Annotated in this window: 118 protein-coding genes and 1 pseudogene (1 of these 119 cut by a window edge); 66 read left to right on the top strand and 53 right to left on the bottom strand. The window is 66.9% G+C overall.

Annotation, left to right across the window (positions count from 1 at the left end):
- Window positions 1-55: 55 nt before the first annotated feature.
- Entirely contained in the window at window positions 56-349 is a 294-nt protein-coding gene (locus ACFPOB_RS04815; RefSeq protein WP_377796340.1) for an HlyU family transcriptional regulator, read from the bottom strand.
- Window positions 350-524: 175 nt separating this feature from the next.
- On the opposite strand from ACFPOB_RS04815, the gene ACFPOB_RS04810 reads away from it, so the two are divergent.
- The 3 genes from ACFPOB_RS04810 (at window position 525) to ACFPOB_RS04800 (ending at window position 1,913) form a co-directional block, all read left to right on the top strand.
- Complete coding sequence (locus tag ACFPOB_RS04810) at window positions 525-839, top strand: hypothetical protein (RefSeq protein ID WP_377796338.1); 315 nt, start codon at window positions 525-527, stop codon at window positions 837-839.
- A 142-nt stretch (window positions 840-981) separates the two neighbouring features.
- Window positions 982-1,353, top strand: coding sequence for a hypothetical protein (locus tag ACFPOB_RS04805; RefSeq protein WP_377796337.1), 372 nt, complete (start codon window positions 982-984; stop codon window positions 1,351-1,353).
- A complete protein-coding gene (locus ACFPOB_RS04800) occupies window positions 1,350-1,913 on the top strand; it encodes a TetR/AcrR family transcriptional regulator (protein ID WP_377796335.1) in 564 nt (187 codons plus the stop codon). Before ACFPOB_RS04805 ends, ACFPOB_RS04800 begins: the two co-directional genes overlap by 4 nt.
- A gap of 4 nt (window positions 1,914-1,917) precedes the next feature.
- On the opposite strand, the gene ACFPOB_RS04795 is transcribed toward ACFPOB_RS04800, so the two are convergent.
- The 3 genes from ACFPOB_RS04795 to ACFPOB_RS04785 all read right to left on the bottom strand — a co-directional run bounded on the left by ACFPOB_RS04795 (window position 1,918) and on the right by ACFPOB_RS04785 (window position 3,409).
- Complete coding sequence (locus ACFPOB_RS04795; RefSeq protein ID WP_377796334.1) at window positions 1,918-2,343, bottom strand: secondary thiamine-phosphate synthase enzyme YjbQ; 426 nt, start codon at window positions 2,341-2,343, stop codon at window positions 1,918-1,920.
- Between the two features lie 113 nt (window positions 2,344-2,456).
- On the bottom strand, window positions 2,457-3,068 hold the full coding sequence (locus ACFPOB_RS04790; protein ID WP_377796346.1) for a LysE family translocator: 612 nt from the start codon (window positions 3,066-3,068) through the stop codon (window positions 2,457-2,459).
- 65 nt (window positions 3,069-3,133) lie between these two features.
- Window positions 3,134-3,409, bottom strand: a complete 276-nt coding sequence (locus tag ACFPOB_RS04785) for a hypothetical protein (protein WP_377796333.1) — start codon at window positions 3,407-3,409, stop codon at window positions 3,134-3,136.
- A gap of 224 nt (window positions 3,410-3,633) precedes the next feature.
- On the opposite strand from ACFPOB_RS04785, the gene ACFPOB_RS04780 reads away from it, so the two are divergent.
- The gene (locus ACFPOB_RS04780; protein WP_377796331.1) at window positions 3,634-3,879 is read left to right on the top strand and encodes a DUF2798 domain-containing protein; all 246 of its coding nucleotides are present in this window, start codon (window positions 3,634-3,636) and stop codon (window positions 3,877-3,879) included.
- A 159-nt stretch (window positions 3,880-4,038) separates the two neighbouring features.
- Here ACFPOB_RS04780 and rpoD read toward each other — a convergent pair whose 3' ends face one another.
- Window positions 4,039-6,057: an RNA polymerase sigma factor RpoD gene (gene rpoD, locus ACFPOB_RS04775; RefSeq protein ID WP_377796329.1), complete on the bottom strand. Its 2,019-nt coding sequence runs from the start codon at window positions 6,055-6,057 to the stop codon at window positions 4,039-4,041.
- A gap of 190 nt (window positions 6,058-6,247) precedes the next feature.
- A complete protein-coding gene (gene dnaG, locus ACFPOB_RS04770) occupies window positions 6,248-8,137 on the bottom strand; it encodes a DNA primase (RefSeq protein ID WP_377796327.1) in 1,890 nt (629 codons plus the stop codon).
- Between the two features lie 123 nt (window positions 8,138-8,260).
- Between dnaG and ACFPOB_RS04765 the strand changes: the two genes are divergently transcribed.
- The 4 genes from ACFPOB_RS04765 (at window position 8,261) to ACFPOB_RS04750 (ending at window position 10,341) form a co-directional block, all read left to right on the top strand.
- The gene (locus ACFPOB_RS04765) at window positions 8,261-8,536 is read left to right on the top strand and encodes a type II toxin-antitoxin system VapB family antitoxin (RefSeq protein ID WP_377796325.1); all 276 of its coding nucleotides are present in this window, start codon (window positions 8,261-8,263) and stop codon (window positions 8,534-8,536) included.
- The gene (locus ACFPOB_RS04760; RefSeq protein WP_377796323.1) at window positions 8,533-8,922 is read left to right on the top strand and encodes a type II toxin-antitoxin system VapC family toxin; all 390 of its coding nucleotides are present in this window, start codon (window positions 8,533-8,535) and stop codon (window positions 8,920-8,922) included. The genes ACFPOB_RS04765 and ACFPOB_RS04760 overlap by 4 nt, the downstream gene beginning before the upstream one ends.
- Complete coding sequence (locus tag ACFPOB_RS04755) at window positions 8,922-9,848, top strand: LysR substrate-binding domain-containing protein (RefSeq protein ID WP_377796321.1); 927 nt, start codon at window positions 8,922-8,924, stop codon at window positions 9,846-9,848. The genes ACFPOB_RS04760 and ACFPOB_RS04755 overlap by 1 nt, the downstream gene beginning before the upstream one ends.
- A gap of 76 nt (window positions 9,849-9,924) precedes the next feature.
- Window positions 9,925-10,341 (top strand): NIPSNAP family protein, encoded by a 417-nt coding sequence (locus ACFPOB_RS04750; RefSeq protein WP_377796319.1) that lies wholly within the window; start codon window positions 9,925-9,927, stop codon window positions 10,339-10,341.
- A gap of 12 nt (window positions 10,342-10,353) precedes the next feature.
- Here the strand turns inward: ACFPOB_RS04750 and ACFPOB_RS04745 are convergent, their stop codons facing one another.
- Together ACFPOB_RS04745 and ACFPOB_RS04740 are read right to left on the bottom strand one after the other, a co-directional pair.
- The gene (locus ACFPOB_RS04745) at window positions 10,354-10,851 is read right to left on the bottom strand and encodes a hypothetical protein (protein WP_377796318.1); all 498 of its coding nucleotides are present in this window, start codon (window positions 10,849-10,851) and stop codon (window positions 10,354-10,356) included.
- 57 nt (window positions 10,852-10,908) lie between these two features.
- A complete protein-coding gene (locus tag ACFPOB_RS04740; protein ID WP_377796316.1) occupies window positions 10,909-11,370 on the bottom strand; it encodes a GatB/YqeY domain-containing protein in 462 nt (153 codons plus the stop codon).
- A 135-nt stretch (window positions 11,371-11,505) separates the two neighbouring features.
- Between ACFPOB_RS04740 and carA the strand changes: the two genes are divergently transcribed.
- Together carA and ACFPOB_RS04730 are read left to right on the top strand one after the other, a co-directional pair.
- Window positions 11,506-12,726 (top strand): glutamine-hydrolyzing carbamoyl-phosphate synthase small subunit, encoded by a 1,221-nt coding sequence (gene carA, locus ACFPOB_RS04735; protein ID WP_377796315.1) that lies wholly within the window; start codon window positions 11,506-11,508, stop codon window positions 12,724-12,726.
- A 185-nt stretch (window positions 12,727-12,911) separates the two neighbouring features.
- Window positions 12,912-13,721 (top strand): prephenate dehydrogenase/arogenate dehydrogenase family protein, encoded by an 810-nt coding sequence (locus ACFPOB_RS04730; protein WP_377796313.1) that lies wholly within the window; start codon window positions 12,912-12,914, stop codon window positions 13,719-13,721.
- Window positions 13,722-13,854: 133 nt separating this feature from the next.
- On the opposite strand, the gene ACFPOB_RS04725 is transcribed toward ACFPOB_RS04730, so the two are convergent.
- Window positions 13,855-14,787, bottom strand: a complete 933-nt coding sequence (locus ACFPOB_RS04725; RefSeq protein ID WP_377796311.1) for a LysR family transcriptional regulator — start codon at window positions 14,785-14,787, stop codon at window positions 13,855-13,857.
- A gap of 92 nt (window positions 14,788-14,879) precedes the next feature.
- On the opposite strand from ACFPOB_RS04725, the pseudogene ACFPOB_RS04720 reads away from it, so the two are divergent.
- The 3 genes and pseudogenes from ACFPOB_RS04720 to ACFPOB_RS04710 form a co-directional block, all read left to right on the top strand.
- Window positions 14,880-15,272: pseudogene (locus ACFPOB_RS04720) on the top strand (EamA family transporter); the annotation flags it as partial.
- A 122-nt stretch (window positions 15,273-15,394) separates the two neighbouring features.
- A complete protein-coding gene (locus ACFPOB_RS04715; protein WP_377796309.1) occupies window positions 15,395-15,775 on the top strand; it encodes a DMT family transporter in 381 nt (126 codons plus the stop codon).
- Between the two features lie 44 nt (window positions 15,776-15,819).
- The gene (locus ACFPOB_RS04710) at window positions 15,820-16,341 is read left to right on the top strand and encodes a GNAT family N-acetyltransferase (RefSeq protein WP_377796308.1); all 522 of its coding nucleotides are present in this window, start codon (window positions 15,820-15,822) and stop codon (window positions 16,339-16,341) included.
- Here ACFPOB_RS04710 and ACFPOB_RS04705 read toward each other — a convergent pair.
- Entirely contained in the window at window positions 16,328-16,885 is a 558-nt protein-coding gene (locus tag ACFPOB_RS04705; protein ID WP_377796345.1) for a MarR family winged helix-turn-helix transcriptional regulator, read from the bottom strand. The genes ACFPOB_RS04710 and ACFPOB_RS04705 overlap by 14 nt on opposite strands.
- A 164-nt stretch (window positions 16,886-17,049) precedes the next feature.
- Here ACFPOB_RS04705 and ACFPOB_RS04700 point away from each other — a divergent pair, with 164 nt between their 5' ends.
- From ACFPOB_RS04700 to ACFPOB_RS04685, 4 genes are all read left to right on the top strand, one after another.
- A complete protein-coding gene (locus ACFPOB_RS04700; RefSeq protein WP_377796306.1) occupies window positions 17,050-17,385 on the top strand; it encodes a cupin domain-containing protein in 336 nt (111 codons plus the stop codon).
- A 526-nt stretch (window positions 17,386-17,911) separates the two neighbouring features.
- Complete coding sequence (locus ACFPOB_RS04695; RefSeq protein WP_377796304.1) at window positions 17,912-18,121, top strand: cold-shock protein; 210 nt, start codon at window positions 17,912-17,914, stop codon at window positions 18,119-18,121.
- 79 nt (window positions 18,122-18,200) lie between these two features.
- The gene (locus ACFPOB_RS04690) at window positions 18,201-18,488 is read left to right on the top strand and encodes a hypothetical protein (RefSeq protein ID WP_377796302.1); all 288 of its coding nucleotides are present in this window, start codon (window positions 18,201-18,203) and stop codon (window positions 18,486-18,488) included.
- A 111-nt stretch (window positions 18,489-18,599) separates the two neighbouring features.
- Window positions 18,600-19,037 carry a GNAT family N-acetyltransferase gene (locus tag ACFPOB_RS04685; RefSeq protein ID WP_377796300.1) on the top strand — a complete coding sequence of 146 codons (438 nt, stop codon included), beginning with the start codon at window positions 18,600-18,602 and terminating at the stop codon, window positions 19,035-19,037.
- Here ACFPOB_RS04685 and ACFPOB_RS04680 read toward each other — a convergent pair.
- Together ACFPOB_RS04680 and ACFPOB_RS04675 are read right to left on the bottom strand one after the other, a co-directional pair.
- Window positions 19,034-19,843: an inositol monophosphatase family protein gene (locus ACFPOB_RS04680; protein WP_377796299.1), complete on the bottom strand. Its 810-nt coding sequence runs from the start codon at window positions 19,841-19,843 to the stop codon at window positions 19,034-19,036. The genes ACFPOB_RS04685 and ACFPOB_RS04680 overlap by 4 nt on opposite strands.
- A 2-nt stretch (window positions 19,844-19,845) precedes the next feature.
- Window positions 19,846-21,102 (bottom strand): class I SAM-dependent methyltransferase, encoded by a 1,257-nt coding sequence (locus ACFPOB_RS04675; RefSeq protein WP_377796297.1) that lies wholly within the window; start codon window positions 21,100-21,102, stop codon window positions 19,846-19,848.
- A 153-nt stretch (window positions 21,103-21,255) separates the two neighbouring features.
- On the opposite strand from ACFPOB_RS04675, the gene ACFPOB_RS04670 reads away from it, so the two are divergent.
- Together ACFPOB_RS04670 and ACFPOB_RS04665 are read left to right on the top strand one after the other, a co-directional pair.
- Complete coding sequence (locus tag ACFPOB_RS04670; RefSeq protein WP_377796295.1) at window positions 21,256-21,969, top strand: class I SAM-dependent methyltransferase; 714 nt, start codon at window positions 21,256-21,258, stop codon at window positions 21,967-21,969.
- Complete coding sequence (locus ACFPOB_RS04665) at window positions 21,966-22,472, top strand: anthrone oxygenase family protein (RefSeq protein ID WP_377796294.1); 507 nt, start codon at window positions 21,966-21,968, stop codon at window positions 22,470-22,472. The genes ACFPOB_RS04670 and ACFPOB_RS04665 overlap by 4 nt, the downstream gene beginning before the upstream one ends.
- A gap of 6 nt (window positions 22,473-22,478) precedes the next feature.
- Here ACFPOB_RS04665 and ACFPOB_RS04660 read toward each other — a convergent pair whose 3' ends face one another.
- The 4 genes from ACFPOB_RS04660 to ACFPOB_RS04645 form a co-directional block, all read right to left on the bottom strand.
- Window positions 22,479-22,883 (bottom strand): GtrA family protein, encoded by a 405-nt coding sequence (locus ACFPOB_RS04660; protein ID WP_377796292.1) that lies wholly within the window; start codon window positions 22,881-22,883, stop codon window positions 22,479-22,481.
- Window positions 22,884-22,928: 45 nt separating this feature from the next.
- On the bottom strand, window positions 22,929-24,224 hold the full coding sequence (locus ACFPOB_RS04655) for a YncE family protein (protein ID WP_377796290.1): 1,296 nt from the start codon (window positions 24,222-24,224) through the stop codon (window positions 22,929-22,931).
- 192 nt (window positions 24,225-24,416) lie between these two features.
- The gene (gene zigA / locus ACFPOB_RS04650; RefSeq protein ID WP_377796289.1) at window positions 24,417-25,631 is read right to left on the bottom strand and encodes a zinc metallochaperone GTPase ZigA; all 1,215 of its coding nucleotides are present in this window, start codon (window positions 25,629-25,631) and stop codon (window positions 24,417-24,419) included.
- A gap of 484 nt (window positions 25,632-26,115) precedes the next feature.
- Window positions 26,116-26,499 (bottom strand): ArsR/SmtB family transcription factor, encoded by a 384-nt coding sequence (locus ACFPOB_RS04645; protein ID WP_377796287.1) that lies wholly within the window; start codon window positions 26,497-26,499, stop codon window positions 26,116-26,118.
- Window positions 26,500-26,600: 101 nt separating this feature from the next.
- On the opposite strand from ACFPOB_RS04645, the gene ACFPOB_RS04640 reads away from it, so the two are divergent.
- Window positions 26,601-27,812, top strand: a complete 1,212-nt coding sequence (locus tag ACFPOB_RS04640; RefSeq protein ID WP_377796285.1) for an MFS transporter — start codon at window positions 26,601-26,603, stop codon at window positions 27,810-27,812.
- A 48-nt stretch (window positions 27,813-27,860) separates the two neighbouring features.
- Here the strand turns inward: ACFPOB_RS04640 and ACFPOB_RS04635 are convergent, their stop codons facing one another.
- On the bottom strand, window positions 27,861-28,922 hold the full coding sequence (locus ACFPOB_RS04635) for a methyltransferase domain-containing protein (RefSeq protein ID WP_377796284.1): 1,062 nt from the start codon (window positions 28,920-28,922) through the stop codon (window positions 27,861-27,863).
- 296 nt (window positions 28,923-29,218) lie between these two features.
- Between ACFPOB_RS04635 and carB the strand changes: the two genes are divergently transcribed.
- The 4 genes from carB (at window position 29,219) to ACFPOB_RS04615 (ending at window position 34,158) form a co-directional block, all read left to right on the top strand.
- Window positions 29,219-32,551, top strand: a complete 3,333-nt coding sequence (carB, locus tag ACFPOB_RS04630) for a carbamoyl-phosphate synthase large subunit (protein ID WP_377796344.1) — start codon at window positions 29,219-29,221, stop codon at window positions 32,549-32,551.
- Between the two features lie 104 nt (window positions 32,552-32,655).
- On the top strand, window positions 32,656-33,129 hold the full coding sequence (gene greA / locus ACFPOB_RS04625) for a transcription elongation factor GreA (RefSeq protein ID WP_377796283.1): 474 nt from the start codon (window positions 32,656-32,658) through the stop codon (window positions 33,127-33,129).
- A gap of 68 nt (window positions 33,130-33,197) precedes the next feature.
- Window positions 33,198-33,686, top strand: coding sequence for a twin-arginine translocation signal domain-containing protein (locus ACFPOB_RS04620; RefSeq protein ID WP_377796281.1), 489 nt, complete (start codon window positions 33,198-33,200; stop codon window positions 33,684-33,686).
- 4 nt (window positions 33,687-33,690) lie between these two features.
- Window positions 33,691-34,158: a hypothetical protein gene (locus ACFPOB_RS04615; RefSeq protein ID WP_377796279.1), complete on the top strand. Its 468-nt coding sequence runs from the start codon at window positions 33,691-33,693 to the stop codon at window positions 34,156-34,158.
- Between the two features lie 122 nt (window positions 34,159-34,280).
- On the opposite strand, the gene ACFPOB_RS04610 is transcribed toward ACFPOB_RS04615, so the two are convergent.
- Window positions 34,281-34,742, bottom strand: a complete 462-nt coding sequence (locus tag ACFPOB_RS04610) for an Lrp/AsnC family transcriptional regulator (protein ID WP_377796277.1) — start codon at window positions 34,740-34,742, stop codon at window positions 34,281-34,283.
- Window positions 34,743-34,831: 89 nt separating this feature from the next.
- Between ACFPOB_RS04610 and ACFPOB_RS04605 the strand changes: the two genes are divergently transcribed.
- The 3 genes from ACFPOB_RS04605 to ACFPOB_RS04595 all read left to right on the top strand — a co-directional run bounded on the left by ACFPOB_RS04605 (window position 34,832) and on the right by ACFPOB_RS04595 (window position 37,866).
- The gene (locus ACFPOB_RS04605) at window positions 34,832-35,815 is read left to right on the top strand and encodes a mitochondrial fission ELM1 family protein (RefSeq protein ID WP_377796275.1); all 984 of its coding nucleotides are present in this window, start codon (window positions 34,832-34,834) and stop codon (window positions 35,813-35,815) included.
- Window positions 35,816-35,867: 52 nt separating this feature from the next.
- Window positions 35,868-36,833 carry a thioredoxin-disulfide reductase gene (gene trxB, locus ACFPOB_RS04600; RefSeq protein WP_377796273.1) on the top strand — a complete coding sequence of 322 codons (966 nt, stop codon included), beginning with the start codon at window positions 35,868-35,870 and terminating at the stop codon, window positions 36,831-36,833.
- Between the two features lie 142 nt (window positions 36,834-36,975).
- Entirely contained in the window at window positions 36,976-37,866 is an 891-nt protein-coding gene (locus ACFPOB_RS04595) for a LysR family transcriptional regulator (RefSeq protein ID WP_092155998.1), read from the top strand.
- Window positions 37,867-38,252: 386 nt separating this feature from the next.
- Here ACFPOB_RS04595 and ACFPOB_RS04590 read toward each other — a convergent pair whose 3' ends face one another.
- Window positions 38,253-38,807 (bottom strand): hypothetical protein, encoded by a 555-nt coding sequence (locus ACFPOB_RS04590; protein ID WP_377796271.1) that lies wholly within the window; start codon window positions 38,805-38,807, stop codon window positions 38,253-38,255.
- Window positions 38,808-38,819: 12 nt separating this feature from the next.
- Window positions 38,820-39,764 carry a DMT family transporter gene (locus ACFPOB_RS04585; RefSeq protein ID WP_377796269.1) on the bottom strand — a complete coding sequence of 315 codons (945 nt, stop codon included), beginning with the start codon at window positions 39,762-39,764 and terminating at the stop codon, window positions 38,820-38,822.
- Between the two features lie 112 nt (window positions 39,765-39,876).
- On the opposite strand from ACFPOB_RS04585, the gene ACFPOB_RS04580 reads away from it, so the two are divergent.
- From ACFPOB_RS04580 to ACFPOB_RS04545, 8 genes are all read left to right on the top strand, one after another.
- On the top strand, window positions 39,877-40,185 hold the full coding sequence (locus ACFPOB_RS04580; RefSeq protein WP_377796268.1) for an ArsR/SmtB family transcription factor: 309 nt from the start codon (window positions 39,877-39,879) through the stop codon (window positions 40,183-40,185).
- Between the two features lie 11 nt (window positions 40,186-40,196).
- Complete coding sequence (locus ACFPOB_RS04575; RefSeq protein WP_377796266.1) at window positions 40,197-40,739, top strand: SRPBCC family protein; 543 nt, start codon at window positions 40,197-40,199, stop codon at window positions 40,737-40,739.
- Between the two features lie 115 nt (window positions 40,740-40,854).
- Window positions 40,855-41,811, top strand: a complete 957-nt coding sequence (gene msrP, locus ACFPOB_RS04570; RefSeq protein WP_377796265.1) for a protein-methionine-sulfoxide reductase catalytic subunit MsrP — start codon at window positions 40,855-40,857, stop codon at window positions 41,809-41,811.
- A gap of 194 nt (window positions 41,812-42,005) precedes the next feature.
- Entirely contained in the window at window positions 42,006-42,569 is a 564-nt protein-coding gene (locus tag ACFPOB_RS04565; protein WP_377796263.1) for a methylated-DNA--[protein]-cysteine S-methyltransferase, read from the top strand.
- 140 nt (window positions 42,570-42,709) lie between these two features.
- Entirely contained in the window at window positions 42,710-43,168 is a 459-nt protein-coding gene (locus ACFPOB_RS04560; RefSeq protein WP_377796261.1) for a hypothetical protein, read from the top strand.
- A 12-nt stretch (window positions 43,169-43,180) separates the two neighbouring features.
- Entirely contained in the window at window positions 43,181-43,843 is a 663-nt protein-coding gene (locus ACFPOB_RS04555) for a ribonuclease T2 family protein (protein ID WP_377796259.1), read from the top strand.
- 4 nt (window positions 43,844-43,847) lie between these two features.
- Window positions 43,848-44,699, top strand: a complete 852-nt coding sequence (locus ACFPOB_RS04550; RefSeq protein WP_377796258.1) for a 23S rRNA (adenine(2030)-N(6))-methyltransferase RlmJ — start codon at window positions 43,848-43,850, stop codon at window positions 44,697-44,699.
- Between the two features lie 33 nt (window positions 44,700-44,732).
- Window positions 44,733-45,335, top strand: a complete 603-nt coding sequence (locus ACFPOB_RS04545) for a glutathione S-transferase (RefSeq protein ID WP_377796256.1) — start codon at window positions 44,733-44,735, stop codon at window positions 45,333-45,335.
- A 222-nt stretch (window positions 45,336-45,557) separates the two neighbouring features.
- Here ACFPOB_RS04545 and ACFPOB_RS04540 read toward each other — a convergent pair whose 3' ends face one another.
- The gene (locus ACFPOB_RS04540) at window positions 45,558-46,220 is read right to left on the bottom strand and encodes an outer membrane protein (protein ID WP_377796255.1); all 663 of its coding nucleotides are present in this window, start codon (window positions 46,218-46,220) and stop codon (window positions 45,558-45,560) included.
- A 368-nt stretch (window positions 46,221-46,588) separates the two neighbouring features.
- Between ACFPOB_RS04540 and ACFPOB_RS04535 the strand changes: the two genes are divergently transcribed.
- Window positions 46,589-47,398, top strand: coding sequence for a glycosyltransferase family 2 protein (locus tag ACFPOB_RS04535; RefSeq protein WP_377796254.1), 810 nt, complete (start codon window positions 46,589-46,591; stop codon window positions 47,396-47,398).
- Entirely contained in the window at window positions 47,382-48,137 is a 756-nt protein-coding gene (locus ACFPOB_RS04530) for an SDR family oxidoreductase (protein ID WP_377796253.1), read from the top strand. Before ACFPOB_RS04535 ends, ACFPOB_RS04530 begins: the two co-directional genes overlap by 17 nt.
- A gap of 10 nt (window positions 48,138-48,147) precedes the next feature.
- Here the strand turns inward: ACFPOB_RS04530 and ACFPOB_RS04525 are convergent, their stop codons facing one another.
- From ACFPOB_RS04525 to ACFPOB_RS04495, 7 genes are all read right to left on the bottom strand, one after another.
- Window positions 48,148-48,777, bottom strand: a complete 630-nt coding sequence (locus ACFPOB_RS04525; protein ID WP_377796251.1) for a 2-hydroxychromene-2-carboxylate isomerase — start codon at window positions 48,775-48,777, stop codon at window positions 48,148-48,150.
- A 139-nt stretch (window positions 48,778-48,916) separates the two neighbouring features.
- Window positions 48,917-49,204, bottom strand: coding sequence for a hypothetical protein (locus ACFPOB_RS04520; protein WP_377796250.1), 288 nt, complete (start codon window positions 49,202-49,204; stop codon window positions 48,917-48,919).
- A 156-nt stretch (window positions 49,205-49,360) separates the two neighbouring features.
- The gene (pgeF, locus tag ACFPOB_RS04515; protein ID WP_377796248.1) at window positions 49,361-50,125 is read right to left on the bottom strand and encodes a peptidoglycan editing factor PgeF; all 765 of its coding nucleotides are present in this window, start codon (window positions 50,123-50,125) and stop codon (window positions 49,361-49,363) included.
- A gap of 21 nt (window positions 50,126-50,146) precedes the next feature.
- Window positions 50,147-51,244, bottom strand: a complete 1,098-nt coding sequence (locus tag ACFPOB_RS04510) for a class I SAM-dependent methyltransferase (protein ID WP_377796247.1) — start codon at window positions 51,242-51,244, stop codon at window positions 50,147-50,149.
- Window positions 51,241-52,065 carry a prolipoprotein diacylglyceryl transferase gene (lgt, locus tag ACFPOB_RS04505; protein ID WP_377796244.1) on the bottom strand — a complete coding sequence of 275 codons (825 nt, stop codon included), beginning with the start codon at window positions 52,063-52,065 and terminating at the stop codon, window positions 51,241-51,243. Before lgt ends, ACFPOB_RS04510 begins: the two co-directional genes overlap by 4 nt.
- Before the next feature lie 74 nt (window positions 52,066-52,139).
- Complete coding sequence (locus tag ACFPOB_RS04500) at window positions 52,140-52,706, bottom strand: hypothetical protein (protein ID WP_377796242.1); 567 nt, start codon at window positions 52,704-52,706, stop codon at window positions 52,140-52,142.
- A gap of 146 nt (window positions 52,707-52,852) precedes the next feature.
- Window positions 52,853-53,362, bottom strand: a complete 510-nt coding sequence (locus ACFPOB_RS04495; protein WP_377796241.1) for a hypothetical protein — start codon at window positions 53,360-53,362, stop codon at window positions 52,853-52,855.
- Window positions 53,363-53,430: 68 nt separating this feature from the next.
- Here ACFPOB_RS04495 and uvrC point away from each other — a divergent pair, with 68 nt between their 5' ends.
- The 5 genes from uvrC (at window position 53,431) to ACFPOB_RS04470 (ending at window position 58,088) form a co-directional block, all read left to right on the top strand.
- Window positions 53,431-55,590: an excinuclease ABC subunit UvrC gene (gene uvrC, locus ACFPOB_RS04490; RefSeq protein ID WP_377796239.1), complete on the top strand. Its 2,160-nt coding sequence runs from the start codon at window positions 53,431-53,433 to the stop codon at window positions 55,588-55,590.
- Window positions 55,591-55,656: 66 nt separating this feature from the next.
- Window positions 55,657-56,268 (top strand): CDP-diacylglycerol--glycerol-3-phosphate 3-phosphatidyltransferase, encoded by a 612-nt coding sequence (pgsA, locus tag ACFPOB_RS04485; protein ID WP_377796237.1) that lies wholly within the window; start codon window positions 55,657-55,659, stop codon window positions 56,266-56,268.
- A 26-nt stretch (window positions 56,269-56,294) separates the two neighbouring features.
- Window positions 56,295-56,546, top strand: a complete 252-nt coding sequence (gene moaD / locus ACFPOB_RS04480) for a molybdopterin converting factor subunit 1 (RefSeq protein WP_377796343.1) — start codon at window positions 56,295-56,297, stop codon at window positions 56,544-56,546.
- 17 nt (window positions 56,547-56,563) lie between these two features.
- Window positions 56,564-57,028, top strand: coding sequence for a molybdenum cofactor biosynthesis protein MoaE (locus ACFPOB_RS04475; RefSeq protein WP_377796235.1), 465 nt, complete (start codon window positions 56,564-56,566; stop codon window positions 57,026-57,028).
- A 4-nt stretch (window positions 57,029-57,032) separates the two neighbouring features.
- Complete coding sequence (locus ACFPOB_RS04470; protein WP_377796233.1) at window positions 57,033-58,088, top strand: DUF1176 domain-containing protein; 1,056 nt, start codon at window positions 57,033-57,035, stop codon at window positions 58,086-58,088.
- A gap of 128 nt (window positions 58,089-58,216) precedes the next feature.
- Here the strand turns inward: ACFPOB_RS04470 and ACFPOB_RS04465 are convergent, their stop codons facing one another.
- Window positions 58,217-59,107 carry a branched-chain amino acid aminotransferase gene (locus ACFPOB_RS04465; protein WP_377796232.1) on the bottom strand — a complete coding sequence of 297 codons (891 nt, stop codon included), beginning with the start codon at window positions 59,105-59,107 and terminating at the stop codon, window positions 58,217-58,219.
- A 183-nt stretch (window positions 59,108-59,290) separates the two neighbouring features.
- Between ACFPOB_RS04465 and ACFPOB_RS04460 the strand changes: the two genes are divergently transcribed.
- The 3 genes from ACFPOB_RS04460 (at window position 59,291) to ACFPOB_RS04450 (ending at window position 62,130) form a co-directional block, all read left to right on the top strand.
- Window positions 59,291-59,797 (top strand): MarR family winged helix-turn-helix transcriptional regulator, encoded by a 507-nt coding sequence (locus ACFPOB_RS04460; RefSeq protein WP_377796230.1) that lies wholly within the window; start codon window positions 59,291-59,293, stop codon window positions 59,795-59,797.
- 153 nt (window positions 59,798-59,950) lie between these two features.
- Window positions 59,951-60,676, top strand: a complete 726-nt coding sequence (locus ACFPOB_RS04455) for a response regulator (RefSeq protein WP_377796229.1) — start codon at window positions 59,951-59,953, stop codon at window positions 60,674-60,676.
- A 53-nt stretch (window positions 60,677-60,729) separates the two neighbouring features.
- The gene (locus ACFPOB_RS04450) at window positions 60,730-62,130 is read left to right on the top strand and encodes an ATP-binding protein (RefSeq protein WP_377796227.1); all 1,401 of its coding nucleotides are present in this window, start codon (window positions 60,730-60,732) and stop codon (window positions 62,128-62,130) included.
- 184 nt (window positions 62,131-62,314) lie between these two features.
- Here ACFPOB_RS04450 and ACFPOB_RS04445 read toward each other — a convergent pair whose 3' ends face one another.
- Window positions 62,315-62,539, bottom strand: coding sequence for a DUF1127 domain-containing protein (locus tag ACFPOB_RS04445; RefSeq protein WP_377796225.1), 225 nt, complete (start codon window positions 62,537-62,539; stop codon window positions 62,315-62,317).
- Window positions 62,540-62,643: 104 nt separating this feature from the next.
- Here ACFPOB_RS04445 and gcvA point away from each other — a divergent pair, with 104 nt between their 5' ends.
- A complete protein-coding gene (gene gcvA, locus ACFPOB_RS04440) occupies window positions 62,644-63,567 on the top strand; it encodes a transcriptional regulator GcvA (protein ID WP_377796223.1) in 924 nt (307 codons plus the stop codon).
- Window positions 63,568-63,576: 9 nt separating this feature from the next.
- Here the strand turns inward: gcvA and ACFPOB_RS04435 are convergent, their stop codons facing one another.
- On the bottom strand, window positions 63,577-64,479 hold the full coding sequence (locus ACFPOB_RS04435; protein ID WP_377796221.1) for a LysR family transcriptional regulator: 903 nt from the start codon (window positions 64,477-64,479) through the stop codon (window positions 63,577-63,579).
- A gap of 97 nt (window positions 64,480-64,576) precedes the next feature.
- Here ACFPOB_RS04435 and ACFPOB_RS04430 point away from each other — a divergent pair, with 97 nt between their 5' ends.
- On the top strand, window positions 64,577-65,200 hold the full coding sequence (locus tag ACFPOB_RS04430) for a glutathione S-transferase family protein (protein ID WP_377796219.1): 624 nt from the start codon (window positions 64,577-64,579) through the stop codon (window positions 65,198-65,200).
- Window positions 65,201-65,204: 4 nt separating this feature from the next.
- The gene (locus ACFPOB_RS04425; RefSeq protein ID WP_377796217.1) at window positions 65,205-66,116 is read left to right on the top strand and encodes a pyridoxamine 5'-phosphate oxidase family protein; all 912 of its coding nucleotides are present in this window, start codon (window positions 65,205-65,207) and stop codon (window positions 66,114-66,116) included.
- Between the two features lie 9 nt (window positions 66,117-66,125).
- Here ACFPOB_RS04425 and ACFPOB_RS04420 read toward each other — a convergent pair whose 3' ends face one another.
- The 6 genes from ACFPOB_RS04420 to ACFPOB_RS04395 form a co-directional block, all read right to left on the bottom strand.
- Window positions 66,126-66,485: a tRNA-binding protein gene (locus ACFPOB_RS04420; RefSeq protein WP_377796215.1), complete on the bottom strand. Its 360-nt coding sequence runs from the start codon at window positions 66,483-66,485 to the stop codon at window positions 66,126-66,128.
- Window positions 66,482-68,449, bottom strand: coding sequence for a methyl-accepting chemotaxis protein (locus tag ACFPOB_RS04415; RefSeq protein ID WP_377796213.1), 1,968 nt, complete (start codon window positions 68,447-68,449; stop codon window positions 66,482-66,484). The genes ACFPOB_RS04420 and ACFPOB_RS04415 overlap by 4 nt, the downstream gene beginning before the upstream one ends.
- A gap of 123 nt (window positions 68,450-68,572) precedes the next feature.
- Window positions 68,573-69,301 carry a TetR/AcrR family transcriptional regulator gene (locus tag ACFPOB_RS04410; protein WP_377796211.1) on the bottom strand — a complete coding sequence of 243 codons (729 nt, stop codon included), beginning with the start codon at window positions 69,299-69,301 and terminating at the stop codon, window positions 68,573-68,575.
- 69 nt (window positions 69,302-69,370) lie between these two features.
- Window positions 69,371-70,186 (bottom strand): pyrroline-5-carboxylate reductase, encoded by an 816-nt coding sequence (gene proC, locus ACFPOB_RS04405; RefSeq protein ID WP_377796209.1) that lies wholly within the window; start codon window positions 70,184-70,186, stop codon window positions 69,371-69,373.
- 83 nt (window positions 70,187-70,269) lie between these two features.
- Window positions 70,270-70,776, bottom strand: a complete 507-nt coding sequence (locus tag ACFPOB_RS04400; protein WP_377796207.1) for a type III secretion system chaperone family protein — start codon at window positions 70,774-70,776, stop codon at window positions 70,270-70,272.
- A 356-nt stretch (window positions 70,777-71,132) separates the two neighbouring features.
- On the bottom strand, window positions 71,133-71,387 hold the full coding sequence (locus ACFPOB_RS04395) for an accessory factor UbiK family protein (RefSeq protein ID WP_137879867.1): 255 nt from the start codon (window positions 71,385-71,387) through the stop codon (window positions 71,133-71,135).
- 197 nt (window positions 71,388-71,584) lie between these two features.
- Here ACFPOB_RS04395 and ACFPOB_RS04390 point away from each other — a divergent pair, with 197 nt between their 5' ends.
- The 11 genes from ACFPOB_RS04390 to ACFPOB_RS04340 all read left to right on the top strand — a co-directional run bounded on the left by ACFPOB_RS04390 (window position 71,585) and on the right by ACFPOB_RS04340 (window position 81,079).
- Window positions 71,585-72,127, top strand: a complete 543-nt coding sequence (locus ACFPOB_RS04390; protein WP_377796205.1) for a hypothetical protein — start codon at window positions 71,585-71,587, stop codon at window positions 72,125-72,127.
- A 212-nt stretch (window positions 72,128-72,339) separates the two neighbouring features.
- The gene (locus tag ACFPOB_RS04385) at window positions 72,340-73,284 is read left to right on the top strand and encodes a ribose-phosphate pyrophosphokinase (RefSeq protein WP_377796203.1); all 945 of its coding nucleotides are present in this window, start codon (window positions 72,340-72,342) and stop codon (window positions 73,282-73,284) included.
- Window positions 73,285-73,379: 95 nt separating this feature from the next.
- Complete coding sequence (gene queC / locus ACFPOB_RS04380) at window positions 73,380-74,105, top strand: 7-cyano-7-deazaguanine synthase QueC (protein ID WP_377796201.1); 726 nt, start codon at window positions 73,380-73,382, stop codon at window positions 74,103-74,105.
- Complete coding sequence (locus tag ACFPOB_RS04375) at window positions 74,095-74,658, top strand: VUT family protein (RefSeq protein WP_377796199.1); 564 nt, start codon at window positions 74,095-74,097, stop codon at window positions 74,656-74,658. Before queC ends, ACFPOB_RS04375 begins: the two co-directional genes overlap by 11 nt.
- Window positions 74,659-74,799: 141 nt before the next feature.
- Window positions 74,800-76,656, top strand: coding sequence for a putative bifunctional diguanylate cyclase/phosphodiesterase (locus ACFPOB_RS04370; RefSeq protein WP_377796198.1), 1,857 nt, complete (start codon window positions 74,800-74,802; stop codon window positions 76,654-76,656).
- Between the two features lie 140 nt (window positions 76,657-76,796).
- A complete protein-coding gene (locus ACFPOB_RS04365; protein ID WP_377796196.1) occupies window positions 76,797-77,414 on the top strand; it encodes a 50S ribosomal protein L25/general stress protein Ctc in 618 nt (205 codons plus the stop codon).
- 91 nt (window positions 77,415-77,505) lie between these two features.
- Complete coding sequence (gene pth, locus ACFPOB_RS04360) at window positions 77,506-78,120, top strand: aminoacyl-tRNA hydrolase (RefSeq protein WP_377796342.1); 615 nt, start codon at window positions 77,506-77,508, stop codon at window positions 78,118-78,120.
- A 42-nt stretch (window positions 78,121-78,162) separates the two neighbouring features.
- Window positions 78,163-78,408, top strand: coding sequence for a ribbon-helix-helix domain-containing protein (locus tag ACFPOB_RS04355; protein ID WP_377796195.1), 246 nt, complete (start codon window positions 78,163-78,165; stop codon window positions 78,406-78,408).
- Window positions 78,386-78,832: a PIN domain-containing protein gene (locus tag ACFPOB_RS04350; protein WP_377796193.1), complete on the top strand. Its 447-nt coding sequence runs from the start codon at window positions 78,386-78,388 to the stop codon at window positions 78,830-78,832. The genes ACFPOB_RS04355 and ACFPOB_RS04350 overlap by 23 nt, the downstream gene beginning before the upstream one ends.
- A gap of 5 nt (window positions 78,833-78,837) precedes the next feature.
- Complete coding sequence (gene ychF, locus ACFPOB_RS04345) at window positions 78,838-79,935, top strand: redox-regulated ATPase YchF (protein WP_377796191.1); 1,098 nt, start codon at window positions 78,838-78,840, stop codon at window positions 79,933-79,935.
- A 130-nt stretch (window positions 79,936-80,065) separates the two neighbouring features.
- Window positions 80,066-81,079, top strand: coding sequence for a MaoC family dehydratase (locus tag ACFPOB_RS04340; protein ID WP_377796189.1), 1,014 nt, complete (start codon window positions 80,066-80,068; stop codon window positions 81,077-81,079).
- A gap of 12 nt (window positions 81,080-81,091) precedes the next feature.
- Here ACFPOB_RS04340 and ACFPOB_RS04335 read toward each other — a convergent pair whose 3' ends face one another.
- The 10 genes from ACFPOB_RS04335 to ACFPOB_RS04290 form a co-directional block, all read right to left on the bottom strand.
- Window positions 81,092-82,399 (bottom strand): GGDEF domain-containing protein, encoded by a 1,308-nt coding sequence (locus tag ACFPOB_RS04335; RefSeq protein ID WP_377796188.1) that lies wholly within the window; start codon window positions 82,397-82,399, stop codon window positions 81,092-81,094.
- A 53-nt stretch (window positions 82,400-82,452) separates the two neighbouring features.
- Window positions 82,453-83,097: a class II aldolase/adducin family protein gene (locus ACFPOB_RS04330; RefSeq protein WP_377796187.1), complete on the bottom strand. Its 645-nt coding sequence runs from the start codon at window positions 83,095-83,097 to the stop codon at window positions 82,453-82,455.
- Window positions 83,094-84,203: an S-methyl-5-thioribose-1-phosphate isomerase gene (mtnA, locus tag ACFPOB_RS04325; protein WP_377796185.1), complete on the bottom strand. Its 1,110-nt coding sequence runs from the start codon at window positions 84,201-84,203 to the stop codon at window positions 83,094-83,096. The genes ACFPOB_RS04330 and mtnA overlap by 4 nt, the downstream gene beginning before the upstream one ends.
- A 4-nt stretch (window positions 84,204-84,207) precedes the next feature.
- Window positions 84,208-84,753, bottom strand: coding sequence for an adenine phosphoribosyltransferase (locus ACFPOB_RS04320; protein WP_377796183.1), 546 nt, complete (start codon window positions 84,751-84,753; stop codon window positions 84,208-84,210).
- 94 nt (window positions 84,754-84,847) lie between these two features.
- Window positions 84,848-85,069 (bottom strand): hypothetical protein, encoded by a 222-nt coding sequence (locus ACFPOB_RS04315; RefSeq protein ID WP_377796181.1) that lies wholly within the window; start codon window positions 85,067-85,069, stop codon window positions 84,848-84,850.
- 83 nt (window positions 85,070-85,152) lie between these two features.
- On the bottom strand, window positions 85,153-86,031 hold the full coding sequence (locus tag ACFPOB_RS04310; RefSeq protein WP_377796179.1) for an S-methyl-5'-thioadenosine phosphorylase: 879 nt from the start codon (window positions 86,029-86,031) through the stop codon (window positions 85,153-85,155).
- Window positions 86,032-86,268: 237 nt separating this feature from the next.
- Window positions 86,269-87,141 carry a cytochrome c1 gene (locus tag ACFPOB_RS04305; protein ID WP_377796177.1) on the bottom strand — a complete coding sequence of 291 codons (873 nt, stop codon included), beginning with the start codon at window positions 87,139-87,141 and terminating at the stop codon, window positions 86,269-86,271.
- 17 nt (window positions 87,142-87,158) lie between these two features.
- Window positions 87,159-88,430 (bottom strand): cytochrome b, encoded by a 1,272-nt coding sequence (locus ACFPOB_RS04300; RefSeq protein WP_377796176.1) that lies wholly within the window; start codon window positions 88,428-88,430, stop codon window positions 87,159-87,161.
- Between the two features lie 58 nt (window positions 88,431-88,488).
- Window positions 88,489-89,040 carry a ubiquinol-cytochrome c reductase iron-sulfur subunit gene (gene petA / locus ACFPOB_RS04295; protein ID WP_377796174.1) on the bottom strand — a complete coding sequence of 184 codons (552 nt, stop codon included), beginning with the start codon at window positions 89,038-89,040 and terminating at the stop codon, window positions 88,489-88,491.
- A gap of 189 nt (window positions 89,041-89,229) precedes the next feature.
- The gene (locus ACFPOB_RS04290; protein WP_377796173.1) at window positions 89,230-91,095 is read right to left on the bottom strand and encodes an ABC transporter ATP-binding protein; all 1,866 of its coding nucleotides are present in this window, start codon (window positions 91,093-91,095) and stop codon (window positions 89,230-89,232) included.
- A gap of 277 nt (window positions 91,096-91,372) precedes the next feature.
- Between ACFPOB_RS04290 and ACFPOB_RS04285 the strand changes: the two genes are divergently transcribed.
- From ACFPOB_RS04285 to hemF, 3 genes are read left to right on the top strand one after another with little or no spacing between them, the layout of a single operon-like run.
- Window positions 91,373-91,831: a RidA family protein gene (locus ACFPOB_RS04285; RefSeq protein ID WP_377796171.1), complete on the top strand. Its 459-nt coding sequence runs from the start codon at window positions 91,373-91,375 to the stop codon at window positions 91,829-91,831.
- Window positions 91,832-91,876: 45 nt separating this feature from the next.
- A complete protein-coding gene (locus tag ACFPOB_RS04280; RefSeq protein ID WP_377796170.1) occupies window positions 91,877-92,350 on the top strand; it encodes a tRNA (cytidine(34)-2'-O)-methyltransferase in 474 nt (157 codons plus the stop codon).
- Between the two features lie 14 nt (window positions 92,351-92,364).
- Window positions 92,365-93,288 (top strand): oxygen-dependent coproporphyrinogen oxidase, encoded by a 924-nt coding sequence (gene hemF / locus ACFPOB_RS04275; RefSeq protein WP_377796168.1) that lies wholly within the window; start codon window positions 92,365-92,367, stop codon window positions 93,286-93,288.
- 77 nt (window positions 93,289-93,365) lie between these two features.
- Here hemF and ACFPOB_RS04270 read toward each other — a convergent pair whose 3' ends face one another.
- The 4 genes from ACFPOB_RS04270 to ACFPOB_RS04255 are packed head-to-tail and all read right to left on the bottom strand — an operon-like array spanning window position 93,366 to window position 96,173.
- Window positions 93,366-94,598: a CCA tRNA nucleotidyltransferase gene (locus tag ACFPOB_RS04270; RefSeq protein WP_377796166.1), complete on the bottom strand. Its 1,233-nt coding sequence runs from the start codon at window positions 94,596-94,598 to the stop codon at window positions 93,366-93,368.
- The gene (locus tag ACFPOB_RS04265) at window positions 94,595-94,867 is read right to left on the bottom strand and encodes a DUF6111 family protein (RefSeq protein ID WP_092156051.1); all 273 of its coding nucleotides are present in this window, start codon (window positions 94,865-94,867) and stop codon (window positions 94,595-94,597) included. Before ACFPOB_RS04265 ends, ACFPOB_RS04270 begins: the two co-directional genes overlap by 4 nt.
- A 26-nt stretch (window positions 94,868-94,893) precedes the next feature.
- Window positions 94,894-95,562 carry a CoA pyrophosphatase gene (locus tag ACFPOB_RS04260; protein WP_377796164.1) on the bottom strand — a complete coding sequence of 223 codons (669 nt, stop codon included), beginning with the start codon at window positions 95,560-95,562 and terminating at the stop codon, window positions 94,894-94,896.
- On the bottom strand, window positions 95,562-96,173 hold the full coding sequence (locus ACFPOB_RS04255) for a DUF1285 domain-containing protein (protein ID WP_377796162.1): 612 nt from the start codon (window positions 96,171-96,173) through the stop codon (window positions 95,562-95,564). Before ACFPOB_RS04255 ends, ACFPOB_RS04260 begins: the two co-directional genes overlap by 1 nt.
- Before the next feature lie 156 nt (window positions 96,174-96,329).
- Here ACFPOB_RS04255 and ACFPOB_RS04250 point away from each other — a divergent pair, with 156 nt between their 5' ends.
- From ACFPOB_RS04250 to ACFPOB_RS04235, 4 genes are read left to right on the top strand one after another with little or no spacing between them, the layout of a single operon-like run.
- Window positions 96,330-97,346 carry an AAA family ATPase gene (locus ACFPOB_RS04250; RefSeq protein ID WP_377796160.1) on the top strand — a complete coding sequence of 339 codons (1,017 nt, stop codon included), beginning with the start codon at window positions 96,330-96,332 and terminating at the stop codon, window positions 97,344-97,346.
- A 10-nt stretch (window positions 97,347-97,356) separates the two neighbouring features.
- The gene (locus ACFPOB_RS04245) at window positions 97,357-98,274 is read left to right on the top strand and encodes a DUF58 domain-containing protein (protein WP_377796158.1); all 918 of its coding nucleotides are present in this window, start codon (window positions 97,357-97,359) and stop codon (window positions 98,272-98,274) included.
- Window positions 98,275-98,287: 13 nt separating this feature from the next.
- Complete coding sequence (locus ACFPOB_RS04240; protein WP_377796157.1) at window positions 98,288-101,116, top strand: DUF4159 domain-containing protein; 2,829 nt, start codon at window positions 98,288-98,290, stop codon at window positions 101,114-101,116.
- A gap of 18 nt (window positions 101,117-101,134) precedes the next feature.
- Complete coding sequence (locus ACFPOB_RS04235; RefSeq protein ID WP_377796156.1) at window positions 101,135-103,222, top strand: hypothetical protein; 2,088 nt, start codon at window positions 101,135-101,137, stop codon at window positions 103,220-103,222.
- Between the two features lie 123 nt (window positions 103,223-103,345).
- Here ACFPOB_RS04235 and ACFPOB_RS04230 read toward each other — a convergent pair whose 3' ends face one another.
- Together ACFPOB_RS04230 and ACFPOB_RS04225 are read right to left on the bottom strand one after the other, a co-directional pair.
- Entirely contained in the window at window positions 103,346-103,846 is a 501-nt protein-coding gene (locus ACFPOB_RS04230) for a GNAT family N-acetyltransferase (RefSeq protein ID WP_377796154.1), read from the bottom strand.
- Window positions 103,847-103,897: 51 nt separating this feature from the next.
- Window positions 103,898-104,431, bottom strand: the 3' portion of a protein-coding gene (locus ACFPOB_RS04225; RefSeq protein ID WP_377796152.1) for an SAM-dependent methyltransferase. Its footprint extends 303 nt past the window's final position; 534 of the gene's 837 nt are visible here — the last part of the coding sequence; the start codon falls outside the window, past its right edge; its stop codon occupies window positions 103,898-103,900.

Raw genomic sequence — 104,431 nt, 5'->3', positions numbered from 1 at the left:
GAACAACGACCGCTGTTCCATCGACCTGCCTCCAAATCAAGACAAGCCGAGTGAATCATGAAGCGGTCAATTCGGCGAGGTTTTTGCGGGCGTCCAGCTGCTTTGCCTTGACGATCGCGAAGTCCGCCGCCTCCTCGGCGCCGGGGAAGCGGTCGGCCCGGATGAAGCGATGGCTTTTCATCTCGCCCTCGATCTCCTTTTCGATCACGCCGCAGAGCTGCTGCTGGCCGCCTTCGGCGAATGGCGTCGCATGGATGGTGAAGCCCTTGTATTCGGTGCTTTTGAGCGGTCCGGCGGGGGCAGCCGGCTTGGCGTCCTTGCGACCGAACAGGGATTTGAGGAACGACATGGCGGGCTCCGGGTGACGTGCGCTGTATAGCGCAGATGCGGGCCGCCTGGCCAAGGCCTTGTCCACCCCCCTGGCGCATCGCCACCTGCGTCACCATCTCATCCTGAGACAGGGCGGAAAAGTCGAGCCCGTCCATCCCGACGCTCTCCTGGCCCGCTCTGTCGCAGGAGCAGCCATGATGCGCTTCTTCAAACTCTGCCTGTCGATCTTGCTGAACTTGCCGCCATTGACCGCTGTGGCGCAGGCGCAATCGTCCGCAAGCCCTCCCTGCGCCGACCGCAGTATGGCCACGACGCAGCTTCATGAGCTCTATGGCGAACGCCGGATCGGCTATGGCCTTGCCGCCAATGGCAGCGTGATCGAGCTCTTCGCCGCGCCGAACGGCTCCTTCACCCTGTTCGCGACCTTGCCGGATAGCGTCAGCTGCCTGATCGCCGCCGGCCAATCCTGGGAGCCGCCGCCGGAGGCCGAATACTACGCCGGCCGGTGATCCGCTCGCCTCGGCGAACGAACATCCGAGTCCGCACCCGGCCGGGTCCCCGCCATCTCCCAACGCCGACACGGCCGAAAATCAGCGCTTGCCTCGCACCAGAATAGTACAATACAGTATGGTATTATTCTGGGAGACCACCATGGATATCTGGCTCGCCTTCGCCGCCGCGCTCGCGGCCGCCACCACCTTGATCCACGTCGTTCTCGGCGGACGGGAGATCGCCACGCCGTTGCTGGCGGCCGAGCGGCTGCATCCCGTGCCGAAGTTCACCCTGTATTATTGCTGGCATCTGGTGACGATCGTGCTGGCGGCGCTGGCGCTCGCCTTCGGCCTCGTCGCGACCGGCCTGGGCAGCCGCGACCTCGCAATCTTCGCCACCGGCGGCGCCGCGCTATTCTGCCTCTGGGGCCTCGGCATGATCGGCCTCTTCCGCCTGCGGATCGCCCATTTCCCGCAATGGGCCCTGTTCGCTGCGATCGCGATCAGCGGCGTGATCGGCCTGTGGCAGTGACCTCTCCTCTCCCGCTCCGCTTTCGCCGGAGTGACTGGCTCGCCCTCGGCCTGACCGCGCTCGCCGAGCACGGCCCGGCCGGGCTCACCATCGAGGCGCTCTGCCGCCGCGCCGGAAAGACCAAGGGCTCGTTCTACGCACATTTCCCGGCGATCGAGGCCTATCTCGCCGCGCTCGCCGGGCATTGGCGCGAGACCCATACGCATCGGTTGATGCAGGAGGTCGACAAGGGCGGGCCGGCGCCGGACCGCCTGATCGCACTAGACCGCATGGCGCTGGCCCTCGACGTTCGCATCGAACAAGGCATGCGCCGCCTGGCGCAGCTCGACCCGGGCGTGGCCGCGACCTGCGCCGAGGTCGACCGGGAGCGCGTCGGCTATCTGGAAAAGCTCCATGGCGAGAGCGGGCGCTTCACCCCGCCGGAGGCTCTCGCGCTGGCCCGTGTCGAATACGCCGCCTTCATCGGCTTTCAACAGCTCGATCTCGGCCTGTCGCCACAGCAGCTGCACGACTGCTACGGCACCTTCATGCGGCTGCTCGTTCGGTCGAAAGGCGACTGACGACTCAGGCCAGGTGCAACACGACCTCGCGCCGGTGCGGGCTGGTCCGATGCTCGAACAGGTAGATCCCCTGCCAGGTGCCGAGCGCGAGCCTGCCGCCGCTCACCGGGATCGCGAGCGACACCGGCAGCACCGCCGCCTTGATATGGGCCGGCATGTCGTCCGGCCCCTCGGCGCGATGAGTGAGATAGGCCATCGCCGGATCGTCCGCCGGCGGCACCAACCGGGCAAAGAAGGCCGACAAGTCACGCTGCACGTCCGGATCGGCATTCTCCTGGATCAGCAGCGAGCAGGAGGTATGGCGCACGAACAGCGTCAGCAACCCGGTATCGACTAACGCCTCGCGCACGAAGTGGACGGCGGCATCGGTGATCTCGTATAGCCCCGGCCCGCGCGTCTCGATCGTCAGCCGGGTCTGCTTGGCCACCATCAGCGCGCTTTCCGCTCAGCCGCTCGCGGTTGAGCGATTAGAATTCGCGCCGATGAGACATGCTGGCGCATGTTCTCATCGCAAAGGTGATTCCCACTTTTGCGGAACATGCGTCAGCGCTCGGTCAGCGCGAGCTTCGCGCCGAGCGCGACGAAGGCGGCGGCGAAAGTGCGGCGCAGCCAGGCCATCACCGCCGGCCGGCTCACGACATGATCGCGCATCGCCGCGGCGAACAGGCCGTAGAGCGCGAAGACGACGAAGGTCATCGCCATGAACACGCCCGAGAGCTCGAGCATCCGCGCCATCGGGCTCGCCTCGTCGGCGGCGATGAACTGCGGCAGGAAGGCGACGAAGAAGATCGAGAGCTTGGGGTTGAGCACGTTGAGCGCCAGGCCATCGACCAGCACGCGCCAGGGCGAGCGCTTGTCGGCCGTGGTCTCGACGCTGAGCGCGCCCTGTTCCTTCAGCGTCTGCCAGGCCATCCAGAGCAGATAGGCGACGCCGGCATATTTGACGATCGCGAAGGCGAGCGCGCTGGCGTGCAGCAACGCCGCTAGGCCCGCCATCGCGGCGAGCAGATGCGGCACGATACCGAGCGTGCAGGCGAAGGCGGCCAGAATGCTCGCCTTGGCCCCGCGCGTCAGCCCGGCGGCGATGGTGTAGATCGCGCCGGTCCCGGGCGAGGCGACGATGATCAGCGAGGTCAGCAGGAATTCGAGGGACAAGGGCTTCACTCCAGCTCCAGCGACGCTATCCGAGCCGCATCGATATCGCGACTGCCGGGACCTTGCTAGCCCACCCCCTCGAAGATGCCGCCGATCACCGTGACGACCGCCTCGCCGGTCGCCACCACGGCGCTGCCGGCGCCCTCGACCACTGTGCCGACCACCTCGACCGCGACGCCGACCGCCTCGATGGTGACGTTGCTGGCGACGTCGAGGACACCGCTGACGATGTCCCCGGCCGTCGAGCCTTCCTCCTCCTGCTTCTTGGCCTGAGGCGGCAGGTTCGCCTGCAGCGCTGCCTTGGCGGCCTCGATCTCGTCGGCAGTCGGGATACCGGTCATCTGTGCTCCTCCAGGGGAAGCCCCGATTGTGAGGCTGACCTTAGCAGAACTGTGGCGGGCTGGGCCGATTCTGCTTGCCTCCTGCGCAAACGGGGCATAGAGGCAGCCCCGCGTCCCCTTTGGACGGCCGTAAGCGTCTCACGTCAGGCAACGCATCCCCCGGCTCGGTGCCGCCTGGATGCCAGAAGGCCATGACGGCAGAGCCTGTCCTTACGGATGGTCCCATGAAACCCTCCCGCAAATTGCCGGCGCGCTATGGTGCGTTCGTCACCCCCTTGATCCTGTCCGGCCTGATGACCCTGATCGTCTCAGGGATCTCGACCCTGCGCGTGCTCGGCCCGACGCCGGCCTTCCTGCAAGGCTGGCCCGTCGCCTGGGGCCTGTCCTGGCTGATCGCCTTCCCGGTGCTGCTGCTGGCGCTGCCGGCGGCGCGTAAGCTCACCGCGATGCTTGTCGCGCCGGTGGATTGAGACAAAAGAAAAGGGCGGCTCGCGCCGCCCTGTTCGACTAGAGCATTTTCGAGCGAAGTGGACACCGGTTCGCGTGAAGAAAATGCGATAGAACAAGGACCTAGAGCAATTTCGCCATTCGAAGAATCGCGAAAATGCTCTAGATCGATCTTCGATCCCTCAATTGTCCAGGAAGCTCCTGAGCTTCCGGCTCCGGCTCGGGTGCTTGAGCTTGCGCAGCGCCTTCGCCTCGATCTGGCGGATGCGCTCGCGGGTGACGCTGAACTGCTGGCCGACCTCTTCGAGGGTGTGGTCGGTGTTCATGCCGATGCCGAAGCGCATGCGCAGCACGCGCTCCTCGCGCGGGGTGAGCGAGGCCAGCACGCGCGTCGTGGTCTCGCGCAGATTGCTCTGGATCGCCGCGTCGATCGGCAGGATCGCGTTCTTGTCCTCGATGAAGTCGCCGAGATGGCTGTCTTCCTCATCGCCGATCGGCGTTTCGAGCGAGATCGGCTCCTTGGCGATCTTCAGGACCTTGCGCACCTTCTCCAGCGGCATGGCCAGCTTCTCGGCCAGTTCCTCCGGGGTCGGCTCGCGTCCGATCTCGTGCAGCATCTGGCGCGAGGTCCGGACGATCTTGTTGATCGTCTCGATCATGTGCACGGGGATGCGGATGGTGCGGGCCTGGTCGGCGATCGAACGGGTGATCGCCTGGCGAATCCACCAGGTCGCGTAGGTCGAGAACTTGTAGCCCCGGCGGTACTCGAACTTGTCGACCGCCTTCATCAGGCCGATGTTCCCCTCCTGGATCAGGTCGAGGAACTGCAGGCCGCGATTGGTGTACTTCTTGGCGATCGAGATCACGAGACGCAGATTCGCCTCGATCATCTCCTTCTTCGCCTGCCGCGCCTCGCGCTCGCCCTTCTGGACCATCAGCACGATCTTGCGGAACTCCTGGATCTCCAGGCCGGTCTCCGAGGCCATCGTATGGATGTCCTCGCGCAGATCCTTGATCCGATCCTTCTCCTGCGCGACGAACTCCCTCCAGCCACGCGAGCCGAGCTTGGAGACGCGCAGCAGCCACTTCGGATCGAGCTCGCCGCCGATATGCTGCTTCAGGAAGTCGTCGCGGGCGACACCATAGCTCTCGGCCAAGCGCAGCAGCCGAGTCTCGTGCGAGATCAGGCGCTTGTTGATGTCGTAAAGCTGCTCGACCAGCGCCTCGATGCGGTTGTTGTTGAGCGAGAGCGACTTCACCGAAACGATGATGTCGTCCTTCAGCTTCTTGTACTTGCGGTCCTGCGACGGCGAGAGCTTGGCGTTTTCCAGCCGGCCGGCGATGTCCTGGTCCTGCAGGCGGCGCAGCTTGGTGTAGTTGCTGGCGATCGAGTCGAATGTCTCGAGCACGCGCGGCTTCAGCTCGGCTTCCATGGCCGAGAGCGAGACGTTGTTCTCGATATCGTCGTCGTCCATGCCCTCGGGCGGGGTCTCGCCTTCCGGCGTAGCCTCCTCGGCGGCTTCAGCACCGTCCTCGCCCTCGCCCGGCATCTGCTCGGGGTTCTTGCCGTCGGGGCCGGCATAGGTCGCTTCGAGGTCGATGATGTCGCGCAGGAGGACCTTGCCCTCGTTGAGCTCGTCGCGCCAGATGATGATCGCCTGGAAGGTCAGCGGGCTCTCGCAGAGCCCGGCGATCATCGCCTCGCGGCCGGCCTCGATGCGCTTGGCGATCGCGATCTCGCCCTCGCGCGAGAGCAGCTCGACCGAGCCCATCTCGCGCAGATACATGCGCACGGGATCGTCGGTGCGCTCGGTCGGCTCGAGATTGCGCTTGGTCTCGACCGGCAGCGCCGTGCGCTGCGCCTCGACGAGATCGCCGCCCTCGGCCTCGTCCTCGTCGCCATCGCCCTTGCCCCGGGCCGCGCGCTCTTCGCCGGCCGCTTCAGGATCCTCGTTGTCGACGACGTTGATGCCCTGCTCGCTGAGCTGGCCGAGCACGTCCTCGATCTGCTCCGAGGAGAACTCCTCCGAGGGCAGGACCTCGTTCAATTCGTCATAGGTGACATAGCCGCGCTTCTTGGCGAGCTTGATCATCCGCTTGACGGCCTGATCGGTGAGATCGAGGAGCGGGCTGTCCGTGCTCGGGGGCGCTTCCGGGGAACCCGCTTCGGACTTGTCCCGCTCGCTCACTTTGGTCGCCATCAATCAGCGCTCCACCATTTTGCGCGCCGGTGCTATGGCTCCGACGCATAAAAGGGCGCCGCGGCAACCGTCGCTGCCGCGCACCCACCCAACTCATCCACTGCAGATAGCGCCGATCATCGTTGATGAATCGTGCACCATCCTCAATGCCGTCCTCGTCTCTGCCGACAAAAGCAACGCGCCAGCCCGGTCATTTCTCAGGATTGGCCTCGGTCCCCTCGATCGTATCGAGACGGCCCTTGACGTCCTTCATCCAGGCGAAATTGGCTTCCGTTGGTTCGTCAGCCAATGCGCGTTCGGCTGCCTTCAGCTCGCTATGTAGCGTGCGTGCGCGATGATGCAAGACGAGAGCCTGACGAATCGAATCAAAAACCGATTCCGGATCAGCCGTTTGCGCGAGCTTGAGCCGCTCGGCCGGCTGGGTGACGGAAAGCAGCGCCGCCTGCGCTTCGGCGACACGCCCCTGCTCCAGCCTACGTCCGAACGCCTCCTGATCGAAGGCGCCGTCACTCGCGGCATCGAGAAGCGCCTGCCGAAAGCGCTCCGCCGCCGGCCCGTCGAGCGAAAGCTCGGCGATCTCGTCGACGCAGCGCATCACCAAGTCGGGATGGCTCGCCAAGGCGAGCAGCACGAAGGCCTCGCGCGGATTTTCGCCATGCCGGCGCTGCATCAGCGGCGAGCTGGCGAGCTGCGGGCTCGGCCGCACCAGCGAAAGCGGCGGCCGGTCCTGGCCGCGCGAGAAACCGCGCCGGCCGCGTGAACCGCCGCCGAACCCGTTCTGGCGCCGCCCCTCGAAACGCTCCTGCTGCGGCGGCGCGAAGAGCTGACTGAGCCGCTCGTCGATCTCACGGCGGTAGTGCCGGCGCGTCGCCTCGTCGCGAATCAGGCCGAGCGGCTCCTTCAACCTTCGTTCGAACGCGGCGCGTCGCTCGGGCGTGTCGAGCTGGCTCGCCTCGAATTCGCGCGCCCAGAGCATATCGACGAGCGGCTTGGCCGAGCCGATCACCTCGGCGACCGCCGACTTGCCGCCCGAGCGCGCGAGATCGTCCGGATCTTGGCCCTCGGGCAGCAGCGCGAAGGAGAGCGAGCGCCCCGGCTCCAGCATCGGCAAGGCGAGATCGATCGCCCTCCCCGCCGCCTTGCGGCCGGCCTTGTCGCCGTCGAGGCAGATCACCGGCTCGCCCGACATGCGCCAGAGCAGCGAAAGCTGGTCCTCGGTCAGTGCCGTGCCGAGCGGGGCCACCACCTGCGGGAAGCCGGCGAGCGTCATCGCGATGACGTCGACATAGCCCTCGACCACGATTACCTGGCCGGTGTCGTGCGCGGCCTTGCGCGCATTATGATGGTTGAACAGCAACGCACCCTTGTGGAAGAGCGGCGTCTCCGGCGAGTTCAGGTATTTGGCCGGCACATCGGCGCTCATCGCCCGGCCGCCGAAGGCGACCACCCGTCCGCGCGCGTCGTGGATCGGGAACATGATCCGGTCGCGGAAGCGGTCATAGGGCACGGCGATCTCCTCGCCATGGACCAGAAGCCCGGTCTCCATCATCGCATCGGCGCCGACGCCCTTGGCCGCAAGATGGTCGCGTAGCGCGAATCGGTCGGGCGGGGCATAGCCGAGGCGGAAGAGCTGGCGCGCCTGCCCTTCCAGCCCGCGGCCCGACAGATAGCGCCGGGCCAGCCCGCCGCGCTCCGATTGCAGCTCGGCCTCGAAGAATCGTGCCGCCAGCTCGACGACCTCGTGCAGCCCCTTGCGCTTCTCCTCCTGCGCCTGCGCCTCGAAGGAGACTTTCGGCAAGGTGACGCCGGCCTCCGAGGCGAGCTTTTCGACCGCCTCCGGGAAGGAGAGCCCCTCGGTCTCCATCACGAACTTGAAGATGTCGCCGTTCTTGCCGGAGGAGAAATCGAAGAAGGAGCCCTTCTGGTCGTTGACGAAGAAGGACGGCGTCTTCTCGGCGTTGAAGGGCGAGAGCCCCTTCCATTCGCGGCCGGCCTTGGCGAGGCGCACGCGCTTGCCCACGACCGCCGAGACAGGCAGCCGCGCCTTGATCTCCTCAAGGACGGAGGGCGGGAACTTCATGGCTCCCTATCTGGCCGCTCCGAGCCTGCTTGCCAACTCCTCAAGCCGCCCTTGCCGGGCTTATGGTCCATATCCACAGCAAGCCCCATGTGATAAAGAAAATCGCGAAAAAGGAAGAACGCCGTGGCGCTCAACATCAAGGACCCGGAGACCGAAAAGGCGGTGCGCCAGCTGGCGCGCCGGCGCGGGCTCAGCCTGACAGAGGCGGTGCGCATGGCCGTCAGGAATGAGCTCGACAAGGACGAACTGTCCGAGGATGAGAAGGCGCGCAGGATCGCTGCTGCAAGACGTAAATTGGCAGCCCTTCACAAGAAGTACGACATCGTCCCGACCAATCACGTCATGACCAAGCAGGAAATGGACGATGCCATCGGCTACGATGAGAACGGCTTCTGGTGAAACTCGTTGTCGATACATCGGTGATCGTAGCGTGCCTGGTCGGCGAGCCGGAAGCAGGGCGCTTCGCTGACTTGGTCGAACTGGCCGACCAGCGCATCATATCGGCCGTCAATGCTCTGGAAGCGCGCCTGGTCATCGCGTTCTCCAAAGGCATGCGCGTAGAAGCTGTTGAAGATTTTCTATCGGACTACGACGTCGCAGTTATCCCCTTCGACGAGGATCTCTCCAAATTCGCCTTCGACGCCTATCGCCGCTACGGGAAGGGCCGCCACCCCGCCAAGCTGAACATGGGTGACTGCGCCGCTTACGCTCTCGCCAAGTCGCGCGGCTGGCCGCTGCTCTACAAGGGCGAGGATTTCACGCAGACCGATATCGAGCGGGCCTGATGCCGCCCGCGGTCGAGACGCGGCTGCTGCGCCAGTTCATCGCCGTCGCCGAGGAATTGAACTTCCATCGTGCCGCTGAGCGTCTGCATATGGCCCAGCCGCCGCTCAGCCAGGCGATCCGCAAGCTCGAGGATACGCTCGGCTTGTCTCTGTTCGAGCGCAGCAACCGCAGCGTCGCATTGACGCCCGCCGGCACGGCCTTCCTCGTCAGCGCGCGGCGCGTCCTTGCCGAGCTCGGCGACGCCATCCGCGAAGCTCAGGCCGTCGCCTCCGGCAAGGCCGGCCGGCTCGCGATCAGCTTCGTCGGCACCGCCCATGACCTCTTGCCCGCAGCGCTGCGCCGTTTTCGCGCCGAATATCCCGGCATCGAGCTCGTCCTGCGCGAGGCGACGACGGGCGAGCAGCTCGCGGCGATCACCGCGGGCGAGGTCGATATCGGCCTGATGCGCCAGCCCGGCATCATGATTGCCCAGCTCGCCAGCGAAATCCTGCTGCGCGAGCCGATCCTGGCCGCATTGCCGGACGACCACCCGCTCGCAGGCCCGGAGACGGTCTCCCTCGCCGCCCTTGCCGAGAGCGATTTCATCGGCACGCCGCGTCAGCTCGGCATCGGCTTCCACGACCAGATCATCGGGCTCTGCCGTCTCGCCGGCTTCTCGCCGCGCATCGTCCAGGAAGCGCGCCAGATGCAGACGATCGCCAGCCTGGTCGCGAGCGGGCTCGGCGTCGCGCTCATCCCAGGTTCCTTGGCGCTGATGCCGCGCGCCGGGGTCGCCTTCCGGCCGATCACTGTGGAGGCACCTCTGCAGATGACCCATATCGATCTGATCGCCGCCTGGGACGCGACGCGCCATTCGCTCGCCCGTGACAACTTCCTCGCCGTGCTCAGGCACGTTGCCCCCGATATGCAGTTCATATCAAACTAGAATAAACAACATATTTTACCACGATCATCGCGGCTGGCAGCCTCTCCTCGACAGTAACAGCGAGGGAGTCTTCGCCATGCCAACCCGCTTGCGACGATGGCGCCTGATCGCCGCGGCCCTGACCGCGGCCGCCCTTTTCACCAACACGACCTCGGCAACCGAACGAGCGACCATGATCGAGCAATTGCGGATCTACGAGATCTTCGAGAGCAACAAGGAGGCCTTCCACGCCCGCTTCCGCGACCACGCCGCCCGCATCATGAAGACCTACGGCTTCGACATCGCGGCGATGTGGGAGGCGAAGATCAAGGACCGCACCGAGTTCATTTACGTGCTGCGTTGGCCGGATGAGGCGACGATGCGAGCGAGCTGGGCCCGCTTCATGCAGGACGCGGAATGGTCGAAGATCAAGGACAGCAGCGCCGCCGTGCACGGCCGCCTGGTCGGCGCGATCGAGGAGCGGGTGATGCAGCGCACGCGCTATTCGCCGTAAGCCATCGGCTCCTCAAGGACAGCGCAGCGGGTTCCCGGCCAGAGCCTTCGCCACGCCTTCGGTCGGCAACAGGACGGCAGCCTCGGCGGCCCGCAACTCGATCCGCTGTGCCTCACGCAGGCTCGCGACCAGCGGCTGCATCTCCGAGACACCGAAGTCGCGACTTGGCGTCCAGGTCAGTTCGACCTCCTCCATGCCTGCCTGGGCCTTGACCGGCACGCGCGTCGCCTTGCCGTCGGCCACGATCTCGATCGCCGACGGCAAGGCGTCCTTGAGCTGCGTCTTGGGCAGGACCGCCATCAGATAGGGGCCGCTGACAATCGCCGGGTTGGCGCGGGCCGCCGCCGGATCGCCGCAATAGAAGGTGAGCCGTGTCCCGTCGGCGCCGCTCACCCCGGCATAGGAGGTGCCCATCTGGTAGCCAGTGCCCCAGCCCTCCGATTGAGCGAGCGCGGCCGGGCCCTGCAAGGCCAGCCCGAGCGCGACCATGACGATCGACCGTTTCGACATCGCAAGCCTCCCTTGCCGAAGGCTGCCTCGTCGCTCGGGCAAAATGCCGCCCGCGGATCAGCCGCCCAGCAACTGCTTCACCATAGGGGAGACCTTGGCGAAGTCCATCTGGCCGGCATAGGCGCCGCGCAGTGCGCCGATGACCTTGCCCATGTCCTTGACAGACGAGGCGCCGGTTTCAGCGATGATCTCCTCGATCGCCGCCTTGATCTCCTCGTCGCTCATCTGCTTGGGCAGATAGGAGGAGATCACCGCGACCTCGGCGCGCTCGCCCTCGGCGAGCTCGGGGCGGCCGTTGGCATCGTAGATCGCGATCGACTCCTGGCGCTGCTTGATCATCTTCTGCAGCAAGGCGAGAATCTCGTCGGGTGTCGCCTCGCCCTTTCCAGCGCCGCGGGCCTCGATGTCCTTGTCCTTCAGCGCCGACTGGATCAGGCGGATGGCGGCGACCTTGCCCTTCTCGCCGGCCTTCATCGCGGTCTTGAGGTCGGCAGTGAACTGCTCGCGCAGAGTGGACATGATGTTACGAACCTTCTTCATTCATTGACGGGGCACGGGTAGCCGATTAAGGCTCGCGCTCCAGACCGGCCGCGCCAGTACGCGCGCAGCCTTCACGCTTGCCGCAGCTTCCAGCGGCCTGGACGAGACATAGACATGACCGCTCCCGAAGGAAACCCCGCCTCCCAAGGCTGGCAAGACGGCTGGGCTGAGCCGCGCGCGACCGCCGTGCTGGTGCTGGCCGACGGCACCGTGCTGGAAGGCTTCGGCCTCGGCGCGATCGCGCAGGCGCCCGGCGAGGTCTGCTTCAACACGGCGATGACCGGCTATCAGGAGATCCTGACCGACCCGTCCTATGCCGGTCAGATCATCACCTTCACCTTCCCGCATATCGGCAATGTCGGCGTCAACGAAGACGACACCGAGACGGTCAACGCCGCCGCCTCCTCCGGCGTGCGCGGCGTCGTGCTCCATGCCGAGGTCACGCAGCCCTCGAACTGGCGTGCTGCCAAGCATCTCGACGCCTGGCTGAAGGCCCGCAACATCGTCGGCATCTGCGGCATCGACACCCGCGCGCTGACCACGCTGATCCGCGAGAACGGCATGCCCAACGCCGTCATCGCCCATGATCCGGCCGGCAATTTCGACATCGAGGCCCTGAAGAAGGAGGCCGCCGCCCTCCCCGACATGGCCGGGCTCGACCTCGTGCCGCTCGTCGCCGCGACCCAGCGCTATGACTGGGACGAGACGCCCTGGCAGTGGCCGCGCGGCTATGGCAAGCGCGAAACTGCGGCGCATCGCGTCGTCGCCATCGACTACGGCGTCAAGCGCAACATCCTGCGCCTGCTCGCCAAGGCCGGCTGCGAGGTCGAGGTCGTGCCCTCGACCGCATCGGCCAAGGACATCCTCGCGCTCAATCCCGACGGCGTCTTCCTGTCGAACGGCCCGGGCGACCCGGCCGCGACCGGCGAATATGCCGTGCCGGTGATCAGGGAATTGCTCGACCGCAAGCTCCCGACCTTCGGCATCTGCCTCGGCCACCAGATGCTGGCGCTCGCCATCGGCGGTCAGACCATGAAGATGAAGCAGGGCCATCACGGCGCCAATCATCCGGTCCAGGACAAGACCACTGGCAAGGTCGAGATCGTCTCGATGAACCATGGCTTCGCCGTCGATCCGGCGACGTTGCCGGCCAATGCGACCGAGACCCATGTCTCGCTCTTCGACGGCAGCAACTGCGGCATCGCCCTGACCGACCGCCCGGCCTTCAGCGTCCAGCACCATCCGGAAGCTTCGCCGGGCCCGCAGGACAGCCACTACCTCTTCACCCGCTTCGTCGAGCTGATGGAAGCGGAGAAGGCGAAGAAGGCCGCCTGAACCCGGCCATTGACAGCAAGCATGGCGCGCGCTCTAAGCGCGTCATGACCTTCGCCTGCCTGCTCGCCCGCAACTATTACGCCCCGTCCTCATAGAGGCGGCGGCATCTTCATGTCTCAACCGCCGCGCTGGCGGTTGAATTCAGGCAGTCACCCGGCATCGCGGCCCCTCCAGAGGACCACGCGATGCTTTTGCCGAATATCACCACTCCCTCCGTCGGCCGGATGGGCTTCGGCGCCTTCGGCCGCCTGATCGCCCGCCATCTCCGCCCGCTTTGCCATCTGATCGCTTTCGATCCGGCGCTGCCGGCCGATGCGGCCGCCGGCGGCATCATCGCCGCCAACCCGGCCGAGATCGCCGCCTGCGACATCGTCATCCTCGCCGTGCCGGTCTCAGCCCTCTCCGAGGCGATCGCGACCTTGCGGCCGCATCTGCGCGCCGGCGCGATCGTCGTCGATGTCGGCTCGGTCAAGATCGGCCCCGCCATGACCATGCTCGCCGAGCTGCCCGCGGACGTCGAGATCGTCGGCACCCACCCGCTCTTCGGCCCGCAAAGCGGCCGCGACGGCATTGCCGGCCTGAAGATCGCGATCTGCCCGATCCGCGGCGCCAGCGCCTGGCGCATCGCCGCCTTCCTGCGCCGCGTGCTTGGCCTTAAGGTCATCATGACGACACCGGAGGCGCATGACCGCGAGGCGGCCATGGTCCAGGGCCTGACCCATCTGATCGCCAAGATCCTGGTCCGGATGGAGCCCTTGCCGCGTCGCATGACCACCGCGAGCTTCGACCTCTTGATGCGCGCGACCGAGATGGTCCGCCATGACAGCCCGGCGGTCTTCCTCGCCATCGAGCAGGCCAACCCGCATGCCAGGCCGGTACGCGACCGCTTCTTCGCGCTTGCCGAGGAGATGCGGGCGCATCTCGACCGGGATACCGCTCCGTCCTTCGACCAGCGAGACGCGGGAGCCCTCTCCTGGAAGGAGAGGGTTGGGTGAGGTGTTCGGACTGAAAACGTGAGCCTGAACCCAACCGCGCGGCCGGGCCTCGCGGAGCTGGTCAACCTACCCACACCTCACCCTGCCCTCTCCTTCCAAGAGAGGGTTCCCCGCACTCGTCCGACCAGCGTCGCTAAGCCGCCTTCGCCTCCTGCCGCAGGAACCCCGCGAGCTTGCCAGCCGGCAGCCCGGCCTCGTGCGCGATCCGCGTCGCCAGCGTCACCGCTGCCGGGCGCGGCTGGCCCATCGGCCGGTCGAGCCAATAGGAGACCGGGTTGAGCGCGGTGCGCTGATCGACCCGTGCGATCCGTCCGGCATCGACCTGTGCCTGAGCCAGGGGCGGGCGCGACAGCGCCACGCCGAGGCCGCACGCGGCAGCGTCGAGCACGAGATTGTAATCCTCGAAGCGCCGATCGTTCGCTCGCGGCCGGAAATCCAGCCCCTGCGCATTGAACCAGGCGCGCCAGCCGGCGGCATCCGAATCATGGATCAATGGCTGGTCGAGGAAGCGCTCCGGCTTGCCCTCGCCGATCGCCCTGGCCAGCTCCGGCGAGGCGACGGGATAGCACCACTCCTCGAAGAGCTGCACCGAGACCCGGCCCGGCGTGCCGCCGCGGCCGCAGCGAATGGCGAGGTCGATGCCCTCCTCCTCGAGATCGACCTTGCGATGGTCGACCTGCAGCATGATCCGCACGGCAGGATCGCCGCTTTCCAGACGCTGCCAGCGCGGCATCAGCCAGAGCGAGCAGACCGACGGCGTCGCGCTGAAGCGCACCACCGCCGCCCCACGCGGCTCGCTCCAGCGATCCGATGAATCGGCGAAGACCGAGAAGGCTTCCTGCGTGCGTTGGAACAGGCGCTGGCCCTCCGGCGTCAGCGCGACCCCGCGCGCCTGGCGCTCGAAGACGCGCAGGCCCAGCCAGTGCTCCAGCTTGGCGACCTGCCGCGAGACCGCGCCATGGGTCAGGTTCAGCGCCTCCGCTGCGGCCGAGAAGCTGCCCGAGCGGGCGGCGGCTTCGAAGGCGCGCAGCGTGTCGAGTGGTGGCAGTGGCGAGCTGTGATCCATGCTCACAGCTCGTCATCGAATTACTCGTTTGTCAATCAGCTCGCCGAGGCGCTTATCCGAAGGCGAACCGTCACCAGCCTTTGAGGCCTGCCATGACAACCGTCCCCTCCGCTGCGTCCTCCCGGCCCGGCTCCACCCTCGACGCCATGCTGCTCTTCACCATCCCCTTCACCGTGATCGCTTGGGCCTCCTCCTTCCCGGCGATCCGGGCCGGCCTCGCCGGCTTCGGCGCGCTCGAACTGGCTGCCTTGCGCTTTGCCATCGCCGGCGTCTTCGCCGCGCTCTTCCTGATCGTCACACGTCCCAAGCTGCCCGAGCGCGCCGATGTCTGGCGCTTCCTCACCGGCGGCATCGTCTTCATCGCGCTCTATGCGATCTTCCTCAATCTCGGCCAGCGCGTCGTCCCGGCCGGCGCGGCGAGCTTCATCATCAACACCAACCCGATCATGACCGCGGCGCTCGCCATGCTGGTCCTGAACGAGCGCTTCAGCGCCCTCGCCTGGGCCGGTACGGCGCTCGCCTTCGCCGGCATCGGCGTGATCGCCCTCGGCAACGGGCTCGACCTCAACATCGGCGTCAGCGTCCTGCTGATCCTCGGCGCCGCCCTGTGCAACGCGGTCTCGACCGTGGTGCAGAAGCCGCTCTTCGCCCGCCACAAGCCGCTCACCGTCGCGGCCTGGAACATGGCGATCGGCGGGCTTGCCCCCCCTTCCTGCCCGGCGCGCTGGAGCAATTGCCGGCCGCCCCGGCGCAGGCGATCTGGTCGGTGGTCTGGCTTGCCCTCGTCTCCAGCGTCGTCGCCTACGGCACCTGGGCGATCACCCTCTCGCGCCTGCCGGCCGCCCGCGCCGCCAACTTCCAGTACTGCGTGCCGCCGGCGGCGATGCTGATCAGCTTTGTCTGGCTCGGCGAGGTCCCGACCGTACTCGGTCTGATCGGCGGCGCCATGGCCCTGGCCGGCGTGGTCATCGTCAATCTGAAGCGGTGAGGTCGGGCTTGCGGCGGGCGGGAGCCACATGCTCTCGTCCGCCCATGACCGGACCGAGCAGCATAACCATCCGAGCCCTCGGCGCCTCCGACGCCGAGGCTTTTCGCACCCTCCGCCTTGCCGGGCTGGCCGATACGCCAGAAGCTTTCGGCGCCAGCCTCGCCGACGAGTCGGCCCACCCGCTGGAGCGCTTCACCGAGCGCCTGACGCCGCCGGCGCCGAGCCGGGTCTTCGGCGCCTTCTCCGGCCCCGACCTCGTCGGCATCGCCGGCTTCCTTGCCTATGACGGCGAGAAGCACCGCCATATCGGCCTGCTCTGGGGCGTCTATCTGCTGCCCGCCCAGCGCGGCCGGGGCATCGCGGCGCGGTTGATCGAGACGCTGATCGCCCACGCGCGCCAGCATGTCGTCGTCCTCCACGCCGATGTCGGCGTCGATAACCGGGCAGCCCGCCGGCTCTATGACAGCCTCGGTTTCAAGCTTTACGGGGTGCAGCCCAAGGCGCTCTGCGTCGATGGCCGCTACATCGACGAGGCGATGCTGGCTCTCGACTTCACGGAGGACTGACGCCGGCCTTCTCTTTTGCTGCCTGAGCCTCGATCCCGAGGATCAGCTTCCTGAGCAGCCCGGCCAGCATCTCCCGCTCCTGCGTATCCAGCGGATCGAGGAACGCGAGCTCGCTCGCCATGTCCGTCCGGAAGGCCTGCTCGGCCAGCACCGCGCCTGCCTCGGTCAGCGCCACCTGCACGCTGCGCCCATCCTTCGCCGACTTCTCGCGCCGGATCAGGCCGGCCTTCTCCAGCCTATCGAGCCGGTGGGTCAGCCCGCCCGAGGAAATCATCAGCAGCGCGTACATCTCCGTCGGCGTTAGCCGATAGGGCGGCCCGCAGCGGCGCAGGGTCGAGATCACGTCAAACTCGCCGCGATCGAGTCCGAAGCCTGCGAAAGTCTCTTCGATGCTCGGCCGGACCATGTTGCCGAGCCGGAAGGCGCGGCCGAGGATCGCCATCGGCTCGGTGTTCAGATCGGGCAGCTCGCGTGCCCATAGCCGGCGCAGCCGATCCACATGGTCCTCCATCGCGCGATCTCGGTTTTGCGATTCATCCGTCATTTCAGCGCCTTGGCCGTTGGATACCCGGCCGGCAGGCATACACCTCATGCCGTCGCTCGCCAAGATATCTTGGCGCGAAGATAATTATCTTGACGAGAGGATATCTCCCAGCTAGATATCTTCCTGCAAAGATAAATCGCCCACGCTCAGCCAGGGAGGCAGTCATGTTCAACGTCCTTCGGTCCGAAGATCAGCAGCGCGGCGCCAATCGCACGGTGCGTTTCGAGGGAGAGACGCTCGGCGGCCCGGTCTCGTTCTTCATCGTCGATGCCGAGCCGGGCCAGGGCTCGATGCTGCACGTCCACCCCTATTCGGAGACCTGGATCGTCCGGAAGGGCGAGGCCGAATTCACCATCGGGGGTGAACGGACGCGCGGCCACCCCGGCGACATCGTCGTCGCCGCGCCCGACGTCCCGCACCGCTTCGAGAATGTCGGCGACGGCCGGCTCGAACTGATCTGCGTCCACCCGAACGGGCGAATCCTGCAGCAGAACCTCTGACGCTCGCTGACCGCCAAAGGAGGGCCGACCGTTTCCAAAATGCTCTTCGTCAACTTGCTCGTCGCCGGCCTTCCGCCGCGACGCGCGCCTGCGAGCCGATCACCTGCAAGCAGAACGCGGATTTCAGCGCTCATCAAACCGCAAGCATGGTCTGATGCCAGACGATCACCCTCCGGCTGCAGAACCGCGATTAACGCTCTGACGAGCCGACATCTCAACTTTGCAGCATTCCGCGCGAACTGGCCGGCAAATAATACAGCCGTGCGCGAGTTAAATCGGCATGAAAATCTGGCTCCTGTTCGATAGAATCTGCGGAACGCTCGTGGTCGCGACAATCAAGACAAATAGTACAATTGACATACGTGTCTAAAGAGCGTAACATCAATTTTGTCGATATTTGCTCGGACGGTTGGTTTTATTTTCGCGCTCTGGCGCGTCTCTGACGAACTCCCCTTTCAAAATCGTTCTGAATCCGCCGAGCATTCGCATGGCGGACGATAGGTCTTGCCAACAGGAGGGTTCTTCAATGACCACCGGCACAGTGAAATGGTTCAACTCCACCAAGGGTTTTGGCTTCATTCAGCCTGACAACGGCGGGCAGGACGTCTTCGTCCACATTTCCGCTGTCGAGCGCGCCGGAATGCGCGATCTGCAGGAAGGCCAGAAGATCGGCTTCGAGGTCGCTCGCGACAACAAGTCCGGCAAGATGGCCGCCGAGCAGCTCCAGGCTGCGTGATAGGGACGTCATTCGTCGCGGTGACCATGGATGTACCGGCACTGCCGACTGTAATGACTTCCGAGGGAAGGCCAAGCGAATGCTTGGCCTTTTTTGTGCCCGACACGGCAATCGAAACCAACAGGAGGCCATCTTGGCTGAACATTCAAAGCAGCGCACCGAGGCCGACAACAACTTCCTGAAGGTGCAGACCCAGGCGCTGGCCCGCAACCGGATCATCTCCGAGGCTGACAGCATCGCCCAGGCCCGCGATGCGAATACGGCGAAGCTGCGGCAATTGCGGCTTCAGAAGGAAGCGCTCGAGCGCGAGGCGCAGGCCCTGGCCCCCGCCAAAACCAAAGCGCGCCGCAAGATCGTCCGCGGCTGATCCGGCTCCGACGGGCGGCGGTGCCGGTCGCGGCTGGCGATTGCCCGGCCGAGCGTTCCCCTGCTACTCCGGCGCATGCTCCGTCCTCCGGTCAGACTCCAGCGCAATGACATGAACACGGTCGCTGCCGTGCACCGCGCAAGTTTTGACGAGCGCTTGCCCTGGCTGGCCGGGCTGCACACGCCCGAGGAAGACCGCGCCTATTTCCGGAACGTCGTCTTCGAGGAATGCGAGGTCTGGGGCACGCTCGAGGGCAGCATGCTCACCGGCTTCATCGCCTTCCGCGCCGGTTGGATCGATCAGCTCTACGTACTGCCGGCCTATCAAGGCCAGGGTGTGGGCAGCGCGTTGCTGGACGTCGCGCAGAGGCGTTGCTCCGAACTCAACCTCTGGACGTTTCAGCGCAACGCGATCGCCCGGCGCTTCTATGAGCGGCACGGCTTTATGGCGGCCGAGCTAACTGACGGATCGCGCAATGAAGAGCGCGAGCCCGACATCCGCTATATCTGGCGCAGGCCTGATCAATCTCACGGTCGAGGCGTGATCTAAATTTCCGCAAACAGCCGCCGCTGCAACTCGTCCCACAACTCCGGCGATTGCGCCGCCAGGATGCCAGAGCCCTGCTCCGCCGGCCTGTAAGGGCGCCCGTCGAAGCGCGCCGCACGGCCGCCGGCCTCTTCGAGAAAGAGAGCGCCCGGCGCATGGTCCCAGGGCAGGCCACGCCAGAACACGACGAAGTTCTGCTCGCCGCGCACGATAGCCGGGTATTCCTCACCGGCGCAAAACATCCCCGGCAGGATGGCGGCGAGGTCCCGGCCATTAGCGTGCACGCGCGCCGTGATCTCGGCTGGCAGGAAGCGCGTGAGCACGCCGCCGCGCAGTCCGGTCCATTGCGGTGGCCTCCCCACCCTGACGCGCCGGCCATCGATCCAGGCGCCGGCGCCGCGCTCGGCGACATGGATGGTATCGGTCGCCGGGCTGAGCATCCAGGAGGCGACCGGCTCGCCCTCGCGCAGCAGCGCCACCATCATCGAGAAGCACGGGCTGCCCTTGACGAAGTTCGAGGTGCCATCGATCGGATCGACGACGAAAACAGTGCCCTCGCCCAGCCCCTGCAACAGTTCCGGCTGCGCCGAGACCGCCTCCTCGCCGATCACCCGCGAACCCGGCAGCAGCGCGGGCAGGCGGAGATTGAGCAGCTGCTCGGCCTCTTCGTCCGCGATCGTGACCTCTTCGCCAGGCGATTTCACCCGGACCTCGGCTTCCGCGAGCTTGCGGAAGCGCGGCATCACCACCCCGGCTGCGACCTCGCGCAGCAGGTCGGAGACCTGCCCGATCAGCTCCTGTCCCGCCATCGTCAGAAGCCCCGCCCCTCCAGCTCGGCTTCGGCTTCGGTGATGTAGTCCCGGATCACCGGCACGGCGCTCTTGTGCGGGCCGAGCAGCAGCTGGAACACCATGTCGCCGCCGATACCGAAGGAGATCGAGCAGGCGGAGAGGTAGAACTCCCACATCCGCGCGAAGCGCTCGCCCAGCATCGTCACCACCTCCGGCCGGTGCGCCATGAAGCGCTCGCGCCAGGCTTCCAGCGTCCAGTGATAGTGCCGGCGCCAGAACTCGCAGTCGGAATGCCAGAGGCCCGTCTGCTCGACCGCGGCGAAGACCTCCGACAGCGCCGGGGCATAGCCGCCGGGGAAGATGTACTTGTCGAAGAACGGGCCGGTGAAACCGGGCGGACCGACGCGGCCGATGCAATGGACGAGCGCGATCCCATCCGGGGTGAGCAGGTCGCGGATCTTCTCGAAATATTCGAGGTAATGCGCGACGCCGACATGCTCCATCATGCCGACCGAGACGACGCGGTCGAACGTCCCGGTCAGCTCGCGATAATCCTTGTTGATGAAGTTCACGGCATCGCCGACGCCGGCGGCTTCCGCCCGCTTCTGCGCCGCCGCCATCTGGTCGGGCGAGACGTTGAGCCCGGTCACCTTGGCGCCGCAGGCCTTGGCGAGATAGATCGAGAGCTCGCCCCAGCCCGAGCCGATATCGAGCACCTTCATGCCGGGCTCGATCTTCAGCTTAGCGGCGATGTGGCGGAGCTTGGCCTTCTGCGCGTTTTCCAATCCTACGTCAGGAGAATGCCAGTAAGCGCAGGAATAGGTCATCGTCTCGTCGAGCCAGAGCCGGTAGAACTCGGTCGGGATGTCGTAGTGGTGCTTCACCTTCTTGCCGGCGACGCCGAGCGGATTGTGCATCCGCCAGCGCCGGATTTTGAAGCGGATCTTGCGGATCGCCGCCTGCAGCGGGTGCTTGCGCAATTCGCTGCGCTGGATCCAGAACAGCGTCAGGAGGTCATGGATGGTCGAGCCGTCCTCGAACTCGATCCGCTCATCCATATAGCCTTCGGCCAGCGCCAGCTCGGGATTGAGGAAGAGCTCGCGCTCGATCCTGGTATCCTTGAAGCGCACCGTCACCTCGCCGGCGACGACGGGCTTGCCGGCGAAGACGAATTCGGTCCGGCCCGGCCCGAAGACGTGTCGCTGGCCGTCCGGCGCGATCACGGTCAGACGCCCCTTGCGGATCGAGCGCTTCAGCAGTTTCGGCAACAGCAGCATGGTGGGGCAGGCTCCGGTCGATCGCGCGCAAGCTATTGGTTCGTCCGAGGCAGCACAAACCCTGCGTGCAATCAACCTGACTCCATCGTCAGCACAGCCATGCTAGGGGTTTGCGCCAAGGCGCCCCGGCGCCACCCTCGAGACGGAAGCCCGATGTCCTGGCGTGATTTCTGGAATGGCGAGCATGCGATCTACGTCTCGGATCGCCACAAGGCCCTGCACTATCGCCGCATCGCCCAGGACATTGCTGCCGCGGTCCCGTCGAAAAATGCCGTCGTGCTCGATGTCGGCTGCGGCGAGGCGTTCCTGGCCGATCTCGTCGCCGGCGTCGCCGGCCGGCTGATCCTCTGCGAGGCGGCGCCGGCCGTCCGCGACAGGCTGGAAGCTCGCTTTGGCGAGATTGCCAATCTCTCGGTGCTGTCTCCCGAAGAGGTCGAGGTTCTGCCAGGCGATTCGCTCGACCTCGTCGTCGCCAACTCGCTGATCCAGTATCTCAGCGAGGATGAGCTGAGGCGGGCGCTCGCCACCTGGCGCGCCAAGCTCAAGCCCGGCGGCGAGCTCATCCTCGCCGACGTGATCCCGCCCGACCTCTCGCCCCTGACCGACGCGATCGAACTGCTCGGCTTCGCCTGGCGCGGCGGCTTCTTCATCGCCGCGCTCGGCGGATTGGTGCGCACCGTCTTCTCGGATTACCGCAAGCTGCGGGCACAATACGGGCTCTCGACTTACAGTGCCGCCGGCATCACCGCGCTGGTCGAGGCTGCCGGCTTCAAGGGCGTCACACGCCGCACGAATTTCGGCCATAATCCGCGCCGCATGGCCTTCTCGGCGCGCAAGCCACTGGCAGCGGAGACTCCTGTGCCATGACCTCGCTCGCGCTCATACTCACCATCGTCACGCTGGCCCTGGCTGGCGCCATGGCAGGCTTCTTCTATGCCTATTCGATGTCGGTGATGTGGGCGCTCGACGCGGTCGATCCGAAGGCTGCGATCGCGTCGATGCAGAGCATCAACATCGTCGTGCGCAACGCGATCTTCTTCCCCGCCTTCTTCGGCACGCCGGTGGTGGCGCTGCTCGCGGCCGGGCTCTGGTGGAAGGAGGGGATCGGGCAGGTCGCCCTGCTGCTCGTGCTCGCCGCCATCGTCTATCTGGCGGGAACCTTCCTCGTCACCCTCGTCGCCAACGTGCCGATGAACGAGGCGCTCGCCATCGCCACGATTCCTGCCGATCCCGAGCAGGCGCGGACGCTCTGGCAGACCTATTCCCGCCCGTGGACGCTGTGGAACCATCTCCGGACACTCGCGAGCCTCGTCAGCCTCCTGCTGGTCGGCTGGGCGCTCTACGCCGCCGGGCAAATGCCCTCGGCCTGATCCTGATCAGGCTTCTTCGCGCTCGGCGAAGGAGAAGAATTTGTGCCCGGCGAAGGTGAAGACCATCACGATCAGCGTGGTGACCACCTGCATCGGCAAATAGGGCAGCCCGGCGAGCTTGACGAAGAGGTGCATCAGCATGCCGGTGAGCAGGAAGCCGACGAAAGCAATCAGGCCAAAGCGCCAGCTCGCCTCGCCATGCGTGCGCGTCGCCACGAAGGTGAGCCAGCGGTTCAGCACATAGGAGACGACGCCGCCGAGTACGAAACCGGCGAGCGACGCCAGGACGGGATCGACCCCGCCGAGCTCGACCAGGCCGATCAGCAAACTGTAATGCGCGCCCGCCGCCACCCCGCCCGAAAAGGCATAGGCGACGAGTTGCCTAGCGCGGCGGGGAAGATGGTTCAGCATCCGGAGCAGGATACACCCGGATACTGAACGGAATCCTACGGCCGATCAGCCCGCATCGCTGCCGGCGAGATTGGCCGGCATGCCCTCGACAGGCAGGTCGAGCGCCTGCTTCAGCGTCTCGAGATTGTATTCGCGGATGCGGCCATTCGTGGGGTCGCTGACATAGGCGCTGCCGCCGACCACCGCGAGCGACGGCGTCGGGGTCTTGGCGCCGTACTGGCAGTCGAAGGCCGGCACGGCCTCGAAGCTGGCGAGCTCCTTCCAGGCAGCGACGTCATAGACCCTGAGCTTGCCATCCGGCGTCAGATTTGCGAGCCGCCGGCCATTGGCCGAGAGTTCGAACTGGCAGGCCGACTGGCCGCCCGGGACCGGCAGGACATCGGCCGCGGTCAGCGACTTGGCGGTCGGATCGACCCGGAGCAGGCCATCATAGGGCGAGGTCTTGCCGTAGTTGGCGACCATGAACTTCGCGCCGGCTTTGGCCTTGATCGTGCTCAGCCGGCGCCCGTCGGGATAGGCGAGCTTGTGCGCGCTTAACTTCGCCCCGGCCTGCGACAGCACCAGCATGCCGCCGCCCTCCCCCTCGGCGCAGCCGAAGACATGGCGGCCATCGGCCGCGGCATGGCCGTGATAGAGCTTGCAGGAGGCGTCGGGCTTGGCCGGGTCGTTGAGGCTGGCGAGCTTGGTCCAATCGCCCTTGGTCCGGTCGAGGATCTCGAACCCATTCGGCCGCGACGAAGCGCTCTTGTCCTCGCCCTTCACATAGACCGGGTTCGGCACCGACATCAGCCAGCGCCCCTCGCCGAGCGGCACGACGATGCCGTGCTGCGGCCCCGGGCTCGGCCATTCCGTCAGCGCCGGCTTGTCCTTGGAAAGATCGTTGATCGCGACCAGCACCGCCTTCGCCGTGCTCTGCCCGTCCCAGGGGCGGATGCCGTCATAGAATAGTGCGAGCTGGCCATGGCCGGAGATGACATGGGCCGGCTTCTGGCCGGTCAACGTCAGGTCGAGGAGCTTCACCGGCCCCTTCTCGATGTCGTTGTGGTCGCCATGCGACTCGATCGTCAGGCCGGTGTCGAGGAAGCGGATCGTGCCGGCATCGTCGCCGGTCTTGATCACCACGAAGCGGCCGCCCTGCGCCGTGGCGAAGCCGGGATTGGCCTTGGGCACGTCGAAGCTGTGGGTGACCTCGCCGCTATCGAGATCGAGCACCCGCACGACCGGTTTCTCATGATCGGCGAAGACCAGACGGCCGCGCAGCACGGCATGGTCATGGGCCAGGGCCGGCAGGCTCGACAGCAAGGCAGATAGCGCAAGGAAAGACAGGAAGTTGAAACGCATTGGTAAATCTCCGAACTAGCGCCACGAAAAGCAGAAAAAACGGCTTGAAATCCTTCAGCCCTCATCCTGAGGAGCGATCCAAAGGATCGCGTCTCGAAGGATGCTCCAGCTGGTTCCGGAGTCTCCGGGAGCATCCTTCGAGACGGCCCTGCGGGCCTCCTCAGGATGAGGGCTACGCATGCGGACGGAAGCTCAGGCGGCGGTCGCCCGGCGCCAGGCCGGGAACGGATCCGGCAGGTCCCGGTAGCGCTCGGGCTTGAAGGCGATGGTCGGGGTCTCGCCGAGCAGGCAGGCATCAAGGGCGGCGGTGATGGCGCGTTCGTCCATGCCGGCCCCGATGAAGACCAGTTCCTGCCGGCGATCGCCCCAGACCGAGTGCCAGTGCCGGTTCAGGATCGCCTTCCACTCGGGATGGTCGGGCCAGCGCGGACGCGGCACCGCGGCCCACCAGAAGCCCATCGCTTCGGTCCGGCAGATGCTACCTGCGAGCGACATCTCGCCGACCCATTCCGGCCGCGTCGCCAGCCAGAAATGGCCCTTGGCCCGGATCAGCCCCGGCCAGGTCCGGGAGAGGAAGGCGTTGAATTTTTCCGGGTGGAACGGCCGGCGCGCCCGGTAGACGAAGGAGGAGATGCCGTACTCCTCGGTCTCCGGCACATGGTCCTTGAAGCCGTAAAGCTCCTTGTGCCAGAGCGGATGCTCCTGCGCCTTCTCATGGTCGAACAGGCCGGTATCGAGGATCTGATCGAGCGCCACGCGGCCGAAATCGGCCTCGATCAATCGCGCATCGGGATTGAGCGCCCGGATCACCAATTTTGCCTGCGCCGCGGCCTCAGGCCCGGCATCGCCGACCTTGTTGAGCACGACGACGTCGGCGAACTCGATCTGCTCGACCAGGAGATCGACCAGCGTGCGCTCGTCGCCCTCGCCGGCGGTCTCGCCGCGCTCGCGCAAGAAGTCGCGCGAACCGTAGTCCTTGAGCAGGTTCACCGCATCGACCACCGTCACCATGGTGTCGAGCCGAGCGAGATCGGACAGCGAGAAGCCGTCCTCGTCGCGGAATTCGAAGGTCGCGGCGATCGGCAGCGGCTCGGCGATGCCGGTGCCCTCGATCAGCAGATAGTCGAAGCGCCCGTCGCGGGCGAGCCGGCCGACCTCGGCGAGGAGATCGTCGCGCAAGGTGCAGCAGATGCAGCCATTGCTCATCTCGACCAGCTTCTCGTCGGTGCGCGAGAGATCGCCACCACCGGAGCGGACCAGGTCGGCGTCGATGTTCACCTCGCTCATGTCGTTGACGATGACCGCGACCTTGCGACCCTCGCGGTTGTTGAGGACGTGGTTGAGCAGCGTCGTCTTGCCGGCGCCGAGAAAGCCGGACAGCACGGTGACGGGAAGGCGGGAGTCCATCTCGGATCTCATATTTTGTTACGTTGTAACATTTCATAGCGAGAGCGGATTGCAGAGGCAAGGCTGCGATTGAGCGTCAATATTCGATCGTGCTGCCATCCCGGACAGAGCGAAGCGGAGATCCGGGATCGATTCCGGAACCTCTTTCGGAAAAGCTCCGGAATGGGTCCCGGTTTCCCTGCGGTCGCCCGGGATGACTCACGCGCTTTTTTGGCGTGTAGCGGTCCTGCGCTGATGAGCGCTTCAGAAGTCACCGAACCTCGCTAAGCTCGCGAGAAGGTACCGGGCTGGCGCGGAAAGCTGGCGGCCCTCGGCAGCCGCGCCGTGTTCGGGCCGGGCTGCCCGTGTTGCGGATAGGTTAGCGGCGCGACCACTTCGCGTCGTCATGCTCGGCCTTGTGCCGAGCATCCACGTCTCGACCACCGCATCGCCTAAAGGAAGACGTGGATGGTCGGGACAAGCCCGACCATGACGGAGAGGACGATCAAACGTCGATCTTGATCCGCGGCACCGAGGGATCGCGCCGTGCCGTCTCGATCACGCTGTCGAGCAGGCCGGGAAAGCGCCGCTCGAACTCCTCGCGGCGGATGCTGAGGAAACGCACCGTCCCCTCTGCCCGCGACCGCGTGATCCCGGCCTCGCGCAATTTGGCGAAATGGTAGGAGAGCAGCGAGGGCGAGGCGAGCTGGGTGAAGGCGCCGCAGCGCGCCTTGTCGACCTCGTCGCAATCGGCGAGCGAGACCAGGATGCCGAGCCGGATCGGATCGCCCAGCGCCGCGAACACGTCGGCCGGCAGGACATCCTCGATCTCGGGGTGGAAGAGCTGCTTCATCACCTCTGGAATAATTGCATCGGCTGCTCCTGACAAGTTTCAATGATCCTTGAATTTAGGATTGACTCATGGTCGGCCGACGCCCATGATTCAACGATCATTGAAATTGTCGGCAACTCCCCACGGAGCGCTCTGCCATGGACATCCGTCTTCTCCTGCTGGCCGGCGGCGCCTTCGCCATCGGCACCGGCAGCCTCGTCATCACCGGCATCCTCCCCAATCTCGCCGCCGCCTTCGGCGTCAGCGTCGATACGGCCGGCCTGCTGATCTCGATCTTCGCCATCGCCTATGCCATCGGCTCGCCGGTGCTCTCGACCCTGTTCGGCAATCTCGACCGCCGGCTCGTGCTGGTCGGCTCGCTCACCGTCTTCACCCTCGCCAATCTCGTCGCCGCCTTCACCAGCGACTTCACCTGGCTGATGCTGGCGCGCATCGTCATGGCGCTCGGCTCTGGCGTGTTCATGCCGGCGGCGAACGCGGTCGCCGTGGCGCTGGTGCCGCCCGAGCGCCGGGCCCGCGCCATCGCGCTGGTCACCGGCGGCATGACCGTGTCGCTGATCCTCGGCGTGCCGCTCGGCACCGCCGTCGCGACGCTCGGCTGGCACTTCGCCTTCCTCGTCGTGGCGCTGTTCGGCGCGCTCGCGCTCGCCGGTCTGCTGTTCAAGATGCCGGCGGGCCTGCCGCGCGGCGCCAACACGCTCGCCGAGCGGCTCCAGGTCGCGCGTCGCGGCGATGTCCTGCTGGCGCTCGGCACCACCGCGCTTTGGACCACCGGCGCCTTCACGCTCTACACCTATGTCGCCCCCTTCCTCGCAGCCCATGCCGGCATCGCCGGCCATTGGCTGAGCGCGACGCTGGTGCTGACCGGCATCGGCTCGGCGCTGGGCAACCAGCTCGGCGGCCAGGCCAGCGACCGCTTCGGCCCGGTGCCGACACTGACCTTCGTGCTGACCCTGCTCGCAGCCTCGCTCGCCGCCGCCTCGCTCGTCGCGGTGACTCTGCCGCCGGCGGTCGCGATTGTCGTCCTGCCGGTGATCCTGATGATCTGGAGCGGCGCCGGCTGGGCCGGGCATCCCTCGCAGATGTCGCGCCTCGCCGCGATGGCGCCCGATGCGGTCGTGGTCGCGCTCTCGCTCAACGCCTCGGCGCTCTATGTCGGCATCGCCGCCGGCGCGGCGCTCGGCCAGCAGGTGCTGCGCCACGGCGCCTCCTGGCAGCTCGGCGTCGTCGGCGCGGCCTGCGAGCTCGGCGCACTCGGCCTGCTGCTGATCGGGACGCAGCGGCGCAAGGCGGCGGCCCGCAAGGCCGCTCGCGTCGGCGAGGTTGCGGTCGCGCCGACCTCGCAATGACGATGGGGCCGTCTCAGGAGTCGTTGCTGTTGATCATCGCGGCAAACCTCAGGCCCTGACCTCGAACACCATGTTGAACGGCGTCTCGGTGGCGCGGCGGAACCGGGTGAAGCCGGCGTCGAGCGCGACCTTGCGCAAACGCATCTCGCCTGCCTGCGCGCCGAGCCCTAATCCCACCTCCTGCGCCATCGAGGCCGGCGTGCAGATCATCGTCGACGCCCCGTAGAAGATCCGGCCGACGGGATTGAGGTTCTGCTTGAGATTGTCGTGGGCGAAGGGCTCGACGATCATCCAGGTGCCGCCCGGCGCCAGCGTTTCCTTGACATGGCGGCCGGCCCCGACCGGATCGCCCATATCGTGCAGGCAGTCGAACATCGCGACGAGATCATAGCTCGCCGCCGGAAAATCCTTGGCGCTCGCCCGCTCGAAGACGATGCGATCGCCGACCCCGGCCTTCTGCGCCGCCTCCTTGCCCTTCTCGATCGAGGGGCCGTGATAGTCGAAGGCGTAGAAGCGCGACTTCGGATAGGCCTGCGCCATTAGGATAGTCGAGGCGCCATGGCCGCAGCCGACATCGGCGACGACGGCGCCGGCTTCGAGCTTGGCCTTGACGCCGTCCAGCGCGGGAATCCAGCTGCTCACCAGATTGGTGTTGTAGCCCGGCCGGAAGAAGCGCTCGGTGCCGCGGAACAGGCAGTTGCTGTGCTCGTGCCAGCCCAGCCCCGCGCCGGTCCTGAAGGCCTCCTCGACCTTGGGCTCGTCGACCCACATCGACTGGACGATCTCGAAGGCGCCGGCGAAGAAGGCCGGGCTGCCCTCCTCGGCGAAGGCCATGGCCTGCTCCGGCGACAGGCTGAAGCTGTCGATCGTCTCGTCATACTGAACGTACTCGGCGGCGGCCTGGGCCGAGAGCCATTCGCGGACATAGCGTTCCTTGAGGCCGGTCCGGCTGGCGAGTTCCGCCGCCGTGACGGGCTCCCCATCGGCCATCGCCTTGTAGAGGCCGAGCTGGTCGCCGAGGACGATGAGCGAGCCGGTGACGCAGGCTCCGACGTCTCCGACCAGGCGTCCCACCAAGGCATCGAGTTTCTGCGGATCGGATTGACGCATGGCCAAGCTCCTCTGGTTGGGGAGGGCGCGGCCGGGGCCTGACGCGAACCGGCTCGACGCCATCGCGGAAGCGGATGCTATACCCCGCCGGTCACCACTCAACTGCGCAAAGGGAGAAACGCGCCACCTCTGCGCGCAGGACCTGTGTGCGCATGACAGGAAGCAGCGCTTTCCGCTTCCCCCCGCCGCTCGCGGCGTCTATAGCGAGCGCCTAGCATTCATCTTTGGGCACGCGCTGGCCTCCGCTCCTTTCGATCGGACGGGCCGTGCGCGCCCGCACGGAACCGGTCGAGACCATGCCCAAGCGCACAGACATCAAGACGATCCTGATCATCGGCGCGGGCCCCATCATCATCGGTCAGGCCTGCGAGTTCGACTATTCCGGCACCCAGGCCTGCAAGACGCTGAAGGCCGAGGGCTACCGGATCGTGCTGGTCAATTCGAACCCGGCGACGATCATGACCGATCCGGAGCTGGCCGACGCGACCTATGTCGAGCCGATCACGCCTGAGATCGTCGCCAAGATCATCGAGAAGGAACGCAACGTCCTGCCCGGCGGCTTCGCCCTGCTGCCGACCATGGGCGGCCAGACGGCGCTCAACTGCGCGCTCTCGCTCCAGAAGATGGGCGTGCTGGAGAAATTCGATGTCGAGATGATCGGCGCCACCGCCGACGCGATCGACAAGGCCGAGGATCGCGAGCGCTTCCGCGAGGCGATGACCAAGATCGGCCTCTCGACCCCGCGCTCGCACCACGTCAAGACGCTCGGCGCCGCGCTGGAAGCGCTGGAGGATATCGGCCTGCCGACGATCATCCGGCCCTCCTTTACCATGGGCGGCACCGGCGGCGGCATCGCCTACAACAAGAGCGAGTTCATCGAGATCTGCGAGCGCGGCATCGACGCCTCGCCGACCAGCGAGATCCTGATCGAGGAGAGCGTCCTCGGCTGGAAGGAATACGAGATGGAGGTCGTCCGCGACAAAGCGGACAACTGCATCATCGTCTGCTCGATCGAGAATCTCGACCCGATGGGCGTCCACACCGGTGATTCGATTACCGTCGCCCCGGCGCTGACGCTGACCGACAAGGAATACCAGATCATGCGCGACGCCTCGCTGGCGGTGCTGCGCGAGATCGGCGTCGAGACGGGCGGATCGAACGTTCAGTTCGCGGTCGATCCCGAGACCGGACGCATGATCGTCATCGAGATGAACCCGCGCGTCTCGCGTTCTTCGGCGCTGGCGTCGAAGGCGACCGGCTTCCCGATCGCCAAGGTCGCGGCGCGCCTTGCCATCGGCTACACGCTCGACGAGATCGAGAACGACATCACCGGCGGCGCCACCCCGGCCTCGTTCGAGCCGACGATCGACTATGTCGTCACCAAGATCCCGCGTTTCGCCTTCGAGAAGTTCCCGGGCTCCGAGCCGACGCTGACCACCGCGATGAAGTCTGTCGGCGAGGCCATGGCGATCGGCCGCACCTTCCAGGAATCGCTGCAGAAGGCGCTGCGCTCGCTGGAGACCGGCCTCGACGGGCTCGACGAGATCGAGATCGAGGGCATCGGCCAGGGCGACGATCGCAACGCGATCAAGGCGGCACTCTCGACCCCGACGCCGGACCGCATCCTCCAGATCGGCCAGGCGATGCGCGCCGGCTTCACCGACGAGCAGATCCATGAGAGCTGCAAGGTCGATCCCTGGTTCCTCGAGCAGATGCGCGGCATCGTCGAGACCGAGGAGAAGATTCGGAAGCATGGCCTGCCGCAGACGCCGGTCGCCTTCCGCCAGCTCAAGGCGATGGGCTTCTCCGACAAGCGCCTCGCCGCGGTTGCCGGCAAAAGCGAGGCCGAGGTCCGCACCCTGCGCCGCTCGCTGCAGGTGCGCCCGGTGTACAAGCGCATCGACACCTGCGCCGCCGAGTTCGCCTCACCGACGGCCTATATGTACTCGACCTACGCCATGCCGTTTGCCGGCGCGCCGGCCGACGAAGCCAAGCCCTCCGACCGCAAGAAGGTCGTCATCCTCGGCGGTGGGCCGAACCGGATCGGCCAGGGCATCGAGTTCGACTATTGCTGCTGCCATGCCTGCTACGCATTGCGCGACGCCGGCTACGAGACCATCATGGTCAACTGCAATCCCGAGACGGTCTCGACCGATTACGACACCTCGGACCGGCTCTATTTCGAACCGCTGACCGCCGAGGACGTGCTCGAGATCCTCGAGACCGAGAAGCAGGCCGGCACGCTGCACGGCGTCATCGTCCAGTTCGGCGGCCAGACCCCGCTGAAGCTGGCGCATGCGCTGGAAGAGGCCGGCATCCCGATCCTCGGCACGTCGCCCGATGCGATCGACCTTGCCGAGGACCGCGACCGCTTCAAGCGCCTGCTCGACAAGCTGCATCTCAAGCAGCCCAAGAACGGCATCGCCTATTCGGTCGAGCAGTCGCGTCTGATCGCGGCCGAGCTCGGTCTGCCCTTCGTGGTGCGCCCATCCTATGTGCTCGGCGGCCGCGCCATGGCGATCATCCGCGACGAGGTGATGTTCGAGGACTACCTGCTCGGCACCCTGCCCTCGCTGATCCCCTCCGAGGTCAAGGCCAAGTACCCGAACGACAAGACCGGCCAGATCAACACCGTCCTTGGCAAGAACCCGCTGCTGTTCGACCGCTATCTCTCCGATGCGATCGAGGTCGACGTCGATTGCCTCTGCGACGGCAAGGACGCCTTCATCGCCGGCATCATGGAGCATATCGAGGAGGCCGGCATCCATTCCGGCGATTCAGCCTGCTCGCTACCGCCGCGCTCGCTCTCGCCCGAGCTGATCGCCGAGCTGGAGCGCCAGAGCAAGGCGATGGCGCTCGCCCTCGACGTCGGCGGCCTGATGAACGTGCAATACGCCATCAAGGACGGCGACATCTATGTGCTCGAGGTCAATCCGCGGGCCTCGCGCACCGTGCCTTTCGTCGCCAAGGTGATCGGCCAGCCGATCGCCAAGATCGCGGCGCGGCTGATGGCCGGCGAGAAGCTCGCCAGCTTCGGCCTTAAGCAAGAGAAGCTCCAGCATGTCGGCGTGAAGGAGGCGGTGTTCCCCTTCGCCCGCTTCCCCGGCGTCGACGTGCTGCTCGGGCCGGAGATGCGCTCGACCGGCGAGGTCATCGGCCTCGACCGCTCCTTCGACGTCGCCTTCGCCAAGAGCCAGCTCGGCGCCGGCTCCAAGCTGCCGGTCAAGGGTACGGTCTTCGTCTCGGTCCGCGACGAGGACAAGCCGCGCATCCTGCCCTCGGTCGCGATCCTGGCCGAGCTGGGCTTCCAGATCGTCGCGACCGGCGGCACGCTGCGCCTGCTCCAGGAGAACGGCATCCGCGCCAGCAAGATCAACAAAGTGCTGGAAGGCCGCCCGCACGTCGTCGACGCGATCAAGAACGGCGAGATCCAGCTCGTCTTCAACACCACCGACGGTCCACAGGCGCTGGCGGACTCGCGCTCGCTGCGCCGGGCGGCCCTCTTGCACAAGGTGCCCTATTATACCACCTTGGCCGGAGCGATCGCCGCGGCGGAGGGCATCAAGGCCTATTGCAGCGGAGATCTCGAAGTGAGGTCGCTGCAATCCTATTTCGCCCGCGCCGCCTGAACCGGCTGCGCGGCGAAGTAGTTTTCTGACGATCGGGAGCGATTCGGGCGCGTTGGCCTTAAGCTGGCGCGTGACCGATCGCTTTTCATAACTGGGACGGAACGATGGACAAGGTTCCCATGACGGCCGGCGGTTTCGCCGCCCTCGAAGTCGAGTTGAAGCAGCGCCAGCAGGTCGAGCGCCCGCGCATCATCCAGGCGATCGCGGAAGCGCGCGCGCTGGGCGATCTCTCGGAGAATGCCGAGTATCACGCTGCCAAGGAGGCCCAGTCGCTGAACGAGGGCCGCATCATGGAGCTCGAATCGCTGATCGGCCGCGCCGACATCATCGATGTCAGCAAGCTTGGCGGCGACACCATCAAGTTCGGTGCCACCGTCAAGCTGATCGACGACGATACCGAGGAAGAGAAGCTCTACCAGATCGTCGGCGAGCCGGAATCGGACGTGAAGTCCGGCAAGGTCTCGATCGGCTCGCCGATCGCGCGCGCTTTGATCGGCAAGAAGGTCGGCGATTCCGTCCAGGTCAACACGCCGGGCGGCGGCAAGTCCTACGAGGTCGTCAGCGTCGCCTTCCGCTGATCGGACGACTTGGCCAGTCCTGCGGCAGTACCTAGATTAGAGATCCGACTGCCGCCGGAGACCACGTCATGACCACGCGCCGCGCATTTCTCACCGGGTCCGCCGCGCTCGCTGCCGGCGGGCTCGTTTCGCTTCCGGTGCTGGCGCAGGGTATCGCCATCGGCGGCATCCGTGTCGATGCGCGCCTGCTCGGCCCGCAGGGCTGGGGCGAGAATGCGCCGCGGATCGGCCGCGCCCTCGAGCGGGAACTTGCTCGTCAGCTCATCGCGCTGCGCCAGCGCGGCGGCCCGATCCTGCTCGTCACCGTCAAGGGCCTCTGGCTCGCCAGCGCCGCCGGCGGCGGCATGGCCGGCGATGGCGGTGGCGGCAATAGCGACGATATGGACACGGTCGCTGATGTGATCGACCGCGGCCGCCTGGTCGTCAGCCACAACATCCGCTCGATGCTCCCCTCCAACTCGGGAGGCGCCTGGTATCGGCCGGACATCGACGAGCGCCGAGTCGCTGCCCTGCTGGAGAACAACGCCCTGTGGATCAAGCGCTATCTCGGCGCCTGAGGCCATGCTCGTCCGCCGCACCATCCTGATCGGCCTGGCCACGACAATGCTGGCGGGCTGCCAGACGATCGGGCAGACCACGCCGCCGGTCGCGATCGGCACGATTCGCGTCGACACCGGGCCGCTCGCCGCGAAGGGGCAGAGCGCCACAGCCGCCCAGATCAAACCGATGCTGGAGCGCGAGCTCGCCAGCCTCCGCAGCGCCCGCGGCGCAACCCTGCAGGTGACGGTCTCCGGGCTTTATTTGACGAGCTATGCCGGCGGCGCCGCGGCGACGCTCGGCAACGACACGCTGGAAAGCGAAGCGGTGCTCGTCGGCCCGGATGGCCGTGAGCTCGCCCGCTATCCGATCATGTCCATCATGGCGCCGAGCTTCAGCGGCGCCTGGTATCTGCCGGATATCAACCAGCGGCGGATCGACGCCTTGGTCGCGAACAACGCCCAGTGGATCAGGCGGGCGGTCGGCGGTTAGGCATCAGGCGTCATTCTCGGGCGAAGCGAAGCGCAGACCCGAGAATCTCCTGACGAGAAGGTGCTGGTGGGCGCTTTGTCCGGCCTGAGATGCTCGGGTCAAGCCCGAGCATGACGACCTTCTTACAAAGGCGCTATCGGCGCGTCCTTGACCCGGTCGAGCGCCAGGGCGGTACGGACATTGCGCACATTCGGCAGCGCCGTCAGGTCGGCGACGAAATCCTGGAAGGCCTTCAGGTCGGTTGCGACGCATTTCAGGATGAAGTCGATGTCGCCCGACAGAGTCCAGCACTCGCGCACCAGCGACCAGTCGCGGATCCGCCCCTGGAACGCGGCAAGGTCCGCCTCGGCCTGGCTGGCGAGATGGACGAAGGCGAAGCAGACCACCTCGATGCCGAGCTTGCGCTCGTCGAGCAGCGCCCGGTAGCCGGTGATGACGCCGGCCTCCTCAAGCGCGCGCACGCGCCTGAGGCACGGCGGCGGCGAGATGCCGACCCGGCTCGCGAGCTCGACATTGGTCATGCGCCCGTCGCTCTGCAGCTCCGTCAGGATGCGGAGATCGATCTCGTCGAGTTTGGAGCGCACAAATCCTCCTGAAATCGGGACGCGCTGGTGTAGACGGGCCATCGACGCGTTACAAGGCATCGACCACGCCAATCCCGGGCCTCTCCGCCGTGCCGACAGAAAAGACCCCTACCCTCTGGGTGCTGACCGACGGCAAGGCCGGCGACGAGGTCCAGTGCCTCGGCGTCGCCGAACGGATCGGCGTCGTCCCCGAGATCCGCCGGGTCAATCCCGGCAGGCCCTGGAGCTGGCTGATGCCGCGCGGGCCGATCGATCCGCGCGAGGCGCACGACCGGCTGAATAGTCCGATCCGGCCGCCCTTCCCCGATATCGTCATTGCCTCGGGCCGGCGCGCCGTCGCTTATCTGCGCGCCGTCAAGCAGGCCTCGAATGGAGCGACCTTCACCGTCTTCCTGAAAGACCCACGCACCGGCACCGACACCGCCGACTTGATCTGGGTTTCCGAGCACGACCGGCTGCGGGGTGAGAACGTGCTGGTGACGATCACCTCGCCGCACCGGCTCGCGCCGGACGCCCTGTCAGCGGCCCGAGCCGAGCCATTGCCGGAGATCGCCGCCCTGCCCTCGCCCCGCGCCGCCGTTCTGGTCGGCGGCGACAGCCGGCACCACAGCTTCCGGCCCGACGATATCGAGCGCTTCGCCCGCGAACTCGACGCCCTCGCCGCCTCCGGCGTCGCGCTGATGGGCTCGCGCTCGCGCCGCACCCCGCCGGCGCTCGACGCCGCGATCGGCGCGGTCTTCCGCCGCCATGGCGGCTGGTGGTGGGATGGCGCGGGCACCAACCCCTATGTGCCGCTGCTCGCCAATGCCGACGCCATCATCGCCACCGCCGATTCCACCAACATGATCGGCGAGGCCGCGGCGACCGGCATGCCGATCCTCGTCTTCGAACCGCATGGCGGCCATGGCAAGCTCGCCAGGTTCCTGGAGGCGCTGAAGCGCTACGGCGCTGTGCATCATTTCCAGGGCAAGCTTGAAGGCGGCCCTTACCAACCGCTAGATTCGACCGGAACGATCGCGGCCGCCGTCTATGACGGCTGGCGGCGTCACAAGGCAGCGATGGGGCTGGCGTGAAGCGGCCCTGATACCAATATGTCCGGCTCGTGCCGGCTCAGGAAGCAGACAGATGGCCCATATCCACGCCAAGGTGATGATCATCGGCTCCGGCCCGGCCGGCTACACCGCCGCGATCTATGCCGCCCGCGCCATGCTGGAGCCGGTTCTGATCTCCGGCCTGCAGGCCGGCGGCCAGTTGATGATCACCACCGATGTCGAGAACTATCCCGGCTTCGCCGACGTGATCCAGGGCCCCTGGCTGATGGAGCAGATGCAGGCGCAGGCGCAGCACATGGGCACCAGGATGGTCTCCGACCATATCGCCCGCGTCGATCTCTCGCAGCGCCCGTTCCGGCTCTGGGGCGATGGCGGCGACACCTATTCCTGCGATTCGCTGATCGTCTCGACCGGCGCTCAGGCGAAGTGGCTCGGCCTGCCCTCCGAGCAGGCCTTCCAGGGCTTCGGCGTCTCGGCCTGCGCCACCTGCGACGGCTTCTTCTTCCGGAACAAGCAGGTCGTCGTGGTCGGCGGCGGTAACACCGCGGTCGAGGAGGCGCTGTACCTCGCCAATCTCGCTTCCAAGGTCACGCTGGTGCACCGGCGCGATTCGCTGCGGGCCGAGAAAGTGATGCAGGAGCGCCTGTTCAAGCATCCCAAGATCGAGGTGGTCTGGGATTCGGAAGTGGCGGAAATCCTCGGCGGCACGCAGCCGCCCTCCGTGACCCATGTCCGCTTGCGCAACCTGAAGAGCGGCGCCGTGCAGGACCTGCCGACCGACGGCGTCTTCGTCGCCATCGGCCACAAGCCGGCGACCGAGCTCTTCGTCGGCCAGCTCGCCATGCGCGATTCGGGCTATCTCGACGTCGCACCCGGCACGACTCAGACGAACGTGCCCGGTGTCTTCGCCGCCGGCGATGTGACCGACGAGCATTACCGCCAGGCCGTGACCGCGGCCGGCCTCGGCTGCATGGCCGCACTCGACGCCGAACGCTGGCTGATGGCGCAGGAACTCGGCGTGCGCGAAGCGGCCGAATAACCATAAGCCGAACATATCACTGGAATTGATCAATTCCAGCACGATATTAAGGGCTAAAATCAACGGTCCCGGCAAAGGAGTCGTTGACCGGACAACTCGATCCCCCCATCATGCGCTGAACGCATAACACGGGGGGAACGCGGTGGATTGGGACCGCATCCGAATCTTCTACACGGTTGCAGAATCGGGAAGTTTCACTAAGGCTGGCGACGGGTTGGGCCTCAGCCAATCGGCTGTAAGCCGCCAGATCGGCGCGCTCGAGCGCGAACTGCGCGCGCCGCTGTTCCACCGACATACCCGCGGCCTCATTCTCACCGAGCAAGGCGAACTGCTCTGGCGCGCCGCGCGCGAGATGACGCAGCGCCTGGAGCGGACGCGCGCCCAGCTCTCGGAAACGCGCGAGCACCCGTCCGGCGAGCTCAAGGTCACGGCGACCCGTGGCCTCGGCGGCCATTGGCTGACGCCGCGCCTGGCCGAGTTCCTCGACCTCTACCCAGACATCAAGGTCGAGCTCATCCTCACCGACGAGGAGCTCGACCTCTCGATGCGCGAGGCCGACATCGCGATCCGCCTGCGCCAGCCGCAGCAGCCCGACCTGATCCAGCGCCGGCTCTTCACGGTGCACTTCCACGTCTACGGCGCGCCGGCCTATATCAAGCGCTTCGGCGAGCCGAAGAGCTATGAGGAGCTCGACAACCACCGGCTGCTCTCCTTCGGCGCCTCCTCGCCGTCCTATCTGACGGCGGTGCATTGGCTCGGCACGCTCGGCCGCGACCAGCGCAATCCGCGCCCGATCCATCTCACCGTCAACAACATCACGGCGATGAAGCGCGCGGTCGATTCGGGCGCCGGCATCGCCATCCTGCCGGACTATCTGATCGAGGCAGGCTCGCCGCTCGTGCAGCTGATGCGCGAGACCGAGATGCCGCAGCTCGAAAGTTATCTGGTCTATCCGGAGGAGATGAAGTCGGTCGCGCGCGTACAGGTCTTCCGCGATTTTCTGATCCAGAAGGCACAGCGCTGGACCTATTGAAAAACGGGCAGACGCTGCTGCAAATCGCGGCAGCGTCGTGCCTCACCTCGGCTGCGCATGCGTGCAACGCGCGGTCTTCTGGCAATTGTGACGAATTATAGCAATGAGTCATGTGGCCAGCGCATAACCGACCCGCCCTATGCTGCATTGCGAAAAGGCAGGGTCTGCCCGATATTTGACTCACGGTTGTTCGGAACGGGCTCCGCATCTCCTCCCGGCGTTGAGTTCGTTCCAGCCGTTCCCCTCTGAGATGTTTGGCGCTTTTGCGCTGGATGTTTCAAACTTTCAGGCCGGCTCCTTCGGGACGCCGGCCTTTTTTCTTTCAATCTTTGCCGTCCACTTCGAGGCACGCAGCCGAACCGCAGCACCGGATCGGCTGCTTCCGTTCAGCCGCCATGCATTTCGCCGGCGTCCTGTCGTTCGCGCCAATAGCGCGAGGCCAGTGGCCAGAGATGCCAGACGGCGCCGGCGAGCAGCGCGAAGCCGAAAAGCATCGAGCGCCGTGCGCCGCTGGTCAGCGTCTCGGCGGTGTCATCATAGGCGAGGAAAGTTTTTCCGCGAGAGGTCGCCTCGTAAACCAGCTGGCGATCGGGATCGACCAGGAAGCGGACCTGCTGGTCTCGGTCGAGCCTGTCGATGTCGTCGACCCAGAGGCCACGGGCGGGCCGGTAGAGCTGCCGGTAGTTGTATTGACCGTCGTCGCGGATAGCGGCGAGCCAGAGGTCCTGCGTCCGATACGTCGCCGTCCCGCGGCGCCCCGAGCTGACGCGGATCAGCGGCGTGCTGTAGCTCATCGGGCCGACATGGTCGGCGACCAGGAGATCGCCGCGTGCCAGCCGCAGGGTCCGCCAGCCGGCAACGAGCAGCCAGAGACCGAGGACGAGGGAGATCGCGGCGCCGAGCCGGTTCCAGAAATCCGGCGGTTTCGCAGCCTCGGCCATCGCATCTCCGGATCAGTTTTGCTCGATCGTAACACGCTCCTTGGCAGTGTCAGAGGCGGCATTGCCGGCACGCCGCTCGAGCATGAGCAGGGCAAGGCCGGCGGCGATGATCAGCGCGGAGCCGAACAGCATGGCCGAGCTCGGCCAGTCGCCGAAGACGAGCCAGCCGAAGACCACCGCCCAGACGATCAGCGTGTACTGATAGGGCACGACGACCGAGGCCTCGGCCAGCTTGAGCGAGCGCGTCACGCAAAGATGCGCGACCATCGCGACGATGCCGAGGAGGCCGAGCAGGCCGAGATCGGGCAAGGTCGGCGTCACCCAGCCGAAGGGCAGCAACGCGACCCCCATCACCAGGGCGCCCAGCGTCTGCCAGAACACCAGCGTGACATCGGGCGTGCCGCGCAACTGCCGGCCAGTGATCATCATCGCCGCAAAGGAGAAGCTGCCGACAAGCGCGATGATCGCCGGCAGCGACAGGCTCTGCGCCGAGGGGTTGAGCGTGATCACGACGCCGACGAAGCCGGCCGCCACTGCGAGCCAGCGCCCGGTATCGACGCGCTCTCCGAGCAGCAGCGCAGCCAGCACCACCGCCCAGATCGGCGCGGCCAGCCAGAACGTCATCGTGTCGGCGAGCGGCAGATAGGACACTGCCCAGTAGAACAGCGCGACCTCGCAGGAGCCGAGCGTGACGCGCAGCAGCTGCAGGCCGGGGCGTTCGGGCCGCAGCGTGCGGCGGACGCCCTGCTTCACCACGAAGGGGATGATCGCCAGCAGGGCTGCGGCGGAGCGCAGCAGCAGGACCTGGCCGACCGTGTAGGTCGCGACCAGCCATTTCCCCATCACATCGTTGAGCGAGAACAGCAGGATGCCGAGCAGCATCATCAGAATGCCGGCGAAGGTGGCGTTTCGGGAGGGCATGGTCTCGTGGCGGGCAGCGGATGGGGCGCTCTTCATGACCTGCCGCGCCAGGAGCGACAAGCCGGCTGCGCGCAAGGGGCGGGCGCAGCGCAGGCAAGGCACAATAATTTCGCATTGACTTAATTAAGTGAATAACTAAATTAAGCGCATGGATCGCTTCACTGCCCTTGCCGACCCGACCCGCCGCCGCATCGTCGAGATGCTCGGCCAGCGCGCCATGGCGGCGGGCGAGATCACCGCACAGTTCGGCATGAGCGCGCCGGCGATCTCGCAGCATCTCAAGGTGCTGAAAGAGGCGGGGCTGGTGAGCGTCGAAGTCAGCGGCCAGCGCCGGATCTACCGGCTCGACCCCAATGGACTCGATGCCTTCGACGCCTGGGTCCGGCAGGTGCGTGGCTTCTGGAATGCAGGGCTCGACCGCCTGGAACGAGAACTCACGAAACCCGAAGACGAGTGAGGAGAGGTGTCATGAACGACTACGGTGTGGTTCTGGAGAGCGGCGCTGTCCGCTTCGAGCGGCTGCTGCCCGGCCCTGTGGAACGGGTCTGGTCCTATCTCACCGAGTCCGAGAAGCGCGGCACCTGGCTGGCCTCGGGCGCGATCGAGCCGCGCGTCGGCGGCACGGCCGATCTTCTATTCAAGCATTCGCAGATCACCAGCGAGCAGCCGCCCGAGCGCTATCGCGAGATGAACGACAAGGGCTGGCCGTCGAAGGGAACCGTCACGCGCTACGAGCCGATGACGGCCTTGGCGATGACCTGGCCGGGCGAAGGTGACGCCAGCTCCGAAGTGACCTTCGAGCTTACACCCGAGGGCGACAAGGTCAGGCTGGTGCTGACGCATCGCAAGCTCGCCGACAAGGCCGAGATGGCCAGCGTCGCCAGCGGTTGGCACGCCCATCTCGGCATTCTGGAGGACAGGCTCGCGGGAGATCCGCCGCGCGGCTTCTGGTCACGGATCGAGGGTCTCGAGGCGGACTACGCCAAGCGTTTCGCCGATCTGCCGGCTTGAGGGTGCCCCCCAACTGTCATCCTGACCGGGCGGGGGAGCTGCTCTCCCGCTCGTGACTTGGTCCCCCGCCCCCGGATCGACTAAACTTGCTCCGTTGCAACGGAGTATGTCCGTCATGTTGATCAAGCGCCGCGCCGGCTGGGAGATGCCCGAAAGCCAGGCGACACCGGAAGCCGTCTTTCTCGATCGCCGGCAATGGCTGGCCGGCAGTGCCGGCATGATCGCCGGCGCCGCCTTGCCGCAGGCCGCCAGCGCCCAGGGCGCCGATCCGACGCTCGACCTCTATCCGGCCAAGCGCAACGGCGCCTATACGCTCGACCGGCCGGTAACCGACGAGGAGCTGGCGGCGAACTACAACAACTTCTACGAGTTCGGCACCTCGAAGGAGGTCGCCGCCGCCTCGAAGCGGCTGGTCACCCGGCCCTGGACGATCACGATCGACGGGCTGGTCGAGAAGCCGTTCGAGATCGGCTTCGACGACCTGGTCCGGAAGGTGACGCTGGAGGAGCGGCTCTATCGCTTCCGCTGCGTCGAGGCCTGGTCGATGGCGGTACCGTGGACCGGCTTCCCGCTGAAGGAGCTGGTCGCGCTGGCAAAGCCGCTCTCGGGCGCGAAATACGTGCAGATGCAGACGTTTCTGAACCCGAGGATGGCCCCCGGCCAGTCGCAGCGCTGGTATCCCTGGCCCTATACGGAAGGGCTGACCATCGCCGAAGCGACCCATGACATGACGCTGATGGTGACCGGCATCTACGGCAAGCCGATCCCGACCCAGCACGGCGCGCCGCTGCGGCTGATCACGCCGTGGAAATACGGCTTCAAATCGGTCAAGTCGATTAATAAGATCAGCTTCGTCGCCGAGCGGCCGAAGACCTTCTGGGAGGGCCTGCAGGCCTCGGAATACGGCTTCTGGGCCAATGTGAACCCGGAGGTCTCGCATCCGCGCTGGAGCCAGGCGAGCGAGCAGGTTCTGGGCACGCGCGAGCGCAAGCCGACGCTGCTGTTCAACGGCTATGCCGAACAAGTCGCCGATCTCTACAAGGGACTGGAGAAGGAACGGCTCTGGGCCTGAGGCTCTATCCCTAACAGAGTCGTCCCGGACAAGCGGCGAAGCCGCGCCGATCCCGGACCCATGCCTGATGCTCTTTCGGAAAGGCTCAGGCATGGGTCCCGGGTCTACGCTTCGCTCCGCCCGGGACGACCAGAGAAAATGAAGCACCGGGAAACGGGTGCCCTCCGACGCGCGGCTGCGCTAGCGTGCGAGACATGACAAGCTTCTGTCTCTTCACCACCGCGATCGGCGCCTGCGCCCTGGTCTGGCAAAGCGAGCGCATCGTCGCGGCGCAACTGCCCGAGCGGGATGAGGATGCCGCGCGGGGGAGGCTGGCAAAGCGTTTTCCGGACAGCGTCGAAGCCGAGGCTCCCGCCTTCGTCCGGCGGGCGATCGACGACATCGTCGCCCTGCTGGCCGGCGAGCAGCGCGACCTCGCGCATCTGCCGATCGATCTCTCGGCCACGCCTGAGTTCAACCGGCGCGTCTATGCGGTGGCGCTTGCGATCCCGCCGGGCGAGACATTGACCTATGGCGAGGTCGCGGCGCGGCTCGGCGAGCCCGGCGCGGCGCGGGCCGTCGGCGTCGCGCTCGGCCAGAACCCGATCCCGATCATCGTGCCCTGCCACCGCGTGCTCGCGGCGGGCGGCAAGACCGGCGGCTTCTCGGCCGACGGCGGCGTCGAGACAAAGCTGAAGATTCTGACGATCGAAAAGGCGCGCACCAGCGCGGAACCGTCGCTGTTCGGCGATCTGCCGCTTCAGGCGAGGCGGCGCTAGCGCCGTTCTGGCGGCGCGAGGCGGATACAAAAGTCACAGGCACCGGCCATCGGGCCCGGACAATGCGTCGGCGCCTTGACCCTGGCCGCCCTCGCAGCCATCGTGCCTGCAACGGATACACGCCCCTTCACGAGGCCCCCATGCGCCGCGTTTCGCTCCTCTCGACCCTTGCTGCCGCTCTCTGCCTGGCCGGCGTCTCCGCGCAGGCTGCGGGAGGCCGCTATGTCCATCCCGCCGACCGAGCCGAAGAGCGCATCATTCCGATGTATGGCAACCTGCCGGCCTGCGAGGATCCTGCGGTGCTCGGCGAGATCACCAGCTGGTTCAACTCGCGCGAGTCCAAGTTCTGGGGCCCGCTGCAGGCGGTCAGCTTCGACCGCGTCCGCCCGATCGCCTGGCGTCCCTGGGGCGAGGATTTCGTCCCGCGCCGCTTCTGCACGGCCCGTGTGCTGACCAATGACGGCGTGCTGCGCCGCGTCGACTATTCGGTCCGCGAGAATCTCGGCCTGTTCGGCTACACCTGGAACGTCAATTGGTGCGTTTCGGGGCTCGACCGCCACCGCGCCTACGCGCCCGACTGCAAGATGGCCCGCCCCTGATCTCGCCGCCCCATGCTCTTGAAGCGAATTGCCGCCGGCATTCTGGCGATTGGTGCACTGGCCGGCACGGCCTTCGCGCAGGGCCGTAACGATCGCGGCGGCACGCCCGGGGATTTCGACTTCTACGTGCTCGCTTTGTCCTGGTCGCCCGGCTTTTGCGAGATCGAGGGCGACCGCCGCAACCGCGAGCAATGCGCCCCCGGCGCCAATCTCGGCTTCGTCGTGCATGGGCTCTGGCCCCAATATGAGCGCGGCTATCCGAGCGATTGCGGCCCCGGCCGCTCGCCTTCGCGAATCGCGATGGAGCAGGCGGACGGCCTGTTTCCATCGGACGGCCTCGCCCGCCATCAATGGCGCAAGCACGGCACCTGCTCAGGCTCGAGCCCGGCCGACTACTTCGCCGATGTCCGCCGCGCCCGCGAGAAGATCAAGATTCCGCCCGCCCTGCAGAAGGGCGACAGCGAGCAGAGCTGGACGGCGCTCGATCTCGAACGCGCTTTCGCCGACGCCAATCCGGGCCTGCGCACCGACATGATGTCGGTCTCCTGCCGGCGCGGGGTGCTGGAGGAGGTCCGGATCTGCTTGAGCAAGGATCTGCGCGGCTTCCGCACCTGCCAGGAGGTCGACAGGTCCGGCTGCCGGGCCCGCGATTTCCGCGTCAACGCGATTCGCTGATCCGATGAACTACCGCCATGGCTTCCATGCCGGCAATTTCGCCGATGTGCTCAAGCATGTCGTGCTGATGCGCGCGCTCACGCATCTCAACGCCAAGGACAAGCCCTGGCGCGTCATCGACACCCATGCCGGCGCCGGCCGCTACGATCTCGGTTCCGAGGAGGCGCAGAAGACGCATGAATGGCGCGACGGCGTCGCCAGGCTCGATCAGGCGCCGCTCGCTCCGAAGGTGGAGGAGCTGCTCGCGCCCTGGCGCGAAGCCCTGGCTAACGCGCGCAGCCGGCATGGCGCCGACGCCTATCCCGGCTCGCCCTGGCTCTGCCGGCATGCCATGCGCGCGGACGACCGGCTGATCGCCGCCGAACTGCACGAGAACACCTATCGCAAGCTCGCCCAGGCGCTGGGCCGCGACGAGCGCTGCAAGGCGCTGGAGATCGACGGCTGGACGGCGCTGCGCGCCAATGTGCCGCCCAAGGAGCGGCGCGGCCTCGTCCTCATCGATCCGCCTTTCGAGGAGAAGGACGAGTTCGCGACGCTCGCGGCCGAATTCATCGCCGCGCATCGCAAATGGCCGACCGGCATCTACGCGCTCTGGTATCCGATCAAGGACGGGCGCGCCGTCGAGCATCTGCTCGACACGATCCTGGAGGCCGGCGTCGGCCGGCTGCTCCGCTTGGAGATCGATGTCGACCGGCCGGAAGCCGCCGGCGGCCTGAGCGCGACGGGCATGCTGCTCGTCAATCCGCCCTGGCTGCTGGCGCAGGAGGCGGAGATTCTGCTGCCGGCCCTGTGCGAGCGGCTCGCGCAGGGGCCGCGCCCGCGCTATCGCTGCGAGGCGATCCGCCCCGACGGCTGATCACTCCCGTCATTCCTTAGAAGGCTGCTGCCGATGCTGATCCTGCGCTCCTCCCCGACCTCGCCCTTCGGCCGCAAGATCAAGATCGCCATCGCCGAGCTCGGCCTCGACGACCGCATCGAGGTGCTGCCGGCCGATACCAATGACCCAGCCGATTCGCTGCGACTCCAGAACCCGCTCGGAAAAGTGCCGACCCTGGTGTTCGAAGGCGGCTCGACGCTGTTCGATTCGCGGGTGATCGCCGAGTATCTCGACCATCTCGCCGGCGGCGGCAGGCTTTTTCCCACCGGTGAGGCGCGCTTCGGCCAGTTGCGGTTGCAGGCGCTGGCTGACGGCATTTGCGACGCTGGCTTGCTGCAGGTCTACGAAATCCGCCTGCGTGCGCCGGAACTGCGCAGTACCGCCTGGGTCGAGAACCAGGCCGGCAAGGTGGCTCGCGCCCTCGCCTCGCTCGAAACGGCGCCGCCGACCTATGACCGGCCGCGCATCGGCGAGATCGCCCTCGCTTGCGCCCTCGGCTATCTCGATCTGCGGTTCGACGGCGCCTGGCGGGCCGAACACCCGGCGCTGGTGACCTGGCTCGCCGAGTTCGCGGCAAGGGTGCCCGCCTTCGAGGCGACGCGCTTCAAGGGCTAGCGCAGTCTTCAAGCGGGCCGCGAGCCCCGGAACCGTCATCGCGCGAAGCGCAACGCTCGCGCAATCCGGGCACGCCACTGTTCGATGTCGCCGGAGCGCCTCGCTGCGCCCGCGATAACGGACACGCGGAACTCAACGCCCGACATGACGACTCCACTGGCAGACAACAAAAAACCCGGTGGCCGAGGCCACCGGGTCCGTTCTGTCCCCGAAGGGAGGAAATCAGAACTTGTAGCTGAGGCGGGCGCGGACCACCGAGAAGTCGGTGCCGACCTTGTTGCCCGGAAGCGTGGCGATGTTCTTCTCGCCGAGGTCGACATACATGTACTCGACGCCGCCGATCAGGTTGTTGGTGAAGGCGTACTCGACGCCGCCGCCGACAGCGAAACCGCCGGTGTGGGTGCGATCGGAGTTGAGAGCGAACGGCCCGAACAGACCCGGGAACGAGGTCTTGACGTTGCCGTAGGCCCAACCACCGGTGGCGTACACCAGGAAGCGGTCGAAAGCGACGCCGGCGCGAGCGCGGACGGTGCCGTACCACTCGGTCTTGACGTTCAGCAGGCCGAGGTTGTCGCCGCTGCTGAGGTCAGCGCCCTGGAAATCGGCTTCCGCGCCGATCACGAACTGACCGATCTGGTAGTTGTAGCCGACCTGGCCACCACCGACGAAGCCGTCGAGATCGCCGACATTGGCGAAGCCGTTGGCGTTGACGTTGCCCCAGCCGTAGCCGGCGTTGGCACCGACGTAGAAGCCGGTCCAGGTGAAGGCAGGAACGTAGACCGGGGCAACGACCGGGCCCTTGCGGCTCGGCAGGTCGGCAGCGGAGGCAGCGCCGGCGGCGAGGAGGCCGAGGGCCGCAACGCCCGAAAGCAGATACTTCTTCATGACAAACTCCTTAGTCATCGTATTCTCCGGCGCTGGCCGGCGGTGATTTCAGTGACCTCTTTATAAGGCCGGTGGCGGGCCGTGTCTGTTGCGGCGAGAACACAACTGCTGGTCAGACCGAGGCGAAATTGCGGCACGATCCGGAACAAGCAAGGCATATTGATCAATTCCCGTTAGCCATTGTTAAGACTGTGTGAATGGCGAACCGAATACTAACGCAACGGCAGCGACGACGGACGGCCATCACATAATCGCCCTCATCGGCTTTTGGTTCCATCGCCGGCGCAATTCCGTCATGCGCCAATTGCTTGCAGGCCGCCCCGACGCATGCTTTAGCCGACTGGCCCCGCCCTTCCGTCGAGACCTGCGTGCCGCCCCTTTCGATCTTCATCATCGCGCGCGACGAAGCCGACCGCATCGGACGCACCATAGCTGCGGTCCGAGGCCTCAGCGATGATATCGTCGTGATCGATTCCGGCTCGACCGACGGCACGCAGGCGATTGCGACGGATCTGGGCGCGCGCGTGATCGAGCGCGACTGGCCGGGCTACGGCCCGCAGAAGCGCTTCGCCGAGGAGCAGTGTCGCCATCCCTGGCTGCTCAACCTCGACGCCGACGAGGTGGTGCCCGAGGACCTCGCCGCCGAGATCGCGGCGCTCTTCTCCGATGGCCAGCCGCCCCGCGATGCCTATCGCACGCGCATCGCCGAGATATTCCCCGGCGAAGGCGCCCCGCATCGCTTTGCCTACGCACTCTCGCCGGTCCGCCTCTATCGCTCCGACAAGGGGCGTTACTCGCCCTCCCCGGTGCACGACCGTGTCGATCTCGTCCCCGATGCCCGGGTCGGCAAGCTCAAGGGCACGATCCATCACTATTCGGTCCGCTCGCTCGGCGAGCAGATGGCCAAGCTCAATGCCTATAGCGACGCCCAGGCCGACGATCTCGATGCCCGCGGCGAGACGCTCTCGGTCTTTCGCCTCGTCGCCGAATTTCCTGCGAACTTCATCAAGGCCTATATCGGGCGGCGTCACGCTCTGCGCGGGGTCTACGGCTTCATGACCGCGATGAACTATGCCTTCTATCGCTATCTGCGCGTAGCCAAGCACTGGGAGCGCCGGCTGCAGCGCCGCACTGCCCGCAGCAATGGCAATGGAGATCGTCGTGGCCTCGGCAACTGAGGTCGCCCTCGTCACCGGGGGCGCCAGGCGCATCGGCCGCGCCATCGTCCTGCGGCTCGCCGAAGCCGGCTACGCGGTCGCCATCCATTGCAACGGCTCGCGCGCCGAGGCGCTTGCGCTGGCGGAGGAGATCGGGGCAGCAGGCGGGCGAGCCCATGTCGTCGCCGCCGATCTCGTCGATCCCGCAGCCGTCGAAGGGATCGTACCGGAGGCTGAAACCGCGCTCGGGCCGGTCAGCCTGCTGGTCAACAGCGCCTCGAGCTTCCTGGTCGACGACCTGCTGGCCCTGGATGTCCAGACATGGAATCGCCAGTTCTCGATCAATCTGCGAGCGCCCTCGGTCCTCGCCGGCGCCATGGCCAATCGCCTGCCGGCAGATCGCCAGGGTGCGATCGTCAACATCGTCGATCAGCGCGTCTGGAAGCTGACGCCGCAATATTACTCCTACACGCTGACCAAGGCGGCGCTACTGACAGCGACGACGACCATGGCGCAGGCGTTGGCGCCGCGCATCCGGGTCAACGCCGTCGGCCCCGGCCCGACCTTCGCCAACCCGCATGACGGCGAGGCGCTGCTGGCGACCGAAGCCGGCGGCACACCGCTCGCCCGCAAGGTCGAGGCCGACGACATCGCCGAGGCGGTGCTTTATCTGGCGCGGGCCAAGGCGGTCACCGGCCAGATGATCGCGGTCGACGCCGGCCAGCACATCGCCTGGCGCACGCCCGACATCGTCGGCTGAGGCAGGTCACTCAGGCCGTCGCGTCGTTGCGATAGGCGGCCCGGCCGCTGGCGAGCGCATCGGCCAGGAGATCGAGCCGGTCCTGCCCCCAGAAGATCTCGCCATCGAGCACATAGCTCGGCGCGCCGAAGACGCCGGTCTCGACCGCATCCGCGATCGCCGCCTGATAGCTTTGCACGATCGCCTCGCTGCCCGCCGCCTCGGTCAGCCCGGCGGGATCGAGCCCCGCACGCTTCGCCGCGGCCAGGACCAGCTCGGGCCGCGACATGTCCTGCTCGCGCGCCCAGACATCCGCGAGGACCTCGCCGATGAAGCGCGCGGGATCGTCGCCCCGCGCCACGGCTGCGAGCACGACCCTGTCCGCCAGCGAGACGTCATAGGGGAAGAACTTCGGGACCAGGGTCAGCGGCAGGCCGCGCCTGGCGCGCCAGCGTTGCAGTTCGAGGATGCGGTAGCGCTGGCGCACTGGATGGCGCTTGGGCAATGGCAGACCGCCGGTCTCGTCGAAGACCGAGCGCAGCGGCGTCGGTCGATAGCGGACGGCCAGATTGTGCTCCTTCGCCAATTCGATGAAAGCGCCATGGCCGAGATAGGTCCAGGGCGAGAGCAGGGTGAAGTAATAGTCGATCTGACGTGACATCGGCGGCCTCGGGCAAGCAGGGGCCGCAAGGTGCCCGCTGGCGGCGCGATCCTGCAAGCTCGCCTTGAGTCGATTGCCGTGATCGTTTCGATCAGCGTGACGGCGCTGCCGCCTCGGCGGCAGCGCCGTGGCGGAAACGTCAGGCAGCCGCCTTGTTCTTGATGGCGCCGATGATCGCGGTGAGGATCGCGCCGCCGGCGCCGCCACTGATCAGATTGGTGAGAATGCCGCCTACGCTGAGATTGCCGCCCTGCGCCGCTGCCGAGATCGCCGGCAGCAGGATCGGGATGATCTGGCCGAGCACGCCGCCGCCGACCAGGCCGGCAATGGTGTTGCCGATCGTACCGATGTCGAAGGTCGGCGAGGCTTTGCCGGCCGCATTGCCACCGATCGCGCCTGCGATCAGATTCGTCAGGATTTGTTCCATGTTCAATCCCTCAGCCAAGGTGGATGGCGGAAGGAGGATGCGCCTGCGACAAAATGTACGCAACTCCGCATCGATGGGAGACCGACTTGCAACGGAACGTTGAGCCGACTTGACCAGCGGGATCGAAGTTGATTTGCGGGCTCACCGGAGCGGGAGCTAGCCCAGCGCGATGGCCGAGATCAGCCGGCCGTAATCGGTCTCCTGCCGATGCGTGGTGCGGCGATAGCTGTAGAAGCGCGCTTCGTCGCCATAGGTGCACAGGCTGAGATCGTAGAAGCGGCCGATACCGGCCTCCTGCGCGCGATGAGCGATGAAGGCCGGCAGGTCGAACATCGCATGCGCTGGCCGCTCCGAGGCATGGAAGAACCGGGAAAAGGTCGCGTTCTCGCCCTTGAAGCGCTCGATGAACTCCGGCCCGACTTCGTAGGCCGCAACGCTGATCGTCGGCCCGAGCACGGCGATGATCCGCTCGCGCCTGGCGCCGAGCTTCTCCATCTCGGTCACGGTCGAACCGATCACGCCGGTGAAGGCGCCTTTCCAGCCGGCATGGGCGGCGCCGATCACGCCGGCCTCGGCGTCGGCGAACAGGATCGGGCCGCAATCTGCGGTCGAGATGCCGAGTGCGACGCCGTGCGCGATCGAGACCATAGCGTCCGCCTTGGGCCGCTCCGCTGGCCAAGGGCCGGTGACCACGGCCACATCCGGCGAGTGCACCTGATGGACGCTGACCAGCCCGCTGCGCTCGACACCCATCTGCCTCGCCATGCGGGCGCGATTCTCCGCAACCAGCGCCTGGTCGTCGTACGAGCCCAGCCCGCCGTTCAGCGAAGCGTAGACCCCGCTCGAGACGCCGCCCTCGCGGGTGAAGAAGGCATGGCGGATTCCGGGCTCTTGGGCGAGGTCGGGAGAGGTGATGAACATGGCGGCACGTCCGTTTGTGGGTCAGCCCTGCTCTGGCAGGCGATGAAGGTCAAATCCGGGCAGCGGCGGCAGTTTCGGGTCGGCAACCGCCAGCACCTTGAAGAGCTCGCCCATCGCCGTCGGCCCGGGCTCGATCAGGCGCCTGACTCCGCCTGCGAGCGTCTCGACCTGTGCCGGCGTCGCGCGGCGGCACAGCGCCTCGAATCGCTGCTGCAACCCGAGCGCCAACAGGAAGTCGCGCTGCGTGACAGCGCCATGCGCCGCCGCTCCGGCTGCCAGTCCCGCCTGTGCCATCCGGGCGAAGTCGACATGCACGGTGAGGTCGGCATCACCAGGCTCGGCCAGCACGTCGACGAAGGCATGGCGCTTCAGCGCTTGCAATGTATCGCCGAAGCCGGAGCGCGCCGGGCCGTAATCGATGAACAACCCGGTGCCGCCTGCGGTTGCGACATGGCGGGCGACGATTGTGACTGCTTCCAGCGCCGCGGCGGGATGTTCGAACAGCGAGCCGGCGGGAGCTGTCATGGCGAGTGAAGCATCGGGCTCGCCCGACAGACCGAAGGCCAGCCGGCCCTGCCCGTCGAGCCCCACCAGCCGCTCGCGCCAGCCATCCGCCGTACGGATGAACTGGTCGAGCGGGAGCGCGTCGAGGAATTCGTTGGCAATGACGATGGCAGGCCCTTCCAGCGCCTGGTCGATCCGGTCATGCCAATGTGGCGTCGCATCGCTCGCGGCCAGCGTCTGCCTCTGTCGCTCGCGCAGCACCGGGCTCGTCTCGACCAGATGCACCGAGAGCGCATCGCGAAAACCCGGCAGCGCCCGCGCTGCCCGCAGCATGTCCTGCATCAGCGTGCCGCGTCCCGGGCCGAGCTCGACGAGGCGGATGGAGGCCGGCGCGCCCATCGCCTGCCAGGCCGTTGCAGCCCACAGGCCGATCAACTCACCAAAAATCTGGCTGATCTCGGGTGCGGTGGTGAAGTCCCCGTCGGCGCCGAACGGGTCCTGCTTCATATAGTAGCCGTGGCGGGGATGGCCGAGGCAGAGCGCCATGTAGCGGGAGACGCCGAGCGGTCCCTCCTGGCGGATCAGCTCCGCGAGTTCCTGCGCCAGCGGGCTCACGCTCGTGCCGGTCCCTTCCGCCGCAGCACGAGAAAGAGACCTGCGAGGAACAGCGGCACCGACAGCAGCATGCCCATGGTCAGCCAGCTCGTCCCGAACAGGAAGCCGAGCTGCGGATCGGGCTCGCGGAAGAACTCACAGGTGGTGCGGGCAATGCCATAGCCCATACCGAAGAGCCCGGCGACGAGACCCAGCCGCCTCAACCCGCCCATCTTGACCACGATCATCAGCAGCACCAGCAGGAGCAGGCCTTCGCTGAACGCCTCATAGAGCTGGCTCGGATGGCGCGGCACCGGCCCGCCATGCGGAAAGACGATTCCCCAGGGCAGGTCCGGCGCCGGGCGGCCCCACAGCTCGCCATTGACGAAATTGGCGATGCGGCCGAGGAACAGGCCGATCGGCGCCACCGCCGCGCCGAGATCGAGCGCCGAGAGCGGCGGGTAGCCGCGCCTGATGGCGAAGACCCATAGGCCCGCCGCAGCACCGACGAGCCCGCCATGGAAGGACATGCCACCCTTCCAGACCGCGAAGATCTCCAGCGGATTGGCGAGATATTCGGGCAGGTTGTAGAACAGCACGAAGCCGAGGCGGCCGCCGATCACCACGCCGAGCGCAGCGAAGAGCAGGAAATCGTCGAGCGAATCGGGGCTTGGCCGCGCCCTGCCGCCCCAGAGTTGCTCCGTCGCGGCGAGCCGGCGGGCATACCACCAGCCGCCGAGCAGGCCGGCGACATAGGCGAGCCCGTACCATTTGATCGAGAGCGGCCCGAGCTGGAGCGCGACCGGATCGATCACCGGGAAAGGAATGGCGAAGACGGGCATGGGCGGGATCCGGGTTGCGCGCTGCGGTGATGCAGGGCGCGCAGTATCCGGGTCAAGAGGTCAGAGAGCCGCGCTCAGCCCCGGCCGCGCGCCCGCGCCTGCGCCAGCATCGGCTCGTGGCCCAACTCGGGCGAGGCCGGCGGTAGGTCGCTCGGCAGATGATCGCGGATCATCAAGGCGAGCTCGTCGAAGCCGTTGTCATAGGTCGAGATGCGCAGGCGCGGTCCGTCGAAGGAGGAGATCCAGAGATAGCTCGACCAGTCCACGCCGATCCGCGCGAGCTCGTACCAGCCCAGCGAAATCGTCCGGCCCAAGATCGTGCGGCGCTCGATGCGCTGGTCGTTCCAGCGCACCTGCTCGACCATGGCCTGGATTGCGAGGAACAGGGTGATGCCGGCAAAGGCGCTGGTGAAGAGCAGGCCGGAGCTCCGCTCGACACGCCCGCCGGCAACCACCAGCGTCGCGACTGCGGTAATCAGCAGGCCGGCGAACAGGCCGAGCCAAAAATAGGGGCCAGGCGTCAGATAGCGCCATTCGCCATGCCGCCGTGCCCGCCGCCGCTGCAGGCAGACACAGAGCGCGGTCACAGCCATGAAGGCCGGAACGAACAGCGCGATCTTCGTCAGGACATCGACGGACATGGGCAGCCTCGGGCGAAGCGGGGCCTTGCCTCTACCGGACCTTGCAGAAAATCCGAAGCGCAACCGTTTGGAATGGCAAAGAAGCCGTTGCAGGATTCCGCCACGCTCCTGACAAGACTGGCTCATCTAGCCGAGCAGAGTGATGTCTATCCTGGACACTCCGGCACTTGAAACTCGGCGCGATACCCGCCCCCGCCGGCACCGAAAGTTGAGATGCACTCGCGACGTTCGGCGGGGCTATAGAATCGGTATTTGCCTTCCCTATCTCTGCTGGCCGCACCAAGATAGGTCCATGTGGACGAGTCGAAGTGACGATACTCGGCAAACTCAGCTAACCGGGGTGGCTTGGCATCTCTCACTTCCACAGCAGAGCAGCAGCCGCCTCCACCGATAACGATGAAAAAATTCTCGGGGGTCACATACAGATTTGCATGGGTTGCGGGTCCCCAGTCTGTCCACATTTTGGTCCTGGCCTCGCCTCGACCATTTTTGACCAGCAGTTCGTGACGGCTCTCAAATCCGTCCGACCAGATCTCGAAATGAGCAGTCGTATCCGGAAAGGGCAGCGGAATGGCGAGTTCTCGGACCAAGCGCTCGCCACAACCAGTCAGAACAAACAGGAGGATCACAAAATAGGGCCATCCAAAGAGCTTCATCGCTAGTGCGCCGTCCAATCCGCTAGCCATACCGCTCCTGACATGACGAAGCGGCTGCGGCATCCTACATGCAGGCCATGAATCGCGAACGCCCTGACGACATGCCGGATACCGAGATCGAGGACGAGGAGGAGGTATCTTCCGCGCCCGCGCTCGATCTCGGCGAGGCCGCCCCCGGCGCGCTCAAGGCCGGCATCGAGGTGATCGCCGACTTTGCCAGGCACCTGCCGAACCGGCCCGGCGTCTACCGGATGTTCGATCGCGCCGGCGAGGTGCTCTATGTCGGCAAGGCCAAGAGCCTGAAGAACCGGGTCACGGCCTATGCCCGCGGCATGGCGCACACCAACGCCGTGGCGCGCATGATCGCCGAGACGGCGAACATGGAGTTCGTCACCACCGGCACCGAGACCGAGGCGCTGCTGCTCGAATCGAACCTGATCAAGCAGCTGCGGCCGCGCTACAACGTGCTGCTGCGCGACGACAAATCCTTCCCCTACATCTTCCTTTCCGGCGACCATCCGGCGCCGCAGATCGCCAAGCATCGCGGCTCGCGCCAACGCAAGGGCGACTATTTTGGCCCCTTCGCCTCGGTCTGGGCGGTCGAGCGCACGATCGACGCCCTGCAGAAGGCCTTCCTGCTGCGCTCCTGCTCGGACAGCTATTACGAGAACCGCACGCGGCCCTGCCTGCTCTTCCAGATCAAGCGCTGCTCCGGCCCTTGCACCGGCGAGATCTCGCATGCCGATTATCAGGGCCTCGCCGACCAGGCGCGCGCCTTCCTCTCCGGCCGTTCCTCGGCGGTGAAGGAACTGCTCTCCAAGCGCATGCAGGCGGCGGCCGAGGAGCTCGAATTCGAGAAGGCGGCGCGCTATCGCGACCGGCTGGCGGCGCTCTCGGCCGTGCAGGCCGGGCAGGACATCAACACGCAAGGGGTCGAGGAGGCCGACGTCTTCGCCATCGACGAGCAGGCCGGGCAGTTCTGCGTCGAGATCTTCTTCTTCCGCAACAAGCAGAACTGGGGCAACCGCGCCCTCTTTCCACGCGCCGACAAGAGCCTGACCCCCGCCGAGGTCCTGGCCTCGGTCGTCACCCAGTTCTACGACGACAAGCCGCCGCCGCGGCTCGTCCTGCTCTCGCATGAGCTGGCCGAGGCCGACCTGATCGCGCAAGCCCTGTGCGAACGCGCCGGCCGCAAGGTCGAGCTGGCGATGCCCAAGCGCGGCGAGCGCCGCGACCTCGTCGTCCATGCCCAGAAGAACGCGCATGAGGCGCTCGCACGCAAGCTCGCCGACAATGCCGGCCAGCAGAGCCTGCTCAACGCGCTCGGTCAGGCCTTCGGCCTGGCGAAGGCGCCGCGCCGCGTCGAGGTCTACGACAACTCGCATATCATGGGCACCAACGCGGTCGGCGGCATGATCGTCGCCGGGCGGGACGGCTTCATGAAGAGCCATTACCGCACCTTCAACATCTCGGCCGACACCATCGCCGGCGACGATTTCGGCATGATGCGCGAGGTGCTGAAGCGGCGGTTCACGCGGCTGGCTAAGGAGCGTGGAGCCTCAACGGACTCTCCTCGCCCTTGTGGGGAGGAGTTGGAGGTGGGGGGCGAAAAGCCAGAGCAAACCGCCAGCGAGGCAAGCCTCCCGGCCGATGCCGTCGCCTCGATTCCGCCAGGGCTCACCCAGTCGGACGCCCCCCACCCCTTCCCCTCCCCACAAGGGGGAGGGGTGGAGCCTCGCCCGGAAAACGAAGAGCCCGAAGACGACTCAGCCTTCCCCTCCCGCCCCGACCTCGTCATTGTCGACGGCGGCAAGGGGCAGTTCGAGGCTGCCCGCAAGATCATGGCCGAATGCGGCGTCACCGATATCGCGCTGGTCGCCATCGCCAAGGGCGAGGATCGCAATGCCATGCGTGAGACCTTCTTCATGGCCGGCAAGGAACCGTTCAAGCTGCCGCCGCGTGATCCGGCCCTGTTCTTCATCCAGCGCCTGCGCGATGAGGCCCACCGCTTTGCCATCGGCACCCACCGCGCCAAGCGCAAGCGCGACATCAAGACCAACCCGCTCGACGAAATTCCGGGCATCGGCCCCTCGCGCAAACGGGCGCTGCTGCTGCATTTCGGCACGGTGAAGGCGATCCAGCGCGCCAAGCTCGACGACCTGATGCGGACCCCCGGCGTCAACGCCGCCACCGCCAAGGCGGTGCATGCCCATTTCCATGAGCATTGATCGGAATGGCGCGGTCGCGCTCTTGCGTGTTGACGCTGTCATGAAGGCGCTGTTTTGGTGGGTGCCGTGACGAGTCTCAACGAAGCCATCCGCCGCCGGGGACCCTGGTCTCTGCCGAACCTCCTCACCTATGGCCGGATCGTCGCGATTCCGGCGCTGGTGGCGCTGCTGTTCTGGCCCTGGGACGACTGGGCGCGCTGGACTGCGCTCGGGATTTACGTCGCGGCCGCCATCACCGACTATCTCGATGGCTGGATTGCCCGTGCCTGGAGCCAGCAATCGGCGATCGGGCGCATGCTCGACCCGATCGCCGACAAGCTCCTGGTCTGCGCCCTCCTTCTGATGCTGGTCCACACCGACACCATCAGGGGCTGGGCGATCTGGGCGGCGATCGTGATTCTCTGCCGCGAGATCCTGGTTTCGGGCCTGCGCGAATTCCTGGCGGAGCTCAAGGTCAGCGTCCCCGTCAGCAAGGTCGCCAAGTACAAGACCACCGCGCAGCTGTTCGCGCTGGGCTTCCTTGTCGCCGGCCCGGCCGGCGATAAGGTCCTGCCCTATAACACCCAGATCGGGATCGTGATGCTTTGGGTCGCGGCGCTGCTGACGATCTACACCGGCTGGGACTATCTCAACTCCGGCATCCGCCATCTCGTCGAGGAGGACACGCGCGGATCATGAGCGTTGCGGTTGCCGAATCCGCCAGCCTGAAGCTGGTCTACTTCGCCTGGGTGCGCGAGCGCGTCGGCCTCACCGAGGAGATGGTCACGCCGCCGGCCGGCACCGCGACCATCGCCGATTTGGTGCGCTGGCTGAAGACGCGTGGCGAAGGCTATGAACTCGCCTTCGAGAATGAGGCGATCGTGCGTGCGGCGATCGACCAGACCCATGCCAAGCCGGCAACGGCGATCGCCGGCGCACGCGAGATCGCCTTCTTTCCGCCGATGACCGGCGGTTGATCTGCGAGGCCAGGGCCATGACGCCGCTTGTCCGCATCCAGCGCGAGGATTTCGACATCGGCGCCGAGATCGCGGCGCTGACGGCCGGCAATCCGAACATCGGCGCCGTCGTCTCCTTCGCCGGGTTGTGCCGCGACGAGAGCGGCCGCCTCGCCGCGCTCGAGCTCGAACATTATCCCGGCATGGCCGAGGCCGAGATTGCCCGCGTTGCAACGGAGGCCGCCAAGCGCTGGCCGCTTGCGGGCCTTCTCGCCATCCATCGCTACGGGCTGATCAAGCCGGGCGAGCAGATCGTCCTGGTGATCGCCGCGTCGAGCCATCGCCGCGAGGCTTTCGAAGCCGCCGATTTCCTGATGGACTATCTCAAGACCCGCGCCCCCTTCTGGAAGCGCGAGCATCTCGCCGACGGCACGCTCGGCGGCTGGGTCGAGGCCAAGGCGGATGACGACGATGCGACACAGCGCTGGGAACAGGTGTCCTGAGCGATTGAGCACGCTGCTGCTCGGGGCGGGGCTCGTCGTCATGCCTGGGGTCGCCTTGGCGGCGACGCCCGCGCCGAAGGGCTTCCGCGACTGGATGGCCGGCTGCGACAACCTCAAGAGCTGCGCGGCACTGTCCGTGCCTTCCGATGCCGTCGACACGACCGCCTATCTGCGCCTGGAGCGCCCGGCCGGAGCGGATGGCGCGGTCAAACTGGTCCTCCGGCTACGCGGTGAGTGGCAGAAGCCGCCGCTGGCGGTCGCGCTGAAGCTCGATGGCGCTGCCTTCCCGGCCGGCGGCAAGGCTATGCCGGTCACAGCCGATAGCGATCTCGCGTCGGTGACCTTCCAGCCGGCCGAGATCGCCGCCTTCATAGAGGCGGCGCGCAAGGCGACGAAGCTCCAAGTCACGGCGCCTGGCTTGTCGGCCGAGGTCTCGCTCTCGGGCGCGGTCGCGGCGCTGCTCTGGATCGATGAGCAGCAGGGCCGTCTCAACACCGCGTCGGCGCTGATCCGGAAGGGCAGCGCAACGAATGTCCCACCTGCTCCTGCCGCGCCGGTCATCGTGGCGAAGCCGGCGAGCGGCTCGCTCTCCGAGAAGGACGGAAAGACGCTTACCGCCGCCCTGCGCAAGCAGATCGCCCAGCGCGATCCCGACCAGTGCGAGGATGGCGAGATGACGACAAAGCTCGACACGGCCTGGCCGCTCGACACCAGGCGCAGCCTGGTCGCGCTGACCTGCTCGCTCGGCGCCTACAATGCCTCCAACGCCTTCTGGATCGTCGAGAACGGTGCGGTGGCCACGGCCAAACCGGTCAACTTCACGTGGAACGACGAGAGCGAGAAGAACGTACTGGTCAATGGCGCGTTCGACCCCAGGACCGGTCGGATCGACTATTTCGCCAAGGGTCGCGGCATCGGCGATTGCGGCGCCACCGGTGGCTACGCCTGGACCGGCAACGGCTTCGCCCTGACCTCGTTCAGCATGATGGGCGAATGCCGCGGCATCGGCTCTGACGACTGGATCACGCTGTTCCAGAGTGAGGTCAGGACTGCGAAGTGAGTTGCCGAGCTTCTCCCGTCATGCTCGGCCTTGTGCCGAGCATTCACGTCTTGAACACCGCATGCGATCAATGAAGTGAAGACGTGGATGGTCGGGACAAGCCCGACCATGACGGCAGAGACCTATACTCAGGCCGCCGCCTTGGACTTCTGCCGGACCTCGTCCGAATAGTCCTCCATGATCACCTTGCCCATATTGCCGGTGACGAAGTTGTAGGGGCCGATCTCGGAGACCAAAGTCACCTCGGCAGCCGAGCCGGTGATGAAGCACTCGCTGAAGCTTTCGAGCTCCTCCGGACGGATGCGGCGCTCTACCACCTCGAAGCCGCGCTTCTTGCACAGGTCGATCACCGAGCGGCGGGTGATGCCGTCGAGGAAGCGGTCGGCCAGCGGGGTGTGGATCACGCCGTCCTTGATGAAGAAGATGTTGGCACCGGTGCACTCGGCGACATTGCCTTCCCAGTCGAGCATCATCGCATCGGCATAGCCGGCGCGCTCCGCCTTGTGCTTGGAGAGCGAGCAGATCATGTAGAGCCCCGCCGCCTTGGCATGAACCGGCGCGCAGGCCGGGTCGGGCCGGCGATAGGTCGCAAGGTCGAGGCGCACGCCCTTCAGCTTCTGCGCCATGTCGAACATGCTCGGCCACTCCCACACCGCGATCGCAGTGTGAATGGTGTTGTTCATGCCAGAGACCGCCATCATCTCCGAGCCGCGCCAGGCAACCGGGCGGACATAGGCGTCCTCCAGGCCATTCTCCTTCAGGCAGAGATATTTCGCTGCGTCGAGCTCGGCGACCGAATACGGAATCGTGAAATCCATGATCTCGGCCGACTTGTGGAAGCGCTGCGAGTGCTCGGTGCACTTGTAGATCACGCCGCCATAGGAGCGCTCGCCCTCGAAGACGCAGGAGCCGTAGTGCAGGCCATGGGTGAGTACATGCACCTTGGCCTCCTTCCACGGCACGAGCTTGCCGTCGAACCAGATGACGCCGTCGCGCTGGTCGAAAGGAATGACAGACATGATACAGTCCTCCAGGTGCTTTTCTTGCAGGCACTCCGCCACAGGCCGGAAGGGCGTGCAAGCGCGGGATTTTTGCTGCGCCGGACTTGGCGCCCGCGACATAATCGGTCGTCCCGCGTGCTTGACCGGTAATCTTACGTCTGAGATATGTCAACAAGGCTGACATAAAAAATGAGCGTGACGGTGAGCACACCCGCATTGCATCCGGCGCCTGCCGCCCCCGAGGAGCCGCGCGACGCCGTGCCTTACGAGCTGATCGAGCTGTTCTTCTTCGCCTATCGCGACTTCGTCGGCGATCCCGACCGCATCCTCGCCGATTACGGCTTCGGCCGGGCTCATCACCGCGTGCTCCATTTCGTCCAGCGCCAGCCGGGGCTGACCATCGCCGAATTGCTCGACATCCTGCAGATCACCAAGCAGAGCCTGAACCGGGTGCTGAAGGAACTGGTCGAGACCGGTTTCGTCGAGTCGCGCACGGGCACGCAGGACAAGCGCCAGCGCAATCTCTACGCAACCACCGCGGGTTGCGAACTCGCGGTCAGGCTGGCGCAGCTGCAGGCCAGGCGCATCAACGGCGCGCTCGCCCAGGTTGGTCCCGAGGCGGGCGAGATCGTCGCACGTTACCTCGCCGGCTTGATCGATCCATCCGAGCGCAAGAAGGTGCAGTATCTGCTCGCCGGGCCGCGCTGAGGACACTGCATCCAGCCGAAGTCGTTGCAGAACGTTAGACAATGTTATCCGAGACCTGGCGAAGCTCAGGCCAGGACCCAGGCGGCCTGTGCTATCCTCCTGGAAACGACACGGGTGCGCTCAGCCGGCGCCGAGGACGGGAAAGGAGCCCAGATGGCGGCGAATGCGCGCAAAGCAGTGCCTGACGAGGCCCCGCATATTCTGGTGGTCGATGACGACCGCCGCCTGCGTGACCTGCTGGCCCGCTTCCTCGGCGACCATGGCTACCGCGTCACCACCGCCGCCAGCGCCGCCGATGCCGATACTCGCCTCGGCCATCTCGTCTTCGACGCCATGGTGCTGGACGTGATGATGCCCGGGGAGAACGGCTTCGATTTCGCCCGCCGCCTGCGCAAGAGCTCGCAGGTGCCGATCCTGATGCTGACTGCCCGCGCCGATTCGAACGACCGCATCAACGGCCTGGAGATCGGCGTCGACGACTATCTCTCCAAGCCCTTCGAGCCGCGCGAGCTGATCCTGCGCCTCGGCAATGTCCTCAAGCGCAACGCCCAGCCCGAGGCGCCGTCTGCGCCGATGCGGCCGGACTATGTCCGCTTCGGCCCCTTCATCTACGGCCTCGCCCGCGGCGAACTGCGCCAGGGCGAGGAGTCGATCCGCCTGACCGAGCGCGAGCGCGAGATCCTGACCACATTGGCCGAACGCGCCGGCGAGCATGTCCCGCGCGAGCTGCTCGTCGCTCAGGGCTCCGCCGCCAATGACCGCACCATCGATGTCCAGATCAACCGGCTGCGCCGCAAGATCGAACGTGATCCTGCCGATCCGCTCTACCTCCAGACCGTCCGCGGCATCGGCTACCGCCTCGTCGTCGACCGGGCCTGACCGACATGGTTGACGCTTCGCTCAGGCGTCGCCTCGTCCCGCTCGCGGCGAGGATGCTGACAGGGCTCCGCACAGCCTGGAACAAAGGCGCTTCGATGCTGTCGGGCGGGCTGAGGCCGTTGCGCCGCCTGCCGGACCGGTCGCTGCGACCGATCGCGCGGATCATGCCCAAGGGGCTCTACCCGCGGGCCCTCGTCATCGTCATCGCGCCGGTCGTGCTGCTCCAGTCAGTCGTTGCCTATGTCTTCATGGAGCGGCACTGGCAGACGGTGACGCAGCGCCTGTCGTCTGCAGTTGCCTCGGAGATCTCGACCCTCATCGACGTCTATGAGAGCTATCCGCAGGACAATGATGCGACCATCCTCGGCCGTATCGCCGAGGAGCGGCTCGGCATGGATGTCGAGATCCTGCCCGATACCGACCTGCCGGCCCCTGGCCCCCGCCCCTTCTTCTCGCTGCTCGACAGCGCGCTCTCGACCGAGTTGGCGCAGCAGGTCAAACGGCCCTTCTGGCTCGACACGGTCGGCCGCTCCAGCCTGATCGAGATCAGGATCAAGCTCGGCAAGGACGTGATGCGGGTGCTGACCCGCCGCAGCCAGGCCTATGCCTCGAACAGCCACATCTTCCTGCTCTGGATGATGGGTACTTCGCTGATCCTGCTCACCATCGCCGTGCTGTTCCTGCGCAACCAGATCCGGCCTATCCTGCGCCTCGCCGACGCCGCCGAGGCCTTCGGCAAAGGGCGCGACGCCGAGTTCCGTCCGCGCGGCGCCCGCGAGGTCCGCCGCGCCGGCAACGCCTTCATCGAAATGAAACGGCGCGTCGAGCGTTCGATCGGCGAGCGCACCATGATGCTGAATGGCGTCAGCCACGATCTGCGCACCATCCTGACCCGCTTCAAGCTCTCCCTGGCCCTGCTCGAACGCTCGCCCGATCTCGAAGCGCTCGAGAAAGACGTCGACGAGATGAGCCGGATGCTCGAGGACTATCTCGCCTTCGCCCGCGGAGATGCCGGCGAGGCCCCGGTCGAGACCGACATCCGCGCCCTGCTTGAGACCCTCAAGGCCGATGCCGAGCGCCAGGACCACCAGACTGAACTCACCGTCATCGGCGATCCGCTGGTCGTGGTCCGGCCCGATGCGATCCGGCGCCTGCTCACCAATCTGGTCTCGAATGCAGCACGCTTCGGCGACCGCATCGCCATCCGCGCCACCCATGATGCGCGCTATCTCATCGTCATGGTCGACGATGACGGGCCCGGCATCCCGCCGGAGCTGCGCGAGGACGTGTTCAAGCCGTTCTTCCGGATCGACGAAGCCCGCAATGTGGACGGCGGTGGCACAGGCTTGGGCCTCGCCATAGCCCGCAACATCGCCCGCTCGCATGGCGGCGACATCATCCTCGGCGAGTCGCCGCTCGGCGGCTTGCGCGCGACGGTCAGACTGCCGGTTTGAGCCGGCCGCACGGCGGGCGCGGTACCATTCCGTCGTTCCGGGGCGTTGCGCAGCAAAGAGCCCGGAACCCATGAACACCGGCCGCTATGACAAGGACGCAGCCATCGCCGCGCCCTTCCGGCAGCACCATGGTCATGGGTTCCGGGCTCACGCCTCCGGCGTGCCTAGGATGACGGGCAGTGGTTCAGTGGCTCCAAAGGGCCTTGCGGGCCGAGCTGTTCACCCGCTCGACATCGCTGCGGGAGAGCGCGATGTCCGACAGCGCCGCATCATCCATGCGATAGAGAGCCCGGGCGCTGGCGCGCGCCGTCAGCCAATCCTCGAAACGCAGGAACAGCCCGGCGAGTCCGTGCGTTGCGTGCCGCGAGGCGGAGAACGAAAGATTTCCTGTGGTGGTCCCGGCCGGCATATCGGCCTCCTGTGACTGAGCTTAGGCCTGAAAATTGGGGCTTGCAGAGCCCGGAAGCAAATGAGAACTTCTTTGCCTCAGCCCAAGCAGAACTTGGCCACGCAATGTCCCGCCGGCACCTGCCGCCCCTGACCTCGCTGCGCGCCTTCGAGGCCGCTTCGCGGCACCTCAACTATGAACGGGCGGGTGACGAGCTCGCCGTCACCGCCAGCGCCGTCGGCCAACAGGTCAAGACCCTCGAAGCCTGGCTGCAGCGCCCACTCTTCACCCGCCTGCCGAGCAAGGGCATCGCGCTCACTCCGCTCGGCCAGCGCTATGCCGCGTCGATCTCGCAGGTGCTCGACCAGCTCGACGAGGCCACCGCCCGGGCGCTGCGGCCGGACATGGCCAATATCCTGACGGTCAGCACCATGCCGAGCTTCGCGCTAAGCTGGCTGATCCCGCGCCTCGGCGTGCTCAAGCAGCGCCACCCCGAGCTGGAGGTGCGCATCTCGGTGTCGATGCACCTGACCGACTTTACCCGCGAGGATGTCGACATCGCAATTCGCTATGGCGAAGGCGCCTATACCGGGCTGCATTCCGAGCTGCTAATGACGGAGACTTTCTTCCCCGTCTGCAATGCAGCGCTGCTCGACGATCCCGAGCGGCCGCTGCGCGAACCATCGGATCTGCGCCACCACACCTTGCTGCACGAGCTTGCCGAAGGCATCCCGAAATATGTGACCTGGCCGCAATGGCTCGCCTATGCGGGCATCGACGATATCGATGCCTCGCACGGCCCGCGCTTCTCCCACACCTTCCTCGCCCTGCAGGCTGCTTCTTCCGGCCAGGGCATCGCGCTCGCAACCAGCGCCCTGATCGGCGATTATCTCGAAGCCGGACGCCTGGTGCGCCCCTTCGCGCAGCAACTGCCCGGCGCCTATCAATACTATGTCGTCTGCCCCGAAGCGGTGGCGGAGCGACCGGCGATCGCCGCCTTCCGCCGCTGGATTCACGAAGAGGCCGCCAGGCATGCCGAGCTGCGCTGAGCTTCCGCTTCAGCGTTCCGGCCGGATCACCGGCAGTTGCTGCAGCCGGGCGGCGGCATGGTCGAGGAACGCCCGCACCTTCGGCTGGAGATGCTGGCCGCTCGGCACGACGAGCTGGACCGGCGAGGCCGGCGGCTCCCAGTCCCGCATGACCCGCATCAGCGTGCCCGCCTCGATATCGGGCGCGACCTGATAGGACAGGGCACGCGCCAAGCCGCGGCCGGAGCGCGCCGCGATCAGCACCGATTCGATCTCGTTGACGATCAGGCGCGGCGCCACCTGAACGGTCGCGCTGCGCGCATCGCCGGCGAAGCGCCAGACCATGCTCTGGCCGGCGGCGATGCTGACAATGGTATCATGCCCGGAGAGGTCGACCGGGCGCTGCGGCGTGCCGCGGCGCTCAAGATAGGCCGGCGCCGCGACCAGCACGCGCCTGACCTCTCCAACCTTGCGCGCCACCAGCCGCGAGCTTGGCAGCGGGCCGATCCGGACGGCCAGATGCAGGCCCTCCTCGATCAGATCGAGATTGCGGTCGGCCAGCACCAGCTCGATCTGGATCTCCGGATGCAGATCGAGGAACTCGGCGACCACAGGCGTGACATGGCGCCGGCCGAAGGCAGTCGGCGCGGTGATCCTGATCAGACCGCGCATCGGCGCCGCCGTCACGCCGGAGAGCGACGCATCGTATTCCGCGAGGATATTGCGGGCCGAGGCTGCGAGCTCCCGTCCCGCCTCGGTTGCCATCAATTGCCGCGTGGTGCGGGCGATCAACCTGACGCCGGCGCGCTCCTCCAGCGCGGCCAGCGCCCGCGTCACCGCCGGGCGCGAACGCCTGAGCTGGCGCGCCGCGCCGGCGAGGCTGCCGGTATCGATGATCGCGACGAAGATGGCGAGCTCGTCGAGCCGGTCCATGATCATTCCGTCAATAGGAATTCTGATTTGCCAGCCTACCAGCTTTCGCAGCACATCTGAAACAATCAGAGTCCTCCCGCACAGTCGCGAGGCCCTGATGACTCAAGCCAAGATCACGCTCCATGGCACCGCCCTGTCGGGCCATACCCATCGGGTTGAACTGCTTCTGCGTGCGCTCGGACTCGATTTCGATTTCGTGCCGGCTCCCGCTGAAGTCCGTCGCAGCGAGGCCTTCCGCAAGCTCAACCCGCTCGGGCAGATTCCTGTGCTGCAGGATGGCGACCTCACTTTGGCCGACAGCAATGCCATCCTGGTCTATCTCGCCAGACGTTACGCCCCGGACAGCGATTGGCTGCCGCACGACCCGATCGTTGCCGCACAGGTGCAGCGCTGGCTCTCGATCGCCGCCGGCGAGGTCATGCACGGCCCGGCGATCGCCCGGATGATCGCGCAGTTCAAATACGAGGACGATCCGGTGAGGGCCGAGCGAGTCGCGGCTCGGCTGCTTCCCTTCATGGAAGAGCATCTCGCCGGCCGCAGCTTCCTTGCGACCGAGCATCCGACGCTCGCCGACCTCGCCTGCTATTCCTATGTCGCGCACGCACCGGAAGGCGGCATTCCGCTCGATCCCTATCCCGCGGTGCGGGCCTGGCTGGCACGGGTAGAGGCCCTGCCCTTCTTCAAGCCGATCCCACCCTCGCCCATCCCCGTGAAGGGCTGAGGCCATGGACGCCTCGCCCTTCCATCCCGGAGAGCTGGAGGCGCAGGCGCTGGCCGGCGAGAGCTCGCGCGGCGCCGGCATTCGCGACTTCATGCCGGACCAGCATCGCGATTTCTTCGCGCTGCTGCCTTATCTCTTCGCGGCCGGGCGCGATGAAAACGGCTGGCCGATCGCAACAATTCTCGCGGGTCCCGAAGGCTTCGTCACCAGCCCGACGCCGAACGAACTCGCGATCGCCGCCCTGCCCGCTTCGGGCGATCCGGCCGATGCCACGCTGAGCATGGGCGCTTCGATCGGCCTCCTCGGCCTCGATCTGCGCACCCGGCGCCGCAACCGCGCCAATGGCGTCATCAGCGAGCGCGACGGAAACGGGCTGACGGTCGCGGTGGATCAGAGCTTCGGCAACTGCGCCAAGTACATCCAGGTCAGGCAGCACGAGACCGTGCCGGTCGCCACGACTGCCGCCGAAGAACTGGGCAGCCTCGATGCGGCAGCCGGCGCGCTGATCGCGGAAGCGGACACGCTCTTCATCGCCAGCGGCTCGAAGAGCGGCCTTGATATGTCGCATCGCGGCGGCAGGCCAGGCTTCGTCCGGATCGCAGGCAACCGGCTGAGCGTGCCGGACTTCGCCGGCAACAGCTATTTCAACACCTTCGGCAATCTGCTGCGCGAGCCGGCCACGTCCCTGCTCTTCATCGACTTCGCCAAGGGTGACGTACTGCAACTGCAGGGCGTGGCGGAGGTCGTCTGGACCGGCCCGGAGCTGGCTGACATTAAGGGCGCCAAGCGCCTGCTGAAGGTGGAGGTGACGCGGGCCTGGCGGCGCAAGGCGGTTCTGCCCTTGCGCTGGAGCGAGCCGGAACCGGCGCCGACCACACTGGCAACAGGAAGTTGGCGGCGGGATCAAGCCGCCTGACTCCCGATCTCAGTAGAGACGCCCGCCCGCGGGCACCTCGAGCGAGGGGCCGATCAGCACGACCTCGCCATCGCCATCCGGCACGCCGAGGGTCAGAACCTCCGACATGAACTTGCCGATCTGGCGTGGCGGGAAATTCACCACCGCCAGCACCTGCCGGCCTGGGAGTTCCTCGGGCCGGTAGTGCTTCGTGATCTGCGCCGAGGATTTCTTGCGGCCGATCGTCCCGCCGAAATCGATCACCAGCTTGATTGCCGGCTTGCGCGCTTCGGGAAAGGGAGCGGCTTTGACGATGGTGCCGACGCGGATGTCGACCTTGAGAAAATCGTCGAAGCCGATCTGCTCGGCGATCTGCTGAGGCTCGCTCAAAATTCCTCCCAGCCGCGATCACCGCCATTGGCGACCTTGCGCGCGGCGCTGCCATGGCTCTGGACAGGCGCGGCCGCCATGGCGCGCGCCGGACGCGGCGCAGGCGCCGCTGCCTGCGCCATCTTGCTCGCCATCGCCTTCAACGCAACCACGTCGCCACCGAGTCGGAAGCGCCCGACAAGCGCGGCGAGCCTGTCGGCTTCCTGGGCCAGGGCCTGCGAGGCAGCGGTCGACTGCTCGGCCATGGCGGCGTTCTGCTGCGTCGCCTGGTCCATCTCGTTGACGGCGGTGTTGACTTCCTGCAGCCCAGTCGCCTGTTCCTGGGCAGCCGAGGCGATCTCGGCGACCAGCGAGGTGGCGCGGGTGATCTCGCCGGACATCCGCTCCAGCGCCGTTCCAGTCTGGCCGACCAGCGCCACGCCCTTCCCGACCTCGACCGAGGAGGCGGTGATCAGGCCCTTGATCTCCTTGGCCGCATCCGCCGAGCGCTGAGCGAGCGCCCGGACCTCGGAGGCGACGACCGCAAAGCCCTTGCCGGCATCGCCGGCGCGCGCCGCCTCGACCGAGGCGTTGAGCGCCAAGAGGTTCGTCTGGAAGGCGATCTCGTCGATCACGCCGACGATCTGCGAGATCTCCTCGGAGGATTTCTCGATGCCGCTCATAGCGGCGACGGCCTCGCGGACGATCTGGCCGGACTGCTCGGCCTCGCCCTTGACCTGGGTGGTGGCGAGGCTGGCCTGGCGCGCGCCCTCGGCGGTCTGGCGGACCGTCGCGGTCAATTGATCGAGCGCGGTCGCGGTCTCCTCGACCGAGGAAGCCTGCTGCTCGGTCCGGCTGGCAAGGTCGTCGGCGGCCTGGCTGATCTCACCGGCGCCGGCCTTCATGCTCTCGGTATTGGTCGCGATCTGCCGCATCGTCTCTTCGAGATGCGCCATCGCGGCGTTGAAGTCGTTCTTGAGCTTGACGTATTCGGCGCTGAAGGCGGCCTCGATCCGGTAGGTCAGGTCGCCCTCGGTCAGGCGCTCCAGGCCGGCGCCGAGCGCATCGACGACGATGGCCTGCTTCTTGGCCTCTTCGCTGCGCTGCGCCTCGTTGAGGTTGCGCTGCGTGTCGGCGGCCCGGCGCTGCTCGCCGGCATCGGCCTCGGCCTGCGCCTTCTCGGCCTCGACCTGCTGCTTCATCAGCGCCGCGTCGCGGAACACCACGAGCGCGCGCGCCATGCTGCCGACCTCGTCCTGGCGCTCCTGATAGGCGATCGGCGCCTTGAGGTCGCCGGCGGCGAGCGCGCTCATATTGCCGGAGACGGTGCGCAGCATTCCGGAGGCGCGGCGGCTCAGGAAGATGACAAGCCCGAGCAGCAGCAGCGCCAGCGGCACCAGGACGATCGCGACGTCGTTGATCAAGCCGTAGAACGAGGCATCGACGGCATGGACATGCATGCCGGTGCCGATCGCCCACTGCCATTTCGGCACGCCGACCACATAGGACACCTTCAGCGAGGGATCCTTGTCGCCCGGTTTCACCCAGAGGTAGTCGACGAAACCGGCGCCCTTGGTCCGGGCCGTGTCGGTCAATTCCTTGACGAAGAACTTGCCGGTCGAGTCCTTCAGCGGCGACATGTCGGTGCCGATCAGCTTCGCGTTCGCATGGGCGATGTTGAAGCCGTCATAGCGGATGACGAAAAAGTAGTTGCCGTCGTCGAAGCGAGCATTTGTCACGGCGTCGATCGCGAGTTTCTGGGCGTCGGCATCCTTCAGCTCGCCCTTCTCGACCTTCGCCACATAGGCGTTCACGGTGGAGGCGGCAGCTTCGACCGCGTTCTTCACCTCGGCCCGCTTCAGGTCGAGCATGTCGATACGGGCCTGGCTCAGCGTGACGGCAACGCTCGCGACGGCGACGATGGCGGCCAGAATCGCGATCAGCCCGAATGAGCGGCCGATCGACAGCGCAGTAAGCTTCTTCAACACAGACCTGTCGCCCCTCGCGAACGTGGTTCTTCACATTCGCGCGGAACGGCTAATGCCCGCTTAACGATGTCACTCTTTTGCCACAATCAGCAGTTGCTGAACGGCAACCCCTGATTGCAATCAGATTGCCGGCGCATAGTCGTCGCCGTCCTCGCCACGCATGCGCTCGCGCCTCGGTGTACGCTTGACGCCCGAGCACAGCGAGCGCGCAAGGCCGCGCAGCGGCGCCGTCAGCCGGTGGACATCCTCGACACGGGCCATGATCTGGCCTGCGGTCTTCAACTCGCGGTCGAGCTTGGCCATGGTGCGCGACAGCTCCGGCTCGTCGTCTTCCAGCCAGGTGTCGAGCACGCGCGCCATCAGCAGCGCCGCGCCACGGACACGCACCGAGCCGAGATCGTCCTCGGTCGGGATACCGGCCGAGGCGAGCAGATAGCGCCAGGAGTTCACGGAATTGCGCCCGAGCGCGGCGAGCGCCAGCGGCTGGCGCCGCAGATGCGGCATCAACGCCTTCAAGCCCGCCTTATAGGGCGCGAGCGCGTCGAGCCGGCGCATCACCAGATCGAAGACGCGCTCCTTGTAGGATTCGTCCATGAGATCGTCGGAGCTGCCAGCCAGCACGGCATCGTCGAGGATGCGGCCGAGACTACCGAGGATCGCGAGCTTGGACGGGAAAAGATTGCGCAGCTCGGCGAGGCTGATCCCGGCCTCGCGGGCGATCGCCGGCAGCTCGATCTCGTCCCAGCCCTGCGTCGCCGCCAAACGGAACAGCGCATCGACCACGGCGCGCCGCGGATCGGGCTTCGCGGCGGGCTTCTCGACCTCGGGGGAAACGGGTTTGCGCGCCATTGGCGTCTCTCCTGTCGCGAGCAGATGGGAGAGAAGCTAGGGCGCAACCGGGGCGGTTGAAAGGCCGCTTCAGCCGGAAAGCTCTTCGGCGCGGCGTTTGGCGGCAGCGACCGCGCGTCGCATCAGCGGCGCGAGGCCATTATCCGCCATCAGCACGTCGAGCGCAGCAGCGGTGGTACCGCCCGGCGAGGTCACGTTCTGGCGCAAGGTCGCTGGCGGTAGTGGCGACTGGAACAGCATCTCGCCGGCGCCCTCGATCGTGGCACGCGCCAGCCGCTCGGCGATCTCGGCCGGCAGGCCAGCGGCGACGCCGGCAGCCGCCAGGCATTCGACCATGTGGAAGACATAGGCCGGCCCCGAGCCGGAGACTGCGGTGACGGCGTCGATCAGCCCCTCGTCGCCGAGCCATTCGACCTTGCCGACGCCGGCGAGCAGCGCGTCGGCCAGTTGCCGCTGCGCCTCGCTGACGCCCTTGCCCGCGGCGGCAGCCGTGACGCCGCGCTGGACCGAGGCCGGCAGATTCGGCATAGCGCGTACGGTCGCGCCGGCATTGGGCAGGCGGGCCGAGAGGTCGCCGAGCGTCTTGCCGGCGAGGATCGAGATCAGCAGAGTATTCGGGCCGATCAGCGCCTGCACCGAGGGAGCTGCGGTATCGAGCATCTGCGGCTTGGTCGCCAGCACGACCACCTCGGCAGGCTTCAATGCGGCCGGGTTGACGCTCATGCCATGGGCGGCTGCGAGCGCCTGCATCTCGTCGGAGACATGCGGGTCGATCAGCGTGATCCCCGCAGCCTTCACCCCGATGCGCAGCCAGCCCTCGAGCATGGCGCCGCCCATCTTGCCGGCACCGACGAGGGTGAGGGTCTCAGGAAGCGGGCTGGCCATGGCGTCTCTCCAGTCGATGCACGGTTGCGCACGGACCTGAACCGCCAAGCAAGGCCCGGGTCAAGCCCGGACCCGGCCGAACCTCACGCCTCTCCGACCGTCTCCAGCAGCGCGCCCTCAAGCGCCTCGCGGGCGTTCTTGCCGGCCCAGACCACGAACTGGAAGGCCTGGTAGTAGCGCTCGCAGGCGTCGATCGCCGCCTTGATCAGGCCCGCAGCCTGCTCCTCGGTCGGCTCGGCCCCGCCCGAAAGCAGGAGCGCATGGCGATACATCACCACATTCTCGCGGCTCCACAGGTCGAAATGCCCGAGCCAGAGCTGCTCGTTGACCAGGCTGACGAGGGTCATCACCTCGTTGCGGCGCCGGTCCGGCACCCGAAGGTCGAAGGCACAGGCGATGTGCAGCGACTCGACTTCCCCGAGCCAGGTGATCGCGACATGGTAGTCAGCCCAGCCGCCGGTGACGGAGACCGAGAGCTCGTCGTCGCTGTCGCGATCGAAGCTCCAGTCGTTCAGCGAGGCGAGGCGCTCGACGAGATCGAGGGGGTTAGAGGGGCGTTCGGTTTCGGTGTCCAGATCAAGATCCATCATGCCCAAGGTCCAACAGCCGGCATCCTAGCCCTGACGGCAGGCGCGGCCTGTTCAAGAACGGGAACGCGGCGACTGGAAAAGCGTAAGGCACGCAACCCGACCAGAAGATCACTGGCGCGATCTTCGCTTCATCAGCCGGCTCGCAAGTAGAGCCTGCCGACGAATCACCTCTCTTCATCGACGATAGCTCAGGCGAGTCTGGAGCCCTAACAGAACCTGTGCGGTCCTGATCGAGTTCCTCGGCACCCGGTACGCGATGCAAGCTCTGCGGATTCGACGCCGGCCTCAATCCCTCACCGCGACTGTCCACAACGCGAACATGCCGGCGTGCCGCCGGCCGCTATTTGGACCCGGGCTTATTTGGATTCAGGCTTGGCCTCGAGCGCTGCCAGCCGGGCCGCGAGCTTGTCGTTCTCCTCGCGCGCCAGCAGCGCCATCTCGCGCACCGCCTCGAACTCCTCCCGGGTCACCACGTCGAGATCGCGCAGCAGCCGCTCGATCTGGGTTTTGACCACGGTCTCGACCTCGCGGCGCACGCCCTGCGCCGCGCCGGCGGCGTCGGTCGCCAGCCGGGCGATGTCGTCGAGGATACGGTTGGACGTGCTGACCATCGGAGCTCTCCGGCAGGCGCTCCATGCGCCCTCCCGGGAGATATGGCGAAGGAGCGCCGGGAGCGCAATCGCCGCGGCGCAGGCGGCCCGGTCCGGCGCTCATCCCGCCCTATCTGGACCTCGGGGATGGTTGCGCTTACAACGAGCGCCGCAGGGAAGACCAGCAATCCGAGCCCAAACAATGGGCGGGAGGCGTCATGTCGGTACGTTTTAACGGCCTCGTCCTGGGGCCGCTCGCTGCGCTTGTGCTCGCGGGCTGCCAGGAAACCACCACCACCGCGGCGCGTCCGCGTGTCGATGCGCCGGGCGTTCCGGTCTCGGTCCAAAGCATCTCGGGCGCGCCCGATCAGGTGACGGCGCATTTCGCCGGCCTGCTCGGCGAGGCCGCCGCCGAGCGCAAGATGGAGATCGTCCCCGGCGACAAGCCCGCCCGTTTCCGGGTGCGCGGCTATCTCACCGCCCAGCCGACCGAGGATGGCCAGACCGCCCTCGCCTTCGTCTGGGACGTCTATGACGAGAGCAAGAAGCGCGCCCAGCGGGTCCAGGGCGAGAGCCTCGGCCGGCGCGGCGGCGGCTCCGATCCCTGGGCCGGCATCGACCAGACCATCGTCGCCAAGGCCGCCTCCGAATCGGCGGATGCGATCGCGAGCTTCCTGACGACCGCGCCGGTGCCGGAGGCGAAGCCGGACGCCAAGGACAAGACCCGCACCGCCCAGGCAGCGCCCGACAAGAAGCGCTAGGGCTTTCTCGCTCGACCTGGAGCCCCCCGGGTCGAGTCGATCCAGGATATCCCGCGAAACGTGCACCGCCATTCGGTGCAGCGCAGCATTTGCATGGGGATGCCGCGCCTCTTTTGTCGACTCGGCGTCATCACGCTGTTATGAGCGCTTCGAAACTGGGCCGCCCCCGCTCGGACGGTTCGCCTTTTTCTGCGTTTCTGGTGCGCCCCGGCATGCCCTCTTCCTTCAAAGTCGTCGCCGGCAATTCCAACCGCGCCCTTGCCGAAGCCATCTGCAACCATCTCGACGTACCGCTCGCCCGGGCCCAGGTCCGGCGCTTCGCCGACATGGAGATCTTCGTCGAGATTCAGGAGAACGTCCGCGGCCAGGATGTCTTCATCATCCAGTCGACCTCGTTCCCGACCAATGACCACCTGATGGAGCTTTTGATCATTACCGATGCGCTGCGCCGCTCCTCGGCCCGGCGCATCACGGCGGTGATCCCCTATTTCGGCTATGCCAGGCAGGATCGACGCGCCTCCGGCCGCACCCCGATCTCAGCCAAGCTGGTCGCCAACCTGATCACCCATGCCGGCGTCGACCGCGTGCTGACTCTCGACCTGCATGCCGGCCAGATCCAGGGCTTCTTCGACATCCCGACCGACAACCTGTTCGGCGCCCCGCTGATGGCGCGCGACATCAAGGACCGGCTCGACTGGAAGAACGCCATGGTCGTCTCGCCCGACGTCGGCGGCGTGGTCCGGGCCCGCGCGCTCGCCAAGCGCATCGACGCCCAGCTCGCCATCGTCGACAAGCGCCGCGACCGGCCGGGCGAGTCGGAAGTCATGAACATCATCGGCACGGTCGAGGGCCGCTCCTGCATCCTGCTCGACGACATCGTCGATTCCGGCGGCACGCTGGTGAACGCCGCCGAAGCGCTGCTCGCCCAGGGCGCCAAGGAGGTTTACGCTTACATCACCCATGGCGTGCTCTCCGGCGGCGCAGTCGCTCGTATCGCCTCCTCCAAGCTGAAGGAGCTGGTGATCACCGATTCGATCATGCCGACCGAAGCGGTGAAGGTGGCGCGCAACATCCGCGTCATCTCGATTGCCGGGCTGATGGGCGAGGCGATCGAGCGCACCGCCAGCGAGTCGAGCGTCTCCAGCCTGTTCGATTGAGCTTTTGTAGCTTTTCCCCGCAGCGCTCATCCTGAGGAAACGCAGCCTTCGGCTGCTCCTCAGGATGAGGGCTGAGACTTGAGAAAGGACCGGCCATGACAGCGCGCGCCCTCGTCCTCTTCTCCGGCGGCCAGGATTCCACTACCGCACTTGCCTGGGCGCTGGAGCGCTTCAGCGCGACCGAGACCGTCGGCTTCGACTACGGCCAGCGTCATCGCGTCGAGTTGGACTGCCGCGAAACGATCCTGGCGAAGCTGCCCGCCCTGTCGCCGACCTATGCCGACCGGCTCGGGCCGGATCATCTCCTCGACCTCAAGACGTTAGGGGCAATCTCCGACACCGCGCTGACCAGCGAGAGCGAGATCGCCTTCGCGCAGACCGGCCTGCCGACCACCTTCGTTCCCGGCCGCAACCTGATCTTCCTGACCTTCGCTGCGGCGCTGGCCTATCGCCGCGATTGCAAGCACATCGTGCTCGGCGTCTGCGAGACTGATTATTCCGGTTATCCCGACTGCCGCGACGACACGATCAAGGCGATGCAGGTCGCGCTCGGCCTCGGGCTCGACCGCAGGTTCGTGCTGCACACGCCGCTGATGTGGCGCGACAAGGCGCAGACCTTCGCCCTAGCCAGGGCGCTCGGCGGCGGGGCTCTCCTCGATCTGGTGGTCGAGGAAAGCCATAGCTGCTATCTCGGCGACCGCAGCAAACGTCATCCTTGGGGCTATGGCTGCGGCCACTGCCCGGCATGCGACTTGCGAGCCAGGGGCTTTGCGGCCTATGAGGCCTCGCCGAACGATAGCGGACCGAACCATGATGATTGACCGGCAACGCCGTATCGAGGGCCTGATCGCGCTCGCCCTCTTCACTCTGACGATCCCGATCGCCAATTGGCTGATCGGCAATGTTGGCACGGTCTGCGTGCCGAACGGCCCCTGCCTTGTCCCGGTCGCACCGGGGATCAAGGCGCCCAGCGGCGTGCTGATGATCGGCCTTGCCCTCGTCCTGCGCGACATCGTCCAGCGGCGGCTCGGGCCTGCAGCGGCGCTCGGAGCCATCGCCGTCGGCGCGCTGATCTCGGGGCTGCTGGCGCCGCCCGCGATCGTCGTCGCTTCGGTTGCGGCCTTCCTCCTGTCCGAGCTGACCGACTTCGCGGTCTACACCCCACTGCAGAAGCGCAATTTCGTCGCCGCCGTGGCCGCCTCCAGTGTCATCGGCCTTGTCGTCGACAGCCTGGTCTTCCTCTGGCTCGCCTTCGGCAGCCTCGACTTCCTGAGCGGACAGATCATCGGCAAGGCCTGGATGGTGCTGCTGGCCGTGCCGCTGATGCATCTTTTGCGCCGGCGCGACGAGCGGATCGGGCTCTCTCCCGCCTGAGCCGGGAGCACGTTCGTTTTTAAGCAGTTTCTATCAGCTTGCTCGCCTGAAGATCCGAAAGCCAACAATTCGACCTAAGCGGGAAACGGCGATTTCATGCCCCGGCGGCATGATGTTACTCCCGTCCTGCCGAGTGTCCCGATGCGTCGTCACGATTCCGTCGAGCGTCTGCAATCCCTGCAAAACGCCATCCTGGAATCGATCGCGCGCGGCGAAGAGCTGGCCGTCGTGATGGTCGACCTATGCAAGCGCGTCGAAGCTCTGGCGCCCGGCGTGGTCTGCTCGGTCGTCACCGTCGATGATGATTTCAGGCTCCGCGCCCTCGCCGCCCCGAGCCTGCCGCCCGCCTATGGCGAAGCGGTCGACGGCACGCCGATCGGCCCGCGCGTCGGCTCCTGCGGCACGGCGATCTATCGCAAAAGCCCGGTCGAAGTGACCGATATCGCCACCGATCCACACTGGGAAGGCTATCGCGAGCTCGTGCTTCCGCTCGGCCTCAACGCCTGCTGGTCGAGCCCGATCGCGGCGCGCGACGGGCGCGTGGTCGGCAGCTTCGCCTTCTATTATCGCGAACCGCGCGGCGCCACGCCGTTCGAGCGCCGGATCGTAGCGACCTGCGTGCATCTCTGCGCCATCGCGATCGAGCATGCGGAGGTGAGCGCCCGCAATCATCGCCTCGCCTATTTCGACACGCTGACCGGCCTGCCGAACCGGGCTCGCTTCAACGAGGCGATCGCCGAGACGACGAGCGGATCCCGGTCTGGTTTCGGTTTGATGCTGATCGACATCGACCACCTCAAGGCGGTCAACGACACCATGGGCCACGCCGTCGGCGATCTGCTGATCGAAGCCATCGGCTCGCGGCTCGCCGCGGTCGCGCCGGAAGGCACGGCGTTCAGGATCGGCGGCGACGAATTCGCCGTCCTTCTGCCAGATTGCGACAAGGCCGGGCAGTTGCGCAGCGTCGCCAGCGCGATTCTCGCCGCGATGGACACGCCGATCGACTGCGAGGGAACCACCATCGTCCCGAGCGTCACCATCGGCGGCGCCATCGCCGGAGAGGACGGCGCCGACAGCGTCACCCTGCGTCAGAACGCCGATTTCGCGCTCTACCACGCCAAGGAAACGCGGCGCGGCGGTTATGTCCGCTTCAAGGGTGGCTTGCGGACCTCGATGACCCGCCGCATTCAGACGGTTCGGACGGTCGACGATGCTTTGAGCGCCGGCCATCTGGTACCCTACTATCAACCGGTCGTCCGGCTCGACAATGGCGAGATCCGGGGCATGGAGGCCCTGGCCCGCTTGCGCCTGGACGACGGGCGCGTCGTGGCGGCCGGCGAGTTCCAGGACGCCTTGCACGATCCCAAGCTCGCCCATCGCATTTCCGCCCAGATGCTGGCCGCTATTGCGGCCGACATGGCGCAATGGCAGCGCGAAGGCCTGCCGATACACCATATCGGTCTCAATGTGACCTCGGCTGATTTCCAGAAGGGCGACCTGGTCCAGCGCATCGTCAGGGCCTTCGAGCGTGCGCAGGTGCCCGTCGAACACCTCGTGGTCGAGATCACCGAGCAGGTGATTATGGGCGGACGTCGCGACGGCGTCGCACGAACTATGCAAGCCCTGCGCGAGCGCGGCATCCAGGTCGCGCTCGACGATTTCGGCACTGGCTTTGCCTCGCTCACCCATTTGCTCGACTTCCCGGTCGATGCGATCAAAATCGACAGATCCTTCGTTGGCGGCATCGAAGGCGGGACCAGGAGCGGCGCGATCGTCGAGGCGCTGATCAGCATCGCCAGCCGGCTCGGCATGCGGATCGTGGCCGAAGGGATCGAGAGCGAAGGACAGGCGCGGCGCCTCGTCGGGATGGGCTGCAGGCTCGGCCAAGGTTATCTCTACGCCCGGCCGATGCCGGCTGAGGCGGTCGCTGCCTTCGTTGGCAGCTTCCGCAGGTCCGCCGCAGGCTCATTGCCGCGTCCGGCCGCCACCGCCGCCTGAAATCCGGCTGCGGACTTGAGATTGCCTGCGGTTTCGCCTATGAGCGTGCCTGCGCTCCACTGACACCCTTGGAGGCAGGGGCGCAAACCGCAATGGCCGCCGTAGGCGGCCATGTCTTTTAAGAAGCAAGGACCATACACATGACCGCCGTGAAGCAGATCCAGGCTTCGGCGCGCGCCCAGGTCGGCAAGGGGGCCGCCCGGGCAGTTCGTCGCCAGGGCCTCACTCCCGCCGTGATCTACGGTGCGGGCGAAGCGCCCGTCGCCATCGCGCTCGATGCCAACAAGACCCGCCAGATGATCTATGCTGGTCACTTCCTGACCACGCTGTTCGAGATCGACGTCGACGGGAAGAAGACGCGTGCCATTCCGCGCGACTACCAGCTCGATCCGGTCAAGGACTTTCCGATCCACGTCGACTTCCTGCGCGTCGCTGCCGGCCAGACCATCAAGGTCGAGGTTCCGTTGCACGTCGTCGGCCAGGAGGAGTCGCCTGGCCTGAAGAACGGCGGCGCCCTGCAGATCGTCGAGCACTCGCTCGAAATCGAAGTCGCCCCCGAGCGCATCCCGGAGTTCATCGAAGTGTCCGTCGCGGGTCTCGAAGTCGGTGACACGCTGCATGGCGACGCTCTCAAGCTTCCGGCCGGCGTTACCCTGACCGCGACGAGGGAGCTGACCCTGGTCACGATCATCCCGCCGACGGTCGAGGAGGAAGCGCCCGCCGCCGAAGAGGCCGAAGCCGAAGCGGCCAAGGCCTGAGCTTACGTTCCTGCCGGAACGAAACGCTTGAAGACGGCCGGGCATGCCCGGCCGTTTTTGCATTGATCGCAGGCACATGGACCTTGGAACGATGCTGATCTTCGCCGGCCTCGGCAATCCCGGCCAACGCTATGCCCGCAACCGCCACAATATCGGCTTCATGGCGGTCGCAGCGATCGCCCGCGCCGTCCGTGCCGCGCCTTGGCGCGCCCGCTTCCAAGGGCAGGCCTGCGAGGCTGTCATAGGCGGCGAAAAGGCCCTTCTCCTGATGCCGCAAACCTACATGAACGAGTCCGGCCGCGCGATCGGCGAGGCCGCGCGCTTCTTCAAGGTCGCGCCCGCCGACGTCATCGTGTTCCATGACGAGCTCGACCTGGCCCCTGCCAAGCTGCGGGTGAAGCTCGGTGGCGGCAATGCCGGCCATAACGGGCTGCGGTCGACCACCGCCGCGATCGGCAACGACTATTGCCGGGTGCGGATGGGCATCGGCCATCCCGGCGACAAGGCGCTGGTTCACGCCTATGTCCTCAACGATTTCGGCAAGGCCGAGGAGCCCTGGGTCGAGGATCTCTGCACGGCCTGCGCCGACAATGCCGCAATGCTCGCCGCCCATGACGATGCCGGCTTCCAGAACAAGGTCCACCTCTTCATGGAGGCGCGCGGCCATGGCGCGGTGAAGCGCCTCGGCGAGAAGGCAACCGATTGACACGAAAACACGGGAACACGATATCTGTGCCCGAGGTGTGCAATGAAGAACGTGACCATCACTTTGCCCGAGCAGACGCTCGCGAAGCTGCGGATCGAGGCTGCCAAGGCCGGCAAGAGCGTGTCCAAGTTCATGGCAGATCTGGCCGAGGAGCGGATCGGCTCGCGTACCGCCGATCCCGGCCAAGCCATGCGGCAGTTTTTGTCCGGGCCGCTCTACGATCTGACTGACGAGAATGGCAAGGCGCCGAGTCGAGAGCAGATTTATGACCGCTCGCGTGTTCGTTGATACCAATGTCCTCATCTATGCGCGAGACCAGAGGGAGCATGACAAGCGCGAGCAGGCACGGCAGTGGCTCGAAATCCTGGCAGACCGCCGGCAGCTTCTTACCAACCTCCAGGTCCTGAACGAATTCACGCGATGGCTGCTGTTGAACGAGCGATCGCGCGCGCTCGAAGCCCTACGCAATGAGGTTGGATTGCTGGCATCCTATGGCGCCGCCCCGCTCAGCGCCGCCGAGATGGACAACGCCTGGGATGTGCGCGAGGCGCTCGGCTACCAGTGGTTCGACTGCCTTCTCATCGCTTCGGCGGCGAATGCCGGCTGCAGCCATTTCCTTTCGGAAGACATGAGCCACGGTGAGCGCTATGGCTCCCTCACGATCATCAACCCCTTCAAGGTCGATCCCGTTTCCTTCCTGAGCAAGAACTGAGCACCATGGGCTTCAAATGCGGTATCGTCGGCCTGCCGAATGTCGGCAAGTCGACCCTCTTCAACGCGCTGACGCAGACGGCGGCGGCGCAGGCAGCAAACTATCCGTTCTGCACGATCGAGCCGAATGTCGGCGATGTCGCCGTGCCCGATGAGCGGCTGGAAAAGCTCGCTGCGATCGCCGGCTCGAAGGAGATCATCCCGACCCGGCTGACCTTCGTCGACATCGCCGGCCTGGTGCGCGGCGCCTCCAAGGGAGAGGGCCTCGGCAACCAGTTCCTCGCCAACATCCGCGAATGCGACGCCATCGCCCATGTCGTGCGCTGCTTCGAGGACAGCGACATCACCCATGTCGAGGGCAAGATCGCTCCGATCGCCGACATCGAGACGATCGAGACCGAGCTGATGCTTGCCGATCTCGAAAGCCTCGAAAAGCGCATCCTGCCGCTGGAGAAGAAGGCCAAGTCCGGCGACAAGGAAGCCAAGGAAGCGGCCGACCTGATGAACCGCTGCCTCGTGCTGCTGCGCGAGGGCAAGCCGGCCCGCCTCGTCCAGGTCGCGCCCGAGGAGCGCCGCGCCTTCGAGATGCTCGGCCTGCTCTCCTCCAAGCCCGTGCTCTATGTCTGCAATGTCGAGGAAGCCAGCGCCGACAAGGGCAATAGCTTCTCCGCGCAGGTCAAGGCCCGCGCCGCCGAGGAAGGCGCGGTCGCGGTCGTCGTCTCGGCCAAGATCGAGAGCGAGATCGCAGTTCTGCCGGCCGCCGACCAGAAGGACTATCTCGAAGCCGTCGGCCTCGACGAGCCCGGCCTCAACCGGGTGATCCGCGCCGGCTACGCGCTGCTCAACCTCGTCACCTATTTCACCGTCGGCCCCAAGGAAGCCCGCGCCTGGACGATCGAGAAGGGCACCAAGGGGCCGCAGGCCGCCGGCGTGATCCATACCGATTTCGAGAAGGGCTATATCCGCGCCGAGACCATCGCCTATGACGACTACGTCGCCAACAAGGGCGAGGCGGGCGCGCGTGAGGCCGGCAAGTTCCGGCTCGAAGGCAAGGAATACATCGTCGCCGACGGCGACGTGCTGCACTTCCGCTTCGCCAACTGAGCTTGCATCGCCGGAGCGCAATCCGCTCCGGCGCCATGTCTGCTGAGCATTCGGAGTTTGCGCGTTTTCGGCTCGATCACGCGTGGCCGCGCGAGCAGAATGCGGGCCAGATCAGTGAGATGGGCTACCGATGCGCTATTTCGAGGACTTCGTCGCCGGCGCCGTGAACGAATACGGCGCGCTTCCCGTCTCGCAGGACGATATCCTCGCCTTCGCCCGGCGTTTCGACGCGCAGGACTTCCACATCGACCCGGAGAAGGCGAAGTCGAGCTTCGTCGGCTCTCTGATCGGCTCCGGCTGGCACAGCTGCGCCCTGCTGATGCGATTGGTGGCGGAGGGCTTCCTCCTCGACGCGACCTCGATGGGCTCGCCCGGCATCGAGGAGGTCAAATGGCTGCGGCCGGTGAAGCCCGGCGATGTGCTGACGCTGCGCTGGACCGCCGTCGAGACCAAGGAATCGCGTTCACGCCCGGAGATGGGGCTGGTGAAGTTCCGGCTCGAGCTGATCAACCAGCGCGGCGAGCCGGTGGTCGAGCAGAACAACTGGATCATGTTCGGCCGCCGCGGCTCCGGTTTCGAGACGCCACGCGGCGACTGGCTCAGGCATTCGGTGAGCTACGAGCCGCCGCAGGCGATCGTCCGCGTCGAGCCGCCTAGCAGGCCGACGGCCCCTCCCGGCTTCTTCGACGAGCTCGTCATCGGCGAGAACTACGAGCTCGGCAGCCTCCTCTTCACGCCGGAGGAGATCGTCGCCTTCGCCCGCTCCTTCGATCCGCAGCCCTTTCACATGGACGAGGAAGCGGCGCGCCGGAGCTCTTTCGGCGCGCTATGCGCCTCTGGCTGGCATACGGCGGCAGGCTGGATGGCGTCGATGGTCAGCCATCGCCGCCGGCAGGAGGCCATGCTCGCCCCAAGCGTGGCCCCAAGGCTCGGCCCCTCGCCCGGCTTCAACAACCTGCGCTGGCTGAAGCCGGTCTATGCCGGCGACCGCATCACCTATCACTCGACCGTCGCCGACAAGCGCGCGAGCCTGTCGCGGCCGGAATGGGGCCTGTTCTTCCACCACAACACCGGCGTAAATCAGAACGGCGAGACGGTGTTCAGCTTCGACGGTTGCGTCTTCATCGAGCGCAAGCCGGGCTGAGTTCGGCACCGGTCAGCTGGCGATCAGTCGCGGAGCTGCCGACGGGATCGCCAGCTCGATGCGATCGCGGCCATTGCGCTTGGCGGCATAGAGCGCCTCGTCGGCGCGGGCCTGGAGGCTCTTGCCGTCCAGCGGCCCCTCGCCCGCGCACAGGCCGATCGAGACGGTCACACCCGCCAGCTCGTCATGGAGCAGCCGCCACGGTGCGCGCCGCAAGGCGCGGCGGATCGCTGTCGCGACGTCCTGCGCCGCCTCGATCGACGTGTTGCCGAGCAGGACGCCGAACTCCTCGCCGCCGATCCGGGCGACCAAAGCCGATGTCGGCGGCACCTGAGCCGAGATGACCTCGGCAATGGCCTTGAGACAGGCATCGCCGACAAGATGGCCGAAACGGTCGTTGATTGTCTTGAAGTGATCGGCGTCGATCATCATCAGCGACAGCGGCTCCGACCGCGCGGCGGCTTCGGCGAGGCGCGCCACGAAGCGGCGATGATTGGCAAGGCCGGTCAGCCCATCGGTCTCGGCGAGTTCCGCCAGCGCGGCATTGGCCCGGCGCAGGGCTTCCTGCGCCTCCAGCAGCTCCATCTGCTGGCGCTTGGCGACGGTGATGTCGGCATGGGTGAAGAAGCTGACGCCACCCTTGCCATGCCGCGCGATCAGCCGGAGCCAACGCTGGCCCGGCAATTCGATCTCGAAAGGCACGCCGTCATAGCACAAACCGTTGCTGATCGCGGCGCGCCAGGCTCCGACCGGCGAAGCGCCGCGCCAGCACCAGGCGATGATGTCGTCCAGGGTGCGTCCCACCACCGGAGCGCCGCGCGGCAGATCATAGAGCCGCCGGAAGGCGTCGTTCGCCGCGATGACCCGTTCCTTGGCATCGAGAATGGTGGCGCCGTCCGGGATGAAGCGGAGCGCATCCATCACCGGCAGCACCAGCTCGGGTGCCGTCTCGGCGCTGGTCTCGACATCGAGCGGCTGCCACAGCCGAACACGCCCGCCATCCGGAGCCCGCAGCGAAGAGGCGCGCAGCTTGCGGCCATTGTGGATGAATTCGAAGGGCTGCGTCTGGTTCTCGTGGCGCGTCACGCCTTCGGCGACGTGCCGCGCGATGTCCGGCATTTCCTCGGGCGAGAGTCGAAGGCGATAGAAGCGCAGGAGATTGTCGGCATAGGGCTCGCCGACATAGATCTCGCCGTCATCCTCGGGAAATATCTGCAGGAAGGTCTGGTTCCAGCAGAGGGCTCGCATCTCTCCATCGTATTCGCAAACGCCGATACCGAGGGCGTCAAGCGAGTCGAGCAGATAGCGCGAGAGCTTCATCCCGCCGTCATTAGACGAGAGCCGTTAACAACGGGTGAGATGAGCGCCTAAGATCAGCCGACTTTCCCGTATCCCGCGAACTTTGCCGAGACGCGCGCCATTTCCGCGGCATCGAGAATGACCGGCTCGAGCCCGCTGGCCAGCAGATCGAGATACTGCCCGGCGAGGTTCTCGACCTCGGCGACAATGGTGTGCGCGCCAGCCAGCGTAGCGCCGAGGGCGATCACGCCATGATTGGCGAGCAGCACCGCCTTGCGGCCCTCCAGCGCCCTGACGGCGTTCGCCGCCAGCTCCGGCGAACCGAAGGTGGCATAATCGGCGCAGCGGACATCGGCGCCGCCGCAGAGCGCGATCATGTAGTGGAAAGCCGGGATGCCGCGCCGCGCACAAGATAGCGCCGTAGCGCGCGGCGAATGCGTATGGACGATCGCATGCGCATCCGGGCGCGCTTTGTAGATCTCGGTGTGGAACGGCCATTCGGACGAGGGCTTGCGGCTGCCGCCCAGAACCTTTCCGTCGAGGGCGAGATAGATCAGGTCCTCCGGCTTCGTCTGCGCGTAAGGCAGGCCCGAGGGCGTGATCAGCAGCCCGTCGCGAAAGCGGGCGGAGACATTGCCCGATTTCGAGGGGCAGAAACCGGCCTCGTCGATCGCCTGGGCAACCGCGACGATCTCCTCGCGCAGGGTATGCTCACTCATGCCGCCACACCGCTCGTCATCTCGGGAAAGAGCCTTGCCAGCCCCTCGGCGCTCGCCGGCGCGATGCCGCGCTCGGTGATCAGGCCGGTGACGAGCCGCGCCGGCGTCACGTCGAAGGCCGGGTTGCAGGCCGGGCTGCCGGGCGCCGCGACCTGGAAGAAGCCGGTGCTGCCATCCTCGCCCTGGCCGAAGAGATGCGTGACCTCACGCCCCGCCCGTTCCTCGATCGGGATCTCCTTCAGCCCGTCGGCAAGCCTCCAGTCGATCGTCGGCGAGGGCAGCGCCACATAGAACGGCACGCCGTTGTCCTTGGCCGCCAGCGCCTTGAGATAGGTGCCGATCTTGTTGGCGACGTCGCCGGTCGCGGTCGTCCGGTCGGTGCCGACGATGACCATGTCGACCTGGCCATGCTGCATCAGATGCCCGCCGGCATTGTCGACGATCACGGCATGCGGCACGCCATGGCTGCCGAGCTCATAGGCGCTCAAGGCCGCGCCCTGGTTGCGCGGCCGCGTCTCGTCGACCCAGACATGGACCGGGATGCCGGCATCATGCGCCAGATAGATGGGCGCCAGCGCCGTGCCCCAGTCGACGGTGGCGAGCCAGCCGGCATTGCAATGGGTCAAGATGTTCACCGGCTCGCCCGCCGGCTTCTTCTCGGCGATCTCGCGGATCACGCCGAGCCCGTGCTCGCCGATGGCGCGGCAGAGCGCGACATCCTCGTCGCAGATCGCGCCCGCTTCGGCATAGGCTGCGCCGACGCGCTCCGCTTCCGGCAGGCCGATCAGACGCTCGCGCATCCGCGCCAGTGCCCAATGCAGGTTGACCGCCGTCGGCCGGGTCGCGCCGAGCAAAGCGAGCGCCTGCTCCAGCGCGGCATCGGAGGCATCGACCCGCAGCGCCAGCGCGACGCCATAGGCGGCGGTCGCGCCGATCAGCGGGGCCCCGCGCACCGTCATATGACGGATCGCATGGGCCGCCGCCTCGGCGGTCGCGAGCCTCACCGTCTCGAAATGGAAGGGCAATCGCGTCTGGTCGATGACGATGACGCCCCAGCCGTCATCGTCGAGCCAGATCGTGCGGTAATGCCGCCCGTGGATCTTCATCGCTTCAATGCCCCGCGAAGGAAACCAGCGTGCGCACCGGCACGCCGAGTCGCCTGACCCTATCGGCGCCGCCGAGGTCCGGCAGGTCGATGATGAAGCAGGCGGCGACGACCTCGGCCCCGAGCGAGGAGAGCAGCTTCACCGCCGCCTCGGCCGTGCCGCCGGTGGCGACGAGGTCGTCGACCAAGAGCACGCGCTCGCCGCGCGAGACGGCATCCTTGTGCACCTCGATCTCGTCGGAGCCGTATTCGAGCGAATAGGGCATGCCGACCGTCTCATGCGGCAGCTTGCCCTTCTTGCGCACCGGCACGAAGCCGGCGGAGAGCTGATGCGCCACCGCGCCGCCGAGAATGAAGCCGCGCGCCTCGATACCGGCGATCTTGGCGATCTTCAGCCCGGCGAAGGGCTGCACCAGCTCATCCACGGCGCGCCGAAAGGCACGGGCATCGCCGAGCAATGTAGTGATGTCGCGGAACTGGATCCCCGGCGCCGGATAATCGGGGATCGTCCGGATCGCATTCTTCAGGTCGGCGAGGGCGCTGCGGTCCATGCATTCGTCCATCGGCTGGGGCGCCTTCTCTTAACCCAAGGCGCGGCCGGCGGAAACGGCGCTGCGAACCGGGCAGCGCCGCCTGCTCCGCAGGTCAGTCGCGCCAATAGCGACGCGGGGCGCGCCATTGCCGCTCGTCGCGATAGCTTCGGCGCTCATAGACGCGCCGGCGGCCGCGATCATCGTCGCGGATGATGGTGTCGACCCGAGTGTGAACGCCATTGGATGAATTCGAGCTCGAGTTCGACGAGGTGTTGCCGGCGACAGCCGGGCCGGCGGCGCAGAGGGCGATGAAGGCCAGGGTGAACGGTCGCATCGGGCAGCTCCGTGGTAGCATCGAGGGAGCCGACATGCTCCCCTTAGCCTGAACGTCGGCTGACCGCATTCATTCCGTCGCGATCATCGGCCGTTCAGCACTCGCCCTGCCACCGCGTCGAGCTTGGCGAGGAGCGCGCGGTCGCGGTGCTCCGGCGCGGTGACGATGGCGAAGTCGAGGGCATTGTGCGATCCGGCTGGGCAGGGCTCGCGCTCGCGCGGAAAATCGGCGGCGAGCCGCGCCACCAGCCGGCGGGCCTTGTCGGCATTGGCGTGCAGCACAGCAATGACGGCGGCGACGTCGACCGCGCCGTGCTCCTCGTGCCAGCAATCATAGTCGGTCACCATGGCGACGGTGGCGTAGGTGATCTCGGCCTCGCGCGCGAGCTTGGCCTCCGGCATCGCCGTCATGCCGATCAGATCGTAGCCGAGGCCCTTATAGGTCAGCGATTCCGCCAGCGTGGAGAATTGCGGGCCTTCCATGGTGACGAGCGTGCCGCCCCTGACGAAGGCCAGATCCTCGGCGGTGGCCGCAGCCGCGATCCGCTCCTGCAGCGCCGGGCCGACCGGATGTGCCACCGACACATGCGCGACGCAGCCCTTGCCGAAGAAGGAGCTGGCGCGGCCGGTGGTGCGGTCGACGAACTGGTCGACCAGGACGAACAGGCCGGGATAGAGCTCGGCCTTGTAGGAGCCGCAGGCCGAGAGCGAGACGAGGTCGGTGACCCCTGCCCGCTTCAGCACGTCGATATTGGCGCGGTAGTTGATCTCAGAGGGGGGAATCGCATGGCCGCGGCCATGGCGCGGCAGGAAGACGATCTTCGTCTGCCCGATCCGCCCGATCCGGAGCACGTCCGACGGCTCGCCCCAGGGGCTCTCGATCCGCTCCTCGCGCAGCTCGGTCAGGCCCGGCAAATCGTAGATGCCGGAGCCGCCGATGATGCCCAGAACCGCTTCAGCCATGCCCTAGTCTCCGATCATTGCCCGGATAAGGATCGAGATTCGTGACAGCCGTAACACGACGGCGCCCCTCGCCGGAAAGCTGGCCGTCATGGCGAGCGTAGCGAAGCAATCCGGGGGTGGCAGTGTTCTATGCTCCCCGGATTGCTTGGTCGCTGACGCTCCTCGCAATGACGGGAAAACCCTCGCCCGCAAACGAAAAAGGCCCCGTTTCCGGGGCCCTCATCAATTCTGTCTCACTCAGTGCGTCGAGGCATGCTCGGGCAGGCGGGCCCAGATCTTCTTCTTGGTGAAGTAGAGCAGGCCGGCGAAGAGCGCCAGGAAAATCATCACCTGGAAGCCCAGGCGCTTGCGCGCCTCGAGATGTGGCTCCGCCATCCACATCATGAAGGCGGCGACGTCCTTCGAATACTGCTCGACAGTCTCCGGGACCGGCGACTTGCCGTCCGGCCCCTTCGGATACTCGACCTGGCCGTCGTTCAACGGCTTCGGCATCGCGATCAGGTGGCCGGGCATATAGGTGTTGTAGTTCTGCCCAGGCAGCAGCGGCGGGAAGTCCTTCGGCGGATCGCCGTAGCCGGTCAGGAGCGCGACGATGTAGTCCGGCCCCTGCTCCTGGTACTGGGTGAAGATGTCGAAGATGAAGGTCGGGAAACCGCGCGTATAGGTGCGCGCCTTGGCCAGCATGTCGATCGGCGGCGGATAGGCGCCGCCATTGGCGGCGCGCGCCGCCTGCTCGTTCGGGAAAGGCGCCGGGAAGGCGTCGGCCGGACGACCGGGACGCTCGAACATCTCGCCGGCCTCGTTCGGGCCGTCCTTGATGTTCGTATAACTCGCGGCCAGCGCCGCAACCTGCGAGGTCGTGAAGCCCGGGCCACCCGGCTGCGACAGGTTGCGGAACCGGATCAGGCTCATCGCATGGCAGCTGGCGCAGACTTCCTTGGCGACCTTGAAGCCGCGCTGCAGCTGGGCCTGGTCGAACTTGCCGAACGGGCCGGAGAACGACCAGCTCTGCGCCGGCGGCTTCGGGCCAGCCTCGGCAGCGAGGACCGGCGAGGCGGCAGCGAAGACAAGGCCAGTGGCGAGGCCGACGAGCGACAGGCGGAGGGACATCTTTCTCATGGTCTCGTTCAGCCCTTGGCCTGCGGTTCCGAAGCGGTGGCGTGGGCAAGGCGTGCGCCCGAGCCGCCGAGCACCGAATCGGCGATAGAGGTCGGCAGCTGGGCCGGCCGTTCGAAGATGCCGATCAGCGCCAGCGCGACGAAGTAGCCGAAATACATGACCGTCAGGATGCGCGAGAGCGTGACATAGGGCTCGTCGGCCGGCATGGCGCCGAGATAGCCAAGGCCGATGCAGACCAGCACGAACATCCAGAAGAACTGGCGCGCAATCGGCCGGTAGGTCATCGACTTGACCTTGGAGGTGTCGATCCAGGGCAGGAAGGCGAGGATCACGATCGCGCCGCCCATGGCGATGACGCCGCCGAGCTTGTCGGGGATGGCGCGCAGGATCGCGTAGAACGGCAGGAAGTACCATTCCGGCACGATGTGGGCGGGGGTCGAAGCCGGGTTGGCCGGGATGTAGTTGTCGGCATGGCCCATGAAGTTCGGCTGGTAGAAGACGAACCAGGCGAAGACCAGCATGAAGCAGACCATGCCGAACAGGTCCTTGATCGTCGCATAGGGCGTGAAAGGAACGGTGTCCTTCTTCACGTCCTTCACCTCGACGCCGGTCGGGTTGTTCTGGCCGACATGGTGCAGCGCCCAGATGTGCAGGACGACGACGCCGGCGATCATGAAGGGCAGCAGGAAATGCAGCGAGAAGAAGCGGTTCAGCGTCGGATTGTCGACCGAGTAGCCGCCCCACAGGAAGGTGACGATCGTCTCGCCGATCACCGGCAGCGCCGAGAACAGGTTGGTGATCACGGTCGCGCCCCAGAAGGACATCTGACCCCAGGGCAGGACGTAGCCCATGAACGCCGTGGCCATCATCAAGAGGAAGATGATGACGCCGAGGATCCACAGCACCTCGCGCGGCGCCTTGTACGAGCCGTAATAGAGGCCGCGGAAGATGTGGATGTAGACCGCGACGAAGAACATCGAGGCGCCGTTGGAATGCAGGTAGCGCAGCAGCCAGCCGAAGTTCACGTCGCGCATGATGTGCTCGACGGAGTTGAACGCCATGATCGCGTTCGGCGTGTAGTGCATCGCCAGTATCACGCCGGTGATGATCTGCGACACCAGCATGAACACCAGGATGCCGCCGAAGGTCCAGAAGTAGTTGAGGTTGCGCGGCACCGGATAGGAGACCGCCGAATCGTGCATCAGCCGCACGATCGGCAGGCGCGCATCGAGCCAACGCTCGATCCCCGTCTTCGGCTGGTAGGTGCTGTGACCGCTCATGCTGCTTGCCTCAAGCTCTCTCTATTCCGCTCGATGCCGTCCTCGCCTGCTTGGAGGCTCAGCCGATCTTGATCTTGGTATCCGCGGTGAACGCGTAGGGCGGCACCGGCAGGTTCAGCGGCGCGGGACCCTTGCGGATACGGCCGGAGGAATCGTAGTGCGAGCCATGGCAGGGGCAGAACCAGCCGTCGAACTCGCCCTTCGGCTCGCCGGGCGCGCTGCCGAGCGGCACGCAGCCGAGATGGGTGCAGCTGCCATAGACGACGAGATACCGCTCATGGCCGGGCTTGGTGCGCTGCTGGTCGGTCTGCGGGTCGCGCAGCGTCGCGATGTTGACGGCGAGCGCCTCGTCGATCTCCTTCTTGGTGCGGTTGCGCACGAAGATCAGCTTGCCGCGCCAGAACAGCTTGATCGCCTGGCCTTCCGCGATCGGGGCGAGATCGAGATCGATCGGCGCGCCAGCGGCGACGGTCTGCGCGTCCGGGGCCAGCTGGCTGACCAGCGGCACGACGACTGCGGCGGCGCCGACGGCGCCGAAAGCGCCGGTCGTCAGCATCAGGAAATCGCGGCGGGTGGGTTCGGTGCCAGTCGTATCGGTCGCGTGCGCCACGATCCAGTTCCCTGCTCGGCTGCCGGCCTGGCCGGCTGAAACACATCAAGCGCCTCATGAGAGCGCGAGCGCAGAGCCCCCTTTCGGTGGCGCGTCGCCTGCGCGCTCTTTGGCATGCAGTTTTGACGAAGTCTACTGTTCCCCGTGCCGCAGCCCACTGCGTTGCAGCAAGGCCGCAGTGCGTGCCGCTCAGGCCGGAATCCGGTCGCTGTCGGCGAGCGCCAGGAAGCCGCCCGACTGCCGCGCCCACAGGCGGGCATAGAGCCCGCCGCGCCGCACCAACTCGTCATGGCTGCCCATGTCGACGATCCGGCCCTTGTCCAGCACGATCAGCCGGTCGAGCGCAGCGATGGTGGAGAGGCGGTGCGCGATCGCGATCACGGTTTTTCCTTCCATCAATGTGGAAAGCTGCGCCTGGATCTCGGCCTCCACCTCCGAATCGAGCGCCGAGGTCGCCTCGTCCAGGATCAGGATCGGCGCGTCCTTGAGCAGCACGCGCGCGATCGCGATGCGCTGGCGCTGGCCGCCGGAGAGCTTGACGCCGCGCTCGCCGACTCGCGAGTCGAAGCCCTGGCGCCCGTCCTGGTCGGTGAGGCCGAGGACGAAATCATGCGCCGCAGCGCGCTTGGCCGCAGCGGCGATCTCGTCCTGCGTCGCGCCGATGCGGCCATAGGCGATGTTGTCGCCGATCGAGCGGTGCAACAGCGAATTATCCTGCGTCACCATGCCGATCTGGCTGCGCAGCGATTCCTGCGTCACATGGGCGATGTCCTGGCCGTCGATCAGGATGCGGCCCGCATCGAGCGGGTAAAGCCGCAGCAGCAGGTTGACCAGCGTCGACTTGCCCGCGCCGGACGGGCCAACCAGCCCGATCTTCTCGCCCGGCTTGATCTCCAGGTCGAGGTTCTCGAACAGACCGGCCGGCTTGCCGTAGTTGAAGCGGATGTGCTCGAAGCGCACGCCGCCCTGCGCGACCTTCAGCGGCGCAGCGTCGGGTGCATCCGGCAGGTCGTGCGGCTTGGCGATCGTCTCCATGCTCTCCTGCACCGAGCCGATGTTCTCGAAGATGCCGCGCACCAGATGGATCAGCCAGCTCGACATCTGCACGAGACGTAGCACGAGACCGATCGCGGCAGCGACCGCGCCCGGCGTCATCTCGCCCTGCGCCCACAGATGCAGGCTCAGCCAGGCCGTCGCGACGACGAGCAGGCTGTTCATCGTCTGCAGGATGACGCTGACGCCGGTGATCAGCCGCGACAGATTGAGGAACGAGGCGTTCCAGCGCGTCAACGAGTCGCGCACGGCCGAGCGCTCGGCGTCGGCGCGGGCGAAGAGCTTGACCGTCAGGATGTTTGTGTAGGCGTCGACGATGCGCCCGGTGGTCGTCGAGCGACCGAGCGAGTTCGCTTCGGAGCGCGCCTTGGCCCGCGGCACGAAGTAGACGAGCAGGACGACATAGGCGGCGAGCCAGACGATCACCGGCAGGGCGAGCCAAAGGCTGGTCGAGCCGAAGAAGCCGATCGCGACCGAGGCGAAGATCAGCGCGTACCAGAGGTCGTCGATCACCTCGATGGTCGCGCCGCGGATCGCCTGTCCGGCCTGGATCACCCGGGACGACAGCCGGCCGGCGAAATCGTTCTGGAAATAGGAGAGCGCGTGGCCGAGCGTGTAGACATGGTTGCGCCAGCGGATTTGGTTGGTGATCTGCGGCACCACCACCTGATCGACGATGGCGTGGTTGGCGAAATAGATCAGCGGCCGGACAACGGTGACGAGGATGGCCGCGCCGATCAGCAGCCAGCCATGCTCGCCGAAAACCTGCTCGGGCGAATTCTTGGTCAAAAGGTCCACGAACCAGCCGACCATGAGATACATCGCCGCCTCGATGCCGGAAAAGCCGAGGCCGGTCAGCATGATCAGGGCCATCCAGCCCTTCACGCCCTTGATGTGATGCCACATGAAGCGGAACACGCCGGTCGGCGGCGTCTGCCGCTCGTCGAAGGGCGCGAAGACATCGATGCGGCTTTCAAGGAAACGGAAGAGAGGGGCGAACATGGACGTCGGATCGCCCTCCTCGGGCAGACAGTGAGCACGATGCCGATATGGGGCGCGCGCTGGGTCGCGACCAGAGCCTGAAGGCGCCACTCCGTCATGCCATGACAGCAGAGCGCAGCGTGGTGCAAGCCCACCGTCCTGCAGCGGCGGCGGGCCCTACGACGAAAGACTCTCGACCTAAGTCGCAATCACGCCGGTTTCCCGCTTGCCGGGCCTCCCCGCACCGCAGAGCATGAGGTGGCGCCGCGCAGGAAAACGGCGCTCCGGAGGTCCGCTGATGATCAGATTCCATGCCGCCCTCGCCTTGGCTGGCTCACTCCTCTTGGCGACACACGCCACTGCCCAAACCGCTGGCAAGACGGTGATCGCGACGCCGAACGCGCCAGAGGCGATCGGCCCCTATTCGCAGGCGATCAAGGTCGGGAACATGGTCTTCCTCGCCGGGCAGGTCGCGATCGATCCGAAGACCAAGCAATTCATGAAGGACGCCGGCATCGAGGATCAGACCAGGCAGGTGCTGGAAAACCTCAAAGCCGTGCTCGAAGCTGACGGCCTGACCATGGACCATGTCGTTTCGACCAACGTCTTCCTGAAGGACCTCAACGACTTCGGAAAGATGAACGGGGTCTATGGCAGCTATTTCAAGACCGCCCCGCCGGCGCGCGCCACGGTCGAGGTCGCGCGCCTTCCCCTCGATGCGAAGGTCGAGATCGTCGCGATCGCCGTCCGCCCCTGAGCGTGATGCCTTGACGCCGGCAGGCGCAGCGCGGATGACGCGCCCATGCTGCGCCTTGCCCTCTACCAGCCCGACATCCCGCAGAACGCCGGCACCATGATCCGCCTGGCGGCCTGCCTCGGCATCGCCGTCGACATCGTCGAGCCGGCCTCCTTCGACGTCTCCGACCGCAATTTCCGCCGCTCCGGCATGGATTACATCGAGCGGGCCGCGGTGACGCGCCACGATTCCTTCCGCGCCTTCGAGGCCTGGCGACGCGAGGCCGGCCACCGCCTCGTCCTGGCGGAGACCGACGGCGCCTGCGCCCATACCGACTTCGCGTTCAGACCCGACGACATCGTCATGGTCGGACGCGAGTCGGCCGGCGTGCCGCCAGAGGTCTATGCTGCCGCCGAGGCCAGCGTGCACATTCCGATGCGTCGCGATTTGCGCTCGCTCAATGTCGCCATGGCCGCGGCGATGGTAGTGGGCGAGGCGCTGCGTCAGCTCGGCGCCTACCCCACGCCGGCCGACGCCTGACAAAGAGACCGCACATGACCGCACAAGCCACGCCAAACGCAACCGTCGATCCCGCGGTCGTCGAAGCCCTGAAGCCACGCGCCAGCGCCTGGTTCGAGAGCCTGCGCGACCGCATCTGCGCTGCCTTCGAGCAGGTCGAGGACGAGGCTGCCGGTCCGTTCCCGCCCGAGACCGACAAGCCCGGCCGCTTCGTCCGCACGCCCTGGCAGCGCAGCAACCATGACGGCGCGCCGGGCGGGGGCGGCGTGATGTCGCTGATGTCGGGCCGCGTCTTCGAGAAGGTCGGCGTCCATGTCTCGACCGTGCATGGCAGCTTCGCCCCGGAGTTCGCGGCCCAGATTCCAGGCGCGGCCGAGGACCCGCGCTTTCATGCCACCGGCATCTCGCTGATCGCCCATCCCTGGAACCCGCACGCGCCGACCGTGCACATGAACACCCGCTTCGTCGTCACGACCAAGCCCTGGTTCGGCGGCGGCGCCGACCTCACTCCGGTGCTCGACCGCCGGCGCAGCCAGGACGACCCCGATGCGCAGGCCTTCCATGCCGCGATGCGGGCGCCCTGCGAGGCTCATGCCGGCGTCGCCGACTACGAACGCTTCAAGAGCTGGTGCGACGAGTACTTCCACCTGAAACACCGCAACGAGCCGCGCGGCATCGGCGGCATCTTCTACGACTATCTCTGGACCGGAGACCCGGAAGCCGATCTCGCCTTCACCAGGGCGGTCGGCGAGGCCTTCCTCGACATCTACCCGCGTATCCTGCGTGGCAATCTGGCGGCGCCCTGGAGCGAGGCCGAGCGTCATGAGCAGCAGGTCCGCCGCGGCCGCTATGTCGAGTTCAACCTGCTCTACGACCGCGGCACGATCTTCGGCCTGAAGACCGGCGGCAACGTCGCCTCGATCCTGTCCTCGATGCCGCCAACGGTCCGCTGGCCGTAAGCCACCATCATCATTGCGAGCGCAGCGAAGCAATCCAGGAGCGGCAGAGTTCCACGTCATCCTGGATTGCTTCGTCGCTACGCTCCGCGCAATGACGACACCGCGCTGACCAGCAGTCCAGCCTGCTCATTCTGCCCGGCTGGGCAGCCGGCCTCGATCCAGGCCTCGCGCGCCGCATCGAGCATCTGGCCAACTTGCGGGCCGGCGCTGACGCCGAGCGCCAGCACATCTTTCCCGGTCGGCAAAAAAGGCGGTGTCCGCGCCAACTCGGCGATCAGCGCTTGGAAATCAGCCGACATACCGTCCGTCCCCAGCAGCGCCAGCCCGCCCGCGACCGAATCCATCCCGATGCGATGAGCCAGGCGACGCAAGCTCGCGATCTCCAGCAGCTTCCCTCGCCCCGAAAGCGCCTCCAGCGCCGCGGCGATGCCGGAAACCCGCTCGAACTCGGCATTCGAGAGCCGCAGCCGCTCACGCAGCCTGAGCGCATCCTCGCCGACCGTGACCGCCAGGGCCGCCAGCCGGAAGGCGGGATACACGCCCGCCCCCGGCCCATCGGCGATTGCGGCGAAGCGCGAGAGGCGCGGCACGCCGCCGATCACCGGCATCAGCAGCCCAGCCCCAGCCATGTCCTGCAGCGTCTCGGCCGCACGCGGCGCGGCGAGCAGCTTGCGCAGCTCCGCCCAGACCCGCTCGCGTGACAATCCACCGAGGCCGAGGCGCCCGGCGATACAGGCATCGAGCGCCGCGCGATCCGGCTCGCCGATGCCATAGCGGGCATGGAAGCGGAAAAAGCGCAGGATGCGCAGATAGTCCTCGGCGATCCGCTCGCCGGCCACACCGATGAAGCGCACCCGACGCACAGCAAGATCAGCGAGCCCATCGGCATAGTCGTGCAGTCCGCCGGCAGCATCGAGCCCAAGCGCGTTGATCGTGAAATCGCGGCGCAACGCATCCTCGCGGAAGTCGCGACCGAAGGCGACGACGGCATGGCGGCCATCCGTCTCGACATCGCGCCGCAGCGTCGTGACCTCCAAGGGCACTCCCTCGATCACCACGGTGACGGTGCCGTGCTCCATCCCGGTCGGCACCGCCTTGAAGCCGGCAGCCCGCGCCCGCCGCATCGTCTCCTGCGGCAGGCAGGTCGTGGCGACGTCGATATCAACGACGGGCTCGCCTAGCAGCGCATTGCGCACCGCGCCACCGACGATGCGGGCCTCCTCGCCGTCGCGGTTCAGCGCGGAAAGCAGCGCAGCGACATCGGCGCGCGCCAGCAGTCCGGCAAGGCGTTGCCGCTCAATCCCCGTCATCGCTTCGGCCGGTCATCGAACTCGCCGGGGACCAGTCTGCCGTTCTCGACATGCGGCGGCACGAACGCGCCAGTATGCCGCGGCGCGACGACGCCCGTATAGATGAAGAAGCCGATCCCGAGCAGGAGTCCGGTCACCGACAGCCAGAACAGATGGCGGCTCCAATGCTCGACGTCGAACGGATTGCGCCGCCGGATCACGAGATAGCCCGCGAACAGGCAGAAGGGCAGGACGAAGAGCAGAAACTCCTCGATCAGCGTGCGCAGCATTGGGTAATCTGTCCCGGTCTCTCGTTTCAGCCGGCCAGGCGCTCGTAGAGATTGCGGATCATGCCGGCCGTCGCTCCCCAGATATAGCGATCGCCATGCGGCATCGCATAGTAGGTGCGGTAGCGCCCGCGGAATTCGCGGCCATGGCGCTGATGATTGGCCGGGTCGAGCAGGAAGGCGAGCGGCGTCTCGAAGGCCTCGTCGACCTCGTGCGGGTTGATCGTCAGCGTCAGCGGCGGCTCGACCAGCCCGACCACCGGCGTGACGCGATAGCCGGTGCCGGTGAGATAGGCGTCGAGATAGCCGACCGCCCTGACCTTGCCGGGAGCAAGCCCGACCTCTTCTTCCGCCTCGCGCAGGGCCGCGACCAGCGGCGAGCCATCGGTCGCGTCGATTCGCCCGCCCGGGAATGCGATCTGTGCCGAATGCTTGCGCAGGGCTGCGGCGCGCTGGGTCAGGAGCACGGTCGGCTCGTCCGGATGCAGCACGATCGGGATCAGCACCGCCGCCTCGATCGCGCTCGCCTCGTCAGGAATGTCGATCGGCTCGGACTGGAGATCGTGATCGCCGCGCGGCCGCGCGATCAGGTCGCCATGGGCCGGCGGCTCGGCCCGCAGGGCGCGCAGCAGCAGCGCCTCGATATCGCCGCCGGTCCAGAACGGCGTCTCGGCAAGCTGCTTGGCAGGATGCTGCATCACAACCCCTCGATCTCGCTCGCCGGCGCGACGACATGGAAGGCACCGCCGGCCGCGATGCCGAACTGGGCCTGCCCATCGATCTCGCTGATCTCGCCGAGCGCCAGGAGATCATAGGTCAGCGCCCGCGTGAGCCGGGCCCAAAGCCCGCGCCGGACATGCACATAGGGTTTCACGCCCTCGTTCGCAGCCCTCTCGAAACGCAGGGCGTTGTCCGGCCCGACCGTGACGAGGTCGTCGGTGCGGGTCCGGAAGGCGATGCTGCGCTTGTCGCCCTCGCCCTCCACCGCCATCTCGACCGCTTGGAGCGGCGCATCCTCGACCGTGATCCCGACCTTCTCGACCGGAGTCACGAGAAAGTAATCGTCGCCCTCGCGCTTCAGCACCGAGGAGAACAGCTTGACCAGCGCCGGCCGGCCGATCGGCGTGCCCAAATAGAACCAGGTGCCGTCTGCGGCGATGCGCATGTCGAGATCGCCGCAGAAGGGCGGGTTCCAGCGCTCCACCGCCGGCAGCCCGCGGGCAGGGCCTGTGCCGAGCGCGCCCAGCAGGCGATTCATCGCGCCTGCGGCCTCGGCCGTCACGTCACCTCGCGCTTTCGTCATCGGCATGCCGGTTGCATCGTTCTCTCGCCTTGAACTCTACATAATCGTGAAGCGGACTGTTGTGCACCGCCGCCCTCTGCCTCTTGAGCATGCTCCCTGCGAGGGTCAGAGTTTGGAATCGGACAGCAAGGCCGCGCGACGGCGAGGCTGAAGGAGATCGACATGGTGGCGCAAGCCCGTGATGCCAACGCCCCGATCAACCTCGACACCGGCGTGGTCGAGGCGGCGGAGGCGGCTCTCGCCGCCATCGGCGCCGCCCGCACCGAGATCGGCCAGGTCATCTTCGGCCAGCAGAAGGTCGTCGATCTTTCGCTGATCACGCTGCTCGCCGGCGGCCACGGCCTTCTCGTCGGCGTGCCCGGCCTCGCCAAGACCAAGCTGGTCGAGGCGATGGGCACGGTGCTCGGCCTTTCGGCCCGCCGCGTCCAGTTCACGCCCGATCTGATGCCATCGGACATTCTCGGCTCCGAGGTGCTCGACGAAAGCGAGGGCGGCAAGCGTCATTTCCGCTTCATCAAGGGCCCGGTCTTCGCCCAGCTGCTGATGGCCGACGAGATCAACCGCGCCTCGCCGCGCACCCAGTCGGCGCTGCTGCAGGCGATGCAGGAACACCACGTCACCGTCGCCGGCGAGCGCCACGATTTGCCGGCGCCCTTCCATGTGCTCGCCACCCAGAACCCGATCGAGCAGGAAGGCACCTATCCGCTGCCGGAAGCCCAGCTCGACCGCTTCCTCCTGGAGATCGATGTCGGCTATCCCGACCGCGAGGCCGAGCGCCGCATCCTGCTGGAGACCACCGGCGCCGCCGAGCACAAGCCGGTGCAGGCGATGACGGCCGAGACCCTGATGTCGACGCAGCGCCTGGTCCGCCGCCTGCCGGTCGGCGAGGCGGTGGTCGACGCGATCCTCGACCTCGTCCGCTCGGCCCGGCCTGGCGACGGCGAGAAGGCAATCACCGACAAGCTCGCCTGGGGCCCCGGCCCGCGCGCCAGCCAGGCGCTGACGCTTGCCGCCCGTGCCCGCGCCCTCGTCGAAGGCCGGCTCGCGCCGTCGGTCGACGACGTCGCGGCGCTCGCCGCTCCCGTTCTGAAGCATCGTATCGCATTGACCTTCGCCGCCCGCGCCGATGGCGAGACGGTCGAGGGTGTCGTCGCCAAGCTCGTGGAGCGTCTGGGTTGAGGGCATTCTGATGCTGCGCACCCGCGTCCTCGGCCAATCCGAGCGCCAGCCGGGCCAGCCGGTCCTCAAGGCTTCGCTCGATCTCGCCGCCCGCCTGCCCCGGCTGGTGCTGGAGGCGCGGCGGGTCTCGGCCAGCGTGCACGGCATCCATGGTCGCCGGCGCTCCGGCCCGGGCGAGACCTTCTGGCAATACCGGCCGCTGGTGACAGGCGAATCCGCCTCGCGCATCGACTGGCGCCGCTCTGCCCGGGACGGCCACCTTTTCGTCAGAGAGCGCGAATGGGAAGCCTCGCACGCGATCTGGCTCTGGATAGACCGCTCGGCCTCGATGGGCTTTTCCTCCTCGCTCGCGCAGTCCAGCAAGGTCGACCGCGCCCTGATCGCCGGCTTCGCGCTGGCCGAGGCCCTGGTCGAGGGCGGCGAGCGCGTCGGCCATCTCGGCCTGACCCGGCCGATGGCCTCGCGCCGCATCGTCGAGATGCTGGCGCAGGCGATTCTGGCCGATCGCCGCAATGGCGAAGCCGACCTGCCGCCGGACGAGCCGCTGCCCCGCCTCGCCGACGCGATCCTGATCACCGACGGCCTGACGCCGGCCGCGGGGCTCGCCAAGCGCATCGCCACGCTGGCGAGCAGCGGCGCCAGAGGGCATATCCTGCTCATCGCCGACCCGATCGAGGAGACCTTCCCGTTTTCCGGTCAGGCCGAATTGTTCGACCTCGAGGACGGCCTGACATTACGGGTCGGCGATGCCGGCAAATGGGGCGAGGATTATCGCGAGCGGCTGCAGGCCCATCGCGACGCCATCCGCGAAGCCTGCCGCCATGCCGGCTGGACGCTGACCTTGCACCGCACCGACCGACCGGCCAGCGAAGGCGTGCTGCGCATCGCCAGCCTGATCGCCGCCTCGCGCGGCGGCCCGGCGGGTTGAGGGAGAACGGACGATGCTCTCATCGCTGCCGATCGCCTTCTCCGCGCCGCTTGCCCTGATCGCGCTGGCCGTGCTGCCCGTGCTCTGGCTGATCCTGCGGGTGACGCCGCCGCGACCGAAGCGCATCGACTTCCCGCCGCTCAAGATCGTGCGCGACCTGATTCCCCAGCGGGAGACGCCGGCACATACGCCCTGGTGGCTGCTGGCGCTGCGCATGGCGGTGGCCGCTCTGGCGATCCTCGCCGTCGCTGGCCCGATCTGGAATCCGGTGCGCGATGCTGCCGCCTTGCGCGGCCCGCTGCTGCTCCTCGTCGACAACGGCTTCGGGGCCGCGACCGACTGGCTGGAACGCCAGGCCATCGCCGAGAGCCGCATCATGGCCGCGGGGCGCGAAGGCCGACCCGTCGCCGTCGTCGGCCTCGCCGAGGCGCCCGCCGAGATCGCGCTCGCCGAGCCGCAAGGCGCACTCGAACGCCTGCGTGCACTCGGCCTGCAGCCGCATGCACCTGATCGCAGCGCCCATCTCCAGCGGCTCGAAGCCTTCTGGCGCGCCCAGCCCCAGGCCGAGACGGTCTGGGTCGCCGACGGACTCGGCGTCGGTGCCGGCGATGCCGATTTCCTCGCTAGGCTGAAGCAGGAGGCCGGCGCCAACCGGCTCTCGATCCATGCCGGCCCGGCCGACCAGCGCGCCCTCGCCGCGCCTGAGAACCTCGCCGGCGCGCTGACCGTCAAGGTCCTGCGCCCGACGACGAATGCGGCAGCCAGCGGCCAGGTCCGCGCGCTCGACTTGAAGGGCCTGCCACTTGGCGACGCGCCTTTCGTCTTCGGCGGCAACGAGCTCGAGACCACCGCGCGGCTGACCTTGCCGATCGAGGTCCGCAACGCCGTCTCGCGGCTCGAGATCACCGGCGAGCGCAGCGCCGGCGCCGTCGCTCTGCTCGACGACCGGGCCAAGCGCCGCCGCGTCGGCATCGTCTCGGGCGCCACCGCCGACACCGCCCAACCGCTGCTCTCGCCGACCTATTATGTCTCGCGCGCTCTGTCGCCCTTCGCGGAGATCCGCGAGCCTCGCGCCGGCTCGACCGACCCGGTCGGCGAATTGCTGGCGCAAAACCTCTCCGTGCTGATCCTCGCCGATATCGGCGCGCTCGACGGCGACACCGCCGCCAAGGTCTCGACCTTCGTCGAGCGCGGCGGCGTGCTGCTGCGCTTCGCCGGAGCCCGACTTGCCGCCTCCTCCGACGAGCTGACGCCTGTGCGCCTGCGCCGCGGCGGCCGCACACTCGGAGGCGGCCTGTCCTGGGAAGCGCCGCGCAAGCTCGCGCCCTTCACCCGCGAGAGCCCTTTCTTCGGCTCGTCCCTCGCCGAGGACGTCCGCGTCACCCGCCAGATCCTGGCCGAGCCGGAGCCCGACCTCGCCCGCAAGACCTGGGCGGCTCTGGAGGACGGCACGCCGGTCGTCACCGGCGAGCGCCGCGGCGACGGCGTGCTCGCCATGGTCCATGTCACCGCCGACACGACCTGGTCGAACTTGCCGCTCTCCGGCCTGTTCGTCGAAATGCTGCGCAAGGTCGTAGCCATGTCCGGCACGAGCTCCGCCGAGAGCCAGGGCGGCGAGATCAAGGTCGAGACCCTGTCACCGACCCGTGTGCTCGACGGTCAGGGCGCCTTCCGCTCGCCTCCTGCGACCGCACAACCTGTCGCCCGCAACTTCACCGGCCGCGCCACGCTCGCCCACCCGCCCGGCATCTACGGCCCGACCGACGGGGCGATGGCGGTCAACACGCTGGCTCCGGCGGACACGCTGGCGGCACTCGATCTCGCCGCGCTCGGCGCACCGATGCTGCCGATCGACCAGCCCGTCGCCCGCGACATCCGCCCGCAGCTCCTCGTGCTGGCATTGCTCCTCCTCGTCGTCGACACGCTGGCGACGCTCTGGCTCGGAGGCCGGATGAACCTCGCCCGCTTCCGCCGGGCGGCGCCCGCTGCGCTGCTTCTCGCTTTTGCTGTCGCGACCCTTGCCGTTCCAGACAGGGCGCAAGCCCAGCAGCAGCCCGCCCCGCCTGCCCCGCCGGCCGATCAGCGGCCGCCGGTGCCGCGCGATCTCGTCACCGCCGCGAGCGCGACCCGCCTCGCCTATGTCCTCACTGGCGACAGGACGGTCGACGACATGTCCAAGGCCGGCATGGCCGGTCTTAACATCGTCCTGGGCGCCCGCACCGCGCTGGAGCCGGGCGAGGCCACCGGCGTCGACGTCTCTCGCGACGAGCTTGCGCTCTACCCGATCCTCTATTGGCCGGTGGTCGCCGGCCGGCCGATCCCCCCGGCCGAGACGCTGCGCAAGATCGAGGCCTATATGAAGGGCGGCGGGCTGGTGATCTTCGACACCCGCGACGCGATGAGCACGAGGCCCGGCGGCGGCACCACGCCCGAGGGCGATCAGCTCCGCCGCATGCTGCAGACGCTCGACATTCCCGAGCTTGAGCCGATTCCGCGCGACCACGTCCTGACCAAGACCTTCTATATCCTCGACGGCTTCATCGGCCGCTATGACACCGGCACGACCTGGGTCGAGGTGCTGCCGCCCGCCAGCGAGGACGGCCGCCGCCCGGCCCGCGCCGGCGACAATGTCTCGCCGATCGTGATCACCTCGAACGATCTCGCTTCCGCCTGGGCCGTCGGGCGGCGCGGCGAGGCGCTCGTGCCGATGTCCGGCTCCGATCCGCGCCAGCGCGAGATGGCGCTGCGCGCCGGCGTCAACCTCGTGATGTACGCGCTGACCGGCAACTACAAGGCCGACCAGGTCCATGTCCCGGCCCTGCTCGAACGCCTCGGTCAGTAGCGAAGGAAATCCCGCCCCATGTGGAGCCTGACCTTCGCCCCGCTCGTCCCGCTGCCGCTGCTGATCGGCCTTGCCGTCCTGGCCGCAGTCGCCGCCGGCATGGCGCTCGTGCTGGCTGGACGCAGCGCGATCCTGCGTGCGCTGGCTCTCGCCGTGCTCGCCATTGCCCTGGCCGACCCCTCGCTCGTCTTCGAGGATCGCGAGCCGGTCAAGGACGTCGTCGCCGTCGTCGTCGACAAATCCGCCTCGAACCGCCTCGCCGACCGCTCGCAGCAGACGCAAGCGGCCCAGGCCGAGGTCGAGCGGCAATTGCGCGGCATCGCGGGTGTCGAGGCCCGTACGATCGAGGTCACCGACCAGCAGGGCGCCGGCGACGGCACCCGCCTGTTCGAGGCGCTTGCCTCCGGCCTCGGCGACGTCCCGTCCGAGCGCGTCGCCGGCGCGATCGTGCTGAGCGACGGCCTTGCCCATGACGCGCCCGCCACGGCCGAGGCGCTCGGCCTGCGGGCTCCCTTGCATGTGCTGACCACCGGCCGCGAGCGCGAGATCGATCGGCGCATCGTGCTGGTCGATTCGCCGCGCTTCGGCATCGTCGGCAAGGAGCAGAATGTCCGCCTGCGCGTCGTCGAGAAAGGCGGGCCGGGTCGTGCCGCGATCACCGTGCGCCGCGATGGCGAGATCATCGCGCGGCGCGAGGCGATCGCCGGCCAGACGGTCCAGGTGCCGGTCCGCATCGATCGCGGCGGCCCGAACGTCATCGAGATAGAAGCGGCCCCGCTCGACAACGAGCTGACGCTCGCCAACAACCGTGCGGTCATCACCATCGAAGGCGTGCGCGACAAGCTGCGCGTGCTGCTGGTCTCGGGCGAGCCGCATCCGGGCGAGCGCACCTGGCGCAACCTGCTCAAGGCCGACGCCAATGTCGACCTCGTCCATTTCACCATCCTGCGCCCGCCGGAGAAGCAGGACGGCACGCCCATCAACGAGCTCTCGCTGATCGCCTTCCCGACGCGCGAGCTGTTCCAGGTCAAGATCAAGGATTTCGACCTGATCATCTTCGACCGCTACGCCAACCAGTCGATCCTGCCGCTGGTCTATTTCGACAACATCGTCCGCTATGTCCGCGACGGCGGCGCGCTTCTGATCGCGGCCGGGCCAGAATACTCCGGCGCCCAGTCGCTGGCGCGCACCCCGCTCGGCCAGATCCTGCCGGCGCAGCCCGATGGCAGCGTCTTCGACGAGGCCTATCGTGCCCGTGTCAGCGAGCCCGGCAAGCGCCACCCGGTCACGCGCGACCTGCCGGGCTCGGAGGCCGAGCCGCCGCGCTGGGGCGAATGGCTGCGCCTCGTCGGCGCCCGCGCCCGCTCGGGCTCGACCGTCATGACCGGCCCCGGCGATCGACCGCTGCTGTTACTGGCGCGCGAGCAGAAGGGCCGCGTCGCGCTCTTCCTCTCCGACCATGCCTGGCTCTGGGCCCGCGGCTTCCGCGAGGGCGGTCCGCATCTCGATCTGCTGCGCCGTCTCGGCCACTGGCTGATGAAGGAGCCCGACCTGGAAGAGGAAGCGCTGCGCGCCTCAGCCCGCGGCCGCAACATCGAGATCGAGCGCCAGACGCTCGGCGAGAGCCCGGCCCCGGCGACGATCACCGCGCCTGACGGCTCGGTCCGCACCGTGCCCTTCGAGGCCGGCCGCCCCGGCCTCTTCGTCGCCCGCACCGCGGCCAGCGAGTTCGGCCTGCACAAGATCACCACCGAGAACCTCACCGCCTTCGCCAGCGTCGGCCCGGAGAATCCGCGCGAGCTCATGGAGGTGGTCAGCGATCCCGGCAAGCTCCAGGCCCTGGCCGAGGCGACTGGCGGCTCCTCGCGCCGGATCGGCCAGGAGACCGGCTCTGGCGTCGCCATCCCGCGCATCGTGCCGGTCCGCTCCGGGCGGCAGTTCGCCGGTGCCGACTGGATCGGCCTGCGCATCAGCGATTCCGGCATCGTCCGCGGCGTCTCGATCTCGCCGCTCTTCGTCGGGCTGATCGGCCTTGCCATCCTCTTCGGCGCACTGGTCGCTGGCTGGATCGGCGAGAGCGGGCGGAGATTCAAGCGCGAGGCGTGACCACGATCGTCATGCTCGGGCTTGACCCGAGCATCTCAGGCCGGAGGAGGCTCCTGCCTCGCGCGTTCTCGTCATGAGATTCTCGGGTCTGCGCTTCGCTCCGCCCGAGAATGACGCCCTTACCTATCTGAGCGCCGCTACCGCGCCGTTGCGCTGCGCCAGAACCCCGTCCTTGAGCTCCAGCGCCAGGAAGCGCCCGGGATCGGCCGGCCCCGGCAGGACGAGATGGCCGGGCTTCACCGGCTTGAAGCCGAAGCGGGCGTAATAGGGCGCATCGCCGACCAGCAGGATCAGCTCGTGGCCATGCGTGCGCGCCGCCTCGATCGCGGCGTTCATCAGCGCAGCGCCGATACGGCGGCCCTCGAAGGCCGGATCGACGGTCAACGGCCCAAGCATCAGCCCCGGCCCGCCGCCGGCGAGGATCGGCGTCACCCGGACGGAGCCGACCAGGAAGGTGCCGACATGGCTGGCGAAGGACAACGCCGGATCATGCGGCGCGCCTTCGCGCAGACGCGAGGCAGTGCGGGCATAGCGGCCAGGCCCGAAGGCGCGCTCGTGCAGGCGCTCGATCGCCGCAGCGTCGCCCGGCAGTTCCTGGCGGATGGTGAGGGGAAGCGAAGTCATGGTCGGAATCGCGAATGGCCGAATTCGCGGCGCTTGGCAATGGCGCTGGCTTCAAACTGGGCGTGCCCACAGGTCCTGATGGCCGATGGTCACGGACGCGCCGCGCTTGGCTTCCAACCAGCTCGCAATCGCCTCGGGCGACATATGGCCGGTCTCTGTCACGGCGGCGGCGATCCCGGCCGCCAGTTCCCGAACGAGATCGGCATGATCGGCGCCGAGTTGCCATGGGCTCTCGCCGACCGTGACTGCCGTGCCGGCCTTGCGGAAAGCCTGCGCCAGCGCCTCCGTGGCATCGGGCCCGGCAGCAGGACCAAAACCTTTGTCGCCGCGCTGGTGATGATGGAAGGCCGTGAGCATGCGCTGGTCTTCCGGATGCGCCGGCTGCCAGCTCTCGCGCCCGTCATAGGTCAGCACGGTATAAAGCGGCAAACGCATGCTGACGAGCGAGGCGACGAAGCGCTCGAGCCAGCGCGCCGAGGCAAGATCGAACAGCGCCGCGGCCGTCACCAGGTCCGGCTGCCAGCCGAGCACCCATTCGAGGTCCTTGGTCAGGTCCACCTGCCGGAAGTCGACTGTCAGCGTCTT

The organism is Allobosea eneae (genome assembly GCF_042657265.1).
Classification (GTDB): Bacteria; Pseudomonadota; Alphaproteobacteria; order Rhizobiales; family Beijerinckiaceae; genus Allobosea; species Allobosea eneae.
The sequence above is the reverse complement of the archived record's forward strand: the minus strand, read 5'-3'. Positions and strand labels throughout refer to the sequence as shown.

Excerpts from the sequence above, each read along its gene's own strand:
- ACFPOB_RS04815 (WP_377796340.1), bottom strand. The coding sequence starts at position 349 with ATGTCGTTCCTCAAATCCCTGTTCGGTCGCAAGGACGCCAAGCCGGCT.
- ACFPOB_RS04810 (WP_377796338.1), top strand. The coding sequence starts at position 525 with ATGATGCGCTTCTTCAAACTCTGCCTGTCGATCTTGCTGAACTTGCCG.
- ACFPOB_RS04805 (WP_377796337.1), top strand. The coding sequence starts at position 982 with ATGGATATCTGGCTCGCCTTCGCCGCCGCGCTCGCGGCCGCCACCACC.
- ACFPOB_RS04795 (WP_377796334.1), bottom strand. The coding sequence starts at position 2,343 with ATGGTGGCCAAGCAGACCCGGCTGACGATCGAGACGCGCGGGCCGGGG.
- ACFPOB_RS04785 (WP_377796333.1), bottom strand. The coding sequence starts at position 3,409 with ATGACCGGTATCCCGACTGCCGACGAGATCGAGGCCGCCAAGGCAGCG.
- ACFPOB_RS04780 (WP_377796331.1), top strand. The coding sequence starts at position 3,634 with ATGAAACCCTCCCGCAAATTGCCGGCGCGCTATGGTGCGTTCGTCACC.
- rpoD (WP_377796329.1), bottom strand. The coding sequence starts at position 6,057 with ATGGCGACCAAAGTGAGCGAGCGGGACAAGTCCGAAGCGGGTTCCCCG.
- dnaG (WP_377796327.1), bottom strand. The coding sequence starts at position 8,137 with ATGAAGTTCCCGCCCTCCGTCCTTGAGGAGATCAAGGCGCGGCTGCCT.
- ACFPOB_RS04755 (WP_377796321.1), top strand. The coding sequence starts at position 8,922 with ATGCCGCCCGCGGTCGAGACGCGGCTGCTGCGCCAGTTCATCGCCGTC.
- ACFPOB_RS04750 (WP_377796319.1), top strand. The coding sequence starts at position 9,925 with ATGCCAACCCGCTTGCGACGATGGCGCCTGATCGCCGCGGCCCTGACC.
- ACFPOB_RS04745 (WP_377796318.1), bottom strand. The coding sequence starts at position 10,851 with ATGTCGAAACGGTCGATCGTCATGGTCGCGCTCGGGCTGGCCTTGCAG.
- ACFPOB_RS04740 (WP_377796316.1), bottom strand. The coding sequence starts at position 11,370 with ATGTCCACTCTGCGCGAGCAGTTCACTGCCGACCTCAAGACCGCGATG.
- carA (WP_377796315.1), top strand. The coding sequence starts at position 11,506 with ATGACCGCTCCCGAAGGAAACCCCGCCTCCCAAGGCTGGCAAGACGGC.
- ACFPOB_RS04730 (WP_377796313.1), top strand. The coding sequence starts at position 12,912 with ATGCTTTTGCCGAATATCACCACTCCCTCCGTCGGCCGGATGGGCTTC.
- ACFPOB_RS04725 (WP_377796311.1), bottom strand. The coding sequence starts at position 14,787 with ATGGATCACAGCTCGCCACTGCCACCACTCGACACGCTGCGCGCCTTC.
- ACFPOB_RS04710 (WP_377796308.1), top strand. The coding sequence starts at position 15,820 with ATGACCGGACCGAGCAGCATAACCATCCGAGCCCTCGGCGCCTCCGAC.
- ACFPOB_RS04705 (WP_377796345.1), bottom strand. The coding sequence starts at position 16,885 with ATGACGGATGAATCGCAAAACCGAGATCGCGCGATGGAGGACCATGTG.
- ACFPOB_RS04700 (WP_377796306.1), top strand. The coding sequence starts at position 17,050 with ATGTTCAACGTCCTTCGGTCCGAAGATCAGCAGCGCGGCGCCAATCGC.
- ACFPOB_RS04695 (WP_377796304.1), top strand. The coding sequence starts at position 17,912 with ATGACCACCGGCACAGTGAAATGGTTCAACTCCACCAAGGGTTTTGGC.
- ACFPOB_RS04690 (WP_377796302.1), top strand. The coding sequence starts at position 18,201 with ATGCTTGGCCTTTTTTGTGCCCGACACGGCAATCGAAACCAACAGGAG.
- ACFPOB_RS04685 (WP_377796300.1), top strand. The coding sequence starts at position 18,600 with ATGAACACGGTCGCTGCCGTGCACCGCGCAAGTTTTGACGAGCGCTTG.
- ACFPOB_RS04680 (WP_377796299.1), bottom strand. The coding sequence starts at position 19,843 with ATGGCGGGACAGGAGCTGATCGGGCAGGTCTCCGACCTGCTGCGCGAG.
- ACFPOB_RS04675 (WP_377796297.1), bottom strand. The coding sequence starts at position 21,102 with ATGCTGCTGTTGCCGAAACTGCTGAAGCGCTCGATCCGCAAGGGGCGT.
- ACFPOB_RS04670 (WP_377796295.1), top strand. The coding sequence starts at position 21,256 with ATGTCCTGGCGTGATTTCTGGAATGGCGAGCATGCGATCTACGTCTCG.
- ACFPOB_RS04665 (WP_377796294.1), top strand. The coding sequence starts at position 21,966 with ATGACCTCGCTCGCGCTCATACTCACCATCGTCACGCTGGCCCTGGCT.
- ACFPOB_RS04660 (WP_377796292.1), bottom strand. The coding sequence starts at position 22,883 with ATGCTGAACCATCTTCCCCGCCGCGCTAGGCAACTCGTCGCCTATGCC.
- ACFPOB_RS04655 (WP_377796290.1), bottom strand. The coding sequence starts at position 24,224 with ATGCGTTTCAACTTCCTGTCTTTCCTTGCGCTATCTGCCTTGCTGTCG.
- zigA (WP_377796289.1), bottom strand. The coding sequence starts at position 25,631 with ATGGACTCCCGCCTTCCCGTCACCGTGCTGTCCGGCTTTCTCGGCGCC.
- ACFPOB_RS04640 (WP_377796285.1), top strand. The coding sequence starts at position 26,601 with ATGGACATCCGTCTTCTCCTGCTGGCCGGCGGCGCCTTCGCCATCGGC.
- ACFPOB_RS04635 (WP_377796284.1), bottom strand. The coding sequence starts at position 28,922 with ATGCGTCAATCCGATCCGCAGAAACTCGATGCCTTGGTGGGACGCCTG.
- carB (WP_377796344.1), top strand. The coding sequence starts at position 29,219 with ATGCCCAAGCGCACAGACATCAAGACGATCCTGATCATCGGCGCGGGC.
- greA (WP_377796283.1), top strand. The coding sequence starts at position 32,656 with ATGGACAAGGTTCCCATGACGGCCGGCGGTTTCGCCGCCCTCGAAGTC.
- ACFPOB_RS04620 (WP_377796281.1), top strand. The coding sequence starts at position 33,198 with ATGACCACGCGCCGCGCATTTCTCACCGGGTCCGCCGCGCTCGCTGCC.
- ACFPOB_RS04615 (WP_377796279.1), top strand. The coding sequence starts at position 33,691 with ATGCTCGTCCGCCGCACCATCCTGATCGGCCTGGCCACGACAATGCTG.
- trxB (WP_377796273.1), top strand. The coding sequence starts at position 35,868 with ATGGCCCATATCCACGCCAAGGTGATGATCATCGGCTCCGGCCCGGCC.
- ACFPOB_RS04590 (WP_377796271.1), bottom strand. The coding sequence starts at position 38,807 with ATGGCCGAGGCTGCGAAACCGCCGGATTTCTGGAACCGGCTCGGCGCC.
- ACFPOB_RS04585 (WP_377796269.1), bottom strand. The coding sequence starts at position 39,764 with ATGAAGAGCGCCCCATCCGCTGCCCGCCACGAGACCATGCCCTCCCGA.
- ACFPOB_RS04580 (WP_377796268.1), top strand. The coding sequence starts at position 39,877 with ATGGATCGCTTCACTGCCCTTGCCGACCCGACCCGCCGCCGCATCGTC.
- ACFPOB_RS04575 (WP_377796266.1), top strand. The coding sequence starts at position 40,197 with ATGAACGACTACGGTGTGGTTCTGGAGAGCGGCGCTGTCCGCTTCGAG.
- msrP (WP_377796265.1), top strand. The coding sequence starts at position 40,855 with ATGTTGATCAAGCGCCGCGCCGGCTGGGAGATGCCCGAAAGCCAGGCG.
- ACFPOB_RS04565 (WP_377796263.1), top strand. The coding sequence starts at position 42,006 with ATGACAAGCTTCTGTCTCTTCACCACCGCGATCGGCGCCTGCGCCCTG.
- ACFPOB_RS04560 (WP_377796261.1), top strand. The coding sequence starts at position 42,710 with ATGCGCCGCGTTTCGCTCCTCTCGACCCTTGCTGCCGCTCTCTGCCTG.
- ACFPOB_RS04555 (WP_377796259.1), top strand. The coding sequence starts at position 43,181 with ATGCTCTTGAAGCGAATTGCCGCCGGCATTCTGGCGATTGGTGCACTG.
- ACFPOB_RS04550 (WP_377796258.1), top strand. The coding sequence starts at position 43,848 with ATGAACTACCGCCATGGCTTCCATGCCGGCAATTTCGCCGATGTGCTC.
- ACFPOB_RS04545 (WP_377796256.1), top strand. The coding sequence starts at position 44,733 with ATGCTGATCCTGCGCTCCTCCCCGACCTCGCCCTTCGGCCGCAAGATC.
- ACFPOB_RS04540 (WP_377796255.1), bottom strand. The coding sequence starts at position 46,220 with ATGAAGAAGTATCTGCTTTCGGGCGTTGCGGCCCTCGGCCTCCTCGCC.
- ACFPOB_RS04525 (WP_377796251.1), bottom strand. The coding sequence starts at position 48,777 with ATGTCACGTCAGATCGACTATTACTTCACCCTGCTCTCGCCCTGGACC.
- ACFPOB_RS04520 (WP_377796250.1), bottom strand. The coding sequence starts at position 49,204 with ATGGAACAAATCCTGACGAATCTGATCGCAGGCGCGATCGGTGGCAAT.
- pgeF (WP_377796248.1), bottom strand. The coding sequence starts at position 50,125 with ATGTTCATCACCTCTCCCGACCTCGCCCAAGAGCCCGGAATCCGCCAT.
- lgt (WP_377796244.1), bottom strand. The coding sequence starts at position 52,065 with ATGCCCGTCTTCGCCATTCCTTTCCCGGTGATCGATCCGGTCGCGCTC.
- ACFPOB_RS04500 (WP_377796242.1), bottom strand. The coding sequence starts at position 52,706 with ATGTCCGTCGATGTCCTGACGAAGATCGCGCTGTTCGTTCCGGCCTTC.
- ACFPOB_RS04495 (WP_377796241.1), bottom strand. The coding sequence starts at position 53,362 with ATGAAGCTCTTTGGATGGCCCTATTTTGTGATCCTCCTGTTTGTTCTG.
- uvrC (WP_377796239.1), top strand. The coding sequence starts at position 53,431 with ATGCAGGCCATGAATCGCGAACGCCCTGACGACATGCCGGATACCGAG.
- ACFPOB_RS04475 (WP_377796235.1), top strand. The coding sequence starts at position 56,564 with ATGACGCCGCTTGTCCGCATCCAGCGCGAGGATTTCGACATCGGCGCC.
- ACFPOB_RS04465 (WP_377796232.1), bottom strand. The coding sequence starts at position 59,107 with ATGTCTGTCATTCCTTTCGACCAGCGCGACGGCGTCATCTGGTTCGAC.
- ACFPOB_RS04455 (WP_377796229.1), top strand. The coding sequence starts at position 59,951 with ATGGCGGCGAATGCGCGCAAAGCAGTGCCTGACGAGGCCCCGCATATT.
- ACFPOB_RS04450 (WP_377796227.1), top strand. The coding sequence starts at position 60,730 with ATGCTGACAGGGCTCCGCACAGCCTGGAACAAAGGCGCTTCGATGCTG.
- ACFPOB_RS04445 (WP_377796225.1), bottom strand. The coding sequence starts at position 62,539 with ATGCCGGCCGGGACCACCACAGGAAATCTTTCGTTCTCCGCCTCGCGG.
- gcvA (WP_377796223.1), top strand. The coding sequence starts at position 62,644 with ATGTCCCGCCGGCACCTGCCGCCCCTGACCTCGCTGCGCGCCTTCGAG.
- ACFPOB_RS04435 (WP_377796221.1), bottom strand. The coding sequence starts at position 64,479 with ATGGACCGGCTCGACGAGCTCGCCATCTTCGTCGCGATCATCGATACC.
- ACFPOB_RS04430 (WP_377796219.1), top strand. The coding sequence starts at position 64,577 with ATGACTCAAGCCAAGATCACGCTCCATGGCACCGCCCTGTCGGGCCAT.
- ACFPOB_RS04425 (WP_377796217.1), top strand. The coding sequence starts at position 65,205 with ATGGACGCCTCGCCCTTCCATCCCGGAGAGCTGGAGGCGCAGGCGCTG.
- ACFPOB_RS04410 (WP_377796211.1), bottom strand. The coding sequence starts at position 69,301 with ATGGCGCGCAAACCCGTTTCCCCCGAGGTCGAGAAGCCCGCCGCGAAG.
- proC (WP_377796209.1), bottom strand. The coding sequence starts at position 70,186 with ATGGCCAGCCCGCTTCCTGAGACCCTCACCCTCGTCGGTGCCGGCAAG.
- ACFPOB_RS04400 (WP_377796207.1), bottom strand. The coding sequence starts at position 70,776 with ATGATGGATCTTGATCTGGACACCGAAACCGAACGCCCCTCTAACCCC.
- ACFPOB_RS04395 (WP_137879867.1), bottom strand. The coding sequence starts at position 71,387 with ATGGTCAGCACGTCCAACCGTATCCTCGACGACATCGCCCGGCTGGCG.
- ACFPOB_RS04390 (WP_377796205.1), top strand. The coding sequence starts at position 71,585 with ATGTCGGTACGTTTTAACGGCCTCGTCCTGGGGCCGCTCGCTGCGCTT.
- ACFPOB_RS04385 (WP_377796203.1), top strand. The coding sequence starts at position 72,340 with ATGCCCTCTTCCTTCAAAGTCGTCGCCGGCAATTCCAACCGCGCCCTT.
- queC (WP_377796201.1), top strand. The coding sequence starts at position 73,380 with ATGACAGCGCGCGCCCTCGTCCTCTTCTCCGGCGGCCAGGATTCCACT.
- ACFPOB_RS04375 (WP_377796199.1), top strand. The coding sequence starts at position 74,095 with ATGATGATTGACCGGCAACGCCGTATCGAGGGCCTGATCGCGCTCGCC.
- ACFPOB_RS04370 (WP_377796198.1), top strand. The coding sequence starts at position 74,800 with ATGCGTCGTCACGATTCCGTCGAGCGTCTGCAATCCCTGCAAAACGCC.
- ACFPOB_RS04365 (WP_377796196.1), top strand. The coding sequence starts at position 76,797 with ATGACCGCCGTGAAGCAGATCCAGGCTTCGGCGCGCGCCCAGGTCGGC.
- pth (WP_377796342.1), top strand. The coding sequence starts at position 77,506 with ATGCTGATCTTCGCCGGCCTCGGCAATCCCGGCCAACGCTATGCCCGC.
- ACFPOB_RS04355 (WP_377796195.1), top strand. The coding sequence starts at position 78,163 with ATGAAGAACGTGACCATCACTTTGCCCGAGCAGACGCTCGCGAAGCTG.
- ACFPOB_RS04350 (WP_377796193.1), top strand. The coding sequence starts at position 78,386 with ATGACCGCTCGCGTGTTCGTTGATACCAATGTCCTCATCTATGCGCGA.
- ychF (WP_377796191.1), top strand. The coding sequence starts at position 78,838 with ATGGGCTTCAAATGCGGTATCGTCGGCCTGCCGAATGTCGGCAAGTCG.
- ACFPOB_RS04340 (WP_377796189.1), top strand. The coding sequence starts at position 80,066 with ATGCGCTATTTCGAGGACTTCGTCGCCGGCGCCGTGAACGAATACGGC.
- ACFPOB_RS04335 (WP_377796188.1), bottom strand. The coding sequence starts at position 82,399 with ATGAAGCTCTCGCGCTATCTGCTCGACTCGCTTGACGCCCTCGGTATC.
- ACFPOB_RS04330 (WP_377796187.1), bottom strand. The coding sequence starts at position 83,097 with ATGAGTGAGCATACCCTGCGCGAGGAGATCGTCGCGGTTGCCCAGGCG.
- mtnA (WP_377796185.1), bottom strand. The coding sequence starts at position 84,203 with ATGAAGATCCACGGGCGGCATTACCGCACGATCTGGCTCGACGATGAC.
- ACFPOB_RS04320 (WP_377796183.1), bottom strand. The coding sequence starts at position 84,753 with ATGGACCGCAGCGCCCTCGCCGACCTGAAGAATGCGATCCGGACGATC.
- ACFPOB_RS04315 (WP_377796181.1), bottom strand. The coding sequence starts at position 85,069 with ATGCGACCGTTCACCCTGGCCTTCATCGCCCTCTGCGCCGCCGGCCCG.
- ACFPOB_RS04310 (WP_377796179.1), bottom strand. The coding sequence starts at position 86,031 with ATGGCTGAAGCGGTTCTGGGCATCATCGGCGGCTCCGGCATCTACGAT.
- ACFPOB_RS04305 (WP_377796177.1), bottom strand. The coding sequence starts at position 87,141 with ATGTCCCTCCGCCTGTCGCTCGTCGGCCTCGCCACTGGCCTTGTCTTC.
- ACFPOB_RS04300 (WP_377796176.1), bottom strand. The coding sequence starts at position 88,430 with ATGAGCGGTCACAGCACCTACCAGCCGAAGACGGGGATCGAGCGTTGG.
- ACFPOB_RS04290 (WP_377796173.1), bottom strand. The coding sequence starts at position 91,095 with ATGTTCGCCCCTCTCTTCCGTTTCCTTGAAAGCCGCATCGATGTCTTC.
- ACFPOB_RS04285 (WP_377796171.1), top strand. The coding sequence starts at position 91,373 with ATGATCAGATTCCATGCCGCCCTCGCCTTGGCTGGCTCACTCCTCTTG.
- ACFPOB_RS04280 (WP_377796170.1), top strand. The coding sequence starts at position 91,877 with ATGCTGCGCCTTGCCCTCTACCAGCCCGACATCCCGCAGAACGCCGGC.
- hemF (WP_377796168.1), top strand. The coding sequence starts at position 92,365 with ATGACCGCACAAGCCACGCCAAACGCAACCGTCGATCCCGCGGTCGTC.
- ACFPOB_RS04270 (WP_377796166.1), bottom strand. The coding sequence starts at position 94,598 with ATGACGGGGATTGAGCGGCAACGCCTTGCCGGACTGCTGGCGCGCGCC.
- ACFPOB_RS04265 (WP_092156051.1), bottom strand. The coding sequence starts at position 94,867 with ATGCTGCGCACGCTGATCGAGGAGTTTCTGCTCTTCGTCCTGCCCTTC.
- ACFPOB_RS04260 (WP_377796164.1), bottom strand. The coding sequence starts at position 95,562 with ATGCAGCATCCTGCCAAGCAGCTTGCCGAGACGCCGTTCTGGACCGGC.
- ACFPOB_RS04255 (WP_377796162.1), bottom strand. The coding sequence starts at position 96,173 with ATGCCGATGACGAAAGCGCGAGGTGACGTGACGGCCGAGGCCGCAGGC.
- ACFPOB_RS04250 (WP_377796160.1), top strand. The coding sequence starts at position 96,330 with ATGGTGGCGCAAGCCCGTGATGCCAACGCCCCGATCAACCTCGACACC.
- ACFPOB_RS04245 (WP_377796158.1), top strand. The coding sequence starts at position 97,357 with ATGCTGCGCACCCGCGTCCTCGGCCAATCCGAGCGCCAGCCGGGCCAG.
- ACFPOB_RS04240 (WP_377796157.1), top strand. The coding sequence starts at position 98,288 with ATGCTCTCATCGCTGCCGATCGCCTTCTCCGCGCCGCTTGCCCTGATC.
- ACFPOB_RS04235 (WP_377796156.1), top strand. The coding sequence starts at position 101,135 with ATGTGGAGCCTGACCTTCGCCCCGCTCGTCCCGCTGCCGCTGCTGATC.
- ACFPOB_RS04230 (WP_377796154.1), bottom strand. The coding sequence starts at position 103,846 with ATGACTTCGCTTCCCCTCACCATCCGCCAGGAACTGCCGGGCGACGCT.